Here is a 109,606-nt window from a genome sequence, read left to right as displayed (position 1 = left end):
GCCTCGACGCCGTCGCCCGCCTCGGCCACCACCTCGATGTCGGGCTGGGCGTCGAGGATCATGCTGAACCCGCCGCGCACGAGCTCCTGGTCGTCGGCCACCACTACCCTGATGCTCATCGGCGCACTCCTTGCCTGACGTGGTCCCGATCGGGGGTGAGCGGGAGCCGTACCGAGACCTCGAAGCCCTGACCGCCGGCGCGGGGGCCGGCGCTCACGGTGCCGCCGCAGGCGGCGGCGCGCTCGCGGATGCCGATGAGGCCGTTGCCGCCCGAGGGTAGCGCCAGGCCCGCGCCCGCGCCGTCGTCGGCGACGTCGAGCGTGAGGGCCTCGTCGCTCCAGCGGAGCGTCACCTCGGCGCGGGAGGCGCCGGCGTGCTTGACGACGTTGGTGAGCGACTCCTGCGCGATCCGGTAGACCGCCACCTCGGCGTCGGGCCGCAGCGGGCGCGGCGTGCCGTGCACCTGGAGGGAGACCGGCAGCGGCACCTGCGCGACCAGCGCGGGCAGGTCGGTGATCGTGGGCTGCGGGGCGCGCGGCCCCTCATCCTCCTTGAGCACGCCGAGCATGCGGCGCAGCTGGGCCATCGCGTCGCGGCCCGCGGTGGCGATGGCGTCGAAGGCGGCCTCGGCGCGGGCCGGGTCACTCCTGACCACGACCGGCCCGGCCTCGGCCTGCACGACCATCAGGCTGACCGCGTGCGCGAGGATGTCGTGCATGTCGCGGGCGATCCTGGCGCGCTCGCGTTCGGCCGCGCGTTCGGCCTCCAGCGTCCGCTCCCTTTCCAGCTGTACGGCACGCTCCTCCAGCGCGGCGGCGTAGGCGCGGGAGGTGGCGGTGGCCCTGCCGATCGCGTAGGCGGCGACGGCGCACACGGTGCCGCGCACCGCGGTCTCCGACGAGCCGACCAGCGCGATGCCGCCGACCAGGGTGGAGACCAGCATGGCCACCCTGGGCCAGCGGGAGCTGTAGGCGGCGACGGTGTAGAGGCAGACGAGGGAGGAGTACCAGATCGGCTGGGAGGGGAGCGCGTCGGCCAGGTCGTAGAAGGGGACCGGGCAGATGCTCAGCACCAGCGTGGCGACGGGTGCCCGCCGCCGCCAGACCAGCGGCACCGCGGACGCGACGACGACCACGTAGCCCCACCAGTGCCACGCCCCGCTCGTCCACCGCTCCCCGAAGAACGGTGAGAGCTGGACGGCCAGGACGAACGCGGCCAGCGTGAGGTCGACCTGCAGCGGGGGAAGGGCGCGGAAACGCGCCTTCAGGCGGGCGATTTGCGGCAGATCTGACACGGTGTCCAATCTTCCTCCGTTCCGGGAGTGCTGCAGGCCATGGTCGGCCATGCGAGGGCGCGGGCGGATCGCCGGTGGGAGCGGTCCGCCCTCGCTCTCGAGAGGGATCCGGTACGGCGGCAGCGCTCTCCGCCATCCCGGGGATGGAGTTGACCTCAAGTTTGGTTGAGGTTGCACAGTGATCTCACCGAACACGAGGAGTTGATGACGATGAAGGCAGCGGCATTCGCGACCCCCGGCGGGCCCGAGGTGCTTCAGGTGATGGAGATCGAGACCCCGCAGGCGGGTCCCGGCCAGGTGAGGGTGCGGGTCAAGGCGGCGGGCGTGCAGCCGTACGACGCGGCGGTGCGCGCCGGATGGACCCCGCCCGGTGTGAGCGGCGACCTGCCGCGCGTCCCCGGCAACGAGTTCGCGGGCGTCGTCGACCAGGTGGGCGTGGACGTCACCGGGTTCGCCGAGGGTGACGAGGTGCTCGGCTTCTCCCTGCTGAACAGCTACGCGGAGTACATCGTGGTGGGCGCCGACCAGGTGGCGCACAAGCCCGCGGAGGTGCCGTGGGCCGTGGCGGGCAGCCTGACGGCCGGCGTGCAGACGGCGGAGCTCGCCCTGGACGTCCTCGACCTGCGGGAGGGCAAGACGCTGCTGGTGCACGGGGCGTCGGGCTCGGTCGGGACGGCCGCCGTGCAGATCGCCCGCCGGCGTGGTGTGACGGTGATCGGCACCGGCAGGGAGGAGAACCACGCCTACCTCCGCTCGCTCGGCGCGATCCCCGTCGCCTACGGGGAGGGGCTGGCCGACAGGGTCAGGGCGCTCGGCCAGGTGGACGCGGTGCTCGACGGGGCCGGCGGCCACGCGCTCGAGGTGTCCCTGGAGCTGGTGAAGGACCGCGCCAGGATCGTCACGCTGGTGGAGCACGGGAAGGCGGCCGAGCTCGGGGTGCAGCTGGTGAAGGCGGGCCGGACGGCCGAGCGCCTGGGCAGGTACGCGGAGCTGATCGCGAAGGGCGGCTTCAGTTGGCTGGTACGCCGTACCTTCCCCCTCGGCCGCGCGGCCGACGCCCACCGGGAGATCGAGTCCGGGCACGGCAGGGGGAAGCTGGTCATCGAGATTCCCTGAGATGGCGGAATCTTAGCGGTAGGCGGCTTTCCCGCCACTGTCTCGGGGGCGGTGTCCGCAGCCACCATGGGTGCGTACCAAGCGGTCCGAGAAAGGAACCACCCGATGTCCGTTGTTCCCGCCGTCCCCGCCATCGGCAACGCCGCGGACAACGCCGCGGCCCTCGCCCACTTCGCGGCACGGCTCGCGTTCGAGACCGACGTGTCCGACGTCGCGGCCGACCTCGCGGGCCAGGTCCCCGGCGTCGTGGTCGTCGACTCGCGGAGCGAGGCGAGCTGGGACCAGGGCCACATCGAGGGGGCCGTCCACCTGCCGACCGCCGAGATCGCCGCCAGGGCCGCCGACCTGGTGCCCAGGGACGCCACCGTGGTCACCTACTGCTGGGGCCCCGGCTGCAACGGCGCCACCAGGGCGGCGCTGGAGTTCGCGAAGCTCGGCTACCGGGTGAAGGAGATGATCGGCGGCTTCGAGTACTGGGCCCGCGAGGGCTTCCCCGTGGCGACCGCCGCCGGCGTGACCAGGAACCCCGTCGACCCGCTCACCGCCCCGGTGTCCGGCATCGCCTGCGCCTGCTGACGGCTGGGGACCCGGACCGGTCTGGCGCCCCCGGCTGGAAGAACGGCGGCCGGGGGCGATCATGGTTCTACCCCGTCCGCGGTGCGTCAACCACCGAGATCACCTGTTGCCGGTGTCTCCTTCCCGAACGGCCCCGCGCCGGGCGCGCTTCGCCTGCCGGACCAGCGGCGCCGTCGCGGGTCAGCGGCTCAACAGGGCCGCGACGATCGCGATCTCGTGCTGGTTGACCCGGAGCTCGCCGTCCTCCAGGGACCACAGGCCGTTCTGCAGCAGCCGGCCGAGCGTCCACCCGAGCGCGCGCTCCCGCTCCAGCCCCAGCCGCTCGACCATGAGGTCGAACCGCCTGAGCACCGTGCGCCGCACGTCCGCGGCGGGCCACCGGTTGCGCAGCGCCGGCATCAGCTCGAAGCCGGGGTCACCCACCAGCGGCTTGGGATCGATGGCGAGCCACGGCTCGCGCGCCGCCGCCAGCACGTTCTCGTAGTGCAGGTCCCAGTGGAGCAGCCGGTCGCCAGGCTCCCCGGCCAGCTCGCGCACGGCGGCCGCGCCCCGCTCCAGCCACACCCGGTCGTCCGGGTGGGCCCCGGGCAGCAGGCCGGGCGCGTCCTCCAGCATGCGCGCGGCGATGTCACCGAGGGTGCGGACGCCGTCGGGGCCCTGGTGGGCGACCAGGCGGGCCAGCAGGTCGGCGAGGATGCCCAGCGCCTGCTCGGCGTCGGGCAGGTCGTCGAGCGAGCGGGCGCCGTCGAGGCGTTCGAGCAGGAGGGCGTTGGCCTGGTGCGGCGAGGTCGGTGAGGGGACGGTCGCGTCGTCGAGCAGGTGAACGATCCCGTCGCCGGCCCAGGCGCGCAGGCCGGGGGCCTCGCCGACGTTCTCGCCGGTCGCGGGCTGGAGCTTCAGCGCGGCCGGGGTGCCGTCGGCCTGCCGTACGGGGATGACGAGCGCCACGACACCGTGCATCGGGGCGCCGTCGGGGCGCAGGCCCCAGCGGTCGAGGAAGTGCCCGGCCAGGCCGGGCAGGTCGGCCGTCCACTCGGGCCCCGCGTCGTCGGCGTAGGCGAGGTGGTGGGCGGCGAGCTCGGCCGGGACCTCGATCATCGGAAGCGCCGGGGGGCCGTCAGAAGTGCCAGGGGAACGGTGACCAGTCGGGCTCGCGCTTCTGCAGGAAGGAGTCGCGGCCCTCGGCGGCCTCGTCGGTCATGTACGCGAGGCGGGTGGCCTCTCCCGCGAAGACCTGCTGGCCGACCAGGCCGTCGTCGATGAGGTTGAAGGCGTACTTCAGCATGCGCTGCGCGGTGGGCGACTTGCCGTTGATCTTGCGGGCCCATTCGAGCGCGGTGGACTCCAGCTCGGCGTGCGGCACGACCGCGTTGACCATGCCCATCCGGTGGGCGTCGGCGGCGGAGTAGGTGTCGCCGAGGAAGAAGATCTCGCGGGCGAACTTCTGGCCTACCTGGCGGGCCAGGTAGGCCGAGCCGAAGCCGCCGTCGAAGCTGGCCACGTCGGCGTCGGTCTGCTTGAAGCGCGCGTGCTCGGCGCTGGCGAGCGTGAGGTCGGACACCACGTGGAGGCTGTGGCCGCCGCCGGCCGCCCACCCGGGGACCACGCAGATGACGATCTTCGGCATGAAGCGGATGAGCCGCTGCACCTCGAGGATGTGGAGGCGACCCGTCGAGGGGGTGCCGTCGGCGTACTGGTAGCCGTCCTTGCCCCTGATGCGCTGGTCGCCGCCCGAGCAGAACGCCCAGCCGCCGTCCTTGGGGGAGGGGCCGTTGCCGGTGAGCAGCACGCAGCCGACGTCGGTGGTCTGCCTGGCGTGGTCGAAGGCGCGGTAGAGCTCGTCGACGGTCTGCGGCCGGAACGCGTTGCGCACCTCGGGCCGGTTGAAGGCGATCCGGACGGTGCCCTGGTCGACGGCCCGGTGGTAGGTGATGTCGGTGAAGTCGAAACCCTCGACGACCTGCCAGGCCTTGGGGTCGAACAGCTCGGAGACCATGGCTCAAGAGCCTAACGGATCTGTTGCTCGGCCCACTCGGCCCACTCGCGCTGGGTCTCGGTGAACCGCAGGCCCCACTCCAGCACGATCCTGCCGTAGACCGACAGGTTGTCGTCGCCCGCCTCGACCATCGCCCTGATCTCCTGGAGGGACGCCTGCCGCGCGGCGGCGACGGCGGCCTGCTCCCGGACGAAGGCGCGGGCCTCCTCCGGGGAGAGCTGTCCCAGGAAGAAGACGCGCAGCAGCAGGTCGCTGCGCCCGCCGTGGGTCGGCTGGACCTCCGTCATCCAGTGGCGCAGCTCGGCCGTGCCCTCCTCGGTGATGGCGTACTCCTTGCGCCCGCGCGGTCCTTCGGCGGTGACCGTGATGAGGCCGGTGTCGGCCAGCTTGCCGAGCTCGCCGTACAGCTGGCTCTGCGTGGCGGGCCAGACGTTGGCCAGGGAGATGTCGAACAGCTTCATCAGGTCGTATCCGCTCGCGGGTCCCTCTGCCAGGAGCCCGAGCACCGCGTGTCGCAAACTCATATTCCTATGTTGACATATCGGGAGAGGAAGTTCTAGCTTCGACCTGTCTATATAGGAAGGTCAAAACATGCGTGCCCTGATCGGATTCCTGCCCTGGATCGTCTACGCGGTCATCGCCACCGGCGACCAGTGGCGCTACGGCGCCATCACGGGGCTGGCGATCGCCGTCGTCCTGGTGCTGTGGGACCGGCGCTCGGGACGGGCGTGGGACGAGATCGTGATCGAGACCAGCGCGGCCGTCTTCTTCGCGCTCATCACCGCGATCTCGTTCATCTGGCCGCACACCGAGCTGGTGAAGTACGGCCCGGCCCTGGTCAACGTGTGGCTCGCGGGCACCGCCTGGGGCTCGCTGGCCATCGGCAGGCCGTTCACGCTCGGCATCGCCAAGACGATGGCGCCGCCCGAGGTCCACACGCTGCCGGTCTTCTACCGGGTCAACGCCGTCATCACCGCGGTGTGGGCGGCCTTCTTCACGATCGCGGCCGTGGCGTTGACCGTCGTGCTGGCGCTCGACCCGCACGCCACCGCCCTGGTCATCGCGATCAAGGTGCTGACCTTCGTCCTGCCGACCCTGTTCACCGTCCGCTACCCGAAGATCGTGGAGGCTCGCCACTCATGACCACCTACCTCGAAGGCCACCTCGCTCCCGTTCCCGACGAGATCGACGCCGTGGACCTGCCGGTCACCGGCGTGCTGCCCGAGGAGCTGACCGGCCGCTACTTCCGCAACGGCCCCAACCCGAAGCCGGGCGTCGACCCCGGCAGCTGGTTCACCGGCGACGGCATGATCCACGGGGTACGGCTGCGCGACGGCCGCGCCGAGTGGTACCGCAACCGCTGGGTCCGCACCAGCAGGTTCACGCACGACGCGCCCTACGTCACCGAGCGCGGTCCCGACCGGGCGGCGGTCCAGGCCAACACCCACGTCATCCACCATGCCGGCAAGATCCTCGCGCTGGTCGAGGCGGGCTTCCCGTACGAGATGAGCGGCGAGCTGGACACGGTCGGACCGTGCGACTTCGGCGGACGGCTGACCACCGGCATGACCGCGCACCCCAAGGAACTGGACGGCGAGCTGCACTTCTTCGGCTACGGCGTCGTGCCGCCCTACCTCACCTACCACCGCCTCGACAGCGCGGGCGAGCTGGTGGAGAGCAGGGTCGTCGAGGTGCCGGGCCCGACGATGATGCACGACTTCGCGGTGACCGAGCACTACGTGGTCTGGCTGGACCTACCCGTCGTCTTCGACATGGAACGGCTCGGCAGGGGCATGCCGTTCAGCTGGAGCGACGCCTACGGCGCCCGCCTCGGCGTGATGGACAGGGCGGGCGGCACCCGGTGGTTCGAGGTGGACCCCTGCTACGTCTTCCACGTCGGCAACGCCCGCGAGGACGCCCAGGGCAGGGTCGTCCTCGACGGCGTCCGCTACTCCCGCGAGGGCTTCGCCAAGACGTGGACGATCATCGGCGGCCAGGACGACCCCACGCCGCGGGCCGGCGTCGCGCTCCTGCACCGCTGGACGCTCGACCCGGCCACCGGCGCGGTCAAGGAGGAGCAGCTGGACGACCGCAGCGTGGAGTTCCCCACCTTCAACGAGGACCGGCTCGGCCGCGCCAGCCGCTACCTCTACGCGGTCACCGACGGCGAGCTGGTCAAGTACGACCTCGAGCGCGGCGCCGGCACGGTGACCCCGGTGGGCGGGCACGCCGGCGAGGCGGTCTTCGTGCCGAGGGCGGACGCCCGGGCCGAGGACGACGGCTGGCTGATGTCCATCGTGGACGACAGGCTCCTCGTGCACGAGGCGACCGACCTGCACGAGGTCGCCGCCGTACGGCTGCCGCGTCGTGTCCCCGCCGGCTTCCACGGCAGCTGGATCGCCGACTAGCCCACCGCGCGGCCTTCGCCCTAGCCCACCGCGCGGCCTTCCGCCCTCAGCTCCGCCAGCAGCTCCCCCTGGTCGGCGAGCATGTCGGTGAGGATGCGCCGCGCGTCGATGAGCAGATGGGCCACGTCTGGACTGGACAGTGCGTAGACGACGGTCGCTCCGTCACGGGTGGCGCTCACGATCCCGGCTCTGCGGAGGACTGCCAACTGCTGTGAGAGGCTCGATGCCTCGACTTCGATCTCGGTGAGCAGATCGCGGACCGGTCTGGGACCCTGCCTGAGGAGTTCTAGCACCTGGATGCGCACGGGATGCCCGAGCGTGCGGAAGAAATCTGCCTTGGCCTGGTACAGCGGAACGGGCATGCAACTATCGTAATATAGCGAGTTGCACAATTCTTCAACTTGATAGGATGATGGCGGGCATCGAGGGAGTGGAGCCATGGGGCGAGGCAGAGCCAAGGCGAAGCAGACGAAGGTCGCTCGCGAGCTGAAGTACACCAACCACCACATCGACTACGAGCGCCTGCGCGAAGAGCTCGGCGCCGAGTCGCCACGGGATGACGCGGCGACCGCGGAGCAGTCGCACGACTCCGCGGCTTCCTCCGGCTGAGTCTCGGCTGAGTCTCGGCACGGCAGAACGGGCGGTCGGCAGGGCATCGGCCAGGTGCGACCGCCGCGACGGGCGGATGACGGGCGATCAGGCGTGGTCGCCCGCACACGGGCATCACCACAGGTGGCGAGCGCGCTGACGCTCGCCGTCCTGGTCACGGGGGCCGGTCGCGCTACGCGCGTGTGGCGTGCACCCGGTCCTCGGCCGCGATGCGCTTCGCCGTACGGTCGGCGCTGGCAGTGGCCCACGTGCCCGTCGTGAGGCAGCCGACCAGCAGGACGGCGGCGCCGCAGCCGGCGATGATCCACCAGGCCACGTCGTTGTCGGCCGGTCCCGTCGTGGCGATGACCGACCCGATGACCGCGACACCCAGTGACATGCCGATCTGGCGGCTGGTCGAGGTGATGCCGGCGGCGACGCCCGCCTGCTCGCGCGGCATACCGGACACGGCGGTGTTCGTGATGGGCGCGTTGACCAGGCCGAAGCCGATGCCGAACAGGACGAACGCGGTGAACATCAGCGCGACGCTCTGCGCGGCGCCGAACCCGGCGAACAGCACGCCGCTGCATGCCATGGTCAGGCCCGCCAGCAACGTCGGCAGCCGGGGGCCGCGGGCGGCCACGATCCGACCCGACAGCGGCGCGGACACCAGCGTCATCGACGCCATGGGAACCATGTAGAGACCCGCGTGCAGCGCGTCCAGGCCGCGCACCTCCTGCAGGTACAGCGTGTTGAGGAACAGGAACCCGCCCAGGGCCGCGAACGCGCTGACCGCCAGGACGGTCGCCCCGCTGAACGGCGCGCTGCGGAAGAAACGCAGGTCGATCAGCGGCTCCACCCGGCGCCGCTCGTAGGCCACCAGCCCGGCCAGCGAGAGCGCGGCGAGCGCGAGGCAGCCGAGGATGAGCGGCGAGGTCCAGCCCTCCGCGGGGGCCTCGATGATCCCGAACGTGAGCGAGCCCAGCAGCACGATCACCAGCAGCTGCCCCACCGGGTCGAACCTGCGCGCCCGCGGCGCCTTGGACTCGGCCACGAACAGGGCGGTCAGGATCATCGCCGCGACGCCCAGCGGCAGGTTGAGCCAGAAGATCGAGCGCCAGCCCAGCGTCTCCGTCAACAACCCGCCGGCCAGCGGTCCGGCCGCCATGCTGATGCCCGCCACACCACCCCAGACGCCGATGGCCCTGGCCCGCTCGCGCGGATCGGTGAAGACGTTCGTGATGATCGACATCGCCACCGGGTTCAGCATCGACCCGCCCGTAGCCTGGACCATCCTGAAGACGACCAGCCATCCCATGCCGGGCGCCAGGCTGCACAGCAGCGAGCCGAGCGTGAACAGCAGCAGGCCCGCCTGGAACACCCGGCGCCGGCCCACCCTGTCGGCGGTGGAACCCGACAGCATGAGCAACGAGGCCAGCACCAGGGTGTAGGCGTCGACCGTCCACTGCAGGTCGGAGACCGAGGCGTCGAACTCCTGCCTCATGGACGGCAGCGCCACGTTCAACGCCGTGTTGTCGAGGCTGACGATCAGCAGGCTCATGCAGCAGATCGCCAGCACCAGCATCCGGCGGTGATAGCTCACCTTCGCACAGTAACCGTGTGCGCCAGGATCGCGTCGGCCAGGGTCCCGTGCACCGGCGGGGCGAGCATGTGCCCCATGCCCTCCACCGTCACCAGCTCCGCGCCGGGGATCTCCGCGGCGATGAGCGCGCCGTGGCCCGGCTTGGCCGGCTCGTGGGTGCCCTCGATGACCAGCGTGGGCACCTTCACCGTGTGCAGGACACCCGCCGGTTCGAAGGTCATGTCCGCCGCCGCCGCGAGCCGGTGGTTGGCCAGGGCGGACAGGTCGAGCGCCCGGTCGTGGAGCCGCTCGGCCTGGCGGCGCTCCTCGTCCTCGTCGAAGGGCAGCCCGCCGCCCGACAGGACCCTGGCCTCGGCGATCTGGAAGTCGATCTGCTCGGCCCTGGTCGCGGGCGGCGCGGTGGTGATCATCTTCCGGTAGAACTCGACGAAGGCGGGGGCGGGCGGCGGCAGGCTGCCCTCCGGCTGCTCCTCGCCCATGAGGGCGCGCATGATGGTCATGCCCTCCTGCCGGCCGAGCGGCGAGGAGCCGATCACGGTCAGCGTGGTCACCCGCTCGGGGTGATCGACAGCGATCCACTGGGCGAGCAGGCCGCCCGCCGAGTGCCCGACGATGTGCGCCGACTCGATCCCGTGCGTGTCGAGGACGGCGAGCGCGTCGTCCTTGAGGTCACGCCAGGTGTAGGGGTCGCTCGCGAAGTCGACGGTCCTCGACCGGCCGGTGTCGCGGTGGTCGTAGCGGATCACCCTGCGGCCACCGGCGGCCAGACGGCCGACGAACGCGTCGGGCCAGCTCTGCGGGCCCTGGGACATGGAGCCCGCGATGAGCAGGACGGGCGGGTGGGCGGTGTCGCCGAACTCTTCGGTCCAGATCGTGTTTTGCATGGCTAAAGCTTCTCGTCCGGCGACTCGCCTGCCATCCGTAGGACTACTAGTGCCAGTTCGGTACGTGAGCTGACACCGAGCTTCGGATAGATCTTGTAGAGGTGGTACTCCACGGTGCGCGGGCTGAGGAACAGCTGCGCGGCGACCTCCTTGCTGGAGGCGCCCGCCGCCACCAGCTTGGCGATGCGCAGCTCCTGCGGGGTCAGCGCGGCGAGCGCCGCGGGCTCGGATCTGGCCCGGGTCTCGCCCGCCGCGCGCAGCTCGTCGCCCGCCCTGCGCGTCCACGGGTCGGCTCCGGCCCGCTCGAACGTCTCCATCGCGTAGCGCAGGTGGGCCCGCGCCTCTCCTGGGCGCTGCAGCCTGCGCAGCCGCTCGCCGTACAGCAGGGCGGTCCTGGCCCGCTCGAAGCCCTCGGGGTGCAGGCCCATGGCCTCGTCGAAGGCGGCGTCGTCGCCGAGCAGCGCCCTGCACCTGGCCAGCAGCGCCCTGGCCGAGGGCGTGCGCGCCTCGGCCGCCCAGCGCTCGTAGGCGCTCAAGGCCGCGCGGGCCGCCTCCAGCTCGCCGCAGCCGACCGCGGCCTCGACCCTGTCGGGCGTCGAACGCCACACCGCCGTGGGATGCCCGGTCGCGACCAGCCCGGTGAACCGGTCGTGGGCCGCCGCGTGGCGTCCCAGGCCCAGGTCGAGCAGGCCGAGCGCGTAGCGGGCGATGCTGGCCCGCATGCCCAGGCGATGCGGGATCGCGATCGCCAGCGCCTCGTGGGCCAGGCGGGCGCAGTCGTCCTCCCGCCCCTGGACGGCGGCGACCGCCGCGAGGTTGGCCAGGTGGGCGGCGACCGAGTTGGTGTATCCCGCCTCGCGGGCCAGCTCCAGGCCCTCCTCGGCGATCGCCGCGCTCAGCGCGAACCGGCCCTCGATGCGCTCGGCCGTCGCCACGAACTCCAGCACCACGGGCAGCTGACCCACCATGCCCGACACGCGTGCGGTGCGCCCCGCCCTGGTGGCCAGCTCGGTCGAGACGTCGGCCTCGCCCAGGTAGCTGGCCGCGGCGGCGGCCCACAGCAGCTGGGCGGCCTCGTCGAGCTCATCGCTTCGGCTCAGCGCCCTGCGCAGCATAAGCGTCCCGGCGGCCCGGTCGCCGGCGAGCGTCGCGCCGATCCCGGCCACCGCGTCGCGCACGAAACCCTCGGGGAAGGACTCGGCCCGGCGGCCGAGCGCGACGATCGCCTCGACGTCGCCCACGTAGGAGGCGGCCTCGGAGGCGTCGGCGAGCATCTCCAGGGTCTCGCCGCCGGACAGGATGCGAAGCGCCTCGGCCGCGTTGCCGGAGTTGAGCTCGAACCGGCCTCTGAGCTGGGCGAACTCTGGCCGGTCGGCGAGTGATCGGGCCTCGGCCAGGCAGCTTTCCGCCTGCCCTGGCCGGCCGCCGAGCCAGGCCGAGGTGGCCGCGGCGGCCAGCCGTACCGCGCGCCGCTCTGGATCGGGGGTCAGCTCCGCGGCCCGCACGAGCGTCGTGGCGGCGTCGGCGTAGCCGCCGCGCGCCCTCGCCCGCTCGGCCGCGGCGGCCAGCTCAGCGGCGACCGCCTCGTCCTGGCCGACCGTCGCCGCCGCCCGGTGCCAGGCCCGCCGGTCAGGATCACCCACCTGTACGGCAAGCGCCCGGTGGACCTCGCGCCGGAGCGCGGCATCGGCGTCGGCGTGGACGGCCGACCTGACCAGCGGATGCCTGAACCTGATGGCCGTGTCGACGCTGACGAGCCCCGCGGTCTCGGCGGCCCGCAGCGCCGGCTCCCCGCTGCCCGCGGCCTTCAGCACCACCTGAAGGTCGCCCCTGCCTTCCAGCGCCGCGAACAGGAGCAGCCGCCTGGTGTCCTCGGGCAGCCGCCGCACCTGCTCCCCGAAGATGCCCGCGCCCACCGGCAGCGGCTCGGGCAGCGGGGCGGTGCCGGCCAGCTGCGCGGGCGTCAGCAGCTCGACCGTCTCGCGCAGGGCCAGCGGGTTGCCGCCGGTCAGCTCGACCAGGCGCGCCACCACCTCCCTCGCCGGCCGGGCCCGCGCGGCGAGGAGCGTGCCGGCGCTGTCCTGGTCGAGCCCGCCCAGCGGCAGCTCGGGCACGCCAGGAGTGCGCGTCTCCCCTCGTACGGCCAGCAGCATCGCGATGCGCTCGCTGCCCAGCCGCCTGGCGGCGAACAGCAGCGCGGCCGCCGAGGCCTGGTCGATCCACTGGAAGTCGTCGACCACGACCAGCAGGCCGTCGGGCACCGCCGCCTCGATCAGTAGCGACACGACGCCCGCCGCCACGAGGAACCGGTCGTCGCTGCGGGCGGCGGACAGGCCGAGCGCCCCGGCCACCGCGTCGCGCTGCGGCTCGGGCAGGGCGTCCAGATCGCCCGTGACGGGGTGGAGGAGCTGGTGGAGCGCGGCGAAGGCGAGCCCGCTCTCGCTCTCGGTGCCGGTGGCCTTGAGGACCCTCAGCGGGCCCGCCTGGCGTTCAGCCTGCTCGACGAGGGCCGACTTGCCGATGCCGGCGTCGCCGCGGACGACGAGCGCCTGGCCCTGGCCCTTGCCCGCCGCGTCCAGCAGAGCGGTGATGGCGGCCTGCTCGGCGGCTCTGCCGTACAGGGTGTCCGTCTGGCGGATCCGCTTGTCTGTCTCGCGCACCCGCCCGAGCCTACGAGCAGGCGCGGGGCCGCGTGCCGCGGGGGCGGGTCAGGCACGAGGTTCGAAGGGCGGCGAGGGCCGGGGCGTGGCATCATCCCCCAATGCGTTTCGAGCTGCTGGGACCGGTACGTTGCCTGCGGGGCGAGCAGGAACTCGACCTGGGCTCCCCTCAGCAGCGGCTGACCGTCGCCGCCCTGCTCCTGGCCGAGGGCCGCGTGGTCGGCCAGGACCAGCTGATCGACATCCTGTGGGCCGACGCGCCGCCCAGGACCGCGGCGAACGTCGTGCGGCAGTACCTGTCGCGGCTGCGGGCGGCGGTGGGCGCCGAGGTGATCCAGTCGGTGGCAGGCGGATACAGGTGCGCCGCCGCCACCGACGTGGCGGACTTCCACCGGTTGCTGAGCAAGGCCGCGCAGGCCCCGGCGGACCAGGCGTATACGCTGCTGAACCAGGCGCTGGAGTGCTGGCGGGGCGAGCCGCTGGCCGGGCTGCCCGGCGCCTGGGCGCAGGCGCGGCGCGCCCGGCTGGCCGAGACACGCCTGGTCGCCCTGGAGTCCAGGATCGACGCCGACCTGGCGCTGGGGCGGCACGCCGAGGTGATCGGCGAGCTGACCGCGCTGCACGCCGAGCACCCGACCCGCGAGCGGCTGTCCGGCCAGCTCATGCTGGCCCTCAAACGCGCCGGACGGCAGGCCGAGGCCATCGGCGTCTACACCGACACCCGCCTGCTCCTGGCCGAGGAGTTCGGCGTGGACCCGTCGGCCGAGCTGGCGGCCGTCTACCAGCAGATCATCGCCACCGACCAGCCGGTCGTCGCCGTGAGAGCCGGCGGGGTCCGGCCGGCGCCGGCACAGCTGCCGGCGGGCGTGCACGACTTCACCGGCAGGCGTGACGTCGTGCGGGACCTGGTCGAACGGCTGAAGTCGGCGGGTACGAGCACGATGCCCGTCGTGGGGGTGTCAGGCCCGGGCGGGATCGGGAAGAGCACGCTGGCGCTGCACGTGGCGCATGCCGTACGGGAGAGCTTTCCCGACGGTCAGCTGTACGCCAACCTCCGCAGCGGAAACCAGGCTCCCGAGGACGTACTGGCCGGCTTCCTGAGGGCGCTGGGCTGCGCCGACCGCCGGATTCCGCCCACCCTGCCGGAGCGGGCGGCGCTGTTGCGGTCCACGCTCGCCGGTCGGCGGGTGCTGGTCGTGCTCGACGACGTCGCCGGCTCCGGCCAGGTCGAGCCGCTGCTACCGGGCTCGGCGACCTGCGCCGTGATCGTCACCAGCCGCGTCCGGCAGGTCGGCATTCCCGGCGCCCAGCTGACGGCCCTCGGGCTGCTGTCCGCCGACGAGGGGCTGGAGCTGCTCGGAGGCGTCGCCGGGCAGGCCCGGGTGACGGCCGAGCCGCGGGCCGCCGCCGAGCTGGTCGAGGCGTGCGGGCGGCTGCCGCTGGCGGTGCGGATCGTGGCCTCCAGACTGGCCGCGCGGCCCGGCCTGCGGCTGGAGGCCCTGGCGGTACGGCTGGCCGACGCCCAGCGCCGCATCAACGAGCTCAAGGCCGGGCAGGAGACGGTGGCGTCCTGCTTCGCGCTCGGCTACGAGCAGCTGCCCCCGGAGCAGGCCAGGGCGTTCCGGCTGCTGGCGCTGGCCGAGGGACCGGACCTGCCGGTCGAGGCGGTGGCCGCGATGCTCGGCGTCGGCCCCTTCGAGGCCGACGACCTGTGCGAGGCCCTGGTCGACGCGAGCCTCCTGGAGTCCACCGCCCCGGGCCGCTACCGCTATCACGACCTGCTGCGGCTGTACGGCAGGGGCCTGGTCGGCGACGAGGAGCGTACGGCCGCGACGCGGCGGCTCTTCGAGCATTACCTGTCCGGCATCCGTGGCGTGTGCCGCGTCGCGCTGCCGGGCTTCGTGCACCCGGCCGGGACCGGCCGTCCCGAGCTGAGCTTCTCCGGGGTACCGGCCGCCCGCGCCTGGATGCGGGCCGAGCAGGCCAACGTGGCCGCCACGATCGCGGGCTCCGGCCGCGAAGGTCTCATGCGCGAGGTGCCCCTGCTCGCCCACGTGACCGGGTTCGCCGACGTCGACGACGCCATCTTCCTGCCCTCCGTCATGCTCGCGATGGGCTTGGGCGCGCAGCGCATGGCGGCGACGGACGAGGCGGTCAACCTGCTGTCCGAGGCTCTCGCGCCGGTCGACGCCCACGCCCATCCCAAGCTGAGCGCGATGATCCACGCCATACTCGCCATGGCGCTGGCCGACGACGGCTCGATCCCGGACGCCCGGCGCCACGCCGAGCGGGGTCTGGAGCTCGGCAGGCTGGCGGGCGACCCGCACAGTATCGGGGTCAACCAGATGGCGCAGGGAGTCGTGTGCTTGTGCGCGGGCGAGCTGGACCAGGCCGCCGCGCATCTGCTGGCAAGCGCCGAGACCTACCGCAGGGGCGGCCTGCCGCTGAGAGTCGCCTGGCCCGCCAACCGCCTGATGCTCGTCCACCTGGCCGCCGGACGGCCGCAGGACGCCGTGGCCGTCGGCGAGGAGGCGGTCCCCATGGCCGAGGCGATGCACGACCCCCTGCTGGCCGGGAGGCTCCTGGCAAGGCTGGGCCAGGCATGGGAGGAACTCGGAGACACCCGGCAGGCGCGGCGCTGCCGCACGGAGGCGGCCGCCGTCCTTCTGCCCTACCAGCTCATGGAATGACCTGTTGATAACGTGGCGTTTATCGCCACCCCAGATGATGTGACCTTCCATGACGCGCTGGTGAAGGGAATCACGCAATGCTGGGCCTCGCCGTACCCCAACTCGGTGTCCTCGCCGATCCCCGGCTGTCGATCGAGGTGGCGAAGGCCGCCGAGGAGATGGGCTACGACAGCTTGTGGGTGGGTGACCGGCTGCTGAACCCCACCCGGCCCACGACGCCCTATCCGGGCGGCGACGGCACCATCCCCCCGCAGCACCGCAGGTGCCTCGATCCGCTGACGGTCCTGACCGCCGTGGCCACGGCCACGTCCCGGGTACGGCTGGGCACCAGCACCCTCAACGCCTTCTGGACGCCGCCCGTCGTCCTGGCCAGATCGCTGACCACGATCGGCCTGCTCAGCGAAGGACGGCTGGACGTGGGGCTCGGAATCGGCTGGTCGGCGGACGAGTACGCGGCCACCGGAATCCCCTGGCACGGGCGAGGGGAGCGCCTGGAGGAGACGCTCGACATCCTCGACCTGGTGTGGGGCGAGTCCGACGTCATCCGCCACGAAGGAAGGCTCTGGACCATCCCCGAGTCGGCGATCGGCTCCAAGCCGGTCCAGCGGCCCGCGGTGCTGCTCGGCGGGTTCTCGCCGGCGGCGCTGGAGCGGATCGGGCGAAGGGGGGACGGCTGGCTGGCCGCCGCGCTGCCCCTGCCGATGCTGACACGCGCCTGGCGCGGCATCCAGCGGCACACGGAGTCCATCGGCCGCGACCCGGCGAAGCTGCGGCTGATCGTGCGCGTCAATCCCAGGATCACGCCGGAACCGGTGCCGGACGAGCAGGTCCCAAGTCGCGGCACCCTCGAGCAGATCGCCGGCTACCTCACGGAGGCGGTCACCACCCTGGGCGCCGAACCGCTGATCGACCTGCACTACTCGACCGAGAATCCTGCCGACTACCTCGCCGTGGCCGGCGACTTCCGCAAGCTCATCCACACCTGAGGCCGGGGCGCCCGCGGTCGGGATTCCCCCGGGCGGCCGCCGACATCTTTCGGGCGACGTCCGCGACGACGAGCGCGGTGGCGATGGCGGCGATCCCCTCGCCGCGGCCGGTCAGCGCGGGGTCGCGGGCCCGGAGAGCGGGTCAGGCCCGGCGCCTGCGGGTCCTGCGCGGGTAGGCCTTGGCGGTCTCGGCCAGCCGCGCCGAGTGCTCGGCCTGCTTGCGCCAGTGGCCGTAGGCGTCGCCGCGCTGGGCCAGCCGGTCCAGCTCGCGCATCGTCTCGAGCGGGATGAAGGCGGGCTCGGCGTCGCGCCACGGGGTGCCCGGCAGCGGCATGAACGTGTGGGTGTGGATGCGCGCGCCCAGGGACGCCAGCTCCGCCGCGAGCGTCAGCGAGGCCGCCTGGTCGGTGCCGTCCTCGCCGGGCATGCCGAAGATGAAGTCGACGTTCGGCCGGAAGCCGTGCTCGACGGCGATCCTGACGGCGTCGCGCACCGGGCCGGCGCCGTGGCCGCGCCCGGAGGCGGCCAGGACGCGGTCGGAGCCGGACTGCGCGCCGATGATGATGTTGTCGTTGGCGACGTACCGCTTGAGCAGGCGCATCGCCTCCGGTGTCACGTGCTCGGGGCGCACCTCAGACGGGAAGCTGCCGAAGAACACCCTGCCATGGGGAGGGAGTTCCTCCTTCACCCCGGCCAGCAGCTCCTCCACCGCGTCGAGGTCGGGGTCGGGGCCCGGCGAGCCGTACGACAGGGAGGTGGGGGTGATGAACCGGACGTCGCGCAGGCCGTGGGCGACCATCTCCCTGACGTGGGCGCGCACGCTGCCCACCGACCGGTGGCGGAACTGCCCGCCGAACATGAACGGCGTCTGACAGAACCGGCAGGTGTAGCGGCAGCCCCTGGTGATCTCGATGGGGCCGAACCGGCCGCGCTCGGCGGGGAAGGAGGGGAAGGCGTCGAGGGGCAGCTGGGGCGCGGGCCTGGTGCGCAGCGCGACGCCGTCGTCGTCCTTGAGGGCCAGGCCGGGCACCTGGGTCAGCGGTGTGCCTTCGCGCAGCGCCGTGACGAGGGAGACGATCGTGGACTCGCCCTCGCCGATCGCGGCCAGGTCCCAGCCGGAGTCGAGGACGTGCTGCGGCTCGGCGGTGGCGTGGACCCCGCCGGCGATGTGCAGGGCGTCGCCGCCGCCGGCCGCGCGGACGGCCGCCAGCTCGGCGGCCATCGCCTCGGCGTCAGGGGAGTAGAACGACCACAGCACCAGCACCCGGTCGGCCGCGGAGGCCGAGATCAGCGCGGCTGTCTCCTCCGGCGTGGTGCCGTAGCGCACCTCGCAGTCGACCTGCGCCGCCTGCAGCGCGCCGAGCAGGGCGTGCATGCCGTACGTCACCGCCTTGCGGTAACGGACCACCACGCAGACATCCAGTCCCACGGCGTCACAGTAGCGAATCGGGGCTCGCCATGTATTGGAATGGACTATTCCGTTCTGCTATAGTGGAGACATGATCCTCACCGAGGCGCACGAAGCCCTCCGCACCGTCATCCGTAACGTCCCCGCCGACGGCTGGGAGCTGCCCACCCCCTGCGCCGAGTGGAACGTCACCCAGGTGCTCCAGCACGCCGCCGGCGACCAGCTCGGCTACGCGGCGTTCATCACCGGCGGTCCGCTGCCCGAGGAGAACCCCTTCGCCCCCTCCGGCAGGCTCGCCGGCTCCCCCGAAGAGGTGGCCGAGCAGGCCATGAAGGCCTCGGCCGACGCCTGGGCGACGGTGTCACCCGACGCCCAGGAGGTGCCGGTCCCCGTGCCGCCGAACACCATGACCTACACGCTCGGCATCGGGGCGTGCGCGCTCGACGCCGCCGTGCACGCCTGGGACATCGCGACGGCGACGGGACAGCCCTCGCCGCTCACCCCGGCCATGGCGCGCGAGCTGCTGCCGATCGCCCAGCAGCACGTCGAGCCGCCCAGGCAGTACGGCTTCTACGCCGCCGCCCTCTCGCCCGAGGACGGCGACGACGACGTGGCCGCCCTGCTGCGCTACCTCGGCCGCGACCCGCACTGGTCGGCCTGACCTTCCCCAGGCGCCCCTCGGCACCCCCGGCACGCGCCGGCACGCGCCGGACACCGGTTGGAGCCGGTGCCCGGCGCGGGCGGGTTCAGGACGGCTTGGCCGGAGCCCGGCGCTGGCCGGCTCGGGGCCGCACGCAAGGGCCTGCGGTGGCGAGCTCGGGGCCGCACGCCGTGAGCCTGCGGGGGCGGGCTCGGGGCTGCCCTGAGCCCGGCGGGGCGTCAGGGGTGCCACGGAGTCCGGCGGGGCGGGCTCAGGGTTGCTTGCCGGAGCCTGGCCTGCGCTTGGTCGCGGCCAGTTCCTGCTGGAGCCGGCCGACCTCGGAACGCAACTGCTCCACCTCCCCGGCCTCCGCCGGGGCCTGGGACGCGCCGGCCTGCGGTGGCACCGCGTGGCTGCCCGCCGCCTCGCTCGCGGCACCGGTTTCCGCACCACCGCTCTCCATGGCGCCGGTCTCCGCGCCACCGCTCTTCGCGGCCCGGGTTTCCGCGCCACCGCTCTTCGTGGCGCCGGTCTCCGGGACAGCGGTCTTCGTGGCGCCGGTCTCCGGGGTGACGGGTCCCGCGGGTACCGCATGGGCGGGGTCGGGGCCGTCCGCGCGTGCCGAGCGGGCGGCGGAGTACGGAGAGTACGGCGTGTACGGCGAGTGGCGCGTGGTCGGCCGGTCCTCGGTGAAGGGGCGGGCGTCGGAGGGATCGTCGGAGGCGCGCGAGATGATGACCGCGCCCGTCGGCACCGGTGGTCTCGGGGGCGCGTCCTCGCTGTCGATGCGCTCGTCGCGCGTGGCGGTCCAGCGGGCGAGCAGGCCGTCGGCGCCGAGACGGCCGCCGCCGAAGGCCAGCAGTGCCAGGCAGACGGCCGCCAGTGCCACGACGAGTTCCCAGCCCGGCGTGCTGGTGAAGATGCCGCCGCGCGACTCGACGAAGATCCCGGCTCCGGCCATGTCCACCAGCAGGGTGAACGCCGCGATCCGCACCCCGAACCCGGTGATGAGCATCGCGCCGCCGATGATCTCGGCAGCGGTGGCGAAATAGGCGGCCAGCTGGGGGCTCGGCACGCCGAGGTGGGCGAAGGCGGCCGTGGTGGCGTCCATTCCCGCATGCCACTTCTGCAGGCCGTGAGCGATGAAGATGATGCCGACCATCACACGTGCGGCCAGCAGTGCGATGTCGCTGCCGATTCTCTTGACCATGATGATCCCTCCGCCCTCTTTGTTCCCTCCTGTGTGGTGAAAGTAGTGAATGTCGTAATTTGTGAGGAGAGGTTTGACCGACCAGGAGAGGTGCTGAACGAGGACTGACCGGAAATTCGCCTCACTGGGCGTTGTGTCGGTTTACTCTCCGGGCACATACATCTGGCGTCGCGTTTTCAGGGGGGCACGAGCCAATGGAGCTCTTTCCTGCCATGCCGTACGAGGAGTGGCTCGAAACCAAGGACACCTTCCACAGGTTCGCGCAGATCGTCGGAAAGATACGGCTGGCCGCGAGCCCGCGCCGCAACCACTGGTGGAACGTGCCCTTCCACCTGACCGGACGAGGCCTCACCACCAGGCCGATGGGGCTGCCCGACCCGTTCTCCATCGACTTCGACCTGGTCGGGCACCGCCTGATCGTCGACAAGGCCGACGGGCGCAGCGCCCAGTTCTCGCTGATCGGCCAGTCGGTCGCCGGTTTCTACGCCCGGCTCTTCGAGATCCTCGACGAGTTGGGGATCGACGTGGAGATCCAGGCGGTGCCGTACGACATGGCGGACAGCACCCCCTTCGCCCTGGACACCAGGCACGCCGCCTACGACCCCGCACTCGTCAACCGGTACTGGATCGTCCTGGGCCAGGTCGCGCAGGTGCTGGAGCGCTTCGCCGCCGACTTCTGCGGCAAGACGAGCCCGGTCCACCACTTCTGGCACACCTTCGACATCGCCGTCACACGCTTCACCGGCAGGGCCGTAGGGGCCGCGCCCGAGGCCGACCCCGTCACCAGGGAGGCGTACAGCTGGGAGGTGATCAGCGCGGGCTTCTGGTTCGGCGACGAGGAACGGCCGTGGCCCGCGTTCTACTCCTACACCGCTCCGGAGCCGCAGGGCCTGTCCGAGCAGCCGCTGTGGCCCGACCAGGCGGCGTGGATCCCCTCGAGGGGCAGCCATCTGGCCGTGCTCAAGTACGACGACGCCAGGCGCGGCGACGACCCGGTCGCCACGGTCCTGGGGTTCCTCGGCAGCGCCTACCAGGCGGGCGCCAAGCTGACCGGCTGCGACGCCGCCAGGCTCGCCAGCGTCGAGGGCGTCACCGACCCCTACCTGGAGGCGACGTGACCAGGACGGCCCCGCCTCCCCTCCACCGCCCGCACCGCTGACCCGGCCCGCGCCCTCCGCAACCCGCCCGCCCCGCTCAACGACCCGTCCGGTCAGGTCGATCCGCCCGGTCCGCTTGGCGATGTGGCCGGTCTGCCCGCCGACCCGTCGGGTCCGTCTGACCCGCTCGGCGGCCTCGCTCCGCCCGGTCAGGTCGATCCGCCGGGTCCGCCTGGCCATGCGGCCGGTCCGTCCTGCGGCTTGTCCGGTCTGTCTGATCCGCCTGGTCAGGCGGCCGACCTGCTCGGTGCCTGTCCGATCCGCCCGGTCAGGTCGATCCGTCCGGTCCGCCTGGCCATGTCGCCGGTCCGTCCTGCGGCCTGTCCGGTCAGCTCGATCCGCTTGGCCACGCGGCCGGTTCGCCCGGCGACCCATCCGATCCGTCTATCCGCCCGGCGACCTGGCCGGTCCGACCTGACCTGGCCGGTCTCCTGGCCGGTCTGCCCGAGCTGGCCGGTCCGCTTGGCCCGGTCGATCCGTCCGGCGGGCCGGTTGTGGAATCCCGGCGGGCATGCGACCGGCCCCGCCGTGGGGACGGCGGGGCCAGGGGTGTCGCGAGGCGCAGTGGCCGGGCGGCCCCATCGGGCGCGCAGCGGCCGGGCGGATCCGTGGCCGGATGGCGCCGGCGTCGCGTGGCGTGGAGGCCGCGCCGCTCCGGAGCGCCCCGGGAGCGTCCTGGCGCTTCAGCGGAGCGCCCCCGGAGCGTCCTGCGCTTCAGCGGAGCGCGACGCTGTGCCTCAGAGGAGCGCTCTGCGCCTGAGCGCGGCCAGGCCGCCTGCGACGAGCGCCAGGGTGAGCGCCAGCATCACCGCCACCGGGCCGGGCGTGAACTCCTCGCCGGACAGCACCATCGGCAGGTTGGGGAACGGCACGACGTACTTGGCGATCCAGTAGTCGATCCCCATGATCGGGCCGAGCACCTCGCCGAAGAGGTTGACGAACAGGAAGGTCGCCCAGCTGAAGCCGGCCGCCGCCCTGGGCAGCAGCCCGAAGGCGAGTACGCCCACGCCTGCCGGCACCCACACGGCCGGTACCTGCACCAGCGTGCCGGGCAGGACGCCCAGCGGGTCGCCGGTCGCGAGGCCGATTCCGAGTCCGGCCGCCGTGAGGATCACGACGCTGCCGCCGAGGGCGAAGACCAGGTGGCTGCCCGCCCAGCGGAGCCGCCCGACGGGGGTGGCCAGCAGCAGTTCGGCGCGTCCCGCCGCCTCCTCGCCGCGCAGCCGCAGCAGGGCGAGCAGTGGGTGGAGGGCGGCGACGTAGCCGAGGCTGAGCGCGATCAGCCACAGGTAGGCGTCGGTCATGCTGACCCCGTCACCCGCGGTGTAGCGGGCGAGGAACTCCTGGACGGCGGCGCCCTGACGCGACACCTCGGGGATCGACAGGGCCAGCGCGCCCAGCGCGAGGCCGGCGATCGCGTACCCGACGGTCCATCCGGCCAGCAGGCCCCGCTGCAGCCGCCATGCCAGCGCCAGCGGGCCGCGCAGCGTGGTGGACCCCGCGGGGCCGGGCCGCTCGGGGATGACGCCGTGGCCCACGTCGCGGCGCCCGGCCAGCCGGTAGGCGGCGGCGACGGTCACGGCGGTGAGCGCCAGTCCGGGGAGCAGGGCGGCCCAGTTGTCGTCCCCGTACGGCTTGACCAGGTGACTCCATCCCTGCGGCGAGAGCCATTTGAGCGCCGTCAGGCCGCTGCCGTCGGCGACGAAGCGCAGCAGGTAGCTGACGCCGAGCGCCAAGGCGGCCAGGCCGACGGCGGTGCGGGCGCCGACGGTGAGCTGGGCGGCCAGCGCGCCGACGCCGGTGAAGACCAGGCCCATGGTGGTGATCGCGGCGCCGAAGGCCAGCGATCCGGCGAGGTCGAAGCCCATCGCGGCCATCGAGAGCCCGGCCAGCAGGCCCGCGAGCGCCACGGCGGCGGCGGTGACCGTCAGCGCGGCCGTCAGCGGCGCGAGCCTGCCGACGACTCCGGCGCCCACCAGCTCGGCGCGGCCCGACTCCTCTTCGGCGCGGGTGTGCCTGACCACCATGAGGATCGCGATCAGGGCGATGACGGTGTAGATCGCGTCGGCGTTCTTCCACACCGCCATCCCCGCCACGGTCGGGGAGTAGACCTCGCCGGCGAAGGCGGTCAGCGCCTTGTTGGCCGCCATCTCCCTGGCGAAGTCGCCGATCGAGGGGATGGCCGTGGCGTACCGGTTGGCCTGGCCCGCCGCGAGCACGGCCAGGAGCAGCATCCACACCGGGGCGATCAGCCGCTCGCGGCGCAGGATCAGCCTGATCAGGGTGGTCATCGCGCGCTCCGGTCCGCGTAGTGGCGCATGAACAGGTCCTCCAGGGACGGCGGCGTGCTGACGAGGCTGGTGATCCCGGCCTCGGCCAGGCGGCGCATGACCTTGTCGAGGTCCTGGTCGTCCACCTGGAAGGTGACCTTCCCGTTCTCGACGGCCGTCCCGTGCGCCCACGGCAGGTCGGGCAGCGCGCCCGAGAGCGTGGCGGTGATCTTGGTCATGGTCAGGTGTCGCAGCTCGGGCAGGGTGCCCGACTCGACCGTGCGTCCCGCGCGGATGATGCTCACCCGGTCGCACAGCGCCTCGACCTCGGACAGGATGTGGCTCGACAGCAGCACGGTCCGGCCCCGCCGCTTCTCCTCCAGCACGCACTGCTGGAAGACGGCCTCCATGAGCGGGTCGAGCCCCGAGGTCGGCTCGTCGAGGATGAGCAGGTCGGCGTCCGAGGCGAACGCCGCGACCAGCGCGACCTTCTGCCGGTTGCCCTTGGAGTACGTCTTGGCCTTCTTGCGGGGGTCGAGTTCGAAGCGGTCCATCAGCTCCGCGCGCCGGGCCGGGTCGAGGCCGCCGCGCAGCCTGCCGAGCAGGTCGATCACCTCGCCGCCGGTCAGCGAGGGCCACAGGTTCACGTCGCCGGGCACGTAGGCCAGCCGCCGGTGCAGCTCGGTGGCTTCCTTCCACGGGTCGCCGCCGAGCAGGACGGCGGTGCCGGAGTCGGCCCGCATGAGGCCGAGCAGGATGCGGATCGTGGTGGACTTGCCCGCGCCGTTCGGGCCGAGGAAGCCGTGCACCTCGCCGGTGCGCACCTCGAGGTCGAGCCCGTCGAGCGCGTGGGCCCTGCCGAAGCTCTTGTGGAGCTCACGGATGCTGATGGCGGTGTTCATGGCTCCACAACCTAGAAAGCCGGGCGATCCGGCGGTATCGGGCAGATGCCCAAGGATGCGGACCGGCATATCGGACATGCCGCCCGCTATCTTGCGTGGCATGCTGCATGGCCGTCAGGAAGAGCTGGAACGTCTGCGCGGGCTCGTCGCCGGGGCGCAGGAGGGGCGCAGCGCCGCACTCGTGGTCCGCGCCGAGCCGGGAACGGGCAAGACGGCCCTGCTCGACGCCGCCGCCGTGGACGCCGGGATCCCCGTCCTGCGCGTCGCGGGGGCCGAGACGGAGGCGGAGCTGCCCTACGCCGCGCTCCACCTCATCCTGCGCCCGCTCCTGCGCGGCCTCGACGCGCTCCCGCAGCCGCAGGCCGACGCGCTGCGCGGCGTGCTCGGGCTGGCCGCCACGACCGGCGGACAGGACCGGTTCCTGACCGGGCTGGCCACGCTGACGTTGCTGGCCGACCAGGGGCCGCTGCTGTGCCTGCTGGACGACGCGCACTGGATCGACCACGCTTCGCTGGACGCGCTGCTGTTCGCCGCCAGGCGGTTGGAAGCCGAGGGCGTCGTGCTGGTCTTCGCGACCAGGACCATGGACCGTGACCTGTTCACGACGGCGGGGTTGGCGGAGCTGCGCCTGGCGGGCCTGGACCGGGCCGCCGCCCTGCGCTTGCTGGCCGAGCGCGCTCCCGGGCTGCCGCCCGCCGTACGCGACCGGGTCGTCGCCGAGTCGGGCGGCAACCCGCTCGCGCTCATCGAGCTGCCCGGCATGAACGTCGACTCCCTGGCCGCCGGGCCGCTCCCGCTCCCGTACCGGTTGCAGGAGGCCTACCAGGCGCGGGTGTCGGCCCTGCCGTCCGACACCCGCACCCTGCTGCTCGCGCTGGCCGCCGAGGGCGAACTCGCGGCGGCGCTCCAGGCGACGGGACTCGGCATCGGCGCGCTGGCCCCCGCCGAGCGGGCGGGCCTCGTCGCCGACGCCGCCTTCCGCCATCCGCTCGTGCGCGCCGCCGCCTACCAGAGCGCCTCCTTCGCCGAACGCGTCGCCGTCCACCGCGCGCTGGCCGGCGCCACCACGGGGGAGCGCCGCGCCCGGCATCTGGCCGCCGCGGCCACCGGCCCCGACGAGGAGGCCGCGGCCGCCCTGGAAGCCGCGGCCGGCACCGCCCGCGAGGTCTCCGGGTACGGCGAGGCCGCCACGGCCCTCGAGCGCGCCGCCAGGCTCACCCCCGACACCGCCGAACGGGCCCGCAGGCTCACCGCGGCCGCCGCGCTGGCCGCCGACGCGGGCCAGGGCGAGCGCGCCCGCGCCCTCCTCGACCAGTCGGCTCGCCTCGGCGGGGCCTCACGGGAACTGGTACGGCTGCGCGCGCGCATCGAGTTCGAGCACGGCTCGCCGGAGACCGCGTCGCGGCTGCTCCTCGACGCCGGCCAGGACCTGCTGGTCGAGGCGGCGCGGGTGGCCTGGACGGTCGGCGACGCCGACGGCCTGCGCGCCGTCAGGGACCGCATGGACGACGGCCCCGCGAGCCTGATGACCGGCGCCGTCGAGCTGCTGGCCGGCGACCCTGGAACCGGTCTCGACCTGATCAGGCGGCACCTCGACCAGGCACCCGAGCGCGGGGACGGCCTCCCGCTCACCCCCACCTCCCTGGCCCTGCTGTCGGGCGACTACGCCACCGCCCGCGACCACCTTCAGGCGGTGGCCGCCGACATGCGCTCCCGCGGGGCGATCGGCTGGCTGCCCGGCGTGCTCGCCGTTCTCGCCGAGACCGAGACGCTGCTGGGCCTGGCCAGGACGGCCGAGGCGACCGCGGCCGAGTCGCTGCGCATCGCGGAGGACACCGGTCAGCGGCGGCACGCCGCCGTCGCCCGCGGGCTGCTCGCCCACGCCGCGGCCCTGCGGGGCGAGCAGCCGGACCCCGGGCTGCGCGGGGACTGGGCCGACCGCGCCCGCGCCGTCCTCGACCTGGTCACCGGCAGGTGGGCGGCAGCGCTGGAGCGTCTCGGCCACCTCGCCCACCGGCCGTACGGCGCGTGCTTCGCCGCCGACCAGGTGGAGGCGGCCGTGCGGGCCGGGCGTCCGGCGGCGCGGGAGCTCGCCAGGTTCGAGAGCTGGGCGCTGGCCTCGGGTGTGGCGTGGGCGCTGGCCGTACGGCACCGCTGCCTTGCCCTGCTCGCCGGCGACCCCGAGGAGCAGCACGCGCATTACGAGCAGGCCGTCGCCTGCCCCGACCTGCCGCTGCAGCAGGCCAGGAGCCGGCTGCTCTACGGCGAGTGGCTGCGCAGGTCACGCAGGAAGAGCGAGGCGAGGATCCAGCTCAGGTCCGCCCTGGAGGTCTTCGAGCAGGTGGGGGCGGTGCCGTGGGCCGACCACTGCAGGGCCGAGCTGCGCGCGGCGGGCGAGACGGTCGCCGCGCCCCCGGCGCCTGGCGCGCTCCCCGAGCTCACCCCGCAGGAGCTCCAGATCGTCAGGCTGGCCGCCACCGGCGCGACGAACAAGGAGATCGGCGCCCAGCTGTTCCTCAGCCCCAAGACCGTAGGCCACCACCTGTACCGGGCCTTCCCCAAGCTTGGCGTCTCCAACAGGACCGAACTGGCCAGTTTGCACCTGGTATAGGCCCTTATAGTCGGGCAAATGTCCCCTCCCCCTCCCTCGCGCCTCGGCTGGCTCGACGCCATCAGAGGGCCCGCGGCCCTCGCGGTGGTCCTGCACCACGCGGGCTGGACCTACTTCCCCGGCCTGTGGGCGGAGGTGGACCGCCGGATCGACGTCGGCACCTGGGGCGTCTTCGTCTTCTTCCTGGTCAGCGGCTACATCATCCCCGCCTCTCTGGAACGCCGCGGCGACGTGCGGGCCTTCTGGACCGGCCGGTGCCTGCGGCTGCTGCCACTGCTGCTGGTGGCCGTCGCGCTGGCGTTCACGCTCGCCGCCTTCGGCGCCTACGAGCCGCACCCGGGCCTGGCCACCACGCCCCCGTTCCTGGTCGCGCTGGGGAACCTGTCGATGCTGCAGGAACTGCTCGGCGTGCCGGCCGTCATCGGGGTGATGTGGACGCTGTCGTACGAGATGGCGTTCTACCTGATCACCGTCGCGCTGTTCAGGATCGGCCAGGCCCACCGGTCCGCTCCGGCCGCCGCGGTCCTGGCGCTGCTCGCCGTACCGCTGGGGCTGCTGCTGCCCGGGCCGGTGATCGGCGGGTGGGTCGCGCTGCTCGGGATGCCCGTGCTGGCGGCCGTCGCCGTGACCGTGTGGGGGCGGGGAGCGGCGCGTACGGCGGCGGCCGTGGCGGGTGGCGCGCTCGGGCTGGCGCTGGTGGTGCTCGGCAGCAGGATCGGGGCGTGGCAGGGGCTGGTCATCCTGGCGGTGATGTTCGCGGGCACGGCCGTCCACCGGGCCGAGCACGGGCAGATCCGGCCGCGCACGGCCGCGGCGGCGCTGGCGGTCGTGCCGGCATGCGCGCTCTTCGCCAAGGACGACCCCGGCTGGGCCCCCGCCATCGTGGCGGCGGGGGCGTGCTTCGCGGCGGCGTTCGCGCTGCGGCGGCTGCGGTATCCGCGCCTCCTGACCCATCTCGGCGTGATCAGCTACTCGACGTACCTGCTCCACCCGCTGCTGCTGCGGTTGTTGCCGTCGGCCTGGTCGTACGTCCTCGTGCTGATGCCGCTCGCGTACGCGACGCACCGGCTGGTCGAGTTGCCGGCGCAGCGTCTGGCCAGGCGGCTGGCCGACCGCGTGCCGAGCGGTTGACCGAGTCCGCATAATCAAGGCGTGCGCGGCTTCTCCCGGCGGTCGTTCCTCCATCTGGGCGCCGTCGCGGTCGCGGCCGGGGCGGTGCCGGCGGGCCGGATCGGCGACCCCTTTCCGGCGTCGGCGGCTCGGACCGGCCATTCCTTTCCGGCGACGGCGGGCCGGGCCGGCGATTCCTTGGCGCGGGCGGGCCGGGCCGGCGATCCCTTCCCTGCGCTGCGCCGGCGCTGGCGCGAGGTCACGGCGGAGCCAGGGGGCGCCATCGCGGCGGGGCCGTACCGGAGGAGGGTGGCGGTGCTCGGGGCGACGGCGGCCGGCTACCGGGACACCATGCGCCCGGACGACGGGTCGCTCTGGCCGGGGCTGGCCTTCCCCTCGTTCGACGAGACCCCCGCGCGGCTGCGGGCCATGGCCCGCGCGTACGCCGTGACGGGCACCGGCCTGACCGGCGACCCCACGCTGGCGGCGGCCGTGGCGACCGGCATCGACCACTACCGGCGCCAGGTGTACACCGCAGGCGCCGAGCCCGCGGGCAACTGGTGGAACTGGCAGATCGGCGTCCCCCTGCGGCTCCTCGACGCGGCCGTGCTGATCGGCCCGCACCTGGGCGAGCCGCGGAGCCGGGCGCTGGCCGAGGCCGTGGACCACTTCCTGCCCGCATGCGTGCTCGAGGACTACAGCGGCACCAGCACCGGCGCCAACAGGGTCGACCAGTGCACGGTCATGCTCCTGCGCGCCATGCTCGCCGCCGACGGCGACAGGGCCGCGCAGGCCGTCTCGGCGCTCGCCCCCGTCTTCCCGTACGTGCGGGAGGGCGACGGGATCTACCCCGACGGCTCCTTCATCCAGCACGCCACCATCCCCTACCAGGGCGGGTACGGGCTGGTGCTGCTGTCCGGCCTGGCGACGCTGTTCGCGGTGCTGCGCGGCACGCCGTGGCAGCTCACCGACCAGAACGTCTTCGACGCGGTCGAGCGGTCGTTCGCGCCGTTCGTCCACGACGGGTTCTGCATGGACCTGGTCAGCGGCAGGGGAATCGGCAGGCGGCCCTACGGCGACCACCGGAAAGGACACGAGATCGCCGCCGCGATCCTGCTACTGGGCGAGTCGGCCTCGGCCGCCGAGCGGATCCGCTGGCAGGGCATGGTCAAGGGATGGGTACGGCGGGCCGCGCACCGCCCCGCGCTCGACCCGGCCGCCCACGCCCGCCTGGCGGCACTCATGGCCGACGACACGATCCCCGCGCTCGCCGAACCCGCCGGGCACCGGCTGCTGCCGAAGAGCGCCCGAGCCGTCCACCGCAGGCCCGGCTGGTGCGCGGGGCTCAGCATGGCCTCGGCCAGGATCGGCCACTACGAGCACGGCAACGGCGAGAACCTGCGGGGCTGGCACACCGGCTCCGGCATGCTCTACTGGTGGGCCGACGGCCATGGCGAGCAGTACTCCGACTCCTTCTGGCAGACCGTCGACCCCTACCGCCTGCCCGGCACGACGGTCTCCACCCGGCGGCTGCCCGACGGCGCGGGCGGCGCATGGGGCGACACCTGCCCGCCGGGCCGCTGGGTCGGCGGCGCCACCGACGGCACGTACGCCACGGTCGGCCAGCACCTCAACGGCCTGGACAGCACGATGGAGGCCGTCAAGTCGTGGGTCTTCCTCGACGACGCGGTGGTCTGCATGGGCGCCGGCATCACGAGCGACGACGGCGTCCCTGTCGAGACCGTCGTGGACAACCGCAGGACCGACGCGCCGCTGACCGTCGACCGCGTGGCGGGCTGGGCGCACCTCGAGGGCCACGGCGGCTACGTGCTGCCCTGCGCCCCGCTGCGCACGCTGCGCGAGAGGCGTTCGGGCGGCGCGGCGACGCGCGGCTACGTGACGCTCTGGCTCGACCACGGCGTCGACCCGCGCGCGGCCGGATACCTCTACCTGCTCATGCCGGGAGCGAGCGCGGCCGCGACCCGGGCGCGCGCCGCCGACCTGGGATGGCTGCGCGTGCTGGCCAACACCTCGGCGCAGCAGGGCGTGGCCGTCCCCTCGCTCGGCGTCACCGCCGTCAACTTCTGGACCGAGGGCGGCGCGGGAGCGCTTTCCGCCTCCGCGCCGTGCGCCGTCCTCGTCAGGGAGAGGGACGACGGCACGGCCACGCTGACCGTGGCCGACCCGCGGGAGGCTCTGGACGAGCTCACGGTGACGTGGGAACGGCCGGTGGCCGGGGTGCTCAGCGGGCACCCGCTGCTGTCGGCCGCCACGACGGGCGCGGCGCTGACGCTCGTGTGGGGTCCGCTGGCCGGTGCCGGCGGCGGCTCGGCCACGGTCACCGTACGGCTGGGTTAGGGCCTGTCCCGAACTTTCTACTGCGCCGATTGAGTCTGGACCTTGGCGGAGTCGAACTCGACGTATTCGATGATCGCGCCGCCGGGGTGGCGGATCGTCAGGTTGCGTCCAGTGGGGACTTCGTTCGGGCCGTCAAGGGTGTCGCCTCCCTCGCGCTCAACGATGGCGAAGACATCATCGAGGCTGTCGACGATGACGGTGGCCTGCACGTCGCGGTAGGGCGCCAGCGCCTCTGGGGTGCCTGCGACCAGGAGGTAGTCGCCGATGCTCGCCAGCTCGAGGTTCCCGTAGGGGAAGCGCAGCCCCGGCCGGGCGGCGGTGAGGGCTTCGAAGGTGGGCAGAGCGGTGTCCAGGTCGTCGACATAGATGCGGGCGTAGGTGGTACGGGTGGCCATGCGACACTCCATGATCATTTCCATTTTCTCGAAATATGGAAATGATCCTATGCTGGTCGGATCGGGACATGTCAACTCAGACCGACATCAGGAGAGCGGGATGCGATCGCCGACCGAGCCCAAGACGGCAGACATGGATCTGGTCGCCGTGCTACACGCGCTCGGCGATCCCGTCCGCTTGGGCCTGGTGCGCCTGATGGCCGCAGACGGCGAGGTGCCCTGCAGCCCGCAACACCTGAACGTCCCGCGTTCCACGCTCTCCAATCACTGGCGCATTCTGCGTGAGGCGGGTATCACCTCGACTCGCTCCGAGGGCAAGGCCCGCTACATGACGCTGCGTCGTGACGACCTGGAGGCTCGCTTTCCGGGCGTATTGGAGCCGATTCTCACGGCCGCCGCACCCGAGGCGGCCGTCGGCGCCACGTCAGCCGGTCGACCAGGGCGCGTCCAGTAGCTCACACGACAGGATCCCGAAGCCGGATCCGGATCGATGCGACGGTCAGTACACCTAGTCGTGCGGTCTCTGCTCCCGCTGCCCGACCCGCTCCTTGATCCGCAGGGACATCAGGCTCGCCGCCGTCGCCAGGACGACCAGGTTGAACGTCATCTGGACCAGGAGGAGCCCCCTGCCGAGCTGGCCGGAGGCGTGGATGTCGCCGAAGCCGACGGTGGCGAAAGTGGTCATCGAGAAGTAGAGGGCGTCGGTCTTGGTCGTCAGCCCGACGAACTGCCCGTCCAACCGGGTCGCGACGGTGAAGTCGGCCAGCGCGAACAGCACGAGGCCGCCGAGCGTGAGCAGGATGAGGCCGCTCACCGGAAGGTATGCCCGGTCCGTCGCCGCCTGCCGCCGCGCCGCCAGCACCACACCCCAGACCAGCAGGAGCACGCCGACCACGAACACGCCCAGCCGCGCCCACGCCCCCCAGCCGTACCTGGCCTCCTCCAGCGGCAGCAGGTAGTAGAGCGCCACGATCAGCGCGGCGTTCCACAGGGTCGACCAGAAATAGGGCGGCATCACGTCTGCGGATGCGGGGTGCCCAGGTACGGGAAGTCGGGCAGCAGGTCGGTATGCGGGCCGATCCCGTCGTCCGGGACCCTGCCGTCGGTGACCATCCCGATGCGGACGTCGGTGACGTCGTCGTCGAGGCGGCGGCCGTTGGGGTAGGCGGCGGGCGCGGACCTGTCGAAACGCAGGATGTCCGGCAGGACGGTGGCCAGCCGGTCGCGAGCGGCCTCGGCGGTGTAGCCCCCGGTGTGCTGGAGCGCCGCGGTCCAGGCGTCCAGGTAGGTGGCCACGTCGTCGGCGGGCTCGCCCCGGTTGTAGCCCTCCTTGGCCTCCTCGGCGTTGAAGTAGGCGGTCAGCGACGGGTGCGCGCCGCGGTCCACCGAGACCAGCTCGCCGTCCCGGCGCAGGCAGACCCGTGCCCACACGCCGATGCCCGGCTCGGCGCCCAGGACCCGGTCGGGCACCTCCAGGACGATGCCGACGACGTTCCTGCCCGCCATGGTGTCGGCGCCGGTCCACTGGAAGCCCTTGCCGATGCCCTCCAGGTCGGCGAAGAACGGATCGCTGCGCAGCCCGGCGGAGAACCGGAGCCAGTCCGTCTCCGCGATCTCCGGCTCGGGCCCGAAACTCACCGGGACGTCGGTGAGCACCTGGTCACCCGCCGCCTCCCACGACCTCGCGGCTTCGCCGGTGCCGTGGAAGACGGTGACGGTCTGGCGGCCTTCCCTGGGCGCGGAGAAGACGAAGCTGAAGGCGACGTCCGCGCGGGCGTCGCCGTCGTTGTCGATGTTGAGCCGGTAGACCGCGTCAGGGTGGAGGTGCGGGCCGTGGGTCGGGTCGAACGAGAACGAGTTCACGTCCATGACCAGCACGGTGCTCTCCGGAGCGCGGGGCGACCGGAAGGCGAACACGTCGGTGAGGTCGAGGCGCGCGTCACCGGACGGCGGTCGCAGGTTCGGGCCGCTGAGATGGTGGGACATGACCTGCCTCCGATCACGGTGGTGTGTGCTGCCAGGGCCACCTGACCGGGGGAGACGCCGGATGCCCAGCACGAGGCTAACCCGGCTCGCGGTGAGATCGCAGGTTCGCCGCCTTCGGTGTGTCAGCCTGACGGCCCCGGCCGCCCGCCCGAGGCCATCAGGAGCGTGGTGGTGCCCGCGGCGGGCAGCGTGCCGTACAGCAGGTAGTCGTCATGCCACGAAATTTCGGGACTTGAGGGGTTGGCCTGGCCCGGTTATCCTCCGGCGGCCCCGGTCAGGCCCACGCGGTTCTCGCGGTTTTCCCGCCATCGCCGGGGAACGTTCCGGACGAGGGTTGCCGAGCATGGCGAACGACACACGACCGGGCCGCCGTCAGGAGCGGCTGCGCGTGCGCGGCGTCGCGCTGCCGTCCGAGGAGTGGGCCGAGTTCTGGATCGCGAACGGCAGGCTGACGCGCGAGCCGCTGCCGGACGCGACCACGGTCGTGGACGGCGGCTGGCTGCTGCCGGGGCTCGTGGACGCGCACACGCATCCGGGCGCCCTTCGTCCGGGCGACCCGCTCGACCCGGCGCTGCTCCGCAGGCACGGCCGCGAGCACCTGGCGGCCGGCGTGACGCTCCTGCGCGTGCCCGGCTCGGCCGACCGGCTCCCCGCGTGGTTCGGCGCGGAACCGGACCAGCCGCGCGTCGTCTCGGCCGGTCGCTGGCTGGGCGTGCCAGGCACGTTCCACGACGGATGGGCGCGGCACGTCGGCGAGCCCGAACTGGCGGACGCGGCGGTCGAGGAGGCCCGCGCGTCCGGCGGCTGGTGCAAGGTCTACGCGGACTGGGTGGTCGGCGAGGAGGGCCTCGACGCGCCGCCGCTTCCCGTCGGCGTGCTCACCGAGCTGACCCGGCGGGTGCACGCCATGGGCGGCCGGGTCGCCGTCCACGCGCAGACGGCGGCGGGCGCCGAGGCCGCCGTCGTGGCCGCGGTGGACAGCCTCGAACACGGTCTGGGCCTCGACCCGGCCCTGCTGGACCGGATGGCCCGCCAGGGGACCGCCCTGGTGCCCACGTTCACCGTCTGGGAGACCTTCGAGCAGGTCGCCCGCTCCTCAGGCTCCGAACGGTTCCGCTCGTGGTTCCGGGCGGCCCACGCCCGGCTGGCGCCGCTGGTGTCGGCCGCGCACGAGGCCGGCGTGACGGTGCTGGCCGGGACCGACAGCTACGGGACGCCCGAACTCCCCCACGGGCGGGTGGCCGGCGAGGTGCGCCACCTGGCGGCCGCCCCCATGCCCGCCGCCGCGGCTCTCGGCGCGGCCTCCTGGACGGCGCGCGCCTTCCTCGGCTTTCCCGTGCTCGACCACGACGCCCCCGCCGACCTGGTCGCCTACGACCTGGACCCGCGCGCCGATCTCGCCGTCCTGCGCACACCCGCCCGCGTCATCCACCGCGGCCGCGTCATCCGCTGACCACGGCCACCGGCCGCTCCCTGAAGGCACGCTTCTCCTGGAACTTCGTCACACGGGTCTACCTGTCCCGCCGCGCCCCTCTCGCGGTGAAAGGCGGACTCGGCGCCACGGCGGTCACGGAAGGACGAGCCACTGCCTGCCGTCGATCAGCTCGCGGCCCGCGTCCAGGTGCCCCGCATGGCAGGCGGTCTCGGTGATCACGTGGAGGAGCACGTCACGGTGGGTGCGCGGCCGCCAGTCGCCGAACAGGTCCTGCGGCCACCAGGCGGTCGCGGCGTCCTCGGGAGTGGCGGTGATGACGGCGTCCGCGAGGTCGATCTCCTGGCGGTAGCGGTCGAGCACGTCACGGGCGGGTACGTCAGGCCCGACCTGCCAGGCGTCGGCCGTCCCGGCCAGCTCGTCGATCGCGGCCCGCCGGCCGCCGACCACCGCGCCGAACCAGAACCGTTCGACGTCCAGCGCCAGATGGTTGACCAGCCCCAGGCACGACCAGCCGGACGGCAGCACCGGCCGGCGCAGTTGCTCCTCGGTCAGGCCGTCCACGATGCCGAGCACGTGCCGGCGCTGGCCGTTGAGGGCGGTGAGCAGGTCCATGGACGTTCCCTTCTCGACGACTCTCTACAGTTCGGCGGCGCGGACGAGCAGCCCCCGGCGCTCGGACGCGCTGTGGGTCCGCGCTGCCGCCTGCCGGAACAGGACGGCGGCGCGTTCCCGGTCGCCGGCGCGGGCGGTGAGGTCCGCCTCGGCGGCGATGGCCAGCGGGTAGTCGTCGAGCGCGCCGCCGGCGTGAGCCTGTTCGAGCAGGGCGAGCCCGGCCGAGGGCCCGTACGCGTAGCCGTGCGCCACGGCGCGGTTCAGCTCGATCACCGGACCCGGCTGGAGCCGTACGAGCCGGTCGTAGCAGGAGGCGATCCGGCGCCAGTCGGTGTCGGCCGCGGACGTCGCGGTCGCGTGGCAGGAGGCGATCTCCGCCTGCAGCGCGTAGGGCCCGAGGTGCCGCAGAGCGGCCAGGATGCCCTCGGCCTCGCCGATCGCGGCGTGATCCCAGCGGGACCGGTCCTGCTTGTCGAGGGTGACCAGGTGGCCTTCGGCGTCCCGGCGGGCGTGGCGCCGGGAGTGCTGGAACAGGAAGAGGGCGAGCAGAGCCGCCGCCTCGGGCTGTCCGGGCATGAGCCGCGCCAGCAGCCTGGCCAGCCTGATCGCCTCCTCGGCGAACGCCGGCTCCCCGTCGGCGTTGTAGCCGTGGGTGAACAGCAGGTACAGCACGGCCAGCACGCCCGGGAGCCGCTCGGTCAGGGTCACGCCGGTGGGGACCTGGTACGGGATGCCCGCCTGCGCGATCTTCGTCTTCGCCCGGGTCAGCCGCCGGGTCATCGTGGACTCGGTGACCAGGAACGCCCGCGCGATGTCCGCGGTCGGCACCGCGCAGATCGTGCGCAGCGTCAGCGCCACCCGCGCCTCCGGTCCGAGGGCCGGGTGGCAGCAGGTGAAGATCAGGCGAAGCCGGTCGTCCACGATCTCCTCCGGTGCCGGTTCCTCGGTGGCGGCGGTGAGCGTCGCCACCGCCAGCTCGTGCAGCTTGCGCCGTTCGACGGACGCCCGCCGCAACACGTCCAGGGCCCGGTTGCGGGCGACCGTCATCAGCCAGCCGCCCGGGTTGGCCGGGACGCCGTCCGCGGGCCAGCGCTCCAGCGCCAGGGCCAGGGCCTCCTGCGCGCAGTCCTCGGCCAGGGTCCAGTCGCCCGTGACGCGGATCAGCGCCGCGACGATACGCGGATAGGCGTCGGCGGCCGCGGTCGCGGCCGCCTGGACCGCCGTGGCCCCTTCCGGAGCCGTGGCCCCTTCCGGACCGGTCACTGCTCGAAGTCGGCCAGCGGGCGGATCTCGATGCGTCCGCCACGGGCCATCGGATGGGTGCGGGCGACTTCGATGGCCTCGTCCAGGTTCGCGCACTCGAGCAGGTCGAAGCCCACGATCACCTCCTTGGTCTCGGCGAACGGGCCGTCCGAGACGAGCAGTTCGCCGGTGCGCACGCGCACCGTCGTCGCGGTCGACTTCGGCGCCAGCACCATCCCCTGCAGCCGCCGGCCGGCGGCGTCGTTCTCGGCCACCCACGTGTCGATGTCGGGCGTCGCGGCGGGGTCGGTGTCCGGTTCCGTGTCGGTGCAGACGAACATCACGTACTTCATCGCCAGGGTCTCCTCTCGGTGGTTGCACCCTAGTGACGATCGGCGCGGCCCGATCCGGACAGCCGCGCGGAAACTCGTGCCATCGGATCGCCGGAGGGCGCTGTCGTCCGTCTGGCACCGCCAGTTACTTTCCTTACGAGAACTTTGTCGGATCGGTTACTAGCGCTATCCACAACCAGGGAATGACCACCGCTGAATGGGCTCGGCAGTACCTGCCGGGATCGGTGAGAGGAGCTCGCGATGACAACCGCCTCCACCCCGCACGGCCCCACCTTCCGCCAGCCGATGCAGACCGGATGGTACGGATTCGCCGGGATGCTCGGCGTCATGATGGGCGTGTTCAACGTCATCGAGGGGTTCATCGCCCTGGTCAAGGAGAGCTACTTCCTCGCCCCCGACGGCCGGCTCCTGGTGCTCGACTACAACACGTGGGGCTGGATCTGGCTGGTGATCGGCGCGCTGCAGATCGCCACCGGCGCCGGTCTCCTGATGGGGCAGGGGTGGGCGCGATGGGCCGGCATCTTCATGGCGGCGCTGGCGATGCTCGGGCAGTTCCTGTTCATCGCCGCCTTCCCGATCTGGTCGCTGATCGGGATCGGCGTCTGCATCATGATCATCTACGGCCTCATCGTCACCCCCCAGGACTGACCCCCGGGCTCCGCCCGGCCCGCGGCGCGTGCCGTCGGCGGGATGCGGTACGCCCGTCGCGGGTGATGCTTGTCTGCCACCTGCTGTAGTGGAACGCTTACCGCATGACGATGTTCGCCGGTGGCAAGATCGAGGCGTTCGTCGGGCCGACCGAGCTGGGCGCGGCAGACGACCTCGAGCACGTGATCATCGATTTCATCGACGGCGCCCAGCGGTCCCTCGACATCGCCGTCCAGGAGCTCGACTCCGAGCCCATCGCCCAGGCCGTGCTCGACGCCCGCTTCCGCGGGGTGGACGTCCGCATGGTGCTGGAACAGGACTATCTGGTCTCCGCGAAGCTGCCGAAGATCATCCCGCGGGCGGGGGAGGACGAGGCGGCCGCGCGCCGGCGTGTCCAGTGGGGGGAGGAGACGGGCGCCCGCAGCCTGGAGCCGAACAGGAAGATCCTGGCCGCGTTGCTGCGCTGCGACGTCGACGTGAAGGCCGACTACAACCCGGCGATCTTCCACCAGAAGTTCATCATCCGCGACTACCGCGAGCGGGCCCTGCCCACGTCGGCGATCCTGTCGGGGTCGGCGAACTTCACCGGCACCGACTGCCACCGTAACCTCAACCATGTCGTGATATTTCATGACGCGCGGGTCTGCCTGGCGTACACGACCGAGTTCAACCAGATGCGCGCCGGGCAGTTCGGCCGCGGTGCCCACGGCAAGGTCCCGGCCGCCTACAGCCTCAACGGCATCCCGGTGAAGGTGCTGTTCGCCCCGGACCACGCGCCCGAGCTGGAGATCATGAAGCAGATGCTCAAGGCGACCGACCGGGTCGACTTCGCCATCTTCACCTTCTCCGGCTCCTCCGGCATCGACGACGCGATGATCGCCCTGGCCGCGGCCGGGCGGGCCGTCACCGGAGCGATGGACCCCGGCCAGGGGGCGCAGAAGTGGGCGGCCACCCACGACCTCGACCGCGCCAACATCGAGCTGTACTTCCCCAAGCGCGGCCCCGCCTTCGGCAAGCTCCACCACAAGCTCATGGTCATCGACGACGCCACGGTCATCGCGGGCTCGTTCAACTACACCGAGCCGGCGAACAACTACAACGACGAGAACATCTTCGTCATCGGCAGTCCCTACCCCGACCTGCCCAGACGCGAGGGAGGCCCGGTCGATCCGGCCGCCTGCGCCGAGCTGGCCCGCTTCTTCAGGACGGAGATCCTGCGCATCGAGGCTGCGGGCGAGCGCTTCATCGGGGAGGGCTGAGGCGTTAACCTTCCGCTGGTATGAGCAAGGTCCTGTACGTCATCGTGTGCGCGGCCGTACCGGCAGGAGGCGTCGGGCGGCTGGTCGCCATGGCGCAGGACGCCGGATGGGCCGTCCAGGTCGTCTCCACCCCCTCCGCGCTGGGCTTCATCGACGTCGCCGCGCTGGAGGAGCAGACCGGGCGCCCGGTACGCAGCAGGTACCGCGGGCCCGACGAGCCGAAACCGCCGCGGGCCGACGCGATCGTGGTCGCGCCCGCCACGTTCGACACGGTCAACAAGTTCGCGACGGGCATCACCGACACCTACGCCCTGGGCGTCCTGGCGGAGGCCCCCGGGCTGGGGATCCCGGTGGTCGTGCTGCCGTTCGTCAACAGCGCGCTGGCCTCGCGGGCGCCGTTCGTCAGGAACGTGGCGAGCCTGCGGGCCGAGGGGGTCGCGGTGCTGCTGGGCCCGGGAGAGTTCGAGCCGCCACCGGCCACCGCGGACGCCGACCACGCGGCGGCCTTCCCGTGGGGCCTGGCGCTGGACAGGCTCGCCGACCTGACCGGCTGAGCCTCACCGCAGGCAGGCCTCGAACACCGCGGTCAGGCGGTCGATGTCGTCGGCCGACGGATCCGCCGGGCCGAGCAGCCGCCGTACCGACCCGATGCCCAGGAAGACCGCCGTCGCCAGGCGGGCGCGGGCGTGCGCGTCGTCCCCGCCCAGCCGGGCCGCCAGCGGTTGCACGACCGCGGTCCTGAGCCGTTCGGTCATCAGCGCCTGCACCTCGGGGTCGCCGGCCGATCGCTCCAGCGTGCGCAGGATGGGGCTCTCGGGGTCGGAGTGCATGCGCTGCGCCGCGTACTCGGCCAGCCGCCTGGGCAGCCCTGCCGTGTCGCCGTCCAGCACCCTGGCGACCGACGGCTCGCCCGCCAGCACCTCGCCGAACAGGCCCGCCTTGGAGCCGAAGTAGCGGCCGACCAGCGCGAGGTTGGCGTCGGCCGCGGCGGCGATCATGCGTACGGTGACCTGCTCGTAGCCGTGCTCGGTGAACAGCGCGCGTGCCGCCGTGAGCAGGCGTTCCCTGGTCGCTTCGCGATCCCGTACCCGGACCTCCATGGCTGAAGCCTAATCGCACTTGCCGCGCGGCTAGTAAACAGACGTATACTCGCTGGCATGGCACAAACCAGGCAGTACACCCACAAAGAGATCCTCGAGGTGATGGCGGGGCTGATGCTGGCCATGCTCACCTCGATGATCTCGACCTCGGTCGTGGGTACGGCGCTGCCGACCATCGTGGGCGAGCTCGGCGGGCAGGAGCAGTACTCCTGGGTCGCCTCGGCCACCATGCTCACGATGACCGTGTCGACCCCCCTGTGGGGCAAGCTGTCCGACGTCTACGGCCGCAAGCTGCTCTTCCAGATCGCCCTAGGCCTGTTCGTCGCCGCCTCGCTGGCCGCCGGGCTCTCGCAGGACATGGGCCAGCTCATCGCGGCGCGTGCCGTACAGGGTCTGGGGGTGGGCGGTCTGTCCGCGCTGTCCCAGGTGATCCTCGGCGACATCGTGCCCCCGCGCGAGCGGGGGCGCTACTCCGGCTACATGGGCGCGGTCTTCGGCATCTCCACCGTCGCGGGCCCCCTGCTCGGCGGGTTCATCGTCGACGCCGACTGGCTGGGCTGGCGCTGGTGCTTCTACGTGTGCATCCCGTTCGCCGTGGTGGCGTTCGCGGTGATCCAGAAGGTGCTCAGGCTGCCGGCGACCAACCGGAACACCTCGATCGACATCTGGGGCGCCACGACGATCACCGCCAGCGCGAGCGCGCTGATGCTCTTGCTGACGCTGGGCGGGCACGAGTTCGCCTGGAACTCGTTCTGGACCTACTTCCTCGGCGCCGTCGCGGTCGTCATGCTGCTGCTGTCGGTGTTCGCCGAGCGCACCGCCCGCAACCCGATCCTGCCGCCCCGGCTGTTCCGCAACCGGACGTTCGTGCTCACCAGCCTGGCCTCCCTCTTCGTGGGCATGGCGATGTTCGGCGCGATGATCTACCTGCCGCAGTACCTGCAGATCGTCAAGGGCATGAGCCCGACCGCCTCGGGCCTGATGACGCTGCCGATGGTGTTCTCGCTGTTCCTGTCCGGCGTGATCTCCGGAAAGATCGTCACGAGGACCGGCAGGTGGAAGATCTTCCCGGTCGTCGGCCTGCTGCTGGTCGCCGTCGGACTGTTCCTGCTCTCGCAACTGCACGTCGACTCGACGCAGTGGCTGATCGGCGTGGACGTCGCGGTGCTCGGCATCGGGCTCGGCCTGTCGATGCAGATGCTCATCCTCGCCGCCCAGAACGGCTCCGAACTACGCGACATGGCCGCCACCACCTCGGGCGTGGCGTTCTTCCGCTCGCTGGGCGGGGCGGTCGGCGTCGCCGCGTTCGGGGCGATCCTGTCCAACCGGCTCAAGGACGAGATGGCCGAGCTCATGCGGGCCGCGCACGTCAGGCCGCCCGGCGGCGGCTCGCTCAGCCTCGGCAGCCCCGCCGACATCCAGCAGCTGCCCGAACCCGTCAAGGGCATCGTGCTCGAAGCCTTCACCAGAGGTCTGGAGACCGTCTTCCTGGTCGGCGTGCCCATCGCGGTGCTCGGCTTCTTCGCGGTGCTGTTCCTGAAGGAGCTGCCGCTGCGGGGACACGGCCCCGCCGAGGCGGCGCCGTCCGCATCGCCCGGCAAGGACGACCTGGTCCTAGCGGGCCTGCTGCTCGAACTCATCGCCCAGCGCGTCGAGCATGCGGACGGCAGGCCGTCCGCGCTGGTCAGCGCGGTCGCCCGGATGGCGCCACCCGACGACCGACCCGAAGGCGACCGGGCCAGAGCCGTGGCCGGCGCCGTGCTGCGCCCCACCTCGCGCGCGCTGCTGGCCCGCGCCGTGCCGTCCGTCAACATCGTCCCCGAAGGAGCCGCACGATGATGCGCAGGTTCGTGGGCGCGGTCACGGCCGCCCTGGCGTCGATCGCCGGGCTGTGGCTGATGATCGCACCATTCGCGCTGGGCACCCAGCCCGAGTTCGACGACTGGATCGACGCCACGAACGTGGAGTTCTTCACCGGGCTCGGCGTCACCGTCGCCGGCCTGGTGGGCGTGGTGGCCTTCGCCGCCGCCATCCACGAGGACCTGGTGGCCCGCGGGCTGGTCACCGTACGGCAGCGCGCCCCCGAACCCGAACCAGAACCCGCACCCGAGCCCGCACCCCCCGGCATGTCGTCGGCGGAACTGGCGACCATGCTCGCGCCGCTCGTCGAGGCGTTGCGCGAAGACCTCACCACCACGAACGGACACCGGCGATGAAGACCACACTGGGCCTCGGCGCCCTCGCGCTGCTGTTCGTCGGCGGCCTCTGGCTGGTCGCCGCCCCCTTCGTGACCGGCTACCAGCCGCGCGGCGCCGCCTGGACCGACGCCACCGTGAACGACGTGTGGATCGGCGGCCTGCTGGCCGCGGGCGCCTTCCTCACGCTGGCCGGCTACGCGGCCGCCACGCTGCGCGAGCTCGCCCGTCGCGGCCGGCACGCCGTGGACCCCACCCGTTGAGAGCGGCGCCGTGGAACCGCTGGCCAACCCGCTCCCCGACGGCCGGTTCGAGATAGGCAAGGACGGCGCGGGCCTGCTCGTCGTCGGCTACGACGGCACCGGCCCCAGCCGCAACGCCCTCGCGTACGCCGCGGGGCTCGCCCGCCGCGACGGGGCCGGCCTGCTGGTCGCCTTCGTCGAATCCCTCACCAGCACCACCCTGTGGTTCTGGGTCGGCTCCCCGGTCATCCCCGACCCCGCCGAGGACCTCATCGACGACCTGCGCGAGGAGATGGGCCACCACGGCGTGCCCTGGGGCTTCGTCAGCGTGCGCGGCGAGGCCGCCAGAGAGCTCGAAACGCTCGCCGCCACCCACCGGGCCGACGCCATCGTCGTCGGCCGCTCCCGCTCGCCCTGGCACGCGTCCGTGTCCCGAGGTTTGATACGGCACGCGCGGCGAACGGTACTGGTCGTGCCGTAGAGCGCGCTACTTTGGAAAAGGTGAAACGCGTCATCGCCGCCGTATCGTTGCTGGTCACCGCATGCGGCGCCAACACCGCCCCCGTCGCGTCGGCGAGCCCAGGCGCCACCGGCCCGACGCCCGCGACCGCCCCGTCCACCGATCCCGCGGCCACGTCGACCTCCACCGCCGACCCCGCCGCCTCCACCGCGCCCGCCGTCGACCCGACCCCCGCGCCGTCACCCACCGGCCCGCCCGCCTTCCAGGCGAAGGTGAGCAAACTCGACCCCGACCGGCTCCCCCACTCCTGGCGCCCCGGCTGCCCCGTCCACTACCGGGACCTCCGCCTGATCACCATGACCTACTGGGGCTTCGACGACCAGGCCCACACCGGCGAACTCGTCGTCCGCGAAACCGTCACCGACGACATCGTCACCGTCTTCAAGAAGCTGTACGCCATGCGGTACCCCATCAACCGCATGGAGCCCGTCGACGTCTACAAGGGCAGCGACTACGCCTCGATCGACGCCGACAACACCTCAGCCTTCAACTGCCGCCGCGCCACGGGGTCGAGCAGCTGGTCCAACCACGCCTACGGCCAGGCGGTCGACGTGAACCCGCGCGAGAACCCGTACGTCACGGCGTCCGGCTCCACGGCCCACGACAACGCCCGCGAGTTCACCGAACGCCCGATGAAGGGCAAGGGCGTGATCAACCCCGGCGACCGGGTGGTCCGCACGTTCGCCGCGGTCGGCTGGGAATGGGGCGGCTACTGGTCCGGCACCAAGGACTACCAGCACTTCAGCAAGGGCGGCGGCTGAGCCCCGCGCCGATCCCGCCGGATGGCCGCTGACCTGCGGTTCGGCACCTCGCTGTGTCTCGCCTTGTCTGTCGGTTTCGCGCTCTGATGTGCCCTCGTTGTGCCCTGCGCTCCTGGGGTGTGGACACCCGCTCACCACTCCTCGGACTCGAAAGTTTCCGGATCACGGGTGCTGTTCCAGATCGCTTCCTCCGTCCGGGCGGCTTCTCGCTGACGTTCGCGGTTCTTGAACTCTGGGGTGCCAGGCGTTCGGGCTCTGTCACGTGAGAAGGCAGCCTGCCTGGCCCGGAATTCCTTCTCCTCCGGGGTGACTTTCGATCTTTGCCCGTGCTTCTCGGCGCCGGCCCGCTGTGCGGCGTATTTACTCTGGGCTCGGCGCAGCGCGAGCTCGTCGGCACTCGGCTGGGCGGGGTCAGACTTGGCTTGCTGGCCGCGCTTGTGAGACTTCCCCATGCCGGTCATCGTGAAGGGTGTTCAGGTCGATGGCGAGACGTCGTCAAGCCGCTGTATCACTTGAGCGAGCTGATTCGAGCCCCTCGGTTATTGGTGCTGGAGAAGGATCTCGATCGCCTGGAGCACGCCCGTGACTACGTGATCCGCGGGATGGTCGTGCTCCGGCCATGTGCCCCGATCGATCCAGATGGTACGGAGACCGGCTGACCGTCCTCCGCCGATATCGGCAACGAGGTGGTCACCGACCATCCATCCCCCGTCGGCAAGGGTCGTCCCGCACCTCTTGGCGGCGACCTCGAACAGGCCGACGTCGGGTTTGCGCATCCCTTCGATCCCCGACAGCGCGTAGGCGTCGACAGCCTCAGCCAAGCCGGTCTGCTGGATCTTGCCGAGCTGGTTGTCGGCCATCCCGTTGGTGACGATCGCCACCTTCCATCCCGAGGCGCGGAGCCGGGCCAGCCCGTCGAGCGTCTCAGGCCGGCAGCGGACGAGGTACGGCATGCGCCGGCGATAGCGGCTCCAGAGCTCGTCGACCGGGTTGGAGAGGCTGAAATGCTCGCGGACTATGGAGAAGAAGACTTCACGGTGCGGGTGCCCTGCACGGTCGAGAGCGATCAGCCGATCAACCGCTTCGCCAGTAAGGCTGTGCTGGCTGGCAAACTCGCCGGCCCACAGCCGAAAAGCCTCGTCCAGGTCCACAAGCGTGTTGTCGAGGTCGAACAGAGCAAGCCGTTGAGCCACGGCATGGCACCCTACCTGACCCCCTCAGGTCTCATCGGTTTCCGTCGCTGGACCGGCATCGGCACGGACGCCATGGCGACCGCGCCTCTGATCCGTAGCAAGATCAGGATCGTCCGCGCAGATGCGGCAATCGGACCGCGGGCCAGTCTCGACCAGGGCTGAGCGGTCGCCGCTGGTGCCCATCGTGGGGGTCTGGTGGCCGGCATCGGACGAGCGGAGGAGTGCGCGCCTCTTCCGGATCTTGGTGCAAGGGTGGGACGCTCAGATCAGTGCTTGCCTCTTGGAGGAGCCCATCCTGCCCGCCGTCCCACCCCGGCACCAGTGCCGTGCAGGACCGCATCGCCGGCTACGGGGCCATCCGGGACCGGGCCGCCTGCCCGAAGCCCCGACATCGTTGCCGAGTCCATCCCCGGCTCGACGACCACGAGGTCAACCCCGCTGATATCCCGAGAACGCTGATGTCTCGAGAGCGCCGAAGGGTGAGACGTTGGGATATGTGGAGAAGACGGACTGCCATTCTCCGGACCGGTCCAACCTTCCTAGGTTGATCACAGCGAACCGACCAACCAGGGAGCATCCCATGCGCGCTGTCATCCAGAACTCCTTCGGCGGCCCCGAAGTCCTGCAGGTCGTCGAGGCAGAACGGCCCACGCCGTTGTCCGGCGAGGTCCTGATCAGGGTGCGGGCCAGCGGCCTCAACCCGGTCGACGCCGCCGTGCGGTCCGGCGCTTACCCGCTGCTCGGTGAACCGCCGTTCGGGGTCGGCTGGGACATTTCCGGCGTCGTGGAGGAGGCGGCCCCCGGCGCCAGGTACAAGGTCGGCGACGAGGTGTACGGCATGCCGTTCTTCCCCCGCGCCGCGACCGGCTACGCCGAGTACGTCGCCACGCCGTCCCGTCAGGTGGCGCGCAAGCCCGCCTCCCTCGACCACGTCCATGCGGCGGCTCTGCCGCTGGCCGGGCTCACCGCCTGGCAGGGGCTGGTGGACGCGGCGAAGGTCGGGGCGGGCGACCGGGTGCTGATCCACCGGGCCGCGGGTGGGGTCGGCCACCTGGCCGTGCAGATCGCCAAGGCCCAGGGCGCGTACGTGATCGCCCTCGCCAGTGCGGGCAAGCACGAGTTCGTCCGGTCCCTCGGCGCCGACGAGGTGATCGACTACCAGACCGTCGACTTCACCGAGGCGGTCCGTGATGTGGACATCGTCCTCGACTCCAACTCGCAGGGTGACCGCTCGCTGGCCGTACTCAAGCCCGGCGGGGTGCTTGTCAGCATCATGGAGCACTGGAACGCCGAGCTCGCCGCACGGGTGGAGGCCGCGGGGCGGCGCTTCGCGGGAGTGTCCGTCGAGCCCGACTACGTGGCGCTGGCAGCCATCGCCGAGCTGGTCGACGCCGGTCAGATCCACCCGCATGTCGAGGAGACCTTCCCGCTGGAGAAGGCGGGGAAGGCGCACGAGGTGCTGGAGGCGGGCCAGGTCCAGGGCAAGCTCGTCCTGACGCTATAAAGCAGTACATGGATCTCCTCACCGAGGCGTTGGAGTCGATGCGGACCGGGCATCCCACCTCGATCCGCACCGACGGCCACGCGCCGTGGGGTTTGCAGCTGCCGTCGACCGCGGGCGCCGGCTTCCACGTGGTGCTGTACGGGTCGTGCTGGCTCGTCCCCGTGGACGCCCGGCTGGAGCCGATCCCGCTGAGCACCGGTGATGTGGTGTTCCTCCGCAGCGGCGCCCGCTACATCCTGGCCGACCACCCCGCCACCCTGCCGGAGGTGCCGGGACCGGAGCGTTACACCAAGGCTCCGCCGATCGGCTCGGTCGTGCTGGGCGGCAGCGGTCCGCGCACCACGCTGCTGTGCGGCAACTACCATCTCGACATGGCCCGGCCGCACCCGCTGGTCCGGCAGTTGCCCGAGGTGGTCCACCTGCCCACCCGGCATGGCCGTCATAGCGAGCTGAACGCCGCGGTCCAACTGCTCGGCGCGGAGCTGGACAATCCTCGTGCCGGCTCGGACGGCATCGTGCCCGCGCTGATCGACTCGCTGCTGCTGTACATCCTGCGCGCCTGGCTGGACGAGCAGCCCGCCGCCGCCAAAGGCTGGTCGGCCGCGCTTCGCGACTCCGCGATCGCCCCGGCGCTGGGGGCCATCCACGACGCGCCCTCGGCCCCGTGGACGGTCGAATCGCTGGCCGTACGGTCCGGCCTGTCCCGTGCCGCCTTCGCCAGGAGGTTCGCCGCCCTGGTCGGCGAGCCCCCCATGGCCTACCTGACCCGCTGGCGCATGACGCTGGCCGCCAAGCTCCTGCGTGACTCCGACATGCCGCTGACCACGGTCGCCGCCCAGACGGGCTACAGCACGGAGTTCGCCTTCGCCAAGGCGTTCAAACGCGAGTACGGCATCGCGCCCGGCGGCTACCGCCGCCAGGCCAGGGCCGCCTGACCTGACGATCCGCGTCCCTCGGCGGCCGGCACCGAGCTGCCGTCCGCCTGGGCTCCGCCGACCCCGCGCGACCGGGGCGGGTACGTCTTCGGCGGAGGTCGCCGCTTCGCCGCCGGGTCCCACGAGGCCCGTCCCGCCAGGGGGCCGGGGGAGCGGTGCGGACGGCCGAGCCCGTGCGTGTTCGGCACGGGCTCGGCGTCGTGGTCGTCACCGGACCCACGGCTCACCGGACCCATGGCTCGCCGGGCCCGCGGCTCGCCGGACCCGTGCCTCGCCGGGCCTGCGGCTCATCGGGCCCGTGGCTCGCCGGGCCTGCGGCTCGCCGGACCCGTGGCTCGCCGTCCAGGAGTCGCCGCTCGAGACGCCGGCCGAGACCCGCGCGTCGGCCCGCGCGTCGGCCCGCGCGTCGGCCCGCGCGTCGGCCCGCGCGACGGCCCGCGCGACGGCCCGCGCGTCGGCCCGGCTGAGGTGTCACGGCCGTGTTCCGTGGGGGAGTGTCACTCGCTCACCACCCGGTCGGGATCGTGGTCGTCACCCCCGCCGCCCGCGCCGGGAGCGGTGGAGCCGGGGGTTCCGCCGCCGGGCAGGTCCTTGCTGTAGGCGTAGACGGCCGCGGCGGTGGCGACGGCGCCGGAGTTGATCGCCAGGGCCTCGTCGTTGATGTTGGTGACGGTGTCGCACTCCTGGTGGTAGCACTTGTCGTAGGCCACCCCCGCCTCGCCGCCGAACCTGGTGGCCTCGGCCTCGGTCTTGGCGCCCTCGGCGCCGGTGAACAGGCCACCGGCCGGGATGCCGGCCTCGATGAAGGGGCCGTAGTCGGAGCGGCCGGTGAAGTCGGTGCCGACGAACGGCCTGCCGACGGCCGTGAAGTACTGCTCGAAGAGCTTCTCGATCTCGTCGGAACCGGGCGGGCCAGCCGGGGCGCCGACACCGTCGGAGTTGTCGCCGTCGTAGATGCCGAAGACGTAGTTCGGCGAGGCGATCATGTCGAAGTTCAGGTAGAGCTTGATCTTGGCCTTCTCCTCGGCGGACAGGCCGGCCACGTAGTGCTTCGAGCCGAGCAGTCCGAGCTCCTCGGCGCCCCAGAAGTGGAACCGGAGCCGGTTCCTGGTCGGCAGCGGGGCCAGTCTCAGCGCGGTCTCCAGGACCGCCGCGCTGCCGGAGCCGTTGTCGTTGATGCCGGGACCGGCGACCACGCTGTCGAGGTGCGAGCCGAGGGCGACGACCTGGTCGGGGTCGCCGAAGCGGTTCTCGGCGATGACGTTGCGGGTCTTGCGGTGGGGGTCGCTCTCGGTCGTCGTCTTGACCTGGACGACGGTTCCCGCCGCGGCGAGCTCGTTGCCCGTGGCGAAGGTCGCGCCCACGACCGGGATGGTGGCGGGCACGCCGACGGTGCCGTTCAGCAGGCCCTCGCGGCCGGGCTGGCCCTCGTTGAAGACGATCACCGCGCTGGCGCCGGCGGCCTGCGCGTTCGCCACCTTGGCCTGGAAGGTGCAGGTGCCGCGCTGGAGGAGCGCGATGTTGCCCGGGGTGAACCCGGCGAAGTCGCTCGGCTCGCAGCCGGAGGTGGAGCTCGGCGCGGGGGCCGGCGGGAGGACCAGGTCCACCGCCTGTACGGTGCCCGTGACGTCGCCCGAGCCGGAGTACGTCATGGTCGCGAAGTCCGTCGCCAGGACGTAGGTCTTGGGAGTGGGGGCGGTCCTGGCGAGGGTCGCCTTCTCCAGTTCGCGGAAGAACGGGAACTCGAACTCCTGGAGCGTGACCTGGTAGCCCGCCTTGCGGAGCCTGCCGGCGACGTAGTCCACCGACTGGTCGAAGCCGGGGGTGCCCGAGGCGCGGGTGCCGCCGTTGGCCTCGGCGATCTGCTGCAGTTTCTCCAGGTGCCGCTTCACCCGGGGTGCGGTGATGCTCATGCCGAACGCCGCGGGGTCGGGGTCCGCGCCGGCCGGGGCGGCCGAGACGAGGGGGAATGCCATGGCCGAGACCGCGGTGACGGCGGCCAGCATGCTCCGATACGCGCGTATGCGCATGCGAAACTCCTGTATCACGAGTAGAGCCGGACAATCCCCGTAATCGCGATTAAATGGAACGCCTTGGGGCTAATGCGATCTTGAAAGGTCCGCTTCGAATTCGTTGCCGAGTGGAGTCAATGCAGTCGCCGTGGCACTCGAAGGCGCCCGAGGTCCTGCAGCGGCCGGACAGCCCGCACCGAGGCGCCTGGGCCCGAACCGTGTTCTCTCACGACGTCTGATTACCCCCGCCCAGGTCAGCGGACGGCAGGGCAAGTACCAGCATTTCCGCAAGGACGGCGGTCGGGACCCTGCGGTGACGTCGCCGGATGGCCGCCGACCTGCCCCTCGTCCTGCGGCGTCGTGGCGTCGCGGCCCTCACGGCCTGGGGCGGTCACGTGACCCCCGGAAGCAGGATGGTGAGAGTGCTGATCCACATGAAGATCGTGGAGCCGATGATGAAGAGCACGATGTAGGTCTCGTACCACCGGATGAAGGCGGCCTTGCGCGGCGGCTTGCGAAAGCCCGGGCGGACGAACTCGTCTGCCAGCTCGCACTCCTCCCGGCGGTAGTCGAGCCAGGAGACGACTCCGATGACGATCATCATGACGGTGAACGCGGCGACCACCGTCTCGAGCCACATCAGCGCGACCAGGCCCGATCTGGCGACTGCCGGGTCGATCCGCCAGCCGCGGTGGCCGACGAAGAGCGCGAGGCCGGCGCTGGCTATCGCGACGGCCAGCGTCTGGTAGACGGCCAGGAAGCGGTAGACGTTCTCGTTGATGGTGTGGATCTGCTGGAGGATGTACTTGTAGCGCTCGACGGCGATCTCGGGCGTGTCCGCGGGCAGAGCGGCGGGCACCTCCTTCGGCCGCCTGGCGCTGAGCCTCATACGAGCGTCGTCTCCGCCCGCGGGCGACGGACCCGGAAGGCCGTCACGCGAGCGGGAGAATCGCTCGTGAACGTGGTGAGTTCGAGGCGGTTGTCCCTCTCCCGGTCGATATAGAGCGACTCCATGCCCCTGACCACGTCGTCCACGTCCGCCTTCCACGCCTCGGCGATGGTTCTGACGACCACGCCCGCCGCCCCGTAGTTGCCGTGCTCGCACCACCAGGCGCAGGCGCTCCACTCCTCGCCGTTCTCCGCGGCCTCGGTGAACCGCTCGTCGCGAGGACTGGGCACGATCTCCTCAGGAAAGACCCACATCGGATAGAGCTCGACGATCAGCCCGTGTGCCGGGAGGCGGACCCCGCGGCCGTCATACGTGAAGAAGGAGCGGCGATAGTTCGGCGGATCGAACAGCGTGTCGAACGCCATGAGGTCGCCGTACGAGATCAGCAGCACCTCCGACTTGCCGCTGGCCCACGCGACCAGATCGTCCCTGTCCAGGGCGCCGTCCGCCGAGTGCGCGCACGGCAGGGTCTCGGGTGAAACGCCGAGACCGCCGACGAAATCGGCGATCATCCATTGGTGTCCGGGAGTGGCCCACGGACTCGACCGTGCGACGTCCACCTGCGACCGTGCCCAGTCCTGGAGGTTTTTCGGCCGGCCGAGGGGAAAGGACGTGAGCCGGTCGGCGGTCATGGGGAAGCCCTGGAAAGCTCCCATGGTGTAGAGGAAAGCAGACGACTGCAGGCCGCCGACGTAGACCATGCCTCGATAGTTGCCGTGCCACCAGAGGTCCTGCGTCTCCGACGCTTCCCTCCCGGAAAGCAGCATCGCCCGGCCGATGGTGTTTCCGTCGTCGTCCAAGACGCGGGTCTCGTGGTCGATGAAAAGCTTCTCATGCTGCTCGTAGAGCATGCGCTGCATGTAATCCATGTCGGAGCGCCGGTAGAGACGCTGAAAGAGTTCCGCGGCCGGGATGTCCAACCAGTCGCCGGCCGCGATGACGTGTCTCGGCGCGGGATCGTCCGGGCCCTTCACGGAGACGTCGACCTCGGACAGCGCGCACATCCGGTTGATCAGCTCGTGCAGCAGCTCCGTGTGGCCGACGCGTTTGCTGTTCGTGCGGAAGATTCCCTTGATGTTGCGGGGGTCCTCCCGCAGCCGGGCTCTCACCACGGTGCCCGGTTTCCTGAGGCACTCCTCGAACTCCGCCTCCCGCAACAGCGGACGACCACCCGACAGCCCGCGCCTGAACTCGAGCACGTGGGTCGAGCGCGCGGCCTCTCCCAATGCCAGGCTGCGGACCTGCACCTCGTCGGCGACCATGAAGATCGCGAAGAAGCCGATGCCGAACTTGCCCGTGGGCGTGAAGCCCTTGGCCTGGAGCCCGGGGAACTCCTCGACGGTCGCGGCCGAGCGCCAGTGCGAGTGCCCGAAGTCGGTGAGTGCGGCCACCATGGTCTCGGGACGCATGCCGATCCCCTGGTCGGCCACTTCCAGCCACCAGTCGTCACCGCACTGCTCCAGGGTGATCGTCACAGGCGACATCCGGATCGACCCCTCGAAGGCGGCGCGGGCCTTGACGGCGTCGCCGGCATTCGCGATCAGCTCCCTGAGGGCGATGTCCGGGCGGTTGCCGTACATGTCGCGGCCGCCGATGTTCGAGATCACCTGCACCGTGTCGGTGACGCGAAGACGCGCGTCGAGGGGTCTCCAGCCGTCCGTGGGAATGGACCTGGCCAGCCGCTCGGGGGAGTCGGCGCCCACCACCGACCGGACTCTGAAACGCTGCCTGCCGCTGTCCGCCAGGAGGGCGTCTACGTGCCGGAGCTCGTCGTTGATGAGCTGGATGGTCTCGAAGGCGAGCCACCAGGCCTCGGTCTCGTCCCGGCTGAACGGTGCCGAAGCGGTGTACTCCAGCCGATCGTCCACCACGCGCGGTCGGAACAGGCGCTCCTGGAAGAACCAGTGATTGCGCGAGGTTTCGGACGGCCGTCTGAAGGCGTGCAGGAGCATCGGAGCCCTGCGGTAGTCGATGTGCGCGGCGTCCGCCAGGCGCAGCATGCAGGCCAGCTTCAGCGGATCCACGTCCCACGTCGGCGGGTGCAGCGGGCACGACCCCTGCCGCTGGGCCAGCCGCTGCAGCTCGGACACCCCCCACCAGTGGCTGTGCGCGATCCGGCCGATCTGCGGTCCGAAGAACTGCCGGAGCTCCACGTCCTGCAGAAGGTGGAACGGTTCGCCGGAGGAGGTGTGGAAGACCTGGCCGACCAGCCGCTCCGCCTGCCTGGCGTGGCGCAGGCGGAGCAGCTCGACGACGACCTCCTCGTGCGCCGCCCTGTCGAGGAGCTCACTGCCGGCGGCCGCCTCGGAGTTGCGCAGCCGATTCTTCGCCCCGGCCAGCAGGTCGTCGTATTTGGGATCCGCTTTCAGGTCGATTCCGGCCGCGGAATACGAGGCCAACCCCATTCCGAGGTCGTGCAGCAGGAATGCGCCGCCCAGGACGAACGCTTCGGCCGGGTTGATGGAGATGTCTTCGCCGCAAATGAGGGAGGCCATCTCCCAGAGTGCTTCCGCGTGCGCCATTCCGTGCTCGGTGAACATCGGCAGCGAGTGGGCGATCGACGTGGCCAGCGGTTCGACGGTTTCCCGGAGCTGAAGATAGGCGGCCCGCAGCCGTGCCCGCTCGTCCCCATGCGGATCGTTGTCGCGAGGCGCCAATGACCTTCGCCAAAGAGAGGTCTGCTCAAACGAATGGGGCATGGAGGCTCCACGTCAATTGTTTGACCTGGGCTTGACTATACCCTGCTTGATCCACTTGAACCGATGGAAACGGATATCGGGCAGCACCGTCGCCTCTGCTGCCCGACACCCGTTTTCCCCGCCTTCCACTGGAGCCGACCGCACGTCCGCGTGGCCGGAAGGGTGACCGGAAAGGATGGCCTGAACTGTCAGTGGCCGGGAGCGAACTGGCTCAGGGACACCTCCTGGGCCGCGGCGACCTCCTCCTCCGTCGCCGTGCCCGACTTCTCGACGGCCGTCACCCAGGCGAGCACCGCCTCCTTCGAGAAGGCCAGCGCCTCGGGTGAGTGGGCGGCCGCCACTGGGTCGCCGCCCGCCGTCTGGCCGCTCAGGTAGAGCGAGAGCCCGAGGACGGCGCCGTCCCAGCCGGGGCCGACGTACAGGGCGCCGGCGCCGCTGCCCGCGATCTCGATCGGCACGGTGTGCTCCATTTCCAGGACCGTCGCGCCGGGGCCGTCGGCGGCCAGCCGTACCTCGACCACGCTGGTCTCGCTGCCGAACGTCACCCTGAAGGCGTGCGGCGGCTCGCACGCCAGGATCTCGCCGCCCGCGTTCCCTTCCAGCTGGAAGGTGCCACCCACCCGAAGTTCGCCGCTGATCGGCATGAACCAGCGCTTGATTCGGTCGGGGTCGGTGAGGGCGTCCCAGACGTCCTCGACGGCGGCGTCGTAGGTGCGGCGCAGCCGTACGGTGACGGTCTCGCCGCCGGGGGCGGGCTGCCGGGCGACCTCGCGGCCGATGGCGGTGATCTGCTGGGCGATGTCGATCATGGTGTTTCCTCCTCGTTGGCTTCCTGGTCCTTCTGCCGCCGTTCTCGTGCGCCCCGGGCCAGTTCGGTGGCCAGGGCGTCCAGGTGCTGGTTCCAGAAGCGGCGGAAACGCTCCAGCCACACGTCGACCTCCTGGAGGGGTGCGGCGTTCACCGCGTAGAGCCGCCTGGCGCCGTCGGCGCGGACGCTGGCGAACCCGCTGTCCCTGAGCACGCGCAGGTGCTGGGAGACGGCGGGCTGGGAGATTCCGAACTCCGCCCTGATGGCGGAGGTGACCGCTCCCGACGACTGCTCTCCTTCGGCGAGCAGTTCCAGGATCCGGCGCCGGACGGGGTCGCCGAGTATGTCGAATGCGTGCACGAGCCGACTGTATAAGATCGACCTTATATAAGGCAAGGCTTATATATGCGTGTCGCTTGCTCATCGGCTCGACACCGCCGGGTTACGCTGCCATCGACTTCCGGTCATGAACGCAGGTCATGTTCGAAACCGCAGGCCCCCTCCCCGGCCCCGAGGAGACCCATGTTTCGACGACTCGGCCTCGTCATCGCGACCGTGATCGCCACCCTCCCCGCTCCCGCCGCCGTCGCCGCCCCTGCGGCCGCGGTCGTCAACGTCGCCCACCGCGGCGCCTCCGCGTACGCGCCCGAGAACACCGTCGCGGCCTTCGAACTGGCCGACGACCAGGACGCCGACATGGTCGAGCTCGACGTCCAGGAGACGAAGGACCACGAGCTGGTCCTCATGCACGACACCACCCTGGCCCGCACCACCGACGTCGAGCGGCGCTTCCCGCGCCGCGCCCCCTGGCGGGTCGGTGACTTCACGCTCGCCGAGATCCGCGGGCTCGACGCCGGATCGTGGTTCTCCCCGGACCACCGGGGCGAGGCCGTGCCCACCCTCGGCGAGGCGCTGCGGGCGATCAGCGGGGACGGGCTCGGACTGCTGCTGGAGATCAAGGCCCCGCACCTCTACCCGGGCATCGAGTCGCGCGTGGCCGAGGAGCTGCGCCGGAGCGGATGGTCGAGCGGGCTGGTGGTGCAGTCGTTCGACTGGGGCTCGATGAGCCGGTTCCACCGGGTCATGCCGCAGGTCCCGGTGGGTCTGCTCGGCACGCCGTCGACGGGGGAGCTGGCCGGGCTGGCGAGGTTCGCCACACAGGTCAACCCACCCCACCGCGACCTCACCGCCGACTACGTCAGGCAGGTGCACCGTCACGGCATGGAGATCTTCGCCTGGACGGTCGACGACGCCGACACGATGCGTCGCCTGATCTCCTATGACGTCGACGGCATCATCACCAACCGCCCCGACGTCCTGGACGAGGTCACCGACACGTAGCTGTACTGACCACGGACGTCGGTGACACAGACCCACGGAGGCGTCTACCCGCGCGGCTCGCTGCTGCCCAACGAGGACGGGCTTGCCGAAGAACTCGGCGTCAACCGCGCCACCGTGAACAAGGCCTTGAACATCTTGACGTCTGAGGGCTGCTGCGGGAGCACGTGGGTGTCGGGGACCCGTGTGCACGAGTTGCCGCCGATCCTCCGCGATGCGGCCATACGGCACAGCCGCGCCCACCGTGAACGTGGCGGCGTGCGCGGCTCGCTGGCCAGCGAACTCGACCAGCTCGGCTACACGCTGGACTCCGCCAACATCTTCGCCGTTGGCTTGTACGGGTGGCAGGTTCCCAAGCGGATGGGCTGCTCGCGCTGTTGAACGCTGGCAGCCCGCCGGTACATGCCGGTTCCGATTAGCTCGGCTTCGGGAAGATCGTCACGCTGATGGGCTGGCTGCTGGCGGCAGCCGGGGATCCGGCGGCCTGGATCTTGTTCCACGCCGGGGTCTTGGGCTCTTCGGGAGTGAGACCGTGGCGCAGGGCCTGCTCGTGGGACGGCCTGAAGCATGGCGTCGTGGTCGCGGGGCGTGCCCGTACGCCCGTCAACGTAGTGGTGCAGGGCCGCGATGCCGACTTCCGCAGCGGTGTGCGCGACGAAGTTCGTCACCATCTCCGAGACGATGTCGTCGATCACATGCACGGGGCAGCCCTGCGTGGTGTGCGAGGGCAGGTTCTTCAGTCCTGGCATCGCCACTCCCACACATCCGATCACCCAGGCCGGACCATCCCACTGCGAACGCCGCATCAGATACGCCCAGACGGCGTCCTTCAGCTCGTCATCGGCCGGCGGTGTATCCGACCTGCTGGTAGGCACGTCACCGAGCGAGCCGTCAAAGATCTTGCCAAGTCGTCGAGTCGCCGCGTTGAGCGTGACGGCGGCGGGTGAGAACGGATGCGCCCTCTCGCCAACGTGTGAGTCCTCCTTCAGCGCCAGAATGTTGTCACCAGGCATGGGCATTCCTTCGTTGGCTGACGACACCGTGGGCGGCTACGGCCAAACTCGAAGGGTGGAATCGACTGGCAACCAGTACGCCTTCGTGATCCAGACGAGGGACAAGCCCGACAGAGCCTGGTCATGGGTCATGGATTATAGATCCGCCGACGATGTGGTTATAGGACGTGGAGTGGAGGACGACGCCTCAGGAACCCCACGCAGCTTCGGCCGCGCGACCTTCAACGCCTACCTGGATCGCCTGGTCGCCTCTGCTCCCGAGGCTGTGGATTATTACCTTTTCGATGACGAATACGACATCAAGTGGCGGATCCTGGTATGGGATGTGCCCGCTACCGAATACAGCCAGTACAGCACCGTGCCTCCGGCTGGCGACTGCGGCCGTCGTGGGTACCCGCTCGCCATGGCCGTCGAAGGCATCGAACCCCACTCGGTGAGCACATGGCCTGGCAATGTGGTGCGTAGGCGGCTTCACGATAAGCAGAGGGCCGCGCATGACGATGGGATCGCGTCTGAAGGTGTGCTTTAGGGGCGCGAGCGGTTCCAATCAGCGCTGGCTAGCTGGCGCTCCAATTCACGGGGAACGGGTGACCGTCAACGCCCCCGCGCTGGTCCCGGTACGTCTCGAGCAGCCGCAGCCACACCTCGCTGATGGTGGGGAAGGGCGGTACGGCATGCCAGAGGCGTTCGATGGGGATTTCGCCGGTGATGGCCACGGTGGCGGAGTGGAGGAGCTCGGCGACGCCTGGCCCGGCGAACGTGGCGCCGACGAGGGTGCGGCGATCGGGGTCGATGAGGGCGCGGGCTCTGCCGCGGTAGCCCGGGTGGTGCTGGAGGGCGCCGGCGACGTGGCCGAGGTCGTAGTCGACGACGTCGACGCGGCGGCCGGTGCGCCGGGCTTCGACGGTGGTGAGGCCGACGCCGGCGATCTCGGGGTCGGTGAAGACGACCTGAGGTACGGCCGCGGTGTCGGCGGTGCCGGAGTGAGGGCTCCAGCGTCCGGTGTCGAGCGGGCTGCCGCAGGCTCGGGCGGCGATGACGGCGCCGGCGATGCGGGCCTGGTACTTGCCCTGGTGGGTGAGCAGTGCCCGCCCGTTGACGTCGCCCACGGCGTAGAGCCAGTCGCCGGGGACGGCGGTGACGGTGAGGGTGTCGTCGGTGGTGAGCCAGTCGCCGGGGGTCAGGCCGACGGATTCGAGGCCGATGTCGCCGGTGCGGGGCGCGCGGCCGGTGGCGAAGAGGACCTCGTCCGCGGCGAGCCTGCCGCCGTCGGAAAGGGTGAGGCGGACCTCGCCGCCGGTACGGGCCGCGGCGGCGACGGTCACGCCGAAGCGCAGGTCGGCGCCCGCTTCGCGCAGGCGGTCGGCGACGAGTTCGCCGGCGAAGGGTTCCAGCTGGGGCAGCAGGCGGGTGCCGCGGGCCAGGAGGGTGACCTCGGAGCCGAGGGCCTGCCAGGCGGTGGCCATCTCGGTGGCCACGACGCCCGCGCCGACGATGACGAGACGTCCGGGCGGCTGCGGGGCGCTGGTGGCTTCGCGGCTGGTCCACGGACGCAGGGCGGCGAGCTCGGGCAGGTCGGGAAGGGCGGCGCCGCTGCTGGTGCACACGGCCACGGCCTGCCGGGCCCGCAGGTGGACGGTGCCGCCGTCGGGCGTGGTCACGGCCACGCGCCGTGGCCCGTCGAGGCGGCCGTGGCCGCGTTGGAGGTCGACGCCGGCCGTCTTGAGCCATTCGACCTGGTCGTCATCGTTCCAGTGGGCGGCCATGCGGTCGCGGTGCGCCAGTACGGCGGCGGTCTTCAGCGGCCCGGCGGCGGCCGGGTCCAGGCCGGGTACCCGGCTCGCGTCGGCGCGCAGGAGTGCGGGCCGCAGCAGGGCTTTGCTCGGTTCGCACGCCCAGTATGAGCATTCGCCGCCGACGAGTTCGCCTTCGACGATGACGGTGCTCAGCCCGGCGGCGGTGGCCCGGTCGGCGACGTTCTCGCCGACCGGGCCGGCCCCGATCACGACCACGTCATAGATGCGGGTGTCTTCGGTGGTCACTGGTCCTCCATGGGGTGGCCGTGTCTCGGGGATGCCGTTGGTCAGCGGCCGGGCAGCCGCTGGGTGATCTCTTGCAGGAACCAGCGGTTGCCGTCGGGGTCGGCGAACGAGGCGAAGGAGCCGTAGCTGGCACGCTGCGGGTGCAGGCCCATGACGCGGCCGGTCTCGCCGGCCTGGTGGAAGGCGCCGGTGGCGTCGTTGGAACGGGCTGGTGACGTCGACGCCGCGGCTGGCCAGTTCCTTGAGGGCCTGCTCGATGTCGGACACGATCAGGTGCAGGTCGTCAGGGAGGTCTACGGCAGGCCCGTCTCCTACTCGTACTGGAACGGCTGCTCGACCGGCGGCCGCCAGGGCTACATGGAGGCCCAGCGCCACCCCGGCGACTTCGACGGCATCCTGGCCACCGCCCCGGCGATCAACTGGGACGAGTTCGAGGTCGCGACCCTGTGGCCGCAGGTGGTCATGAACGAGGAGAACACCTTCCCCTCGCCTTGCAAGTTCAACGCCTTCAACGAGGCCGCCGTCGAGGTCTGCGACCCGCTCGACGGCGCTCGCGACGGGGTGGTCGGCGACCCCGCCACGTGCGCCTTCGACCCGCGGCGGCTCATCGGCGAGAGCGTCGAGTGCGACGGCGGGCGGGAGACCATCACCGCGGCCGACGCCGCCGTCGTACGCAAGATCTGGGCCGGCCCCCACACCCCGTCCGGTAAGAAGTTGTGGTCCGGCATCCCGATCGGAGCCGGCTTCGACCTGGCCGGCACCCGCATCGACGCGGACGGTGACCGGGTGGGCGCGCCGTTCCCCGTACCGGCCATCTGGGTCTCGACGTTCCTGAAGCGGCAGCCCTCCTACGACGTCTCGACGATCACCTACGCCGAGTTCGCCAAGCTGTTCGAGCAGTCCCGGGCCGAGTACGACACGATCATCGGCACCGACGACCCGGGCCTGTCGGCGTTCCGCAGGTCCGGTGGCAAGCTCCTCACCTGGCACGGCCTGGCTGACCAGCTGATTCCCGCCGAGGGCACCGTGGACTACCGCCGGCGGGTGGAGCTGGCCATGGGCGGCGCGCGCCAGGTCGACGACTTCTACCGGCTGTTCCTGGCGCCGGGCGTCGCCCACTGCGCCGGCGACACGAGCACCGGTCCGAAGCCCACCGACGCCCATGAAAGCGTCACCCCTGCTGAAGCTGTACCCGGGCCGCGGAGTCCTGGCCGTGGCGTGGGCCGCCGCGTTCGCCCTTGCGCACGACCCCATCGACGCCCTCGCGATCGCCCTGCTGGTCGGCTATCCGCTGATCGACGCGGTGTCGTCGCTGATCGACCTGCGTGCTCCCGGACGGATCGGAGCGCCGCCTGACGCTGTTCAACGGGGTGGTCAGCACGCTGGCCGCCGTCGGCGTCGGCCTGGCGGGGGCGGGTGGGGTGGCGGCGGTGCTGCACGTGTTCGGTGCCTGGGCCGTCGTCTCCGGTGCGGTCGGTCTATGCGACCGGCGGCGGCGTGTTCTTCATCATCCAGGCCGGGCTGCTGGCCTGGCGTTCCCGCTCGCCGCGGATGCGGACCGTCTGACGGAACCAGCGGAAACACACCGACAGCCTGCCGGATCGCATCCGGCAGGCTGTCGGCGTGTTTCGGGTGATGGTCAGAAACGGTCCACGTCGACGACGGCCTGGGCGAAGGCCGTGGGTGCCTCCTGCGGCAGGTTGTGGCCGATGCCCTCCACGGTGCGGTGTTCGTAGGGGCCGGTGAACATGTTCCGGTACGACGAGCCGTCGCCCGGCGGCGCCGTGAAGGGGTCGCGCTCGGCGTCCAGGGTGATGGTCGGCACGTTGATGGCCGGCCGTACGGCGAGCCGCTTCTCCACACCGTCGTAACGGCGCTCCCCGTCGGCCAGGCTCAGCCGCCACCGGTAGTTGTGGATCACGATGGCGGCGTAGTCGGGGTTCTCGAAGGCAGCGGCCGTGCGTTCGAAGGTGGCGTCGTCGAAGTCCCACGTCGGGGAGACGGTGTCCCAGACGAGCCGGGTCAGGTCGTGGCGCTTGGCCGGGTTCTCCATGGCCAGCCGGCCCCGCTCGGTGGCGAAGTAGTACTGGTACCACCAGGCGTACTCGGCCTTCGGCGGCAGCGGTGTGCGGTTGGCCTCGAGGTTCGTGATGAGGTAGCCGCTCACCGACACCAGGGCCTTGCAGCGCCGCGGCAAGCCGCCGGCGGCGCCCCAGCTGACGGCCAAGGGGCGGTGGGCCGAGGCGACCCCCGCGCAGGCGCTGTCCACCGTGGCCCGGCACGCCGTCGAACTGCTCAGCGGGCCGGAGGTGCCGCTGATGAAGGAGTGCGCCAACCCCGAGTGCACCAAGATCTTCATCGATCGGTCGCGCGGCGGACGCAGGGAGTGGTGCGGCATGGAGTCGTGCGGCAACAAGATCAAAGCAGCTGCCTACCGGGCGCGCAAGAAGGACGCCCGGACGGCCGGCACGCGCTGATTCCGGCGGCTGCTATGGTGATAGACGCTTGAGATCAGAAGCTAGGAGACCAGACATGGCAGGTGACGACGACATCTCCGGGTGATACCGGAGGTTGATCGGCCCCGGCAGGCGCACATGATCGCCGCCGGCGTGGCCGCTGGTCGTCGTTCCCCGAATCCCTGTCTCCTTGCCGGGCCACTTCGTCGCGCCCGCGCGTTCTCGTACGAGGTCTCTCGCATGTCCGATGCGTTCATCGTCTGCTCCCACCTGTCCTTCTCCTGGCCTGACGACACGCCCGTCTTCAGCGACCTGTCCTTCACCGTGGGCGGCGGCCGTACCGGCCTCGTCGCCCCGAACGGTGCGGGCAAGAGCACGCTGCTCAAGCTGATCGCCGGTGAACACCTGCCCCGTGGCGGCAGCGTGTCCGTCGACGGCGTGCTCGGCTACCTGCCGCAGAGCCTGCCCCTCACCGGCGACCTGACCGTGGCCGAGGTCCTCGGCATCGCCCCCGTGATCGCCGCGCTGGACGCCATCGAATCGGGCGATGCCGCGGAGGAACACTTCACCACGATCGGCAACGACTGGGACATCGAGGAGCGCACCCGTGCCCAGCTCGACCGGCTCGGGCTCGGCGACCTCGCGTTCGACCGCACGCTGCGCACGCTGAGCGGTGGCCAGGTCGTGTCGCTCGGCCTGGCCGCGCAGCTCCTCAAGCGGCCCGACGTCCTGCTGCTCGACGAGCCGACGAACAACCTCGACCTCGGCGCGCGGCGCAGGCTCCACGACGTGCTCGGTGACTGGAACGGCTGCCTGCTCGTGGTCAGCCACGACCGGGCGCTGCTCGACCGTATGGACCGCATCGCCGAGCTGGACCGGGGCGAGGTCCGCTTCCACGGCGGCAACTTCACGGCCTACGAGGAGGCCGTACGCACCGAGCAGGAGGCCGCCGAGCGCAGCGTGCGCAGCGCCGAGCAGGAGCTCAAGCGCGAGAAGCGGGAGATGCAGCAGGCTCGCGAGCGGGCCGAGCGCCGGGCGAGCAACGCCGCCCGCAACCTCAAGAACGCCGGACTGCCCCGCATCTTCGCCGGGAACATGAAGCGCGGCGCCCAGGAGGCCGCCGGGCGGGCGGGCCAGACGCACGCCGCCCGCGTGAGCGACGCCAAGGCCAGGCTCGACGAGGCAGGGCGTGCCCTGCGCGACGATCAGAAAATCGCGCTGCAACTGCCCGGGACCAACGTCCCCGCAGGCCGCACGGTCTTCCACGGCGAACACCTTCAGGCCCGCGGCCTGTTCGCCGAGCCCGGCATCGACCTGGTGATCCGGGGACCCGAACGCATCGCGCTGACCGGCCCCAACGGCGCGGGCAAGTCCACCCTGCTGCGCCTCATCAACGGCGAGCTGGAGCCGGACGGCGGCACGACCAGGCGAGCCGACGGCCGGGTGGCCTACCTGTCGCAGCGGCTGGACCTGCTCGACGTCGAGCGCACCGTGGTCGAGAACCTGGCCGCGTTCGCGCCCGGCATGCTGGAAGCGGAGCGGATGAACCTGCTGGCCCGCTTCCTGTTCCGGGGCGCCCGAGCCCACCTGCCGGTCGGGGTGCTGTCGGGCGGCGAACGGCTGCGCGCCACCCTCGCGTGCGTGTTGTGCGCCGAGCCGGCGCCCCAGCTGCTGCTGCTCGACGAGCCCACCAACAACCTCGACCTGGTCAGCGTGGGGCAGCTGGAGAGCGCGCTCAGTGCGTACGAGGGGGCGTTCGTGGTGGTCAGCCACGACGAGCGGTTCCTCGCGGAGATCAAGGTGGAGCGCTGGCTGGAGCTGTCCGGAGGGCGGCTGCTGGAGACCGGGGCGCCCGCCGGTGAGTGACGCGCTGCTCGCCCGCGATCTCGTACGGACGCTGGGCGCGCGGCGCGTGCTCGACGGCGTCTCGCTCACCGCCGCACCCGGCCACCGGATCGGGCTGATCGGCGAGAACGGCGCGGGCAAGTCCACCCTGCTGCGCCTGCTGGCCGGAGCGGACGAGCCGGACTCCGGCAGCGTCGTACGGCCCGCGGACCTGGGCTTCCTGCCCCAGGAGGCGCCGTTCGCCGGCGACGCCACGGTCGCCGACGTGCTCGACGACGCCCTGCGAGAGGCCCGTACGGACCTGGCCGAGCTCGACCGGCTCACCCGGGCGCTCACCGAGGCCCCGGACGACGCCGCTCTCCTCGAAGCGTACGGGGCCCGGCTCGACCAGGCGCAACAGCGCGATTCCTGGGACGCCGACCGGCGCGCGGAGGTCATCCTCGACCGGCTCGGCCTGGGTGGCGTGCCGTACGGGCGCGCGCTCGCGTCGATGTCAGGCGGGCAGCGCGGGCGGCTCGCCCTGGCGGCGCTCCTGATCAGGCAGCCCGCCGCGCTGCTGCTGGACGAGCCCACCAACCACCTGGACGATGCCGCCGCGGTGTTCGTGGAGGAGCAGCTGCGCGGCATGACAGGCGCGGTGGTCGTGGCCAGCCACGACCGGGCGTTCCTGGACGCGGTCTGCACCGACCTGGTCGATCTCGACCCGGCGGTGGACGGGCCCGTCCGGTACGGAGGCGGGTACGGCGCGTACCTGGCCGAGAAGCGCGCCGAGCGCGAGCGCTGGGAGCGGCGCCACGCGGAAGAACAGCAGGAACTCGGCGAGCTGCGCCGCGCCGTCGCGGTGACGGCGCGGCAGCCGGCGATGGACGGCTTGCGACGTGACAACGAGAAGATGGGATACGGGCACCGCGCAGGACGCGTGCAGCAGCAGATCTCGCGGCGGGTCCGCAACGCCGCCCGCCGGCTCGCCGAGCTGGAACGCGAGCAGGTCCCCGCCCCGCCACCCCCGCTCCGCTTCCACCCCCGCACCCTGGTCACCGTCGCCGCCGATGCCGCGGAGGCCACCCACGGTGCGGGCGCCGGTGCAGTGGAGGCGGCTCGCGCCGTCGCCGACGGCGCGGGTGCGGGTGCCGGTGTCGCGGGGGCGGCCCACGCCATCGCCGACGGTGCGGGTGTCGGTGCCGAGGAGGGCGCCTGCGATCCCCACGACGAAACCTTGCTGTCGCTGCGGGACGTGCGGGTGCCGGGACGGCTCTCGATCGACCGGCTCGACGTGGCGCCGGGGGAACGGCTGCTGGTCACCGGGCCGAACGGGGCTGGCAAGTCCACGCTCCTGGCGGTGCTGGCCGGACGGCTGGACGCCGAGGGAGAGGTACGGCGACGGCGCGGGCTGACCGTCGGACTGCTGGCCCAGGACACCGTGTTCGAGCGGCCGGACCGCACGGTGCGGGAGACGTACGAGCGGGCGCTCGGTCCGGAGCGCGCCGAGTCCGTACCGCTGCGCTCGCTCGGCCTGATCAGCCCGCGTGACGTGGACCTGCGCGTGGGGGAGCTGTCGGTCGGCCAGCGCCGCCGGCTCGCGCTCGCGCTGCTCGTGGCCGATCCTCCCGTGGTGCTCCTGCTCGACGAGCCCACCAACCACCTCTCACCCCGCCTGTCCGACGAGCTGGAAGAAGCCCTGGGCACCGACGGGTCCGGCGCGATCGTGATCGCCAGCCACGACCGATGGCTGCGCTCCCGCTGGCAGGGCCCCCGCATCCACCTGCCGCCGACACGTACGGGGGCCCTTTACCCGACCATGTGAAAGGGTGGTCGAGTGAGACCCCTGTCGCTCGCCTGGGGGACGAAGTCGGACAACCACTTCATCACCGCAGGACACCGCCTCCCGACCGGCAGGCCGTCCACCCTGCTCACCGACGGCAACGCCCTGGGTGACGTGGCCGGGCACCCGGACGCCGGAAAGATCATCGCAAAGGGCGTCATCAGCGGCGGAACCGACGCCGAGTCGGTCACCGGGCCGCTGCTCGAATGCGCCAACCACTTCACCGACATCAGGATCGCGACCCGCCTGTTCGGCGGCGACATCAAGAAGCGCAAGATCGGCTGACAATGCGGACAAGAGGGCATGTCGCGATCGTTGTGGCCGGCATTCTCTGCGTGGCCGGATGTGCTCGTCAGGCGCGGTGGTACGGCATCGAGTCCGCTGCCGTCGCGCCTGACGGGCGTACGGTCACCGCCACGATCGTCGTGGGCGTGCCCGGCCCTGACGGGAAGTCGTGCCGGGAGGTCACCGACACCGACGTGACGGAGTCGTCTGCGGAGGTGGTGATCGGCGTCGAGGTGCGCAACACCTGCGAACCCGTCTTCCCGTGGGAGAAGGCGCTGATGCAGAAGGGCATGGGGTACCCGTTGAACATCCAGCTCCAGCTGACGAAACCCCTGGGCGGGCGGCGCCTGGTCGATCGTGCGACAGGACGGGAGCTGTCCTGAGGCGGCGCCTTCGATTCCGACCACCTGGGCACCGCGGGCCGAGAGCTCGGCCCGCGGTGGCCTGCCCCACAGCCGACATCCAGGATCCTGGCGCCGTCGATGAGCACGGTGACCCACAGCTCCTCGCACATCTTCCGGTGGTCCGCCTCCGTGCCGATCAACAGCATTCGGCCAGGGGTGAACCAGGCGCCTTAAGCCGGCGGGCCAGCGGGATACGGCTGGCTATCGCGGGAATCATCGGCTCAGCTCCTGCGCGGCCAATCGACAACGAGTCGGATGTAGGTCTTGTCGATGACGAAGCGCGGTTCGGCAGCCGTCAGCCGGTCGCGGGCATCGCCTACGGCCATGCGGAAGCTCGGCTCTGGGGCGTTGTTGCCCCAGCCGCGGTCCCACTCGCCGATCTCGGTGGTGACCTGGTCGGCGAGTTCGGCGGCGCGCGGACCGTGGCCGATGGCGCCGATCTCCCAGAATCTGCCCTTTTCCTCCCGGCCTTCGCGCACGGTCAGGTAGGCCAGGGTGTCGCCGTCGAGCGCCGCCATGGAGCCCCAGCCGAAGTGCGGGGTAAAGCCTGAGCGGGACCCGGGCATGCGGGACAGGCCGTTAGGCAGTACGCACGCCAGGTACAGGTACAGCCACTGCCAGGGGTCCCCCTGACGGAATTTGACGCCGGAGTAGACCTTGACCTGCGGCTGGTCCAGGACGGTGCGGATCGCGTCGCGGTCAACGTCCTGCTCGTTGAAGGTCTCCAGGCGCACGTTCCCCTCACCGGCCATGGGCACGAGGGTGTAGATGTCGTCGCAGACGCCCTTGCGCAGGGGAACGAATGTCGCCATCTCGCACGAGACGGCCTTCCAGGCCTGACCGTCGCGTTCGAAAGCGAAGGATCGCGAGATGCTGCCGCGAATCCGCATCGGGATGACCAGGCGTCCGTCGGGGGCGAGCTGGTCGAGGATCCTCTCAGGGATGTCGCCGGTGCCGACGGTGAACTGAATGCGGTCGAAGGGGGCGTGTTCGAGGAGCCCGGCGGCGCCGTCGCCCAGCACGACGGACACGTTTGAGGCACCGGTCTGCGCAAGATTCTTCTGGGCGCGGTCGACGAGGTCCTGGTCGACATCCATGGTCCACACGTGGCCGCCGGGGGCCACCAGTTCTCCGAGCAGTCGGGCGTTGTAGCCGGTGGCGGCCCCGGCTTCCAGTATCTTGTGGCCGGGCTTGGCGTTCAGCTGCTCCAGCTGGATAGCGACGATGGAGGGCGCTGAGATGCAGGAGATCATCTCGCCCGTCTCGTCGTGCTTGATGGGCACGGCGTCGTCGATGTACGCGGCCTGAGTGTCGACGCCGGGGAGGAACCGGTGGCGTTCAGTGTTCCGGAAAGCGCTGATGGCTTCGGGGGTGCTCAGGTATCCGCTGTCGATGAGGCGGGTCACGAGCGCTTCGCGCAGGCCAGTCGGGTCAGTTGTAGAGGTCCAGGTGGTCTCCATTCGAGTGAGGTTAGAAGCCGCGGAGGTGGACTGGCTGGCAGACACGTCGGCTGCTACCCCGTCGGCGAAGGCGATCTAGCGGCCTAGCCATCCGCTGACGTGGTGTCCACCCGGCTCCGTGACATCCTGTCCGTCCGCTGGGCGCTGCACTGCACCCCTCCGCAAGTCCTCCGACGCCATCCTCGGCCAGGGACGAGCCTCCAGCGGGTGCAACGCCGCCACCCTCGACGTCACCCAACGCGGCACAGGTTTCCTGCTGGCATAAGACTGGAACCCTGCGCAGCCGGAGGTGAGAGTGGTGGTCAAGGACGGTGACGGGTGGATCCTGTGCTCGCAGGGTCACACCCACTGGGGCCGGTACGGCGCGGCGGGCCTGCTCGCCGTCCACTGGGATCAGGACGGCGTGCCGCGCGTGCTGATGCAGGAACGCGCCCCGTGGAGTCACCACGGCGGCACCTGGGGGCTGCCGGGCGGGGCGCGCGACAGTCACGAGGACCCCGTCGAGACCGCGCTGCGCGAGGCCAGGGAGGAGGCGGCGCTGTCGGGGGAGGGGCTGCGGGTGCGCGGCGTCTACCGTGACGACCACGGCGGCTGGCTGTTCGACACCGTGATCGTCGAGGCCGGGACGCTGCTGCCGGCCGTACCGGGGAACGAGGAGAGCGCGCAGCTGTGCTGGCTGACGCCGCCCGAGATCGCCGACCTGAAGCTCCATCCGGGGTTCGCCGTCACATGGCCGCGGATCCAGACCGCCCTGAACCCGGAGCTGGTGGTGCTCGACGTCGCCAACATCGTCGGCGCGCGGGCCGAGCACGGCTGGTGGCGGGACCGCAAGGGCGCGGCGGCCAAGCTGCTGGCGGAGACGGCGAACGCGAGCCTGCGGCACCTGGTGCTCGCCGAGTGGTTCCCCGACGTGGTCGCGGTCGTGGAGGGCGCGGCCCGCGGTCTGCCGCCCGTCGGCGGCATCGAGGTCGTCGACGCCGACGGCAGCGGCGACGACGCGATCGTCGAGATCGTACGGCAGGCGAAGCCCTGGGAAAGGGTGCTCGTCGTCACGGCGGACAGGGGATTGCGCGAGCGGGTTACCGACCTCGGCGCCGGGGTGACCGGCCCGAAGTGGCTTCTTGGCCGGCTCTGACCTGGCACCATGTGCCCATGTCTGTCCCCCGGACACTGGAGATCCCGCCCGACGAATGGGGCCGGCCGCGCACCGGCAGGCAGCTTCCGTGGCTGTTCCTCGGCATCGTCGCCGCCCTGCTGGCGGGCAGGTTCCTGCTCGCACCCCAGCTGACGGATCCAGGGCTGCAGACGTGGGCCACGATCTTCGTGGCGATCTGCGTGCAGGCGCTGCCGTTCCTGGTGTTCGGGGTGGCGCTGTCGGCGGCGATCGCGGCGTTCGTGCCCGAGGGTTTCTGGACCAGGGCGCTGCCGAAACGGCCCGCGGTGGCGGTGCCGGTGGCGGGACTGGCGGGGGCGGTGCTGCCCGGCTGCGAGTGCGCCTCGGTGCCGGTGGCGTCCGGGCTGATCAGGAAGGGTGTCACGCCCGCCGCGGCGCTGGCGTTCCTGCTGTCCTCGCCCGCGATCAACCCGGTGGTGCTGGTCGCCACGGCGGTCGCCTTCCCTGGTGAGCCGCTGATGGTGCTGGCCCGCTTCGCGGCGTCGCTGGTCGCCGCGGTGTGCGTGGGCTGGCTGTGGCTGCGCTTCGGCAGGAGCGAATGGCTGCGCGCCAGGGGCCACCACCACGGCTCGTTCCTGGCGGCCATGCGCCACGACCTGCTGCACGCGGGAGGTTTCCTCATCGTCGGCGGGCTGGCCGCCGCCACGCTCAACGTCGTCGTGCCGCGCGAGTGGCTCACCGCGGTGGCCGGGGTGCCGTGGTTGTCGGTGCTGGTGCTGGCGTCGCTCGCGGTGCTGCTGTCGATCTGCTCGGAGGCCGACGCGTTCGTCGCCGCCTCGCTGTCGGCCTTCTCGCCGACGGCCAGGCTGGTCTTCATGGTGGTCGGTCCGATGGTCGACCTCAAACTGATCGCGCTGCAGGCCGGGACGTTCGGCAGGGCGTTCGCGGCGAGGTTCGTGCCCGTCACGCTGGCCGTCGCGATCACGGCCGGTGTCCTCGTCGGATGGATCCTGCTGTGAGCCGGATGTCGCAGAACCTGGTCCTGATGCTGCTCGGCGGCGCGCTGCTGCGCATCTCGGCGTTCTCCACCACCTACGTCAACTACGTCAAGCCGGGCTTCCGCCCGTTCCTCGTCGCGGCGGGTCTGGTGATCTTCGTGATCGGGCTGCTCGGCCTGGTCCGCAGGGCCGCTCCCGGCGACCACGACGGCGACGGCTACCATCACGGGCCGAGGGTGGCGTGGCTGCTGTGCCTGCCGGTGTTCGCCGTCTTCCTGATCGCGCCGCCTGCTCTCGGCTCGTTCGCCGCGGCCAGGTCGGACGCTCCGCCGCCCCGGCCGCAGGCGCTGGACGCCTACGCGCCGCTGAAGGGCGACGAACCGGCCGAGATGCCGATGAGCGAGTTCATCGGCAGGGTGTTCAGCGACTCCAGCCAGACGTTGAAGGGCAGGACGGTCAGGCTCACCGGCTTCGTCACGCCGTCCAGGAAGAAGGGGCAGTGGTACGTCACGAGGATGCAGCTGGCCTGCTGCGCCGCCGACGCCTACGCGCTGAAGGTGATCGTGCGTGACGCGCCCCCGCCGGAGCCGGACACGTGGGTCGAGGTCACGGGCACGTGGGTGCCGACCGAGGTGGACGAGGACACCACCGGCGTCGTCCACGCCGAGCTGGCCGCCGTCGATGTGAAGCCGGTCGCGGCCCCGTCGGAACCGTACGAGTAGGCCGGCGGGATCAGGGGAAGGCGGCGTTGAGCCCGGTCACCTCGAGCACCCGGCGCAGCACGCCGTGGACTCCCGTGAGACGTAGGCTGCCGCCGCGCTCCCGCACGTGACGCAGATGGTCGATCAGCACCCAGAGCCCGCTGGAGTCGCAGAAGTCCAGCCCCGCGGTGTCGACCACGATCGTGTGGACGCCCTCCTCCAGCAACTGCGACAGGTGGTGGTCGAGCACCGACGCGGTGAGCTTGTCGAGGTCACCCTCCAGCCGCACGACCGCCGCCCCCGTGGAGCGCTCCACCTCGACATTCAGTTCGGCCAACGCGGTTGCCTCCGGTGTAGGAGCCTTCTCCCGACGGTACACCTCTGCCGGAGGCAGCGTTAGCCGCTATGGTGGTGTGCGCACTGGAGGGTTCGCATAGTGGACGAGTGCAGCCGCCTTGAAAGCGGCCAGGTCAGCGATGGCCTCAAGGGTTCGAATCCCTTACCCTCCGCTCACGCTCCCGCGAAGCCGTCTCCGACGGCCGCGGCGAGCTGCAGATAGGCGTCCCGCGTCGGCTCCTGCAGCCGGTCGAGGTCGATCTCGGCGCCCTCTTCCAGATGCGGGTCGTACGGCACGCGGACCACCGTACGGCACCGCGCCGCGAAGTGCGCCTCCAGCTTGGCGATGTCCACCGCGGACTTGGAACGCGGCCGCACGCTGCACAGCACCACCGTCGCGCTCCCGACCAGGTCGCCGTAGTGGTGCGCCTCCAGCCAGTCGAGCGTCGCCGAGGCGGCCCGCGCGCCGTCCACCGACGGCGAGCTGACCAGCACGATCTGGTCGGCCAGGCCCAGCACACCCGACATCGCCGAGTGGAGCAGGCCGGTGCCGCAGTCGGTGATGCAGATGGAGTAGAAGTTCTCCAGCACCTGCGCGACCTGCTGGTAGTCGGCGGCGCTGAAGGCCTCCGACACCGACGGGTCGCGGTCGGAGGCGAGCACCTCGAGGCGTGAGGTGGCCTGCGAGGTGAAGGCCCTGATGTCGACGTACCGCTTGATCTGCGCGCGCTCGTTGAGCAGGTCGCGCACGGTCGCCGAGGTCTCCAGCTCCAGCTTGTCCGACAGCGTGCCGCGGTCGGGGTTGGCGTCGACCGCGATCACCCTGTCGCCGCGGACCTGCGCCAGCGTGGCGCCCAGGCCGACCGTCGTGGTGGTCTTGCCGACGCCGCCCTTCAGGCTGAGCACCGCGACGCGGTGGTGCCCCGCCGAGACAGGGGTGCGCGCCCTGGACACCAGCGCCCTGCGACGGCGGACGTCCGCGGGCTCGCCGGGCTTGATCCACCCTGCCGACGCCTTGTAGACCAGGCGGCGCCAGCCCTTGGCGGGAGCGTTCCGCCTGCCGCGCAGCAGCGAGTCGGGGTCGAGGCTCTCGGCGGTCGGCCGGTCGCCGGCGGGCGGGCGGGGCGGCGCGGCGAACGCCGGAACGGGCGGCTGGGGGCGGCGCCGTACGGGGAAGGGCTCCTCCTGCACGACCACCTCCACCGAGGTCTCGACCGAGGTCTCCAGCGCGGGCGGCTCGATCCACGGCCGGGTCTCGTGGCGATCCTCGTCGTACTCGGCCTGGTGCCGCGTCGGCTCGGGGCGCGCGGGCTCGTGCCAGGCCGGCTCGTGGGGCTCGGTCACGAAGCGCGGGGACGCGGAGTCGGCCTCCCTGGGCAGGCCGAACGAGAAGCCCTCGAAGGCCGGCTTCTCCTGGCGCGGCGGCTGGACGGCCGGTTCGGTGTCGACCACCTCGCCCTCGACCGTCTCCACGTCCGTGATGCCCTCGAAGCTCTCGGCGGGCGGCTGCGGCCACGCCGGACGCGGCCAGGAGGGGTCCGTGCGCTCCTCGGCCGGCAGCGGGTCGAACATGCTGCCCGCGGGCTCGCTCTCGAGCGGCTTGTCGAAGGCCGTCATCCGGTAGGAGTCGGTGTCGTCCGGCCGGGGCAGCGGCTTCAGCGGCGCCATGAAGGCGTCGTCGTCCCGTCCGAAGGCCGGGGGCCGGGGCTCCGCCGGCGCCGTCTCCTCAGAGGCTGCCTCCTCCGGCACTTCCTCCTCCGGAGAGTCCTCGGCCGGGGGCTCCTGCGCCGCCTCGGGGCCGTACACCGAGTCGACCGCGGCGCGGAACAGCGGCGGGGTCGGGGTCTCCTGCTCGGTCGGCACCGACAGCCACGGGTCTTTCGGATACGGTGAAACGACGGTGTCGTCCGCGGCTACGGCGACGGCACCGGTCTTGGCGCTGACCTTGACGGACTCCTCGTCGTTCTCCTTGATGGCGTCGAGCCAGGCGAGCTGTTCCTCGAGAGATTCCTCACGATCGTGCCGGGCCACCGTGTTCCCCCTCGGGACGGGTGTAAAGGGGCAGCAAACACCTTGCAGATTAACGCCCTGTGTTCCGTCGAATGCAGCCAACCCACAAGTTCCGTGCCCGGCTACGGTGGGTCGCATGCGAGCGATTGTCATCACCAAGCCCGGTGGACCTGAGGTTCTGGAGTGGCGGGAGGTGCCGGACCCTCGCCCTGAGCGGGGCGAAGTCGTGATCGATGTCACGGCCTCCGCGGTCAACAGAGCCGATGTGATCCAGCGGCTGGGCTTCTACGACCCGCCGCCCGGCGCCTCGCCCTATCCGGGCCTGGAGTGCTCGGGGGTGATCTCCGAGGCCGGCCCCGACGTCGTCGGGTTCGAGGTCGGCGACCGGGTCTGCGCGCTGCTGGCCGGCGGAGGCTACGCCGAGCGCGTCGCCGTGCCGTGGCAGCAGGTCATGCCCGCGCCCGGCGGGCTGTCGCTGACCGAGGCGGCGGGACTGCCCGAGACGGTCTGCACGGTGTGGTCGAACGTCTTCATGACGGCCAGGCTCCGGCGCGGCGAGACGCTGCTGGTGCACGGCGGCGCGAGCGGCATCGGCACGACCGCGATCCAGCTCGCCAAGGCGTTCGGCGCGCGCGTGGTGGTGACGGTCGGGTCGCCGGAGAAGGCCGAGCGCTGCCGGGAGCTGGGCGCCGACGAGGCGATCGACTACCGCACCGAGGACTTCGCGGAGAAGGTCCAGGCGGACGTGATCCTCGACATCATGGGGGCCAGGTATCTCCCGGGGAACGTCAAGGCGCTCAGGACCGGCGGGCGCCTGGTCGTGATCGGGCTGCAGGGCGGCGCCAGGGGCGAGCTCGACCTTCACGCGCTGACCAGGAAGCGCGCCGCCGTCCACGGCACCACGCTGCGCTCCAGGCCGGTGGACGAGAAGGGCGCGATCGTGCGCGGGGTGGTGTCCGACGTGTGGCCGCTGGTGGCGGCGGGCGCGGTCAGGCCCGTCGTGCACGCGCGGCTGCCGATGGCCGAGGCCGCCCGCGCCCACGAGCTTCTCGACTCCGGGTCGCACGTGGGCAAGATCCTGCTGGAGGCCCGTCCCGAGGAGTAGGAGCTTCGGCTACCACGAGGCACCTGCGCCAGTTGCAGGTAGGTTTGAGGGCATGAACGCTGAGGAGAACACCCCCCACATCGTGGTGGTGGGACCCGAGGGCATCAGCGCCCAGGGCGATAGTGATGCGCACGACGAGCGGTCGATCACCAACCTGGTCGAGCAGCCCGCCAAGGTGATGCGCATCGGCAGCATGATCCGCACCCTGTTGGAAGAGGTCAGGGCGGCGCCTCTCGACGAGGCCAGCCGCAAGCGGTTGAAGGAGATCCACGAGAGCTCCATCAAGGAGCTCGAGGACGGTCTCGCCCCCGAGCTGGTCGAGGAGCTCGAGCGGTTGTCGCTGCCGTTCACCGACGACAACGGCACCCCGCCGAGTGACGCCGAGTTGCGCATCGCCCACGCCCAGCTCGTCGGATGGCTTGAAGGCTTGTTCCACGGGATACAGACCACCCTCTTCGCGCAGCAGATGGCGGCCCGTGCCCAGCTGGAGCAGATGCGCAAGGCGCTGCCCGGCGGGTTGACGCAGCAGGACGCGCAGCGGGCCAGCGGCTCCGGCCCCTACCTGTAGAGCTCTTCCAGCACCGCCGCCACGCCGTCGTCGTCGTTCGCCGCGGTCACGTGGTCGACCGCGGCGAGCACGTCGGGATGGGCGTTGGCCACGGCGTAGGAGGTGCCTGCCCAGGCGAGCATGGGCAGGTCGTTCGGCATGTCGCCGAACGCGATGACCTCGTCGGGCTCGATCCCGTGCGCCGCCGACAGCGTGGCGAGGGCGGAGGCCTTCGTCACGCCCTGAGCGCTCATCTCGACCAGCGCCCTGCCGCTGGAGTGGGTGGCGGTCACCAGGTGGCCGACAAGCTCGTGGACGGCCGCGTGGAGGCTGTCGGGGTCCATTCCGGGATGAAGGGCCAGGAGCTTGGCACAGGGGCGCGAGGTGAGCGTCGAGGTGCCGACTCGCAGCCCCGCCACGGCCTTGCTGTCGATGCCGCTGAGCCGGAAATCCGACTCGTGCGCAAATCCGCCTTCGTACTCGACCGAAAATGTCAGATCGGGGACGTTCGCTCGAAGCTGAGCGACGACCTCTTCGAGGATGTCGGCCTCGATGAGGTGGGACTCCACGATCCGCTCGGTGTGGAGGTCGTAGAGCAGCGCTCCGTTGGCGCAGATGGCCAGTCCGCGGTGCCGTACGGCATTGGCGACCACCTGCATCCACCTGGGCGGACGGCCTGTGACGAAGACCAGCATCGCCCCGGCGCGCTCGACCTCGGCGAAGGCCGCGGCGGTGCGCGAGGACACGGTTCCGTCGGCGCGGAGGGCGGTCCCGTCGAGGTCGGTGGCGACGAGTCGAGGGGCGGGAGAGTGGCTCGGCATAACAGCTTCCAGTTTGCACTGTGCGGCCGCAGTCCAGAAATCTTCCCGGCGCGGGAACACCAACGCGGCGGAATGGTGTTAGATGTGATGGCGTTGTATTAGCTGATCCCGAAGTGAAAACCGGCACGAGATTGTCTGAGCCACCCCGGGTGCTTGCTGTACGACACACCGGGATTCGCGAGGTGCGGGTCCCATAGATTCACATCCTGAGGGAGAGCTTTTATGGCTCAGGGAACCGTCAAGTGGTTCAACGCCGAGAAGGGCTTCGGCTTCATCGCCCCGGACGGCGGTGCGCCGGACGTGTTCGTGCACTTCTCCGAGATCGTCGGCTCCGGCTACCGCAGCCTTGAGGACGGCGCGCGGGTCGAGTTCGAGATCACGCAGGGCCAGAAGGGGCCGCAGGCCTCCCAGGTTCGCGCTGTCTGACCTGATAGCTACGAGTTGAGAGCGGGGACCATCCAGGTCTCCGCTCTTCTCGTGTCCGCCTCCTCGTGGCCGTCCCCGGCGCTCAGCGGTACACCAGCCCCGACAGCCGCCACGCCAGCCTCTTCCTGAAGACCGGGAGCACCGCCAGCACCCTGAGCAGGACGTTCCGCAGCGGGCGCCACCGCCTGCCGACCGTCGCCAGCCCGGTGAGCCGCCCGGCGAACCTCACCACCTGCTCGGCCGCAGGCCGCCGCCGGGCCGCGTAGCCGTCCAGCGGGCCGTCCGAGCCGGTCCGCAGCGCCTCGCCCAGCGCCTCTCCGAGCGCCGCCGCGTCCTGCAGGCCCGCGTTCATCCCCTGCCCGCCCGCCGGGCTGTGCACGTGGGCGGCGTCGCCCGCGAGCACCACGCGCCCGGCACGGTAGCTGTCGGCGACCCTGTGGTGCACCCTGAAGCGCGATCCCCAGACGACCTCCTCGATCACCACCGGCTCCTTCGCGGGGCCGCGCAGGTCGAGCAGGCGCTGCACGAAGGCCACGTCCGGCTTGTCCGGCGCCTGGTCGACCGTCGCCACGATCCTGAACGCGCCTCCCGGCAGGGGCGCGACCACCACCAGGCCCTCGGGGGAGAAGAACAGCTCGACCTCGTCGGCCGGGACGCCGCCGCGCAGCCGTACGTCGGCCAGGGAGAACGACTCCGCGTACGTCCCGCCGGTGAAGCCGATGCCCGCCTGCTCACGCACGGTGCTGTGCATGCCGTCCGCTCCGACGAGGTACCTCGCCCGCACCTGGCTGCCGTCGTCGAAGGCCGCCGTGACGCCCTCGCCGTCCTGCTCCAGCCCCACCAGCCGGTACGGCCTGGCGACGCGCCCGCCGAGCGCCTCCAGCCTGGCCAGCAGGATCCGCTCGGTGTCGGCCTGGGAGATCATCAGCGTGTAGGGGTAGGCGGTCGGCAGCCGCCGGAAGTCGACGGGCACCAGCACCCTGTCCCTGTCCCTGATCGTGAAGCGGGGGGAGTGGATGCCGCGCGCGGTCATGGTCGCGGTGACGCCGAGCGGTTCGAGCACCTCGAGGGTGCGGGCATGGACGACGGCCGCGCGGGAGGTGTTGTCCCCCTCGGCCTGGTCGTCGGCGACGGTGACGTCGAAGCCCTGCTGGGCGAGGGACACGGCGACGGCGAGCCCGGTGGGGCCGGCGCCGATGACGAGGACGTCCGTGCTGGTGTTCATCTCGCACTTCCTTCCGGTCAACGCTTGTTGGCATCACTATGACCCCGCGGCGAGTGGCATGTCAACACTTGTTGGCCTACAGTTGTCGACATGAGGAGAACGTCCGAGGACACCAAGGCGGCGATCCTGGCCGCCGCCAGGGAACGCTTCGCCGCCGACGGCTACGAGAAGGCCACCATCAGGGCCATCGCCGCGGACGTGGGCATCGACCCGGCCATGGTGATGCGCTACTTCGGCGCCAAGGAGAAGCTGTTCGCCGCGGCCGCCCACATCGACCTGCGCTTCCCCGACCTGACCGCGACGGCCCCCGAGGAGGTGGGGGCCGCGATGGTCAGGCACTTCCTGTCGCTGTGGGAGGCCGACGAGGCGCTCCAGGTGCTGCTCCGTACCGGTGTCACCAACGAGGCCGCCGCCGGGCGCATGCGGGAGATCTTCGCCGCCCAGCTCGCGCCCGTGGCCGCCCGCCTGTGCCCCGATCCCGCCTCGGCACCCGTCCGGGCCGGCCTGGCGGCCTCCCAGATCCTCGGCATGGCGTTGGCCCGCTACATCCTGAGGCTGCCGCCGGTGGTCGCCATGACGCACGACGAGATCGTCGCCTGGCTCGGTCCCACCCTCCAGCGCTACCTGACCGCCTGACCGGCCGCCGCGACATGATCACGGTGTCTAGGGTGTCGGGCATGCGAACGATCTGGCGGATCGTCATGGTGTCAGCCGCCCTCGGCGGCATCGCGTGCCTGGTGGCCGTGCTCAGGAACCCTTGGGTGGCCTTCACGGTGCAGAGCAACATCCTGCTGGCCGCCTACTACCTGTGGCGGCTGCTCGGTCGCGAGACGTCGGCCACGGTCAAGGGTGCCGTGACGCTGTACCTGGTGATCACCGGCATGGTGGCGTTCGTCGCCCTGCCGCTGCCCGACCTCGGCGGCGGGCCGCGGCACTGGGGCAACCTCCTGCTGCACGTCGTGACCCCCGTGATGGCGCTGGTCGACTGGACGGCCTTCGACCGGTCGCGCCGTCCGCACCGGGCCGACCCGCTGAGATGGCTGGCCTTCCCGCTGGCGTACGCGGCGCTGGTGCTGGTGGCGGCGCCCGGCCTGCCGCGCCGCATGGCCGGCAGGCACCTGGGTCTGGACACCCTGGCCTGGACCGACTACGCGGTGGCAGCGCTCGCCTTCGTCACGCTGTTCGTGACGGCCGGCTACGGTCTCGTCGCCCTCCACCGTCTGGCCGCGCGCCGGGAGCGGGCCGCCTGACCCGAGAGACGGGCGACCTGCCCCGAAGGTGATCGACCTGCCCCGAGGGTGATCGACCTGCCCGGAGGGGTGACCTGCCCCGAGGGTGATCGACCTGCCCGGAGGGACGGGTGACCTGACCCGAGAGACGGGCGACCTGCCCCGAGGGTGATCGACCTGCCCGGAGGGCCGAGCGACCTGCCCCGAGGGTGATCGACCTGCCCCGAGGAGCGGCCTGAAGGGGTGATTCGCCTGGTCCGAGGGGTGATCCGGCTGGCGCGAAGGTGATCGACGTCGTCTAAGGTGGAGACATGCTCTGACGCCTGCCCGGGCCCCGGGCACCCCCGCGATCTCCTTCGCCCGCCTGTCACATCCGACTCCGGCCCGACGAAGGAGACACCTCACTCATGACCATCGACGTCCCCGACGCGTTCGCCGCGTCCTACGGCGCCAACGGTGCTGAGGCGCGCGCCTGGCTCGCCGTGCTCCCCCGCCTCGGCGGCGACCTGCTGGAGCGCTGGGAGCTGCGCCCCGACGGCCCGGCCGCCCACGGCATGGCCTCGCTCGTCCTGCCCGTGCGCCGGGCCGACGGCACGCCCGCCGTCCTCAAACTGCAGCAGCTGAGGGAGGAGACCGCGGGCGTCGCCACCGGCCTGCGAGCCTGGAACGGCGACGGCATCGTGCGTCTGCTCGACCACGACGAGGAGAGCGGCGCCCAGCTGCTGGAACGCCTGGACGCGGCCAGGACGCTGGCGACGGTGCCCGGCGACCACGCGGTCATGCCGGTCCTCGCCGACCTGATGGCCCGCCTGACCGCGCAACCGGCCCCGGCCGGCCTGCGGCGGCTTGCCGACATCGCCGCCGCCATGCTCGACGAGGTACCGCAGGCCGTCCCGGCCCTGCGTGACCCCGCCGAGCAGCGGCTGCTGCGCACCTGCGCGGCCGCGGTGGCCGAACTGGCCGGTGAAGCCGGCGACCGCCTGCTGCACTGGGACCTGCACGACGGCAACGTCCTGGCAGGGGAGCGGCAGCCCTGGCTGGCCATCGACCCCGAACCGCTGGCCGGCGACCCCGGGTTCGAGCTGCTGCCGGCGCTGGACATCCGATGGGATCAGGTGGCGGCGACCGGCGACGTCGAGCGTACGGTGCTGCGCCGCTTCGACCTGCTGACCGAGGCCCTCGGCCTGGACCGGCAGCGGGCGACCGGCTGGACGCTCGGCCGCGTCCTGCAGAACGCGCTGTGGGACATCGAGGACGGCAGGGGCGCGCTCGAGCCCGCCCAGGTCGCCATCGCCACGGCCCTGCTGGACCGCGCGGCCCCTGCCGTACGGGGATGACGACGTCGGCCCCACGCGACAGGCGCGGGGCCGCTAAACGTGACGGCCCCGCACGCCGGGCACGGGGCCGCTAAAAGTGACGGCCCCGCGCGACAGGCGCAGGGCCGCTAAGGGTGACGGCCCCGCGCGACGGGCACGGGGCCGCTAAACGTGACGGCCCCGCACGCCGGGCGTGCGGGGCCGCGGGCGGGCTACTTGGCCGGCTCCAGGACGTCGAGGCCCACGTAAGGCCGCAGCGCCTTGGGCACCACGACCGAGCCGTCGGCCTGCTGGTGGTTCTCCAGGATGGCGACGATCCACCGGGTGGTGGCGAGCGTGCCGTTGAGGGTGGCCAGGAACTGCGGCTTGCCGTCCTTGTCGCGGAACCTGGCGCCCAGCCTGCGCGCCTGGAACTCGGTGCAGTTGGACGTCGAGGTCAGCTCCCGGTAACGCCCCTGGGTCGGGATCCACGCCTCGCAGTCGAACTTGCGCGCCGCCGACATGCCGAGATCGCCCGCCGCGGTGTCGATGATGCGGTACGGCACCTCGATCTTGGCCAGCATCTCCTTCTCCCACGCGAGCAGCCGCAGGTGCTCGGCCTCGGCCTCCTCCGGCCTGCAGTAGGAGAACATCTCGACCTTGTCGAACTGGTGCACACGGATGATGCCGCGGGTGTCCTTGCCGTAGGAGCCCGCCTCGCGCCGGAAGCACGACGACCAGCCCGCGTAGCGCAGCGGCAGCTGCCCGCCGTCGACGATCTCGTCGCCGTGGTAGCCCGCCATCGACACCTCGGAGGTGCCGACCAGGTAGAGGTCGTCGTCGGGCAGGCGGTAGATCTCCTTGTCGTGGGCGACGTGGAAACCGGTGCCGGCCATGGTCTCGGGCTTGACCAGCACCGGCGTGATCATCGGGATGAAGCCCGACTCGATCGCCTGCTGCATGGCCATGTTGAGCATTCCGAGCTGCAGCCGCGCGCCGACGCCGCGCAGGAAGAAGAAGCGCGAGCCGGACACCTTGGCGCCGCGCTCCATGTCGATGGCGCCGAGCAGCTCGCCGAGCTCCAGGTGGTCGCGCGGCTCGAAGTCGAACTGGCGCGGCTCGCCGACGGTCTCCAGCACGACGTAGTCGTCCTCGCCGCCGTGGGGCGCCTCGGTCGAGACGATGTTGGGGATGGTGCCGAGCAGCTCCTCCAGCTCGGCGGCGAGCTTCTCGGCCTCGGCCTCGGCCGTCTTGACCTGGCCGGCGAGGTCCTTGGCCCGCTGCAGCAGCGCCTGCTTCTCCTCGCCCGAGGCCTTGGAGACCGACTTGCCCATGGACTTCTGCTCGGCGCGCAGAGACTCGAACGAGGTCAGCGCGGCGCGGCGGCGCTCGTCCAGGTCGAGCAGCGTGTCGACGACGGCGTCGTCCTCACCGCGGGCACGCTGCGAAGCCCGTAGCCGGTCGGGGTCCTCACGAAGGGTACGCAGGTCAATCACACCCCAAGGCTACCGACCCGTCACCTCCGCCCGCGCCCGCTTTCCCATCTGGTGCGGCGTCCGGGGCGGACGCGCTGGTGGCGCCGAGGGACGCCGGTCAGACCCGGCCCGACCGGATGCGCGCCAGCCAGTCGCCGGCCTCGGCGAAGTCGGCGTCCGCCGTACCCCTTTTGGCCTGGGGGGCGACCCCGTCGGCCCGCGGGTAGCTGCCGAGGAAGCGCACCTCGCCGCAGACCCGGTGCAGGCCGGACAGCGCCTCGCCGACCCGGGCGTCGGCGACGTGACCCTCGAAGTCGAAGTGGAAGAAGTAGCGCCCGATGCCCTCGCCCGTGGGGCGCGACTCGATGCGGGTCAGGTTGACCCCGCGCACCGAGAACTCGGTCAGCATCTCCAGCAGCGCGCCAGGGTGGTCGTCGGTGAGGAAGACCACGAGCGTGGTGCGGTCGGCGCCGGTCGGCTCGGGCAGCGGCCCCGGGCGGGCGACCCTGACGAAGCGGGTCACCGTGTCGGACCTGTCGCCGATGTCGGCGGCGATCTCGACCAGGCCGTAGTGCTCACCGGCGATGCGCGCCGCGATCGCCGCGTCGTACGGCGAGCCCGGCAGCGAGACCTCCTGGGCCGCGGCGGCCGTGGAGGGGGCGGCGACGACGACCGCGTCGGGCAGCTCCCTGGCGATGAAGCCCCTGCACTGGGTGATCGCGGCCGGGTGGGTGTAGACGCGCTTGATGTGCCTGAGCTCGGTGTCGGGCCTGGCCAGCAGCGAGAACTGCACCGGCAGCAGCAGCTCCGCCGTGATGAGCAGCGGCTCGCCCCAGGCGAACTCGTCGAGCGTCGAGGTGATCGCGCCCTCGAGGGAGTTCTCCAGGGGGACGACCGCCCCGTCGGCCTCGCCGGTGCGGCAGGCGTTGAGCGCCGCGCTGACGGTGGCGCAGGGCAGGCGCTCGGCGTCGGGCGCCATGAGCCGCAGGGCCTCTTCGGTGAAGGTGCCCTCCGGCCCGAGATAGGCGAGACGAGACATGACTACAGGGTAGTCAACGCCTCGCCATCTGTGGTTCGAACTCGGGTCCGAGGCCGAGCCTGGCCGCGCGTACGGCCTCTTCCTCCTCGGGCGACAACGGCTGCGCGCCCTTGCCGCCGACCACCGGACGCACGTAGGTGCGGGTCTCGGAGCGGCCGTTGATGGACGTGAGCACGATGCCGTCGCCCAGGCCGTTGATCATGGCGATCGAGAACGAGAGGCGGCCGGTCATCTCATGGAGCGCGTCGTAGCGGTAGACCGCCACGTCGCGGATCGCCTTGAGGTCACCCCTGCCGGCGGCCTGCCGGGCGAGCATCCGCCGGCAGTCGTCGAGGGCCTCGCGCGCCCGCCTGAGCGCGAGCCAGCCGATGACGGCGCCACTGACCCCGGGGAGGACGCCCACGACGAGCCAGAGAGTAATCAACACATCACCAAGAGTGTCACAAGATCTGGCGCCGTTTGGGCAACCAGACGCCAAGCAGCCAGACGAGCGCGACGGCGCCGAGCCCGAAGGCGTTCTGCACGATCTTCCCGACGACGGGGCTCACGACGGGGATCTCCGCCGCCTTGATCGCCACGCCCCACCACGGGATCGGCAGCACGTAGTAGAGCCACACGCCGACCGCCACGCGCAGCCGTACGACGTCGTGGCCGTTGCCCACCAGCGCGCCGAGGACGACCACCACCCAGGCCAGGTGGTGGATCCACGCCACGGGTGACAGCAGCACGGCCATCAGCCCGACCAGCGCCACCGAGGTCATGAGGTCGCCCCTGTCGAGGGCCTGCCTGGCGAAGCGGAAGCCGTACCAGCCGACGACGGCCACGAGCGCGATCCAGAGGACCGACGTCAGCGTGGGGTCGAGGTAGAGCCGGATGAGCATGCCCCGCATCGACTGGTTGGTGGTGGCGGCGTTGGCGCCGAGGCGCTCGGGGTCGAGCAGCGCCCTGAACCAGAAGTCGACCGCGTCGCGGGGGATGACGGCGAACGGCATGAGCGTGAACAGCGCCGTGCTGAACGTCGCCATCCAGAAGGTCTTCCACTGCCGGGTGACGAGCAGGTAGATCAGGAAGACGCCGGGGGTGAGCTTCACCGCCGTGGCCAGGCCGATCAGGAGGCCGCGCGGCCACCACGGCCGTTTCGCCGCGCAGTCGGCCAGGCACAGCGCCACCAGCAGGATGTCCACCTGCCCGAAGCGGACCTGGTCGCGGATCGGCATCAGGTAGGCGCACGCCACCATCAGGAACGCGAACACCAGCGGGTTCCTGTTGACGACCGGCCGGAAGGCGAAGCCCACGGTCACGGCCAGCGCGGCGTAGATCCCGACCGTCCACACCCACTGCGCGGTCTCCCACGACATCCACGCCAGCGGTACGGCCAGCAGCGCCGCGACCGGCGGGTAGGTGAACGGCAGCAGCTGCGGGGCCGGGGTGAAGAAGTCGTAGACGGGCCGGCCCTCCAGCACCATCTGCCCGCCCGTACGGTAGACGTCGAGGTCGACCAGGCGCTGGTCGCCGGCGTTTGTCAGCCACGTCTCGACCAGCGGCCAGACCGCCAGCGCGACGAGCGCCACGGCCAGCGGCCACAGCCACCATCGTCGCCCGAGCGCGGGCACTGCACCACCTGTCACGATGTGGCACGTTACCGTGGCTGCTACCGATCGAGCGCGCCGACTGCTACGACCACGGGGGTCCCGCCATGCCGCACCGCACCCTGGCACGCCTGTGCCTGGGCCTGCTCGCCGTGCTCGCCACCGTCCTGGTGGCGAGCCCTTCACCGGCGGCCGGGGCGACCGCGCGGGGGCGGGTGGCGCTCATCGGGGTGCCGGGGCTGCAGTGGAGCGACGTGCTGGACGCCAGGCTCACCCCGACGCTGTGGCGGCTGGTCGGCGAGGGCGCGTCCGCGTCGCTGTCGACGCGGGTGGTGCCGCCGCCGAACCGGGGCACCGCGTGCCCGATGGCCGGGTGGCTGACGGTGTCGGCCGGTCAGCGGGCCGGGGCGCCCGGCTGCGAACTGCCCCGTCCTCCCGCCGGCGGGGTCGTCCCTGGCTGGGCCGAGCTGACCGCCTTCCAGGGGACGACCGGCTACGACGCGGTGCCGGGCACGCTCGGCCAGGCCGTCGCCGACGCGGGAGGCAGGGTGGCGGCCGTCGGGCCCGGCGCGGCGCTGGCCGCGGCCGACAGGGCGGGGCGGGTGCCGCACTACGCGGCGACCCCCGAGGAATTGACCGATCCCGCCAACTTCGACCTGCTGGTGATGGAGGCCGGCGCGCTCGCCGACGTCTGGAACACCCAGCCGCGCGACGCCGACGGCGTCCCCGCCGACCTCGACCCGGCGCAACGGCTGACGGCCGCCGCCCAGGCCGACCACCAGATCGGCGCCTTCGTCGACCGGCTGCCGCCCGGCACCACGATCCTCGTCGCCGGGCTGTCCGACACCTCGGGAGCCGCCCAGCTCCACGTCGCCGTCGCCGAGGGCGCGCCGTTCCGCCACGGCCTGCTGACCGCCGCCTCCACCCGCCAGGACGGGCTCGTCACGATCACCGACGTGACCGCGACCGCGCTGCGCCTGCTCGGCATCGAGCGCCCCACCGGCGTGGTCGGCAGGACGTGGGAGAACGACGGCGCCGCGCCGCCCACCGTCGCCGAGACCGCCGCCACGCTCACCGACCAGAACCGGGCCAGCCAGACGCTGCGCGAGGTGAGAGGGCCGTTCTTCGCCGTCTTCGTGGCGGTGCAGGTGCTCTTCTACGCGGTCGCCGCGATCGTCCTGCGCCGCCGCAGGTCGGCCGCCTCCGACGCCGTACCTGACGGGGCCGCCTCCGCCGCCGTGCCCGACGCGGCCGCCTCACGGGTGCTCGTCGCCGTCCAGGTGGTCGCGGTGCTGAGCGGGTCCGTCGCGGTGTCCACCTTCCTGGCCCAGCTCGTGCCGTGGTGGAGCGTGGGCGGGCCGATGCTCGCCGTGATCGTCACCATCGTGGCCATCGCCGGGATCATCACCGGGCTCGCCTTCGCCGGCCCCTGGCGGTCCCACGTGCTCGGGCCGCTCACCGTCGTGGCCGGCATCACCTCGCTGGCGCTGGTCGTCGACGTCATGACCGGGTCCCGGCTGCAGGTCAACGCCGTCACCGGCTACGAGCCCGTCACCGGCGGCCGCTTCTACGGCTTCAGCAACATCGCCTTCGCCGTGTGCGCGACCGGCACGATCCTCGCGCTGGCCGGCGTCGCCTCCTGGCTGCTCGGCCGCCTGTCCAGGCCGCTGGTCGTGCTGCTGTGCGCCGCCTACGGGGGCTTCGCCGTGTTCGCCGACGGCTGGCCCGGCTGGGGCGCCGACTTCGGCGGGGTGCCGGCGTTCGTGATCGGGCTGGCCGTCTTCCTCATCCTGCTGTCGGGCCGCCGGGTGTCGCTGGTCAAGCTGCTGCTGGTGGGGCTGGCCGGCGCCGCCCTCATCGGGGCCATCGCCTTCGCCGACTGGCTGCGGCCCGCCGACCAGCGCACCCACCTCGGCACGTTCGTCCAGCAGATCATCGACGGGCAGGCGCCGGCCGTGGTGTGGCGCAAGTTCAGCTCGATGATCGGCATCACCGTGGGCAACTGGCAGCTGACCCTGCTGTCGCTGGTGGCGCTGGCCTTCCTGTTCTTCGTCCTGGACCGGCCCTCGCGGTGGGGCGCCTCGGCGCTCGGCCGCGCCTACGGCTTCGCGCCCACCCTGCGTGCCGGGCTGTTCGGGGCGCTGACGTGCGCCTTCGTCGGATTCCTTGTCAACGACTCCGGCATCGCGATCCCCGCCATGGCGCTGACGGTCGCGGTGCCGCTCACGCTGGCCGCCTGCGTGCGCGCCCTCCAGCTCGCCACGCCCACCACGCCAGAGCCGCCGTCAGCGCCAGCAGCAGCCACGGCACCACCTGCGCCCTGACGACCGTCGTCAGCCACGCCAGGTCGGCGGGCTGGCCGTCGACCCTGGCGGGCAGGTAGGCCAGCGACAGCAGCGTGAGGTGGGCGACGAGGAAGAGCTCGACCCCGGCCACCGCCCACATGGCCACCAGCGCGAACGCCAGCCCGTCGTACCAGGGCAGGATGTACGGCGTGGCGAACACGTACGCCACGACGAGCACCGCCGCCACCCTGACCGCGTCGGCGGGCGGCCGCTGGAGCCTGAACAGCGCCCACGCCAGCAGCCCCATCACGACGAACGCGCCGACCTGGATCTCGCCCCGGTAGGCGCTGCCCGTGCCGACGACGGCCTGCAGCCAGCCCTGGACGATCCGCCAGTAGGAGGCCAGCGAGATGGCTTTGCCCGCCCTGCTCACCTGGTCGAAGGCGTGGGCGCCGGCCCACAGGTAGCCCGCCGCGGCCACAGCCAGCGCCGTCCCCGCGACCAGGGCCAGGCGCCCGGGACGGCGGCGCAGCTCCCACGCCGGGCCGAGCGCCACGATGCCGGCGTTGAGCTTCACCGCCACGCCGAGCCCGAGCATCGCCCCGGCCGTGGGCGTGCCGTTCAGCATCAGCGCGGCCACCATGAAGGCGATGGCCAGCGTGTCGACGTGCAGCCCGGCGACGAGGTGGTACAGCAGGAGCGGGTTGGCCGTCCACAGCAGCGCCGCCCGTGACCGCAGCACGGGGTCGGCGCGGGTGAAACGGTCGAGGAGCAGCCCGGTGGCGATGAACGCGGCGGCGTTGACGAGCGACAGAACGAAGATCGTCAACCGGACGGAGTCGCCGCCGATCCAGCTCGCCAGCGCCTGGACCGCCGTGGCGACCGGCCCGTAGACGCTGGGCTCCTCGCGCCAGGGTCGCTCCACCGCCGCCGCGACGGGATCGCCGGGCAGGTCGACCGCGCCGTGGGCGTAGGGGTCGAGGCCGAGCGTGACCATGCGCCCGTAGGCGGCGTAGTTCAGGTGGTCGGCCGAGCCGGACGGCGGCAGGAACGCGAGCGCCACGGCGGCGCCGTACCCGGCCATGACCAGGCCGCGCGCGGGCAGCCGGCCGCCGCCGCGCAGGTGCAGCAGCCCGACGGCCAGCCCGAGCCCGCCGGTGACGACGGCCGTCGCGCCGAGCGCGATGACGAGGTGCGGCGCGGGGCCGGCGGCCAGCCAGTACGGCGGCTGCCAGGCGGGACCGGCGAGCCCGGGGACCATCGCCGAGGGGCCGAGCAGCCCGATCGTGACGGTCAGCAGGACCGACACGCCGACGAGCAGGGGAGCGGCGAACGTGGCCAGCCCTGGCCTCGGCTCGGTTCCCGCCTGCGATGTCACCCGGAAATTCCAGCACATCATCGCCGCCCTCGCGCCCGGACCCCACACCGCGCCCCTCCGCGGCGAACCTCGGACCGGGCGGCTCCCCCGGTCCCAGCGCTCCCTCGGCCCCGCTGCCACCGGGTCCGCCTGCCGCGGGCAACCACTGTCTGGACTGAATGTCCAGTCTGGACGTATAGTCCAAACATGGAGATGGTGGCGGATGACGCGGACCCGCGCGTACGGACATGGGCGCCGGTGTGCCAGGCGATAGCCCTGCTGCTGGGCCCCTACGCCGAAGTGGTCCTGCACGACGTGGCACATGACCAGGTGCTGGCCATCTGGAACCCGATGAGCAACCGCACGGCCGGCGACCCCTCCCTGCTGGGCGAGCTGGACGGCCTGGATCCGTCGGCCCACGACGTCTACGGCCCGTACCAGAAGCTGCTCGCCGACGGCCGCCGGCTGTCGTCGGTCAGCGCCGTGCTGCGCGATCCCGACGGGCGGCCGTCGGCCCTCCTGTGCGTCAACCTCGACCGCACCCCCCTGGACCAGGCAGCCGCGCTGCTGGCGGGCTTCGCCGCACCCGTGCGGCCACGTCCCGAGGCGTTGTTCGAACAGGACTGGGTCGAGCGGGTGCACCAGATCATCGGCTCGTTCGTCCGCGACCGCGGCCGCCCGGTCGAACGCCTCGGGCGTGAGGACCGCCTCGCCGTCCTCACCGAGCTCGACGCGGCGGGCGTGTTCGCCGTACGGCGGGCGGCCCCCGTCGTCGCCGGCGCGCTCAAGGTGTCGCGCTCCACCCTCTACGCCCTGCTCGCCGAGCTCAAGGTGCAAAGGAACGACTCGTGACCCGACTGCCAGACTTCCGGCTGGAGACCTACTTCTCGCGCTGGGAGTTCACCGCCCGCCACCATCTGACGGCCTCCGACGCCCAGACGATGACCATGACCGAACTGCTCGCGCTGGCCGACGACCAGGACCGCCACGCCTGGGAGACGCTGTCGCTCGGCTACACCGAGACCTTCGGCGACCCGGCCCTGCGGCAGGCCGTCGCGGACACCTACACCCACGCCGACGCCGACGACGTGATCTGCTTCGCGGGCGCCGAAGAGGCCCTGTACGTGGCCATGCAGGTCCTGCTCGGGCCCGGTGACCACGCGGTCGTCGTCACGCCCAACTACCAGTCCGCCGAGACCGTGCCGCTCTCGCTGTGCGACGTGACCGGCGTCGCCCTGGACCAGGAACGCGACTGGGCGCTGGACCTGGACCAGGTCGTCGCGGCCCTCCGCCCGAACACCCGGGTGGTGTCCGTCAACTTCCCCAACAACCCGACCGGGAAGATCATCGACGCGGAGGACTTCACCCGCCTGGCCCGGCTGTGCGACGAGCGCGGGATCCACCTGTTCAGCGACGAGGTCTACCGCGGGCTCGAACTCGACCCCTCCCGCACCCTGCCGCAGGCGGCCGACCTGTCGGACAGCGCCCTGTCGCTGAACGTCACCTCGAAGTCGCTGGGCATGCCGGGACTGCGGATCGGCTGGATCGTCTGCCGCGACAGGAAGCTGCGCTCGCGGCTCGAACGCGCCAAGCACTACACGACGATCTGCAACTCGGCGCCGAGCGAGGTGCTCGCCCGCATCGCCGTCAAGGCCCGCGAGCGGATCCTGGACCGCAACCGCGGCATCATCGCCGCCAACCTTCCGGTGTTCGACGCGTTCTTCGCCGAGTTCGGCGAGCTGTTCCAGTGGCGGGCGCCCGACGGCGGCTGCGTGGCCTACCCCCGCTACCTGGGTGGCGACGGGGTGGAAGCCTTCTGCACCGACCTGGTCGAACAGGCGGGGGTCCTGCTGCTGCCGGCCGGCGTCTACCGTTCCGAGCTCACCGCGACGCCCACCGACCGGTTCCGCATCGGCGTCGGGCGTCGCGATCCCGAGCCCGCGCTCGACGCCTTCGCGGCATGGCTGCGCGGCCGCCGATGACCGTCACCGTCCTGGGCCTCGAAGCGCTGGAGGCGGCGGCCCGGCCGGCCACCGTCCTCGACACCGTTCGCGCCGCGCTCATCGCCCACGCCGAAGGCCGCACCACCGTACCCGCGCCCCTCCACCTGGACTTCCCCGAGGCGGAAGGCGACTGCCACGTCAAGGCGGGGTGGATCACCGGCGCCGACGACTTCGTCGTCAAGATCATCTCTGGGTTCTACCGGAACCCCGACCGCGGCATTCCGACCAACCACGGGCTGGTCTGCGTCGTCAGCGCGCACACCGGCGAGGTGCGGGCCGTCCTCGACGACAGGGGACGGCTGACCGCCTGGCGTACAGCGGCCGCGGGCGCGCTCGTCACCCACGCGATGTCCAGGGCCGACGCGGACACGGTAGGGGTGTTCGGCACCGGCGAGCAGGCCAGGCTGCAGGTGGAATGGCTGGGCATGCTGCGCCCCCTCACCGGGGTGCTGGTCCACGGCAGGACCCCGCCCAAGGCGGCCGCGCTGTGCGACTGGCTCGGCGAACGCGGGTACCCGGCCAGGCCCGCCTCCGCCGGCGAGGCGGCCGGGGCCGACATCGTCATCACCACGACACCCGCCACCGCGCCGGTGCTGGACGCCGCGGCGGTCAGGCCGGGAGCCCACGTCACCGGCGTCGGCGCGGACATGCCGCACAAGAACGAACTACCGGCCGACCTGTTCCGCCGGGCGGAGACGATCGTGACGGACGACCACGCCCAGTGCCTGCACCACGGGGATTACGGCCACGCGGTGCGAGCGGGGGCGGTGGCCGAACACGCCGACACGGCCGCGGGAGCCGTCCTGGCCGGCCCGGTGCGGCGATCGGCCACGGCCGTCACGGTCGCCGACCTCACCGGCGTCGGCGCCCTCGACGCGGTCCTCGCCTCGGCCCTGATCAACAGCGCCCCCTAGCCACCACTCCTCACCGCCCTGCCCGGAACCCCGTACACGAACAGCCCGGACGACGGACTCGCAGACGGCAGCATGCGAGCGGGGCGGGGTTCCGGAAAGCGCGGCGTGGGCGGGTGGCGCGCGTGCGGGGCGCGTACGTTGCTTGCGGGGCGCGTACGTGTGGATGGCGTGCTTGCGGGGCGCGTGCGTGCGGGTGGCGTGCTTGTGGGTCGGGCGACGGGGTGCTGGGTGGGCGGCGGGGTCTGCGAGCCATACCGGTGGACGGCGGCGGCGCCCCGGCGGCGTGGGGCCGCGGCGCACAGGCAGCCCAGTGCGCGGGCAAGCGGCGGCGGCCGTCTGTGGACCGGCGGCGGTGCGCGAGCGGGTAGTGGCGTATGGGCGGTGCCTGGGCGGCCGGTGGGGCCGGCGGTGGGTGGGCGGCCCAGTGGGCGGGCACATGGCGGCGGCCGTCCGTGGACCGGCGGCGGTGCGCGACCGCACGGTGGCGTACGCGCGGCGGCGCGCGAGTGGGCGGTGGCGTATGGGCGATGGGGGCGGGCGGCAGGGACGCGGAAGGGGCCGGCCGCGGAACGGCTAGCGGGATCTGCGGGGCCGGCGACCTCAGAGGCGGATCTTGGCCAGGTTGTCCCTGATGATCGGCTCCCGGGTGGCGAGCGCGCGCGCCACGTCCCTGAGCTGTCTGGCCCTGTGCAACTGCGCCCGCCAGTCGGTCCCGGTCGCGCGGTGCGCCATGTCCACCTCGACCTCCACCACCCGGAACCCCTTGCGCACCAGGTCGATGGTCAGCGCCGTCTCCACGCCGAACCCGTGCGCCAGGGGGCGGGCCGCCTCGAATGCGTCCCGCGTCAGGCAACGCTGGCCGTTGAGCGGCTGGGCGGCCGAGAACCCTGACGCCCGTTTGATCCCGTCGCGCGCCAGCCGGACCACGATGCCGTGACCGCCCAGCTTGACCCGGGTGGCGAAGACCGCGATGGTCATGTCCGCCTCTCCCGCGCGCACCGGCTCCACCAGTGCGGAGGCGGCGCGCGCGGTGTCGCCGAGGTCGGCGTCCAGGAACAGCAGGTGCCGAGGCGTCGGCCCGTCGAGCAGCCGTACCGCCTCGGCGCCGCTCTCCATGGCCCCGGCCTTGCCGCGGTTGCGGCTGTGCCGTACGACCCTGGCACCCGCCGCGCGCGCCACCCTGCCCGTCTGGTCGGTCGAGCCGTCGTCGACGACCACGACGAGGTCGACGCCCGGCAGCTTCGTGGCCGCGGCCACGGTCGCGCCGATGCGTTCGGCCTCATCCTTGGCCGGGATGACGACCGCTACGCCGGTCACGAGCCCTCGGAGATCAGCAGCTCCTCGGGGACTTCCTCGTGCACGGTGAAGACCGAGTCGAGGCCCGTGACCTGCAGAATCTTCCGTACGGCAGGCCGCGGCGCGGCCACCTCCAGCTGCCCGCCCCGCTCCCGCACCCGCTTGAGCGCCGAGAGCAGCACGTTCATCCCCGTGGAATCGCAGAAATCCACGAGGGACATGTCGATGACCACACGGCTGGGCCCCTCCTGCAGCAGCCGGGTGAACTCCGACTGCAGGCGGGGCGCCGTGTACAGGTCGATTTCACCGGCGATCTCCACAAGGGCGTGGCCGGCATGTGATCGAGTCGAGACCTTGAGCTCCACATGGGCAGGCTAGCGGCGCTGAGGCTCTGGGTCACGTTCTCACGCCGATAGGGGGAGGTCGGGTTTTTGTCCCCCGTTTCGGCCCCATGAAAACGCAGAGTACGCGAAGCTTGACGCTATGAAACAGGGGCGTGGCCAGGCATGTCGAGGGGGAGAACTCGATGACTGATGATCACCTAGAAGACCCGCGCCGCCGGCGACTACGTGAACACCTGGAGGTTTTGCTGATCCGCGCAGAGAAGTCCGCCTCATGGCGGGAGGAGACCAGCCGCCTGCGCGGTCTGGTCAATCTGGATGGGTTCGTCCCCGTCCGTACCCGGCTGGCGTCCGAGGATCTCGACTTCCTCGCCGACGCCCGCGACGATCTGATCACCTTCACGCAGCTCGGGCTGCGCCTGATCGACCTGCACCAGCCGCGCGACGCGGGCGGCATCACCAGTGACGCCGCGCATCCGATCCTGCGGTGCCGCAGCTGCATGTGGCGCTGGCCGTGCCCGACCTTCCGGGCGTTCACCGACTCCTTCGCCGAAACGTGCGGCCTGCCGGAGTCGGCCTGACGGGCCGGCCCCTTTCTCGGGCCCGCGGCTCCTCCTCAGGAGCATGACTCCCAGGATCGCGGCCTCCGCTCAGGACCGCGGCTCCTCCTCGGGAGCACGACTCCCGGGATCGCGGCCTCCGCTCGGTACCGCGGCTCCTCCCCAGGAGCACGGCTCCCCGGGACCGCGGCCTCTCCTCGGGAACGCTGTTCCACTCGGGAACGCTGCTCCACTCGGGAACGCTGCTCCACTCGGGAACGCTGCTCCACTCGGGAACGCTGCTCCACTCGGGAACGCTGCTCCACTCGGGAACGCTGCTCCACCTCAGGAATGCTGCTCCACCTCAGGAACGCGTCCTGTCAGGAACGCGGCTCCTCCTCAGGCAGCACGGCTCGCCGGGACCGGGGCTCCTGCTCGGGAACCCGGCGGATCGAGGACCGCTGGCCGCGACCTGAGCCCTACCGACCGGACATCGGCTGCCCGACTCGTAGGCACCCGCGCTGCTTCTCCCCCCACGGATTTCGCGCCCACGTGGTACCACCTGAAGCGCAGCGCCCCGCCTCCACGTCCACGGCCCGCCGTCACCGCCGGATCCGGTTCCGCGCCTGCTCGCCGGTCGAGGCCGACGATCTTCGCGAGCAGACCTGGCGAACCCCCGTCGGCCCCGGTGCTGCCGGTTGCTCGGTGACGTGGGATGCGAGGCCCGGGGCTGCGGGTCCGGCGGTTGATGCCAGGTGCGGGTCTGGTGGTGGACGGTCACCGGTCGGCGTCGTCGTCGGGTCGGGTGGCGGCTGGTCGGCGGGAGCCGATGGCGGGATGAATCCCACGATGTCGTGCGATCTTCCATCGAACGGTCGCGCTGTCCGAGGTCGGCGCGGTCATGAAGGTGCCGTCGAGCCCTGTGAGGGCGCACGGTACGCGAACGCCACAAAGGACGCGCCCAAGGGGCCGGGCAGGCCGCCTCGTAGCATCCTCGAGGGGCAGAGGCTGGGAGGTCGCGTGAACGTCCGAAGGAAGTCGCCGTCGGCGTTATTCGTGCTGATCTTCGGGCTTTCGGTGCCGTTCTGGGTGGTCGGCGCGCTGGTCGAGAGTCCCGAGGGCATGCCGATGGGCCTGCCCGTGAGCGCGCTCATGTTCGTGGCGCCGCTCGTGGCCGCGGTGATCCTCACGGTGCGGGAGCACGGCCGTGCGGGCGTCGGGGAACTGCTGCGCAGGGCGGTCGACCACCGGAAGATCGAGTCGCGGGCCTGGCTCGCTGTCGCCGTGCTGCTGATGCCCGCGGTGCTGCTCCTGTCGTACGGCGTGCTGTCGCTGCGAGGGGACGTGCTGCCCCCGGCCGCGATCTCGTGGGCGTCGGTGCGGGTGCTGCTTGTGCTGTTCCTGGTGGCCGCCGCGGCCGAGGAACTGGGCTGGATGGGGTACGCCGTCGATCCGCTGCGGGCGCGATGGGGCCCGACGGTCGCCGGTGTCGTCATCGGGGCGGTGTGGGGCCTGTGGCATGTCGTGCCGTGGGCCCAGACGCACGCTCCCGGCTGGGTGGCGGGGCAGTTCCTGATGACCGTCGCGCTCAGGGTGGTCATGGTCCGGGTCTACGTCAACGCCGGCGGGAGCGTCCTGACCAGCATCGTCGTGCACGCCATGACCAACCTCGGCATCGCCCTGTTCCCACGTGACGGCTCGCACTTCGACCCGGTCGTCACCGGAGCGATCGTGACGGCCGTCGCGGTCGCGGTGACACTCGGCGCAGGCATGCGGTGGCGCGGCCGTGAGGCCTCCGCCGGTGGGGCCTCGCGACCGAGGTCCGGCGTCGGCGAGGCCCCTGCCGGTGAGGTCCCGCAGGCGTGACGTCCGGCGTCGGTGCGACCCCCGTCGGTGAGGTCCGGCGACGGTGAGGAAGGTCCCGAGGTCGTGAGGTCCGGCGTCGGTGCGCCCCAGCGACCGAGGTCCGGCGTCGGTGCGACCCCCGTCGGCGAGGCCCCGCGGGCGGGAGGTGTCAGCGCGTCGGCTGCTCGCCGCCGAACGTCATCCGCCTGGCCTGCGCGTAGCGCTCGCGCAGCCCCGGGGTGACGTCGGCCTCGTGGACCTCGGGTGTGCCCACCGACCACGTGGGCGGCTCCGCGCCCCCTGACAGCAGCCATGCCGCCTGCCTCGCGGCCCCGTCGGCGACGTACTCGCCGGGCGGCGGGACGATCACGGGCCGCCCGAACACGGTGGGGGCGATCCGCCTGACCGCCGTCGACCGGGCGCCACCGCCGATGAGCAGGATCCGCTCCGGCGACATGCCGAGCGCGTCGAGGGCGTCGGCGAGGCCGCACAGCATGCCCTCGACCGCCGCCCGCGCCAGGTGGGCCGGTGTCGACGTGGACAGCCGCAGGCCGTGGACGGCGCCCGTCGCCTCGGGCAGGTTGGGGGTGCGTTCGCCCTCCAGGTACGGCACCAGCGTCAGCCCCTCGGCCCCCGGCGGCGCCTCGAGGGCCAGGGAGCCGAGCTCGTCCAGCGAGACGCCGAGCATCGCGGCCGCCGCGTCGAGGACCCTGGCCGCGTTGAGCGTGCACGCCAAGGGCAGGAACCGTCCCGTGGCGTCGGCGAAGCCCGCCACCATCCCGCTGGCGTCGCGGCTGGGTGTGTCGGCGACCGCGAACGCGGTGCCCGACGTGCCGACGGACACGACGACGTCACCGGGCAGGGCGCCGACGCCGAGGGCGGCCGCCATGTTGTCGCCCGTGCCCGCCCCCAGGCGGATCCCCGGTGGGAGGCCGGCGGCGCCGGTGACGCCGGGGGAGTCGTGCGGGCCGAGAACGCGGGGCAGCAGCGGGACCGCGCCGAAGGCGGCCTCGAGCAGGTCGGGGCGGTAGTCGCCGGTGATGGGCGACCAGTAGCCGGTGCCGGAGGCGTCGCCCCTGTCGGTGGCCAGGCCCTCCAGCCCTGCAGCGCCCGCCAGCCGCCAGGTGAGCCAGTCGTGCGGCAGGCACACGGCCGCGGTGCGGGCGGCGTGCTGCGGCTCGTGGGTGGCCAGCCAGCGGAGCTTGGCGATCGTGAACGAGGCCACGGGCACGCTGCCCACCGCCTCGGCCCACGCCTGCGCCCCTGTCGAGGCCACCAGTTCGGCGGCGGAGGTGGCCGAGCGGGTGTCGTTCCACAGCAGCGCGTCGCGCACGACCTGCCCCGACTCGTCGAGGCAGACCATGCCGTGCTGCTGGCCTGCGACGCTGACGGCGGCCACGTCGTCGAGGCCGCCGGCCTGCGCGACGGCCGTCTCGAGCGCGTTCCACCAGCGGGCGGGGTCGACCTCGGTGCCGTCGGGGTGGGCGGCGCGGCCCTGCCGTACGAGACGGCCGGTGTCGGCGTCTCTGACGACGACCTTGCAGCTCTGGGTGGAGGAGTCGATCCCCGCGACGAGAGTCATGTCCGCACGCCCAGCAGGTGTTCGAGCGCGAGCTGGTTGAGGCGGCTGTAGTGGTAGCCGCGCGCGGCGTCGGGCGCCTCCTCGCGCAGGAGGTCGTCGTAGGTCTCGCCGGGCGCGAGGGTGGGGACGGCCAGCTCGGACACCCTGCTGGCGGCCATCGCCTCCCGCACCTCGGGGTCGGCCCTGAACGCCGCGGCCTTCTCCTTGAGGATCAGGTACGTGCGCATGTTGGCCGCCGCGGACACCCACACGTCGGCGGCGTTCTCGGTGCGCGCGGGCTTGTAGTCGAAGTGGCGCGGGCCGTCGTAGCCGCCGTGCTCGAGCAGGTCGACCAGGAAGAAGGCGCTCTTCACGTCGCCGTGGCCGAAGACCAGGTCCTGGTCGTAGCGCGGACCGTGCTGGCCGTTGAGGTCGATGTGGAAGAGCTTGCCGTGCCACAGCGCCTGCGCGATGCCGTGGACGAAGTTGAGCCCGGCCATCTGCTCGTGGCCGACCTCCGGGTTGAGCCCCACCATCTCAGGGTGCTCGAGGGAGTTGATGAACGCCAGTGCGTGGCCGATCGTCGGCAGCAGGATGTCGCCGCGCGGCTCGTTGGGCTTGGGCTCGATCGCGAACCTGATGGAGTAGCCCTTGTCGATCACGTAGGACGCCAGGATGTCCATGGCCTCCTTGTAGCGGGCCAGCGCGGACCTGATGTCCTTGGCCGCGTCGGACTCGGCGCCCTCGCGCCCGCCCCAGCACACGTACGTGGTCGCGCCCAGCTCGGCGGCCAGGTCGAGGTTGCGGATGACCTTGCGGATGGCGTGCCGGCGCACGTCGCGGTCGTTGCTGGTGAAGGCGCCGTCCTTGAACACCGGGTGGGTGAACAGGTTGGTGGTGGCCATCGGCACCTTCAGCCCGGTCTCGCTCAGCGCCTTCCTGAAGGCCGTCACCGCCTTCTCGCGGTCGGGCTCGGTGGCCAGCAGGTCGTCGTCGTGGAAACTGACCCCGTAGGCGCCGAGCTCGGCCAGCCGGTGCACGCTCTCCACCGGGTCGAGCGGCGCCCTGGTGGCGTCGCCGAACGGGTCGCGCGCCTGCCAGCCAACCGTCCAGAGGCCGAAGGTGAACCGGTCCGCGGGGGTGGGCTCGTACATGGCGCCTCCCAATTAGTTTGGACTACCGCCTAATCGTGTGACGGGATGTCCATCGAGGTCAAGACCTCACAGGCCGGAGGGGTCGCGCCCCACGCTGATCTCCTCGGCGATCCTGCGGATCTCGGGCGCGGAGATGCCGGGAGCCTGGGGCAGATGGGTGTTGAGGGCGGCCATCACGACCGGCACCGGCTGCCCCGCGAACCTGGCCGCGATCATGTGGACCGCCTGGAAGAGTTGCTTGTCGTCGTACATGGCTCGCCCTTCTCGTGGATATCCCCGGGGTACGGTACGGCGTGCCGCCGACAGTTTCGCGCTACGACTCCAGCGTTTTCCGCACCGCCGCGGAGATCTCGTCGAGCTGGGCGACCTGCTCGGGGGTGAGCGCGTCGAACAGGCTGCGCCGTACCTCCTCGACGTGTCCGGGGGCGGCGGCGGCCAGGGCCGCGAATCCGTCGTCGGTGAGCTCGGCGATGTTGCCGCGCCGGTCGGCCGCGCACGGGTTGCGCCGCACCCAGCCGCGCTCCTCCAGCCGGGCCACCGCGTGGGACAGGCGGCTCTGGGAGGCCTGCGCCCTGCGGGCCAGCTCGTGCATGCGCATGGAGCGGCCGGGCGACTCGGAGAGCGCCACGAGGATCATGTAATAGGTGTGCGGCATGCCGGCCTCGCGCTGGAGTTGCCGGTCAAGCGCCTCCTGGAGGAGTTGGGTCGCCGCCAGGTAGTTGCGCCAGGTGCGCTGCTCGTCGTCGTCCAGCCATCGGGTCATGCTCTCCACTTTACTTGAACTCTCATCTATATTGGGTGGTATGCCAGTACAACGCCTGAACCATGCGGTTCTTTACGTTCGCGACGTCGAGCGCAGTGTCGCCTTCTACCGCGAAGCCCTCGGCTTCGACGTGGTCATGAGCATGCCCGGGGCCGCCTTCCTCCAGGCCGCCGGCTCCAGCAACGACCACGACCTGGGGCTGTTCCAGATCGGTCCGCAGGCGGGCCCCTCGCCCGCCGGGCGCTCGACCGTCGGTCTCTACCACCTGGCGTGGGAGGTGGACACGCTGGAGGAACTCCAGCGCATCGCGGTCAAGCTGGCCGAGCTCGGCTCGCTCGCGGGCGCGTCCGACCACTCCACGACCAAGGCCCTGTACGCCAAGGATCCCGACGGGCTGGAGTTCGAGGTGTCGTGGCTGCTGCCGGCCGAGCTCGTCACCGAGGAGGTGCTCAAGGGACGCTCCAGCATCAAGCCGCTGGACCTGGCCGCCGAGATCGAGCGTTACGGCGCGCGGACGCGCGGGGGCGTGGGAGTGTCCTTCGCGTAACCTGGTGGTATCCGAACACTCTGTTTGGAGCGCGACCATGCGAAGCGACCCTGATCACGTGCTCGATGCCATCGACGGCGTGGTGGAGGACTGGGAGAGCTTGAGCGCGGACTCCATGCGCTGGGCCCCTCCGGAGGCCAAACCGGACACCACTCCCGAGTTCCTGCGGGAGATGTCGGAGACCTTCGGCCCGCTCGCCACCACGTTCATGCAGGCCCTGCGGCCACTCGGGGAGGCGGTGCTGCGGCCCTTGGCCGACTTCTTCGACAACACCGTCCTCGGCGGCGAGCAGCCCGAAGGCACCTGGGACATCGAGGAGCAGACGAGCACCTGCCAGTGCCTGTGCTTCCGGCATCCCGACCGGCCGGACGTCTGCGCCGGTACGGTCACCTCCGGCCAGGTCATGTGCGGCGCCTGCCGCGACGCGCTCTGACGGAGGAAGGTCGCGGCCCCACCGGACGGGCGAGGGGGCGTTCACGGGACGACGTGACGGCGAGTGACCGGAGTCCCGCTGGAGCACGCGTGATGGACGGGCGGTCACCGGTGACCATGGTGGCCTCGGCCCCGCCTGCCGTACCGGAGGCCGCGGACCGGCGGCCGGTGATCAGGTGCCGGAACCGCAGGCCGGCGGCCGGTGGCTGGAGAGCGGCGACCGCGGGCCCGGCGACCGCGGGCGGGGGAGAGCGGGCCGGGGAGAGCGGGCCGGAGGCCGGAGAGAAGCCGGGGTCGACTCGGGGGCGTCTCAGGGGTGACGCCGGATGGAATGCGGGACGGGCCGGGGCATTCTCGACCCATGGCCCCGCTGAAGAGGGTGTATCCGCTCCTCGCCTGCTCCCTGATCCTGTTCTCGGTCGTCGCGATCGTGGTCGGGCAGTTCGACCCCGACCCGTACCTCGACCCGATGAACGTGACGATCAGCGAGTACGCCGTGGCCGACCGCGGGGGCGTCACGGAGATGGCGATGGCGGCGATGGGCCTGGGGTCGTTCGCGCTGCTGGCCGGCCTGAGGGGGGCGGGGGCGCCGGTCAGTGGCATGCCCGAACGGCTCATGGCGGTGTGGAGCGGGGCTCTGGTCGTGGCGGCGATCATCCCCACCACGCCGATCGGCGCCGACATGACGGTGACCGCGCAGGTCCACCGCTACGTGTCGGTGGCGGCGTTCGTCAGCCTGCCCGCCGCGGCGGCGTTGCTGGTGCCGAGGCTGGCCGCCGCCGACAGGTGGAAGGCGGTGGCCAGGCCGGTGGAGTGGCTGGCGCTGGCGGGCGGTCTGGGGCTGCTGGCCATCACCTACGTGGCGCTGCCGGGTGACCGGGTGATGATCGGCCTGGTCGAGAGGGGTCTGCTGGCGGCCGAGGTCGCGCTGCTGGCGGTGCTGGCGGCGCGGCTGGTCCGTCTGCAGTGGGTCAGGACGCGAGCCGCCTCACTTGCCCCAATTTCCTGACATGTCACAACTTTCTCACGAATGGGAGAAGATTTTCTCCTAAGCTCGGTGCTATTCTCTCCCGCGATCTCTCTACGGGAGCGGGTGTCATGGCATCGAGCAGATCCATACGATTCAAGATCGCTACCCTGCTCGTCGTCCCCCTGGTGTCTCTCATCGCGCTCTGGGGATTCGCGGCCAGCACCACCGCCGGTGAGGCGATGAACCTCCTGAAGGTCGACACCATCTGGAGCGGCGTCATCAACGGCGCCGACGGCATGGTGTACAACCTCCAGCGCGAACGGCTGGCCACCGCGGAGAAGCTGGCGCGCAGCGCGTCCGGCCCCAGCGCGCTGGCCGCCGCACGCACCGAGACCGACAAGGCGCGCAGGGTGCTCGCCGCCGGCGCGAACGCCGACGAGACGCAGGCCGTCCTCTCTCCCGACATGAAGGCCCAGCTCAGAGTGGTCTTCGCGCAGATCGAACGGCTGGAGGAGATCCGCCGGCTGGCCGACGAGGGCCTGCTGGCCCCCTCCCGGCTGGTGACCGACTACGCCGCGATCTCCGACGCGATCTACCGTCTCTATGGCACCTTCGCCCTCAGCACCGACATCACCCTCTACCAGCAGGCCGGCGGCCTGATCGCGGCCGAGCAGGCGCGCGAGCTGCTGCACCGCCAGCACACGCTCGTCGTCGCCTCGCGCGGCGCCATCATGCCCGGCGACCGCGAGCTGCTGGCCAGGCTGGAGGGCGCCCGCGTCCTGCAGTTCGACAAGGCGCGGACCGAACTGGACGGCGAGCTGCGCCGCCCGTTCGACACGCTGGCGGGCTCGCCCCAGTACCTCGTCCTGCAGGGCGCGATCACCTCGATACTGGCGGGCGGCAGGGCCGACGTCGCCGACTGGCGCGGCTCGGCCGACCCCGTGCTGAAGACCTTCCAGCAGGGCACCTGGGACACCGGCTCCCTCCTGCTGAGCAGGATGCAGCCCGCGGGCATGGCCATCCTGGTGCGCGCGGCCGTCGCCGGCGTGCTCGGCCTCATCGCGGTCGGCTTCTCGATCTTCATCTCCATCAGGGTCGGCCGCGTCGTGACCGGCGAGCTGGCCACGCTCCGCCGTACCGCGCTGGAGCTGGCCGAGATCAGGCTGCCGGGCGTGGTCGCGCGGCTGCGCGGCGGCGAGAGCGTGGACGTGGCGGCCGAGGCGCCGCCCATCGTCGTCGCGCCCCGCGCCACCAGCGAGATCAAGGACCTGGCCATGGCGTTCGACAGCGTGCAGAGCACCGCCGTCCACGCCGCGGTCGAGCAGGCCAGGCTGCGGGAGGGCGTCGCGCTGGCGCTGCGAAACCTCGCCCGCCGCAGCCAGGGGCTGCTCCAGCGCCAGCTCAAGCTCCTGGACGGCATGCAGCGCGAAGCCGAGGACCCGGAGGCGCTGGAGAGCCTGTTCAAGCTCGACCACCTCACCACCCGCATGCGCCGCCACGCCGAGGGCCTGGTGCTGCTGTCCGGCGGTACGGCAGGCCGCAAGTGGCGCGGCACCATCCCCGTCGAGGACGTGCTGAACGGCGCCGCCGCCCAGGTCGAGGACTACACCAGGGTCCGCGTCTACCCGATGCCCGAACAGGGCGTCTCCGGCGGCGCGGTGGCCGACCTCATGCACCTGTTCGCCGAGCTCATCGAGAACGCGACCGTCTTCTCCTCTCCGGAGAACGAGGTGTCGATCAGGGGCGAGCTGGTGGCCAAGGGGTACGCGATCGAGATCGAGGACCGCGGGCTCGGCCTGTCCGTCCGGGACCGGCAGGCGATCAACGACCGTCTCGCGGGTCCGCAGGAGTTCGACGCCTCGCAGACCGAGCGGCTCGGCTTCGCCGTCGTCGGCATGCTCGCCGCCCGGCACGGGATCAGCGTGACCCTGAAGCAGTCGCCGTACGGGGGGACGACGGCGGTCGTGCTCGTCCCGAGCGCGCTCATCGAGCCGCTCAAGCCGGTGAACGGCCCCGCGATCCAGGACAGGGTGCGCCCGATCAAGAAGGACGGCGCGGCCGACCTGCCGCGCAGGACGCGGACCTCCCGCAGGGTGGACGTCAGCGTCGAACGGATCGACGTGCCGGCGCCCGAGCCCGCCGTCAGGGGGCCGTTCGAGGACGCCCAGCCCCGGGGGCCCTTCGAGGCCGTCAAGGTGCGGCCGCTGGCCGCTCCGGTGCTCGCCGAACCCGTCGAGGAGGCTCCAGCAGCGCTTCCCGGCCGGACGCGGCAGGCCGGCCTCGATGAGGTTCCCGCGGTGCTTCCCCGCCGGACCAGGCAGGCCAATCTCGACGACGCTCCCGCCGTGCTTCCCGGCCGGACGCGGCAGGCCGGCCTTGACGAGGTTCCCGCGGTGCTTCCCCGCCGGACCAGGCAGGCCAACCTGCCGCCCCGTCTGGCGCAACCCAGCCCCCCGCCCGAAGAGCAGCAGGCCGACGAGCGCTCTCCCGAGGAGACCAGGGCGTTGCTGTCGTCCTTGCAGTCGGGGTGGCAGCGCGGTCGTCAGGACAGCGGACAGGATGGGTCATGACCGAGCCGAGCGAGGCAATCGACGATCACGGCAGGGGGGCCGAGATGGAGTGGGTGGACGAGGACGCGGGGCCCGTCGTCAGGCCCTACGCGATGACCAGGGGGCGCACCAGGCCCTCGTCGTCGTCGCTCGACCTGCTCGCCGTGGTCACCTCGACGGGCAGACCGGTGCCCTCGCAGGCCCATCTGGGCTCGCAGCACCGGCGGCTGCTCGAGTGCGTGGCGCGGAGCCGTACGGGACCGGTGGTCGAGGTCGCGTCCGAGACGGGGCTGCCGGTGGGCGTGGTGCGGGTACTGCTGGGGGACCTGCTCGATCACGGGCTCATTCTGGTGCGGCCGCCGGTGCCGGCGGCCGCCTCTCCCACGGAGAGCCTGCTGCGTGAGGTGATCAACGGGCTCCGGGCGCTGTGAGCGTCTTCAGGGAGTGCTCGACCAGCGAGATCATGACCTCCTTGGCCGAGGCGCGCCTGCGCACGTCGCACAGCAGCACCGGCACGTCGTCGTCCAGGTCCAGCGCGATCCGCACGTCCTCGACGCTGTGGGTGGCCGTGCCGTCGAAGCAGTTGACGGCGACCACGAACGGCGTGCCGCGCTGCTCGAAGTAGTCGATGGAGGGGAAGCAGTCGGTCAGCCGCCGGGTGTCGGCGATCACGACCGCGCCGAGCGCGCCGTAGGACAGCTCGTCCCACATGAACCAGAAGCGCTCCTGCCCGGGGGTGCCGAACAGGTAGACGACCAGGCCCTCGCGGATGGTGATCCGGCCGAAGTCCATGGCGACCGTGGTGGTGGTCTTGCCCTCCACGCCCTCGAGGTCGTCGATGCCGACGCCGACGTCGGACAGTACCTCTTCGGTGCGCAGCGGCTTGATCTCGCTGATGGCGCCGACCAGCGTGGTCTTCCCCACGCCGAATCCGCCGGCGATGAGGATCTTCAGCGCAACGGGGTCCTCAGAGAGCCCGGAGTCCATTGATCACTTCCTTGAGAATGCGCTCACTCGGACGTGGCCCTGCCGAGGCGGCCACCGAGATGAGGCCGTTGTCGCGCAGGTCGCCGAGTAAGACCCGGACGACGCCGACCGGCAGGTCGAGCTCGGCGGCCACGTCGGCCACCGAGATGGGGGTGTGGGCCGCGCGCAGGATCGCCTCCTGTTCGGGCCCGAGCCCCGCGACGGGCCCCTCGCCTGAGGCGGGGTCCGTCGCGGTCACCAGCGTGATCAGGTCGAGGTTAGCGCCTGACGAGCGGGTTCTACCCCGGATCAGAGCATACGGCCGGACGAAGGGTCCGGCCTCCTCGTCCATCCACTGGCTCATGGCACACGGGGATTAGTCGACAGGTGCTGGCCGACCCGCTTGACCAGCATCGCCATCTCGTAGGCGATGTGGCCGACGTCGGCGTCGGCGTTGGCCAGGACGGCGAGACAGGTGCCCTGCCCCGCCGCCGTGACGAACAGGAACGCCGCCTCCATCTCCACGATGGTCTGGCGCACGTCGCCGCCGCCGAAGTGCCGTCCGGCGCCGCGAGCCAGGCTCTGGAACCCGGCCGCGACGGCCGACAGGTGCTCGGCGTCCTCACGGGACAGCCCCTTCGAGTAGCCGACGGCCAGGCCGTCGGTGGACAGGATCACCGCCTGTCTGACGGCGCCCACCCTGGTCGTGAGATCGTCGAGGAGCCAGTTCAGCTCGCCGGTGTTCGCAGTGGGTGTCGTCATAGGTCCCCCTCCTGGGCTTCTACTTCTCGGCCGCGCTCGGTGCCCCGCTGGAAGGCGGAGAACAGGTCGCGTACCTCGTCTGGCGATCTTTCCGGGTGTGGCTCCGGCTCTGGCTCGGGGGCCTTCAGTTGCGGTGCCAGGTTGGCCTGCTTGACCCGCCTCGGCAGACCCTTGTGGGTCGCGGTCGTGCCGCCGACCAGCGCGAGGGGCTTCCTGTCGCGCTTGGGTGGCTCGGCCGGAGGCAGGGCGGACCGCTCCACCAGCAGACCGCGCGGGATCAGCACGATAGCGGTCGTCCCGCCGAACGGCGAGGCCCGGACCAACACGTTCACGCCGTGCCTGGCCGCGAGCCTGGCCACCACGAACAGCCCGAGCCTGTCGCTGTCGGCCAGGTCGAACTCGGGCGGGTTGAGGAGCAGGCCGTTCAGCCGGGCGTACTCCTCGGGAGAGAGCCCGAGCCCCCTGTCCTCGATCTCGATCACGTAACCGTTGCTGACGGAGTCGCCGCGCACCTGCACGGTGGTGTTGGGCGGCGAGTAGATGGTGGCGTTCTCCAGCAGCTCGGCCACCAGGTGGACCATGTCGGCGGCGGCGGCGCCGTCGACCGCGGCCCGCGGCATGTGCTCCACGGCGATCCTGGTGTAGTCCTCGACCTCGGCGACGGCGGCCCTGACCACGTCGAGGGCGGGCACCGGCTCGTGCCACACCCGTCCGGGCGCCGACCCCGACAGGATGATCAGGCCCTCGGCGTGCCGCCGCATGCGGGTGGTCAGGTGGTCGAGGCGGAAGAGGTCCTCCAGCTCGTCGGCGTCGTCCGTACGGCGCTGCATGCCGTCCAGGAGGCCGAGCTGGCGGTGGAGCAGGCCCTGCTTGCGCCGGGCGAGGTTGAGGAAGACCTGGCTGATGCCGTGCCGCAGGTTCGCCTGGCCGACCGCGGCCTCGACGGCGGTGCGCTGCACGGAGGCGAACGCCTTGGCCACGTCGAGGATCTCGGCGGCCCCGCTGACCTTGAACGGCGGCGCCTCCTTCCTGACGTTGACCTCCTCGCCCGCGCGCAGCCGGGCGACCAGGCGCGGCAGCCGTACCTCTGCCAGGTCGAGCGCCGCCGACCTGAGCCCGGCGAGCTCGGAGGACAGGCGGCGGCCGAACCTCACGGAGATGATGATCGAGGCGATGACGGCGAGCAGGCCGACGCCGCCCGCGACGGCGATGCGGACCATGACGGTGGTCGAGACGTCCGCCGACCGCTCGGCCAGGATCCGGGCGGAGGCGGCGCCGAGCTTGTCGAGCTGCTTGGTGACCTCGGCGACCGGTTCCGTCCACTGCTCGGGGTCGGGCGGCGCCGCGCCGGTGATCGCGATCCGCGACTCGGCCCGCGCGAACCTGGAGTAGCCGGGGCCGGAGAAGAAGCGGTCGTAGGGGGCGCGCAGCTCGGTGTCGAGGGTCGCCAGCGCGCGGGTGTGCAGGAACGTGCGGGTGGCGACGTACTCGGTGAAGGCGGCCGCCTCGGCCTCGGCCATCTTGCCGTTGGCCAGGACGGCGCCGACCAGCGCGCTCTCCCTGGCGATGATCTCGCGGGCGTTGCTCATCGCCTGCAGCGCGGCGGCCTGCTGGAAGATCGGCAGGTCGGGGACCGCGGTCAGCTGCTCGTAGAGGCGGAACAGCGTGTCGAGCAGGTGGTTGTAGGCGTTGATGGTGTGGAGGCGGGTCTCCAGCCCGGCGTCGTGCGCGGCGCGGATGGAGTCGAGCCTGGCCAGCTCGCCGGCGGTGTCGCGCAGCGGCTGGCGCAGCTTGTCGTCGTCGGTGGCGGCGACGGCCGTGGTGAAGGCGGCCAGCGCGGTGTCGGTGCGCTCGCGCTGGGCGCTGAGCTCCCGGCCGCGTCTGGCCGGCGCGGTGGCGGAGACGGCCCGTTCGGCCTGAAGCTGGAGCCCGAGCTCGGTGGAGGTGACGCCGATGGTCTCGTAGAGCGTGTTGGCGCGGAGGAGGGCCTGGCCGTCGCTCACGGTCAGGTTGAGGACGAAGCCCCAGAGCGCGCTCAGGGACAGGAGCGGCAGGAGCAGCAACAGAAAGATCTTGAACCGAATCGACCGGTTTCTCGAGCCCATGTCCCAACCTCGGAGTACCGCGGCGATTTCCACGCTTTGTGTAAATATGCCTCGGAAGATCGCACAGGAGACTAGCACCGATTATGGTGGTGGCGCAGTGGAGGAACCTGATGATTAGTGTGATTATCGGGGCCGACGCCGGATTCCGCCGGGCCGGTATCCGTGCCGGCCGTCCCTGACCTGTGCTTTCGCGTCACGCTCCGGATCCGGTCGCTGACAGCTCTTCCCGAAGTCGTCCCGCCGACAAGGGTTCGGTCGCCGGACACCCGGAGTTCGCCGTGGCCTGGCTAGGGTCCGTGGGCTGTGAGCGACAGGGATCCGTACTTCGACAACGCCAAGTACCTGGCCATCGTGCTCGTCGTCTGCGGGCACATGATCGAGGACCTGCGCGACGACCCGATCGCCCACGCGCTGTACTTCTACGTCTACGTCTTCCACATGCCGCTCTTCATCACCCTGAGCGGCTATTTGTCACGAAATTTCACCTTTTCGTCGGGTAAGGCGCGCAAGCTGATCGCCACGCTCGCGGTGCCGTACGTGCTGTTCGAGCTGGCCTACGCGGTGCCCAGGCTGCTGCTGTACGGCAAGCTGGAGCTCAGCCTGCTCGACCCGTACTACCTGACGTGGTTCCTGATGTCGCTCTTCCTCTGGCGGCTGTCCACGCCGGTCTGGCAGCAGCTGCGCCGGCCGCTGGCCGTCGCGCTCGGCCTGTCGCTGCTGTCGGGCACGAGCGCGCTGCCCGACGAGCTGTCGATGAACCGCACCCTGGGCCTGCTGCCGTTCTACGTGCTCGGCCTCATGCTCAGGCCCGAGCACGTCGAGCTGCTGCGCAGGCCGTCCATGAGGATCGTCGGAGCGGTGACGCTCGCGGCCGGGCTGGCGGCCGCGCTGCTCCTGCACGACGTCGTGCCCACCGAGTGGATCAGGTGGCGCCACGCCAACACCGCGATCGGCGTGGACGACGTCACCGGCAGCCTGATCAGGCTCGGGATGCTGGCGGCGGGAGCGGTGCTGGTGGCGGCGTTCATGGCGGTCACCCCCCGGGGCCGGACCTGGTTCTCGGGCCTCGGGGCGGCCACCATGTACGCCTACCTGCTGCACGGGTTCGTGGTGAAGGCGGCCGAACGCCTGGACCTCGGGGTGCCGCTGTCGATCGCGCTCGGCGTGGCCGTGGCGACCGTGCTGTGCACGCCACCGGTCCGCGCGGCCTTCGGCTGGGCGGTCGAACCCCGGATGTCCTGGGCGTTCACGGCCTTGCGGCGGCCCGTGCGGTAGCGCGCAGCCAGAGCGGAGGGGCGACGACGCCGGGCGAACCCGGCGGCGAAGCGCGCAGCCACGTCCTCACACCAGCAGCTCCCCCACGGCGCGGTGCGCGGCGGTGATCGCCGCGTCGGCGTAGGCCGCGGGAACGGAGTCGGAGTTGGCGATGGCGATCCTGCCGAACCGCCTGCGCGCCGTCTCGGCGGGGAAGGGCCCGTCGGGATGGAAGGCGTTCCACGGCCGGCAGTACTCAGGCGCGTAACCGTGGCCCCACCTGTTGACGGTGATCGCCTCGATGTCACGGGCGGGGTCGAAGCCGCCGGAGCCGAGGAGCCGGGCCAGCTGGTCGCGGACGGTGTACTCCAGGTAGCTGAAGGGTGTCTTGAGCAGGGCGTGCCTCCCGGCGACCGCGGCCTGGGCGGGCGCCATGCCGGAGCGTGCCGGGGTGGCGACGAGGTGGACGTTGATCGGCTCGCCGGGATCCCTCGGGCAGGCGTAGCCCGGCGTGCTGACCGGGTGGTCCAGCTCCGAGACGCACCAGTAGGCGCCGGTCCAGCGCGCGTGGTGGACGCCCACGCGCTGCCATGCCGTCCAGTCGCGCAGCTGGACCGTGGCGTACAGCAGCGGCATCTTCACCGCCTCGCGCAGCGCGGCGCGCTGGTCGGCGGGCAGGTCCCTGACGATGTAGGGAATCACCGCGTTCCAGCAGGCCATGATCACCGCGCCGGCGCGGACGGTCCTGACCGCCGTGCCGTCGAAGTAGCCGACCGTCGCGCCGGCGGCGGTGCGGGCGTCGCCGTCGTTGGCGACGGAGACCACGGGGCTGGACAGCCGGAAGCGCACCCGGTTGGCCGCCAGGTCGAGCCTGCCGTAGTCGAAGGTGGCCGTGGTGATCCCGTCCATGTCCGTCGCGGTGGCGAAGCCGGGGATCATCCTGCCGACCATCATCCGCACGAGCGCCTGGTTGCCTTCGGGGAAGTGGTGGACGGCCGGGTCCTCGGCGCCCCACGCCTTGACCACGCTCGGCGAGTTGAACCTGGACGGCTTGCCGCGGTCGAGCCCGAGGCCCTGGAAGCCGGGGTAGTCCCAGCCGTCCGCGCTGCCCCAGGCGTCGATCGCGCCGAAGACGGTGGTGTCGTAGGCCCATTCGTCGCACGACATGGTCCGGCAGAACCGCTCCACGTCCGGATGGACCCTGGCGACCTCGAGGAGGTAGCGGGAGTAGGTGAGGGCGGCCAGGCGCTCCTCCTTCTCCTCCCGCGACAGGCCCGCCAGGTAGTCGGGCGGGTTCGTGTAGAGCCTGACCAGGTCCTTCCTGGCCGGCTCGGCCATCGGCAGCCGGGCGGCCAGCTCCTCGGGCGTGAGCCCCCCGGTGAGCCTGACGAGCCGTTCCGTGGCGAAGCTCTCCCTGTCGCACATGACGCCGCCGGTCATCCCCAGGTCACGGTAGAGCTTGCGGTCGAAGGACGAGGCCAGCGCCCGCAGCTCGACGCCGAGCTGGGCGAGCAGGATCCGGCCCTCGGCCGTCCACGCCGAGGGCGCCTCGATGGACTGCGAGCCGCCGTACCCGATGAGCGATCCGGCGCGCCCGCGCGGGGCGAACTCGTTGCGGCGCGCGTGCCCGCCGATCTCGTCGTGGTTGTCGAGGATCAGGATGCTGGCGTCCGGGTCGTTGTTCAGCCATTCGAAGGCCGCGCTCACGCCGCTGATGCCGCCGCCGACCACCACCAGGTCGTAGCTCTCGCCCGTGGGCCGCGGCGCGCCCGCGTACTGCCAGAACCTGCCGTCGCGCAGCGCGTGCGGGACGCTCATCGCCGCCGGGGTGTCGCCCCGCAGCCCGCTCAGCCCCGGAGGGAACCGCGCCTCCCGCGGGACCTCCAGCCGGTCGGTGCCGATCGCGCCGTGGGTGGCGGCGGCCCCGCAGCCGGCCAGCGATCCCAGCGCGGCCGCTCCGACGGCCATGGCCACGCCGTCGAAGAAGTCGCGGCGCGAGATGGGCCGGCCCATGCCGAGTTCGCGCGCCCTGTGCCGATCGATCTCCATGTCCCGATCATGACGAGGGGCGGGAAATGCCGTGCTATGGCACGCGCATTTCGGCGAACATTTTACGCGTATTCCCCGAACTCCGCGCAGGCCTTTTCCGGTGCCCTAGAAAGGAGGGAGTCAGGGAAATGGAGAAAGCATGGTGAAATCATTTTCCGGGATATGTGCGGCGGTCATGTTGGTCGCCGGCTGCGGAGCCGCCTCGCCCGAGCCTCGCCCGAGTGCCGCGCGGCCCCCGGCGGCCGCCCGCGATCTCGGCGCCGCCCTCCTTCCCGCGCCGCCTGGCATGCGGGTCGCCTACGGTCCCGAGACCGGTCCCTACGGCGCGCTCGGCGCCACCCGGCAGGGAATGGCCGCCGTACGGCGGGGCAGCGCGTGCGCGCCGCGGCTCGACCTGGACCTTCCCGACGTGAGCGCCGCGCCGGCCGCCGTCGTGGCCTACGGTTCCGACGAAGGATCGCTCACCCAGGTGCTGGTCGACCTGCCCTCCGCCTTTCCCGGGGAGCTGCCGGCGGCGTGCGCCTCCTACGCGGCGGTCGTGGAGGGCGCCCGGGTCAGCTACGTCACCAGGAAGCTCGAGCTGCCGCCGCTGGGCGACCAGTCGCGCGCCTATGTGACGGCCGTCACGGGCGGCGGCCAGAGCCTGGAGGTGGGCTCCGTGGTGATCAGGGCGGGCAGGGTGGTGATGAGCCTGCTCGTGGTCGCGCGAAAAGTAAATAATGCCGAGCTGGGTGACCAATGCCGCGAAGCTTACGAAAGGCTGACTCTCGCCATGAATAGCGACGGAACATGACGCGGAGCTGAGCGACCGCTGCCGACGAGGTGCGGCTGGTCGGGCAGAACCTGACGGCGGTCCTGGAGAGCAGAACCTGACGGCGGTCCTGGAGACAGGCGAGACGCGGGCGACCCGCGCACCGGCCGCCGCCGGTCAGGTCACCGCGCGGTGCGCGAGCGGTGCGCGCCCCGTCAGCGGGCCCGGCGAGCCTTGCCCCATGACGAACACCACCAAGCGCGTCCTGATCTCCGGCGCCGGCCTCGCCGGGCCCGCCATGGCCCACTGGCTCCTCCGCGACGGCCACGACGTCACCGTCGTCGAACGCGCCCCGGCCATCCGCGACGGCGGGCAGGCGGTCGACTTCCGGGGCGAGGCGCACATGACCATGCTGGAGCGCATGGGCATCCTCGACGAGGTCCGCCGCCGCAGGACCGAGGGCGGCCCCCTGGTCATCATCGACGCCGAGGGCACCGAACAACTGCGCCTGCCCGCCTCCTTCACCGGCGGCGCCGTCGAGATCGCCCGCGGCGACCTGTCGCACCTGCTGCACGACCTGACCAAGGACCGCGCGGAGTACATGTTCGGCGACTCCGTCGCCGCCATGTCCGAGACCGCCGGCGGCGTCGACGTCGTCTTCGACAGCGGCGCGAGACGCGGCTTCGACCTGGTGATCGGCGCCGACGGGCTGCACTCCAACGTGCGCGGGCTCACCTTCGGCGCCGAATCGCGCTTCCTGAAGCGGTCGGGCTACCACGCCGCCCTCTTCGACGCGCCCAACCACCTCGGGCTCAGCGGCCGGTCGCTCATGTACAGCGAGCCCGGCCGCGGCTGCCTCGTCTACCCCGCCGAGCGGGACCAGGACACCCTGACGGTCATGTGCGTGTTCGCCGCGGACGCCGTCGACTACCACCGTCGCGACGTCGCCGCCCAGAAGCGGCTGCTGGCCGAGGCGTACGCGGGGGCGGGCTGGGAACTGCCCACGCTGCTGTCCCACCTCGACGACACCGGCGCCTTCTACTTCGACGCGATCGGCCAGATCCACATGGACCGCTACACCAGCGGCCGCGTCGCGCTCATCGGCGACGCGGGATACGGCGCCACCATGGGCGGCATGGGCGCGGGCATGTCCCTCATCGCCTCCTACGTGCTCGCCGGCGAGCTGGCCGCCGCGGGCGGCGACCACACGGCCGCCTTCCCCCGCTACGAGGAGCAGATCCGCGGCTACGCCAAGGCCTGCCAGCGGGTCGCC

At 71.8% G+C, this 109,606-nt stretch carries 108 protein-coding genes and 1 tRNA gene (2 of these 109 cut by a window edge); 57 read left to right on the top strand and 52 right to left on the bottom strand.

What is annotated here, in order from left to right; translation table 11 throughout:
* Positions 1–119, bottom strand: partial view of a response regulator transcription factor gene (locus ACWEVS_RS05495; protein WP_354921016.1) — the 5' portion only. Its footprint begins 532 nt before the window's first position; 119 of the gene's 651 nt are visible here — the first part of the coding sequence; the start codon lies at positions 117–119; its stop codon lies beyond the left edge, outside the window.
* Entirely contained in the window at positions 116–1,294 is a 1,179-nt protein-coding gene (locus ACWEVS_RS05490) for a sensor histidine kinase (protein ID WP_452413107.1), read from the bottom strand. Before ACWEVS_RS05490 ends, ACWEVS_RS05495 begins: the two co-directional genes overlap by 4 nt.
* 210 nt (positions 1,295–1,504) lie before the next feature.
* On the opposite strand from ACWEVS_RS05490, the gene ACWEVS_RS05485 reads away from it, so the two are divergent.
* Complete coding sequence (locus tag ACWEVS_RS05485; RefSeq protein WP_452550088.1) at positions 1,505–2,410, top strand: NADP-dependent oxidoreductase; 906 nt, start codon at positions 1,505–1,507, stop codon at positions 2,408–2,410.
* A gap of 105 nt (positions 2,411–2,515) precedes the next feature.
* A complete protein-coding gene (locus tag ACWEVS_RS05480; RefSeq protein WP_354921007.1) occupies positions 2,516–2,986 on the top strand; it encodes a rhodanese-like domain-containing protein in 471 nt (156 codons plus the stop codon).
* Between the two features lie 180 nt (positions 2,987–3,166).
* On the opposite strand, the gene ACWEVS_RS05475 is transcribed toward ACWEVS_RS05480, so the two are convergent.
* From ACWEVS_RS05475 to ACWEVS_RS05465, 3 genes are read right to left on the bottom strand one after another with little or no spacing between them, the layout of a single operon-like run.
* On the bottom strand, positions 3,167–4,084 hold the full coding sequence (locus tag ACWEVS_RS05475; protein ID WP_452550086.1) for an aminoglycoside phosphotransferase family protein: 918 nt from the start codon (positions 4,082–4,084) through the stop codon (positions 3,167–3,169).
* 19 nt (positions 4,085–4,103) lie between these two features.
* Positions 4,104–4,982 carry a 1,4-dihydroxy-2-naphthoyl-CoA synthase gene (locus ACWEVS_RS05470; protein ID WP_354921004.1) on the bottom strand — a complete coding sequence of 293 codons (879 nt, stop codon included), beginning with the start codon at positions 4,980–4,982 and terminating at the stop codon, positions 4,104–4,106.
* Positions 4,983–4,993: 11 nt separating this feature from the next.
* A complete protein-coding gene (locus ACWEVS_RS05465; RefSeq protein ID WP_354921001.1) occupies positions 4,994–5,506 on the bottom strand; it encodes a PadR family transcriptional regulator in 513 nt (170 codons plus the stop codon).
* A 67-nt stretch (positions 5,507–5,573) separates the two neighbouring features.
* On the opposite strand from ACWEVS_RS05465, the gene ACWEVS_RS05460 reads away from it, so the two are divergent.
* Positions 5,574–6,125, top strand: a complete 552-nt coding sequence (locus ACWEVS_RS05460) for a hypothetical protein (protein ID WP_452550085.1) — start codon at positions 5,574–5,576, stop codon at positions 6,123–6,125.
* Entirely contained in the window at positions 6,122–7,390 is a 1,269-nt protein-coding gene (locus ACWEVS_RS05455) for a carotenoid oxygenase family protein (RefSeq protein WP_452550082.1), read from the top strand. Before ACWEVS_RS05460 ends, ACWEVS_RS05455 begins: the two co-directional genes overlap by 4 nt.
* A 20-nt stretch (positions 7,391–7,410) precedes the next feature.
* On the opposite strand, the gene ACWEVS_RS05450 is transcribed toward ACWEVS_RS05455, so the two are convergent.
* The gene (locus tag ACWEVS_RS05450) at positions 7,411–7,752 is read right to left on the bottom strand and encodes an ArsR/SmtB family transcription factor (RefSeq protein WP_354920993.1); all 342 of its coding nucleotides are present in this window, start codon (positions 7,750–7,752) and stop codon (positions 7,411–7,413) included.
* Positions 7,753–7,828: 76 nt separating this feature from the next.
* Here ACWEVS_RS05450 and ACWEVS_RS05445 point away from each other — a divergent pair, with 76 nt between their 5' ends.
* Positions 7,829–7,999, top strand: coding sequence for a DUF3073 domain-containing protein (locus ACWEVS_RS05445; protein WP_452550080.1), 171 nt, complete (start codon positions 7,829–7,831; stop codon positions 7,997–7,999).
* 172 nt (positions 8,000–8,171) lie between these two features.
* On the opposite strand, the gene ACWEVS_RS05440 is transcribed toward ACWEVS_RS05445, so the two are convergent.
* From ACWEVS_RS05440 to ACWEVS_RS05430, 3 genes are read right to left on the bottom strand one after another with little or no spacing between them, the layout of a single operon-like run.
* Complete coding sequence (locus ACWEVS_RS05440) at positions 8,172–9,581, bottom strand: MFS transporter (protein WP_452413101.1); 1,410 nt, start codon at positions 9,579–9,581, stop codon at positions 8,172–8,174.
* Complete coding sequence (locus ACWEVS_RS05435) at positions 9,578–10,465, bottom strand: alpha/beta fold hydrolase (RefSeq protein WP_452550078.1); 888 nt, start codon at positions 10,463–10,465, stop codon at positions 9,578–9,580. The genes ACWEVS_RS05440 and ACWEVS_RS05435 overlap by 4 nt, the downstream gene beginning before the upstream one ends.
* A gap of 2 nt (positions 10,466–10,467) precedes the next feature.
* Positions 10,468–13,125 (bottom strand): AAA family ATPase, encoded by a 2,658-nt coding sequence (locus tag ACWEVS_RS05430; protein WP_452550076.1) that lies wholly within the window; start codon positions 13,123–13,125, stop codon positions 10,468–10,470.
* A 101-nt stretch (positions 13,126–13,226) separates the two neighbouring features.
* Between ACWEVS_RS05430 and ACWEVS_RS05425 the strand changes: the two genes are divergently transcribed.
* Positions 13,227–15,815, top strand: coding sequence for an AfsR/SARP family transcriptional regulator (locus ACWEVS_RS05425; protein ID WP_452550074.1), 2,589 nt, complete (start codon positions 13,227–13,229; stop codon positions 15,813–15,815).
* 77 nt (positions 15,816–15,892) lie between these two features.
* Entirely contained in the window at positions 15,893–16,801 is a 909-nt protein-coding gene (locus tag ACWEVS_RS05420) for a TIGR03619 family F420-dependent LLM class oxidoreductase (RefSeq protein ID WP_452550073.1), read from the top strand.
* Between the two features lie 142 nt (positions 16,802–16,943).
* On the opposite strand, the gene ACWEVS_RS05415 is transcribed toward ACWEVS_RS05420, so the two are convergent.
* Positions 16,944–18,230, bottom strand: coding sequence for a TIGR04013 family B12-binding domain/radical SAM domain-containing protein (locus ACWEVS_RS05415; protein WP_449915784.1), 1,287 nt, complete (start codon positions 18,228–18,230; stop codon positions 16,944–16,946).
* A 70-nt stretch (positions 18,231–18,300) separates the two neighbouring features.
* On the opposite strand from ACWEVS_RS05415, the gene ACWEVS_RS05410 reads away from it, so the two are divergent.
* The gene (locus ACWEVS_RS05410) at positions 18,301–18,870 is read left to right on the top strand and encodes a TIGR03086 family metal-binding protein (protein ID WP_449915783.1); all 570 of its coding nucleotides are present in this window, start codon (positions 18,301–18,303) and stop codon (positions 18,868–18,870) included.
* Positions 18,871–19,120: 250 nt separating this feature from the next.
* Here ACWEVS_RS05410 and ACWEVS_RS05405 read toward each other — a convergent pair whose 3' ends face one another.
* Positions 19,121–20,059: a DoxX family membrane protein gene (locus ACWEVS_RS05405; protein WP_452550072.1), complete on the bottom strand. Its 939-nt coding sequence runs from the start codon at positions 20,057–20,059 to the stop codon at positions 19,121–19,123.
* Between the two features lie 194 nt (positions 20,060–20,253).
* Here ACWEVS_RS05405 and ACWEVS_RS05400 point away from each other — a divergent pair, with 194 nt between their 5' ends.
* Positions 20,254–21,177 carry a DUF5996 family protein gene (locus ACWEVS_RS05400; RefSeq protein ID WP_449915779.1) on the top strand — a complete coding sequence of 308 codons (924 nt, stop codon included), beginning with the start codon at positions 20,254–20,256 and terminating at the stop codon, positions 21,175–21,177.
* A 266-nt stretch (positions 21,178–21,443) separates the two neighbouring features.
* Here ACWEVS_RS05400 and ACWEVS_RS05395 read toward each other — a convergent pair whose 3' ends face one another.
* The 3 genes from ACWEVS_RS05395 to ACWEVS_RS05385 form a co-directional block, all read right to left on the bottom strand.
* Entirely contained in the window at positions 21,444–21,566 is a 123-nt protein-coding gene (locus ACWEVS_RS05395; RefSeq protein ID WP_452550071.1) for a hypothetical protein, read from the bottom strand.
* 387 nt (positions 21,567–21,953) lie between these two features.
* On the bottom strand, positions 21,954–23,507 hold the full coding sequence (locus ACWEVS_RS05390; protein WP_452550070.1) for an ABC transporter permease: 1,554 nt from the start codon (positions 23,505–23,507) through the stop codon (positions 21,954–21,956).
* Positions 23,504–24,388, bottom strand: coding sequence for an ATP-binding cassette domain-containing protein (locus tag ACWEVS_RS05385; protein ID WP_452550069.1), 885 nt, complete (start codon positions 24,386–24,388; stop codon positions 23,504–23,506). Before ACWEVS_RS05385 ends, ACWEVS_RS05390 begins: the two co-directional genes overlap by 4 nt.
* 100 nt (positions 24,389–24,488) lie before the next feature.
* On the opposite strand from ACWEVS_RS05385, the gene ACWEVS_RS05380 reads away from it, so the two are divergent.
* Genes ACWEVS_RS05380 through ACWEVS_RS05370 form a run of 3 tightly spaced genes read left to right on the top strand, consistent with a single transcriptional unit; the run spans position 24,489 to position 30,467 of the window.
* Positions 24,489–26,999, top strand: coding sequence for an AAA family ATPase (locus tag ACWEVS_RS05380; RefSeq protein ID WP_452550067.1), 2,511 nt, complete (start codon positions 24,489–24,491; stop codon positions 26,997–26,999).
* 18 nt (positions 27,000–27,017) lie between these two features.
* Positions 27,018–28,130: an acyltransferase family protein gene (locus tag ACWEVS_RS05375; RefSeq protein ID WP_452550065.1), complete on the top strand. Its 1,113-nt coding sequence runs from the start codon at positions 27,018–27,020 to the stop codon at positions 28,128–28,130.
* 21 nt (positions 28,131–28,151) lie between these two features.
* On the top strand, positions 28,152–30,467 hold the full coding sequence (locus ACWEVS_RS05370) for a polysaccharide lyase 8 family protein (RefSeq protein WP_452550064.1): 2,316 nt from the start codon (positions 28,152–28,154) through the stop codon (positions 30,465–30,467).
* Positions 30,468–30,484: 17 nt separating this feature from the next.
* Here the strand turns inward: ACWEVS_RS05370 and ACWEVS_RS05365 are convergent, their stop codons facing one another.
* Positions 30,485–30,862 carry a VOC family protein gene (locus ACWEVS_RS05365; RefSeq protein WP_452550063.1) on the bottom strand — a complete coding sequence of 126 codons (378 nt, stop codon included), beginning with the start codon at positions 30,860–30,862 and terminating at the stop codon, positions 30,485–30,487.
* Positions 30,863–30,872: 10 nt separating this feature from the next.
* Between ACWEVS_RS05365 and ACWEVS_RS05360 the strand changes: the two genes are divergently transcribed.
* Positions 30,873–31,316, top strand: a complete 444-nt coding sequence (locus ACWEVS_RS05360) for an ArsR/SmtB family transcription factor (protein WP_452550062.1) — start codon at positions 30,873–30,875, stop codon at positions 31,314–31,316.
* A gap of 54 nt (positions 31,317–31,370) precedes the next feature.
* Here ACWEVS_RS05360 and ACWEVS_RS05355 read toward each other — a convergent pair whose 3' ends face one another.
* Positions 31,371–31,877 (bottom strand): potassium channel family protein, encoded by a 507-nt coding sequence (locus tag ACWEVS_RS05355; protein ID WP_452413090.1) that lies wholly within the window; start codon positions 31,875–31,877, stop codon positions 31,371–31,373.
* On the bottom strand, positions 31,877–32,848 hold the full coding sequence (locus ACWEVS_RS05350) for a DUF4331 family protein (RefSeq protein ID WP_452550060.1): 972 nt from the start codon (positions 32,846–32,848) through the stop codon (positions 31,877–31,879). The genes ACWEVS_RS05355 and ACWEVS_RS05350 overlap by 1 nt, the downstream gene beginning before the upstream one ends.
* Before the next feature lie 343 nt (positions 32,849–33,191).
* Between ACWEVS_RS05350 and ACWEVS_RS05345 the strand changes: the two genes are divergently transcribed.
* Positions 33,192–34,301 (top strand): amidohydrolase family protein, encoded by a 1,110-nt coding sequence (locus ACWEVS_RS05345; protein ID WP_452550058.1) that lies wholly within the window; start codon positions 33,192–33,194, stop codon positions 34,299–34,301.
* A 114-nt stretch (positions 34,302–34,415) separates the two neighbouring features.
* On the opposite strand, the gene ACWEVS_RS05340 is transcribed toward ACWEVS_RS05345, so the two are convergent.
* Genes ACWEVS_RS05340 through ACWEVS_RS05330 form a run of 3 tightly spaced genes read right to left on the bottom strand, consistent with a single transcriptional unit; the run spans position 34,416 to position 36,490 of the window.
* Positions 34,416–34,895, bottom strand: a complete 480-nt coding sequence (locus ACWEVS_RS05340; RefSeq protein WP_449915756.1) for a DinB family protein — start codon at positions 34,893–34,895, stop codon at positions 34,416–34,418.
* 24 nt (positions 34,896–34,919) lie between these two features.
* The gene (locus tag ACWEVS_RS05335) at positions 34,920–36,158 is read right to left on the bottom strand and encodes an RNA polymerase sigma factor (protein WP_452550056.1); all 1,239 of its coding nucleotides are present in this window, start codon (positions 36,156–36,158) and stop codon (positions 34,920–34,922) included.
* On the bottom strand, positions 36,155–36,490 hold the full coding sequence (locus ACWEVS_RS05330) for a YciI family protein (RefSeq protein WP_354922842.1): 336 nt from the start codon (positions 36,488–36,490) through the stop codon (positions 36,155–36,157). Before ACWEVS_RS05330 ends, ACWEVS_RS05335 begins: the two co-directional genes overlap by 4 nt.
* Positions 36,491–36,730: 240 nt before the next feature.
* On the opposite strand from ACWEVS_RS05330, the gene ACWEVS_RS05325 reads away from it, so the two are divergent.
* From ACWEVS_RS05325 to ACWEVS_RS05315, 3 genes are all read left to right on the top strand, one after another.
* Positions 36,731–37,138 (top strand): DUF7144 family membrane protein, encoded by a 408-nt coding sequence (locus tag ACWEVS_RS05325; protein WP_354922839.1) that lies wholly within the window; start codon positions 36,731–36,733, stop codon positions 37,136–37,138.
* A gap of 104 nt (positions 37,139–37,242) precedes the next feature.
* On the top strand, positions 37,243–38,397 hold the full coding sequence (locus ACWEVS_RS05320) for a phospholipase D-like domain-containing protein (protein WP_449915751.1): 1,155 nt from the start codon (positions 37,243–37,245) through the stop codon (positions 38,395–38,397).
* 20 nt (positions 38,398–38,417) lie between these two features.
* A complete protein-coding gene (locus ACWEVS_RS05315; protein WP_452550055.1) occupies positions 38,418–38,951 on the top strand; it encodes a flavoprotein in 534 nt (177 codons plus the stop codon).
* Between the two features lie 3 nt (positions 38,952–38,954).
* Here ACWEVS_RS05315 and ACWEVS_RS05310 read toward each other — a convergent pair whose 3' ends face one another.
* Positions 38,955–39,497, bottom strand: a complete 543-nt coding sequence (locus tag ACWEVS_RS05310; protein WP_354922831.1) for a TetR/AcrR family transcriptional regulator — start codon at positions 39,495–39,497, stop codon at positions 38,955–38,957.
* 57 nt (positions 39,498–39,554) lie between these two features.
* Between ACWEVS_RS05310 and ACWEVS_RS05305 the strand changes: the two genes are divergently transcribed.
* From ACWEVS_RS05305 to ACWEVS_RS05285, 5 genes are read left to right on the top strand one after another with little or no spacing between them, the layout of a single operon-like run.
* Positions 39,555–41,336, top strand: a complete 1,782-nt coding sequence (locus tag ACWEVS_RS05305; RefSeq protein WP_452550053.1) for an MDR family MFS transporter — start codon at positions 39,555–39,557, stop codon at positions 41,334–41,336.
* Complete coding sequence (locus ACWEVS_RS05300; protein ID WP_452550051.1) at positions 41,333–41,713, top strand: hypothetical protein; 381 nt, start codon at positions 41,333–41,335, stop codon at positions 41,711–41,713. The genes ACWEVS_RS05305 and ACWEVS_RS05300 overlap by 4 nt, the downstream gene beginning before the upstream one ends.
* Positions 41,710–41,955: a DUF948 domain-containing protein gene (locus tag ACWEVS_RS05295; RefSeq protein ID WP_452550050.1), complete on the top strand. Its 246-nt coding sequence runs from the start codon at positions 41,710–41,712 to the stop codon at positions 41,953–41,955. Before ACWEVS_RS05300 ends, ACWEVS_RS05295 begins: the two co-directional genes overlap by 4 nt.
* Positions 41,956–41,965: 10 nt before the next feature.
* Positions 41,966–42,415 (top strand): universal stress protein, encoded by a 450-nt coding sequence (locus ACWEVS_RS05290; RefSeq protein WP_452550048.1) that lies wholly within the window; start codon positions 41,966–41,968, stop codon positions 42,413–42,415.
* Positions 42,416–42,435: 20 nt separating this feature from the next.
* Positions 42,436–43,215, top strand: a complete 780-nt coding sequence (locus ACWEVS_RS05285) for a M15 family metallopeptidase (protein ID WP_354922818.1) — start codon at positions 42,436–42,438, stop codon at positions 43,213–43,215.
* Positions 43,216–43,346: 131 nt separating this feature from the next.
* Here ACWEVS_RS05285 and ACWEVS_RS05280 read toward each other — a convergent pair whose 3' ends face one another.
* Together ACWEVS_RS05280 and ACWEVS_RS05275 are read right to left on the bottom strand one after the other, a co-directional pair.
* Positions 43,347–43,667 carry a hypothetical protein gene (locus ACWEVS_RS05280; RefSeq protein ID WP_354922815.1) on the bottom strand — a complete coding sequence of 107 codons (321 nt, stop codon included), beginning with the start codon at positions 43,665–43,667 and terminating at the stop codon, positions 43,347–43,349.
* An 87-nt stretch (positions 43,668–43,754) separates the two neighbouring features.
* Positions 43,755–44,408, bottom strand: a complete 654-nt coding sequence (locus ACWEVS_RS05275) for an HAD family hydrolase (protein ID WP_452550046.1) — start codon at positions 44,406–44,408, stop codon at positions 43,755–43,757.
* A gap of 580 nt (positions 44,409–44,988) precedes the next feature.
* Here ACWEVS_RS05275 and ACWEVS_RS05270 point away from each other — a divergent pair.
* Complete coding sequence (locus tag ACWEVS_RS05270) at positions 44,989–45,912, top strand: NADP-dependent oxidoreductase (RefSeq protein WP_354922806.1); 924 nt, start codon at positions 44,989–44,991, stop codon at positions 45,910–45,912.
* A gap of 8 nt (positions 45,913–45,920) precedes the next feature.
* A complete protein-coding gene (locus ACWEVS_RS05265) occupies positions 45,921–46,847 on the top strand; it encodes an AraC family transcriptional regulator (protein WP_452550044.1) in 927 nt (308 codons plus the stop codon).
* Positions 46,848–47,344: 497 nt separating this feature from the next.
* On the opposite strand, the gene ACWEVS_RS05260 is transcribed toward ACWEVS_RS05265, so the two are convergent.
* The 5 genes from ACWEVS_RS05260 to ACWEVS_RS05240 form a co-directional block, all read right to left on the bottom strand.
* Positions 47,345–48,877 (bottom strand): M28 family metallopeptidase, encoded by a 1,533-nt coding sequence (locus ACWEVS_RS05260; protein WP_452550042.1) that lies wholly within the window; start codon positions 48,875–48,877, stop codon positions 47,345–47,347.
* Between the two features lie 373 nt (positions 48,878–49,250).
* Complete coding sequence (locus ACWEVS_RS05255) at positions 49,251–49,748, bottom strand: hypothetical protein (RefSeq protein ID WP_354922798.1); 498 nt, start codon at positions 49,746–49,748, stop codon at positions 49,251–49,253.
* Positions 49,745–52,465, bottom strand: coding sequence for an HD domain-containing protein (locus tag ACWEVS_RS05250; RefSeq protein ID WP_452550041.1), 2,721 nt, complete (start codon positions 52,463–52,465; stop codon positions 49,745–49,747). The genes ACWEVS_RS05255 and ACWEVS_RS05250 overlap by 4 nt, the downstream gene beginning before the upstream one ends.
* Before the next feature lie 230 nt (positions 52,466–52,695).
* Positions 52,696–53,316: an SRPBCC family protein gene (locus ACWEVS_RS05245; RefSeq protein ID WP_452550039.1), complete on the bottom strand. Its 621-nt coding sequence runs from the start codon at positions 53,314–53,316 to the stop codon at positions 52,696–52,698.
* Positions 53,313–53,675 (bottom strand): ArsR/SmtB family transcription factor, encoded by a 363-nt coding sequence (locus tag ACWEVS_RS05240; RefSeq protein ID WP_449915716.1) that lies wholly within the window; start codon positions 53,673–53,675, stop codon positions 53,313–53,315. The genes ACWEVS_RS05245 and ACWEVS_RS05240 overlap by 4 nt, the downstream gene beginning before the upstream one ends.
* A gap of 162 nt (positions 53,676–53,837) precedes the next feature.
* Between ACWEVS_RS05240 and ACWEVS_RS05235 the strand changes: the two genes are divergently transcribed.
* Both ACWEVS_RS05235 and ACWEVS_RS05230 read left to right on the top strand, forming a co-directional pair.
* A complete protein-coding gene (locus ACWEVS_RS05235; RefSeq protein ID WP_452413070.1) occupies positions 53,838–54,656 on the top strand; it encodes a glycerophosphodiester phosphodiesterase in 819 nt (272 codons plus the stop codon).
* 21 nt (positions 54,657–54,677) lie between these two features.
* Positions 54,678–55,034, top strand: a complete 357-nt coding sequence (locus ACWEVS_RS05230) for a GntR family transcriptional regulator (RefSeq protein WP_452550036.1) — start codon at positions 54,678–54,680, stop codon at positions 55,032–55,034.
* Here ACWEVS_RS05230 and ACWEVS_RS05225 read toward each other — a convergent pair.
* Complete coding sequence (locus ACWEVS_RS05225; protein ID WP_452550034.1) at positions 54,950–55,666, bottom strand: hypothetical protein; 717 nt, start codon at positions 55,664–55,666, stop codon at positions 54,950–54,952. The two genes, ACWEVS_RS05230 and ACWEVS_RS05225, sit on opposite strands and share 85 nt — an antisense overlap.
* Here ACWEVS_RS05225 and ACWEVS_RS05220 point away from each other — a divergent pair.
* Complete coding sequence (locus ACWEVS_RS05220; RefSeq protein ID WP_452550033.1) at positions 55,665–56,195, top strand: hypothetical protein; 531 nt, start codon at positions 55,665–55,667, stop codon at positions 56,193–56,195. The genes ACWEVS_RS05225 and ACWEVS_RS05220 overlap by 2 nt on opposite strands.
* 28 nt (positions 56,196–56,223) lie before the next feature.
* Here ACWEVS_RS05220 and ACWEVS_RS05215 read toward each other — a convergent pair whose 3' ends face one another.
* Positions 56,224–57,708, bottom strand: coding sequence for a dihydrolipoyl dehydrogenase family protein (locus ACWEVS_RS05215; RefSeq protein WP_452550032.1), 1,485 nt, complete (start codon positions 57,706–57,708; stop codon positions 56,224–56,226).
* Positions 57,709–57,858: 150 nt separating this feature from the next.
* Here ACWEVS_RS05215 and ACWEVS_RS05210 point away from each other — a divergent pair, with 150 nt between their 5' ends.
* Entirely contained in the window at positions 57,859–59,064 is a 1,206-nt protein-coding gene (locus tag ACWEVS_RS05210; protein ID WP_452550030.1) for a tannase/feruloyl esterase family alpha/beta hydrolase, read from the top strand.
* A gap of 283 nt (positions 59,065–59,347) precedes the next feature.
* On the opposite strand, the gene ACWEVS_RS05205 is transcribed toward ACWEVS_RS05210, so the two are convergent.
* On the bottom strand, positions 59,348–59,875 hold the full coding sequence (locus ACWEVS_RS05205; RefSeq protein WP_452550028.1) for an alpha/beta fold hydrolase: 528 nt from the start codon (positions 59,873–59,875) through the stop codon (positions 59,348–59,350).
* 13 nt (positions 59,876–59,888) lie between these two features.
* Between ACWEVS_RS05205 and ACWEVS_RS05200 the strand changes: the two genes are divergently transcribed.
* The 5 genes from ACWEVS_RS05200 (at position 59,889) to ACWEVS_RS05180 (ending at position 64,499) form a co-directional block, all read left to right on the top strand.
* Complete coding sequence (locus ACWEVS_RS05200; RefSeq protein WP_452550026.1) at positions 59,889–60,185, top strand: CGNR zinc finger domain-containing protein; 297 nt, start codon at positions 59,889–59,891, stop codon at positions 60,183–60,185.
* 219 nt (positions 60,186–60,404) lie between these two features.
* Positions 60,405–62,030, top strand: a complete 1,626-nt coding sequence (locus ACWEVS_RS05195) for an ABC-F family ATP-binding cassette domain-containing protein (protein WP_452550024.1) — start codon at positions 60,405–60,407, stop codon at positions 62,028–62,030.
* Positions 62,023–63,813 (top strand): ABC-F family ATP-binding cassette domain-containing protein, encoded by a 1,791-nt coding sequence (locus ACWEVS_RS05190; RefSeq protein ID WP_452550022.1) that lies wholly within the window; start codon positions 62,023–62,025, stop codon positions 63,811–63,813. Before ACWEVS_RS05195 ends, ACWEVS_RS05190 begins: the two co-directional genes overlap by 8 nt.
* Positions 63,814–63,825: 12 nt before the next feature.
* Positions 63,826–64,116, top strand: a complete 291-nt coding sequence (locus tag ACWEVS_RS05185; RefSeq protein ID WP_452550020.1) for a hypothetical protein — start codon at positions 63,826–63,828, stop codon at positions 64,114–64,116.
* 50 nt (positions 64,117–64,166) lie between these two features.
* Positions 64,167–64,499, top strand: a complete 333-nt coding sequence (locus ACWEVS_RS05180; protein ID WP_452550018.1) for a hypothetical protein — start codon at positions 64,167–64,169, stop codon at positions 64,497–64,499.
* A 242-nt stretch (positions 64,500–64,741) separates the two neighbouring features.
* On the opposite strand, the gene fxlM is transcribed toward ACWEVS_RS05180, so the two are convergent.
* The gene (gene fxlM / locus ACWEVS_RS05175) at positions 64,742–65,980 is read right to left on the bottom strand and encodes a methyltransferase, FxLD system (RefSeq protein WP_452550016.1); all 1,239 of its coding nucleotides are present in this window, start codon (positions 65,978–65,980) and stop codon (positions 64,742–64,744) included.
* A gap of 298 nt (positions 65,981–66,278) precedes the next feature.
* On the opposite strand from fxlM, the gene ACWEVS_RS05170 reads away from it, so the two are divergent.
* Genes ACWEVS_RS05170 through ACWEVS_RS05160 form a run of 3 tightly spaced genes read left to right on the top strand, consistent with a single transcriptional unit; the run spans position 66,279 to position 68,814 of the window.
* Positions 66,279–67,115 carry an NUDIX domain-containing protein gene (locus ACWEVS_RS05170; protein ID WP_452550015.1) on the top strand — a complete coding sequence of 279 codons (837 nt, stop codon included), beginning with the start codon at positions 66,279–66,281 and terminating at the stop codon, positions 67,113–67,115.
* 17 nt (positions 67,116–67,132) lie between these two features.
* Complete coding sequence (locus tag ACWEVS_RS05165) at positions 67,133–68,113, top strand: permease (protein ID WP_449915707.1); 981 nt, start codon at positions 67,133–67,135, stop codon at positions 68,111–68,113.
* Positions 68,114–68,118: 5 nt separating this feature from the next.
* A complete protein-coding gene (locus tag ACWEVS_RS05160) occupies positions 68,119–68,814 on the top strand; it encodes a TIGR03943 family putative permease subunit (protein ID WP_452550215.1) in 696 nt (231 codons plus the stop codon).
* A 10-nt stretch (positions 68,815–68,824) separates the two neighbouring features.
* Here ACWEVS_RS05160 and ACWEVS_RS05155 read toward each other — a convergent pair whose 3' ends face one another.
* Positions 68,825–69,130 (bottom strand): STAS domain-containing protein, encoded by a 306-nt coding sequence (locus ACWEVS_RS05155; protein WP_449915705.1) that lies wholly within the window; start codon positions 69,128–69,130, stop codon positions 68,825–68,827.
* Positions 69,131–69,215: 85 nt separating this feature from the next.
* Between ACWEVS_RS05155 and ACWEVS_RS05150 the strand changes: the two genes are divergently transcribed.
* A tRNA-Ser gene (locus ACWEVS_RS05150) sits at positions 69,216–69,302 on the top strand.
* Between the two features lies 1 nt (position 69,303).
* Here the strand turns inward: ACWEVS_RS05150 and ACWEVS_RS05145 are convergent.
* Positions 69,304–71,160, bottom strand: coding sequence for a nucleotide-binding protein (locus tag ACWEVS_RS05145; RefSeq protein WP_452550012.1), 1,857 nt, complete (start codon positions 71,158–71,160; stop codon positions 69,304–69,306).
* Positions 71,161–71,275: 115 nt separating this feature from the next.
* Between ACWEVS_RS05145 and ACWEVS_RS05140 the strand changes: the two genes are divergently transcribed.
* Positions 71,276–72,244: an NAD(P)H-quinone oxidoreductase gene (locus tag ACWEVS_RS05140; protein ID WP_452550010.1), complete on the top strand. Its 969-nt coding sequence runs from the start codon at positions 71,276–71,278 to the stop codon at positions 72,242–72,244.
* A gap of 52 nt (positions 72,245–72,296) precedes the next feature.
* The gene (locus ACWEVS_RS05135) at positions 72,297–72,812 is read left to right on the top strand and encodes a bacterial proteasome activator family protein (RefSeq protein ID WP_354920519.1); all 516 of its coding nucleotides are present in this window, start codon (positions 72,297–72,299) and stop codon (positions 72,810–72,812) included.
* Here the strand turns inward: ACWEVS_RS05135 and ACWEVS_RS05130 are convergent.
* Positions 72,803–73,612, bottom strand: coding sequence for an HAD family hydrolase (locus ACWEVS_RS05130; protein ID WP_449915699.1), 810 nt, complete (start codon positions 73,610–73,612; stop codon positions 72,803–72,805). The genes ACWEVS_RS05135 and ACWEVS_RS05130 overlap by 10 nt on opposite strands.
* A 222-nt stretch (positions 73,613–73,834) precedes the next feature.
* On the opposite strand from ACWEVS_RS05130, the gene ACWEVS_RS05125 reads away from it, so the two are divergent.
* Positions 73,835–74,038 (top strand): cold-shock protein, encoded by a 204-nt coding sequence (locus tag ACWEVS_RS05125; protein ID WP_354920513.1) that lies wholly within the window; start codon positions 73,835–73,837, stop codon positions 74,036–74,038.
* 82 nt (positions 74,039–74,120) lie between these two features.
* Here the strand turns inward: ACWEVS_RS05125 and ACWEVS_RS05120 are convergent, their stop codons facing one another.
* Positions 74,121–75,263: an FAD-dependent oxidoreductase gene (locus ACWEVS_RS05120; RefSeq protein ID WP_452413063.1), complete on the bottom strand. Its 1,143-nt coding sequence runs from the start codon at positions 75,261–75,263 to the stop codon at positions 74,121–74,123.
* Positions 75,264–75,353: 90 nt separating this feature from the next.
* Between ACWEVS_RS05120 and ACWEVS_RS05115 the strand changes: the two genes are divergently transcribed.
* The 3 genes from ACWEVS_RS05115 (at position 75,354) to ACWEVS_RS05105 (ending at position 77,829) form a co-directional block, all read left to right on the top strand.
* Positions 75,354–75,899 carry a TetR/AcrR family transcriptional regulator gene (locus tag ACWEVS_RS05115; protein ID WP_354920507.1) on the top strand — a complete coding sequence of 182 codons (546 nt, stop codon included), beginning with the start codon at positions 75,354–75,356 and terminating at the stop codon, positions 75,897–75,899.
* Positions 75,900–75,940: 41 nt separating this feature from the next.
* Positions 75,941–76,513 carry a Pr6Pr family membrane protein gene (locus tag ACWEVS_RS05110; RefSeq protein WP_452413061.1) on the top strand — a complete coding sequence of 191 codons (573 nt, stop codon included), beginning with the start codon at positions 75,941–75,943 and terminating at the stop codon, positions 76,511–76,513.
* A 386-nt stretch (positions 76,514–76,899) separates the two neighbouring features.
* Positions 76,900–77,829 (top strand): aminoglycoside phosphotransferase family protein, encoded by a 930-nt coding sequence (locus ACWEVS_RS05105; RefSeq protein WP_452550008.1) that lies wholly within the window; start codon positions 76,900–76,902, stop codon positions 77,827–77,829.
* A gap of 191 nt (positions 77,830–78,020) precedes the next feature.
* On the opposite strand, the gene serS is transcribed toward ACWEVS_RS05105, so the two are convergent.
* The 4 genes from serS to ACWEVS_RS05085 form a co-directional block, all read right to left on the bottom strand.
* Positions 78,021–79,283 (bottom strand): serine--tRNA ligase, encoded by a 1,263-nt coding sequence (gene serS, locus ACWEVS_RS05100; protein WP_354920502.1) that lies wholly within the window; start codon positions 79,281–79,283, stop codon positions 78,021–78,023.
* Between the two features lie 97 nt (positions 79,284–79,380).
* Positions 79,381–80,301, bottom strand: a complete 921-nt coding sequence (gene pheA / locus ACWEVS_RS05095; protein WP_452413059.1) for a prephenate dehydratase — start codon at positions 80,299–80,301, stop codon at positions 79,381–79,383.
* A gap of 13 nt (positions 80,302–80,314) precedes the next feature.
* Complete coding sequence (locus ACWEVS_RS05090; protein ID WP_452550006.1) at positions 80,315–80,728, bottom strand: DUF4446 family protein; 414 nt, start codon at positions 80,726–80,728, stop codon at positions 80,315–80,317.
* Between the two features lie 13 nt (positions 80,729–80,741).
* Complete coding sequence (locus ACWEVS_RS05085; RefSeq protein ID WP_452550004.1) at positions 80,742–81,929, bottom strand: glycosyltransferase 87 family protein; 1,188 nt, start codon at positions 81,927–81,929, stop codon at positions 80,742–80,744.
* 68 nt (positions 81,930–81,997) lie between these two features.
* Between ACWEVS_RS05085 and ACWEVS_RS05080 the strand changes: the two genes are divergently transcribed.
* Positions 81,998–84,214: a hypothetical protein gene (locus ACWEVS_RS05080; RefSeq protein WP_452550002.1), complete on the top strand. Its 2,217-nt coding sequence runs from the start codon at positions 81,998–82,000 to the stop codon at positions 84,212–84,214.
* On the opposite strand, the gene mptB is transcribed toward ACWEVS_RS05080, so the two are convergent.
* Positions 84,114–85,553, bottom strand: coding sequence for a polyprenol phosphomannose-dependent alpha 1,6 mannosyltransferase MptB (gene mptB / locus ACWEVS_RS05075; RefSeq protein ID WP_452413056.1), 1,440 nt, complete (start codon positions 85,551–85,553; stop codon positions 84,114–84,116). The genes ACWEVS_RS05080 and mptB overlap by 101 nt on opposite strands.
* Before the next feature lie 186 nt (positions 85,554–85,739).
* On the opposite strand from mptB, the gene ACWEVS_RS05070 reads away from it, so the two are divergent.
* The 3 genes from ACWEVS_RS05070 to ACWEVS_RS05060 are packed head-to-tail and all read left to right on the top strand — an operon-like array spanning position 85,740 to position 88,449.
* On the top strand, positions 85,740–86,384 hold the full coding sequence (locus tag ACWEVS_RS05070; protein WP_449915679.1) for a helix-turn-helix transcriptional regulator: 645 nt from the start codon (positions 85,740–85,742) through the stop codon (positions 86,382–86,384).
* Entirely contained in the window at positions 86,381–87,514 is a 1,134-nt protein-coding gene (locus ACWEVS_RS05065) for an aminotransferase class I/II-fold pyridoxal phosphate-dependent enzyme (protein ID WP_452550000.1), read from the top strand. The genes ACWEVS_RS05070 and ACWEVS_RS05065 overlap by 4 nt, the downstream gene beginning before the upstream one ends.
* Positions 87,511–88,449 carry an ornithine cyclodeaminase family protein gene (locus ACWEVS_RS05060; protein WP_452549999.1) on the top strand — a complete coding sequence of 313 codons (939 nt, stop codon included), beginning with the start codon at positions 87,511–87,513 and terminating at the stop codon, positions 88,447–88,449. The genes ACWEVS_RS05065 and ACWEVS_RS05060 overlap by 4 nt, the downstream gene beginning before the upstream one ends.
* 600 nt (positions 88,450–89,049) lie before the next feature.
* On the opposite strand, the gene ACWEVS_RS05055 is transcribed toward ACWEVS_RS05060, so the two are convergent.
* Together ACWEVS_RS05055 and ACWEVS_RS05050 are read right to left on the bottom strand one after the other, a co-directional pair.
* Entirely contained in the window at positions 89,050–89,766 is a 717-nt protein-coding gene (locus ACWEVS_RS05055; protein ID WP_354920477.1) for a glycosyltransferase family 2 protein, read from the bottom strand.
* Complete coding sequence (locus ACWEVS_RS05050) at positions 89,763–90,110, bottom strand: STAS domain-containing protein (protein WP_354920474.1); 348 nt, start codon at positions 90,108–90,110, stop codon at positions 89,763–89,765. The genes ACWEVS_RS05055 and ACWEVS_RS05050 overlap by 4 nt, the downstream gene beginning before the upstream one ends.
* 161 nt (positions 90,111–90,271) lie before the next feature.
* Here ACWEVS_RS05050 and ACWEVS_RS05045 point away from each other — a divergent pair, with 161 nt between their 5' ends.
* On the top strand, positions 90,272–90,667 hold the full coding sequence (locus ACWEVS_RS05045) for a hypothetical protein (RefSeq protein ID WP_449915672.1): 396 nt from the start codon (positions 90,272–90,274) through the stop codon (positions 90,665–90,667).
* A gap of 978 nt (positions 90,668–91,645) precedes the next feature.
* Entirely contained in the window at positions 91,646–92,491 is an 846-nt protein-coding gene (locus ACWEVS_RS05040) for a CPBP family intramembrane glutamic endopeptidase (protein WP_452549997.1), read from the top strand.
* A gap of 148 nt (positions 92,492–92,639) precedes the next feature.
* Here ACWEVS_RS05040 and xylB read toward each other — a convergent pair whose 3' ends face one another.
* The 4 genes from xylB to ACWEVS_RS05020 form a co-directional block, all read right to left on the bottom strand.
* On the bottom strand, positions 92,640–94,052 hold the full coding sequence (gene xylB / locus ACWEVS_RS05035; protein WP_452549995.1) for a xylulokinase: 1,413 nt from the start codon (positions 94,050–94,052) through the stop codon (positions 92,640–92,642).
* Positions 94,049–95,185 carry a xylose isomerase gene (gene xylA, locus ACWEVS_RS05030; protein WP_452549993.1) on the bottom strand — a complete coding sequence of 379 codons (1,137 nt, stop codon included), beginning with the start codon at positions 95,183–95,185 and terminating at the stop codon, positions 94,049–94,051. Before xylA ends, xylB begins: the two co-directional genes overlap by 4 nt.
* A gap of 66 nt (positions 95,186–95,251) precedes the next feature.
* Positions 95,252–95,437: a hypothetical protein gene (locus ACWEVS_RS05025; RefSeq protein WP_449915662.1), complete on the bottom strand. Its 186-nt coding sequence runs from the start codon at positions 95,435–95,437 to the stop codon at positions 95,252–95,254.
* A gap of 61 nt (positions 95,438–95,498) precedes the next feature.
* Entirely contained in the window at positions 95,499–95,948 is a 450-nt protein-coding gene (locus tag ACWEVS_RS05020; protein ID WP_452549992.1) for a MarR family winged helix-turn-helix transcriptional regulator, read from the bottom strand.
* 40 nt (positions 95,949–95,988) lie between these two features.
* On the opposite strand from ACWEVS_RS05020, the gene ACWEVS_RS05015 reads away from it, so the two are divergent.
* The 5 genes from ACWEVS_RS05015 (at position 95,989) to ACWEVS_RS04995 (ending at position 100,877) form a co-directional block, all read left to right on the top strand.
* Positions 95,989–96,495, top strand: a complete 507-nt coding sequence (locus ACWEVS_RS05015; protein WP_449915659.1) for a VOC family protein — start codon at positions 95,989–95,991, stop codon at positions 96,493–96,495.
* A gap of 37 nt (positions 96,496–96,532) precedes the next feature.
* Positions 96,533–96,928 carry a hypothetical protein gene (locus tag ACWEVS_RS05010; RefSeq protein ID WP_354920452.1) on the top strand — a complete coding sequence of 132 codons (396 nt, stop codon included), beginning with the start codon at positions 96,533–96,535 and terminating at the stop codon, positions 96,926–96,928.
* 360 nt (positions 96,929–97,288) lie between these two features.
* Entirely contained in the window at positions 97,289–97,936 is a 648-nt protein-coding gene (locus ACWEVS_RS05005) for a DUF998 domain-containing protein (protein WP_452549990.1), read from the top strand.
* Positions 97,937–98,025: 89 nt separating this feature from the next.
* The gene (locus ACWEVS_RS05000) at positions 98,026–100,467 is read left to right on the top strand and encodes a nitrate- and nitrite sensing domain-containing protein (RefSeq protein ID WP_452549988.1); all 2,442 of its coding nucleotides are present in this window, start codon (positions 98,026–98,028) and stop codon (positions 100,465–100,467) included.
* Positions 100,464–100,877 (top strand): DUF742 domain-containing protein, encoded by a 414-nt coding sequence (locus ACWEVS_RS04995; protein WP_449915652.1) that lies wholly within the window; start codon positions 100,464–100,466, stop codon positions 100,875–100,877. Before ACWEVS_RS05000 ends, ACWEVS_RS04995 begins: the two co-directional genes overlap by 4 nt.
* Here the strand turns inward: ACWEVS_RS04995 and ACWEVS_RS04990 are convergent.
* The 4 genes from ACWEVS_RS04990 to ACWEVS_RS04975 are packed head-to-tail and all read right to left on the bottom strand — an operon-like array spanning position 100,855 to position 104,237.
* Entirely contained in the window at positions 100,855–101,433 is a 579-nt protein-coding gene (locus ACWEVS_RS04990) for a GTP-binding protein (RefSeq protein ID WP_354920441.1), read from the bottom strand. The genes ACWEVS_RS04995 and ACWEVS_RS04990 overlap by 23 nt on opposite strands.
* The gene (locus ACWEVS_RS04985) at positions 101,414–101,764 is read right to left on the bottom strand and encodes a DUF742 domain-containing protein (protein ID WP_452413047.1); all 351 of its coding nucleotides are present in this window, start codon (positions 101,762–101,764) and stop codon (positions 101,414–101,416) included. Before ACWEVS_RS04985 ends, ACWEVS_RS04990 begins: the two co-directional genes overlap by 20 nt.
* Positions 101,765–101,772: 8 nt before the next feature.
* The gene (locus tag ACWEVS_RS04980; protein ID WP_354920435.1) at positions 101,773–102,174 is read right to left on the bottom strand and encodes a roadblock/LC7 domain-containing protein; all 402 of its coding nucleotides are present in this window, start codon (positions 102,172–102,174) and stop codon (positions 101,773–101,775) included.
* Positions 102,171–104,237, bottom strand: a complete 2,067-nt coding sequence (locus ACWEVS_RS04975) for a sensor histidine kinase (protein ID WP_452549986.1) — start codon at positions 104,235–104,237, stop codon at positions 102,171–102,173. The genes ACWEVS_RS04980 and ACWEVS_RS04975 overlap by 4 nt, the downstream gene beginning before the upstream one ends.
* 345 nt (positions 104,238–104,582) lie before the next feature.
* On the opposite strand from ACWEVS_RS04975, the gene ACWEVS_RS04970 reads away from it, so the two are divergent.
* Positions 104,583–105,554: an acyltransferase family protein gene (locus ACWEVS_RS04970; protein ID WP_452549984.1), complete on the top strand. Its 972-nt coding sequence runs from the start codon at positions 104,583–104,585 to the stop codon at positions 105,552–105,554.
* A 66-nt stretch (positions 105,555–105,620) separates the two neighbouring features.
* On the opposite strand, the gene ACWEVS_RS04965 is transcribed toward ACWEVS_RS04970, so the two are convergent.
* Positions 105,621–107,582 carry an NAD(P)-binding protein gene (locus ACWEVS_RS04965; RefSeq protein ID WP_452549982.1) on the bottom strand — a complete coding sequence of 654 codons (1,962 nt, stop codon included), beginning with the start codon at positions 107,580–107,582 and terminating at the stop codon, positions 105,621–105,623.
* A 175-nt stretch (positions 107,583–107,757) separates the two neighbouring features.
* Here ACWEVS_RS04965 and ACWEVS_RS04960 point away from each other — a divergent pair, with 175 nt between their 5' ends.
* Both ACWEVS_RS04960 and ACWEVS_RS04955 read left to right on the top strand, forming a co-directional pair.
* On the top strand, positions 107,758–108,375 hold the full coding sequence (locus ACWEVS_RS04960; RefSeq protein WP_452413044.1) for a hypothetical protein: 618 nt from the start codon (positions 107,758–107,760) through the stop codon (positions 108,373–108,375).
* A 199-nt stretch (positions 108,376–108,574) separates the two neighbouring features.
* Positions 108,575–109,606, top strand: partial view of an FAD-dependent monooxygenase gene (locus ACWEVS_RS04955; RefSeq protein ID WP_452549980.1) — the 5' portion only. It continues 150 nt past the right edge of the window; 1,032 of the gene's 1,182 nt are visible here — the first part of the coding sequence; the start codon lies at positions 108,575–108,577; the stop codon falls past the right edge of the window.

The organism is Nonomuraea sp. NPDC003754, from assembly GCF_053605785.1.
This window is presented reverse-complemented; position numbering and strand designations above follow the sequence as displayed.

Excerpts from the sequence above, each read along its gene's own strand:
- ACWEVS_RS05485 (WP_452550088.1), top strand. The coding sequence starts at position 1,505 with ATGAAGGCAGCGGCATTCGCGACCCCCGGCGGGCCCGAGGTGCTTCAG.
- ACWEVS_RS05480 (WP_354921007.1), top strand. The coding sequence starts at position 2,516 with ATGTCCGTTGTTCCCGCCGTCCCCGCCATCGGCAACGCCGCGGACAAC.
- ACWEVS_RS05475 (WP_452550086.1), bottom strand. The coding sequence starts at position 4,084 with ATGATCGAGGTCCCGGCCGAGCTCGCCGCCCACCACCTCGCCTACGCC.
- ACWEVS_RS05470 (WP_354921004.1), bottom strand. The coding sequence starts at position 4,982 with ATGGTCTCCGAGCTGTTCGACCCCAAGGCCTGGCAGGTCGTCGAGGGT.
- ACWEVS_RS05465 (WP_354921001.1), bottom strand. The coding sequence starts at position 5,506 with ATGAGTTTGCGACACGCGGTGCTCGGGCTCCTGGCAGAGGGACCCGCG.
- ACWEVS_RS05460 (WP_452550085.1), top strand. The coding sequence starts at position 5,574 with ATGCGTGCCCTGATCGGATTCCTGCCCTGGATCGTCTACGCGGTCATC.
- ACWEVS_RS05455 (WP_452550082.1), top strand. The coding sequence starts at position 6,122 with ATGACCACCTACCTCGAAGGCCACCTCGCTCCCGTTCCCGACGAGATC.
- ACWEVS_RS05450 (WP_354920993.1), bottom strand. The coding sequence starts at position 7,752 with ATGCCCGTTCCGCTGTACCAGGCCAAGGCAGATTTCTTCCGCACGCTC.
- ACWEVS_RS05445 (WP_452550080.1), top strand. The coding sequence starts at position 7,829 with ATGGGGCGAGGCAGAGCCAAGGCGAAGCAGACGAAGGTCGCTCGCGAG.
- ACWEVS_RS05435 (WP_452550078.1), bottom strand. The coding sequence starts at position 10,465 with ATGCAAAACACGATCTGGACCGAAGAGTTCGGCGACACCGCCCACCCG.
- ACWEVS_RS05425 (WP_452550074.1), top strand. The coding sequence starts at position 13,227 with ATGCGTTTCGAGCTGCTGGGACCGGTACGTTGCCTGCGGGGCGAGCAG.
- ACWEVS_RS05420 (WP_452550073.1), top strand. The coding sequence starts at position 15,893 with ATGCTGGGCCTCGCCGTACCCCAACTCGGTGTCCTCGCCGATCCCCGG.
- ACWEVS_RS05410 (WP_449915783.1), top strand. The coding sequence starts at position 18,301 with ATGATCCTCACCGAGGCGCACGAAGCCCTCCGCACCGTCATCCGTAAC.
- ACWEVS_RS05405 (WP_452550072.1), bottom strand. The coding sequence starts at position 20,059 with ATGGTCAAGAGAATCGGCAGCGACATCGCACTGCTGGCCGCACGTGTG.
- ACWEVS_RS05400 (WP_449915779.1), top strand. The coding sequence starts at position 20,254 with ATGGAGCTCTTTCCTGCCATGCCGTACGAGGAGTGGCTCGAAACCAAG.
- ACWEVS_RS05390 (WP_452550070.1), bottom strand. The coding sequence starts at position 23,507 with ATGACCACCCTGATCAGGCTGATCCTGCGCCGCGAGCGGCTGATCGCC.
- ACWEVS_RS05385 (WP_452550069.1), bottom strand. The coding sequence starts at position 24,388 with ATGAACACCGCCATCAGCATCCGTGAGCTCCACAAGAGCTTCGGCAGG.
- ACWEVS_RS05380 (WP_452550067.1), top strand. The coding sequence starts at position 24,489 with ATGCTGCATGGCCGTCAGGAAGAGCTGGAACGTCTGCGCGGGCTCGTC.
- ACWEVS_RS05375 (WP_452550065.1), top strand. The coding sequence starts at position 27,018 with ATGTCCCCTCCCCCTCCCTCGCGCCTCGGCTGGCTCGACGCCATCAGA.
- ACWEVS_RS05365 (WP_452550063.1), bottom strand. The coding sequence starts at position 30,862 with ATGGCCACCCGTACCACCTACGCCCGCATCTATGTCGACGACCTGGAC.
- ACWEVS_RS05360 (WP_452550062.1), top strand. The coding sequence starts at position 30,873 with ATGATCATTTCCATTTTCTCGAAATATGGAAATGATCCTATGCTGGTC.
- ACWEVS_RS05355 (WP_452413090.1), bottom strand. The coding sequence starts at position 31,877 with ATGCCGCCCTATTTCTGGTCGACCCTGTGGAACGCCGCGCTGATCGTG.
- ACWEVS_RS05350 (WP_452550060.1), bottom strand. The coding sequence starts at position 32,848 with ATGTCCCACCATCTCAGCGGCCCGAACCTGCGACCGCCGTCCGGTGAC.
- ACWEVS_RS05345 (WP_452550058.1), top strand. The coding sequence starts at position 33,192 with ATGGCGAACGACACACGACCGGGCCGCCGTCAGGAGCGGCTGCGCGTG.
- ACWEVS_RS05340 (WP_449915756.1), bottom strand. The coding sequence starts at position 34,895 with ATGGACCTGCTCACCGCCCTCAACGGCCAGCGCCGGCACGTGCTCGGC.
- ACWEVS_RS05330 (WP_354922842.1), bottom strand. The coding sequence starts at position 36,490 with ATGAAGTACGTGATGTTCGTCTGCACCGACACGGAACCGGACACCGAC.
- ACWEVS_RS05325 (WP_354922839.1), top strand. The coding sequence starts at position 36,731 with ATGACAACCGCCTCCACCCCGCACGGCCCCACCTTCCGCCAGCCGATG.
- ACWEVS_RS05320 (WP_449915751.1), top strand. The coding sequence starts at position 37,243 with ATGACGATGTTCGCCGGTGGCAAGATCGAGGCGTTCGTCGGGCCGACC.
- ACWEVS_RS05315 (WP_452550055.1), top strand. The coding sequence starts at position 38,418 with ATGAGCAAGGTCCTGTACGTCATCGTGTGCGCGGCCGTACCGGCAGGA.
- ACWEVS_RS05310 (WP_354922831.1), bottom strand. The coding sequence starts at position 39,497 with ATGGAGGTCCGGGTACGGGATCGCGAAGCGACCAGGGAACGCCTGCTC.
- ACWEVS_RS05305 (WP_452550053.1), top strand. The coding sequence starts at position 39,555 with ATGGCACAAACCAGGCAGTACACCCACAAAGAGATCCTCGAGGTGATG.
- ACWEVS_RS05300 (WP_452550051.1), top strand. The coding sequence starts at position 41,333 with ATGATGCGCAGGTTCGTGGGCGCGGTCACGGCCGCCCTGGCGTCGATC.
- ACWEVS_RS05295 (WP_452550050.1), top strand. The coding sequence starts at position 41,710 with ATGAAGACCACACTGGGCCTCGGCGCCCTCGCGCTGCTGTTCGTCGGC.
- ACWEVS_RS05280 (WP_354922815.1), bottom strand. The coding sequence starts at position 43,667 with ATGGGGAAGTCTCACAAGCGCGGCCAGCAAGCCAAGTCTGACCCCGCC.
- ACWEVS_RS05270 (WP_354922806.1), top strand. The coding sequence starts at position 44,989 with ATGCGCGCTGTCATCCAGAACTCCTTCGGCGGCCCCGAAGTCCTGCAG.
- ACWEVS_RS05265 (WP_452550044.1), top strand. The coding sequence starts at position 45,921 with ATGGATCTCCTCACCGAGGCGTTGGAGTCGATGCGGACCGGGCATCCC.
- ACWEVS_RS05260 (WP_452550042.1), bottom strand. The coding sequence starts at position 48,877 with ATGCGCATACGCGCGTATCGGAGCATGCTGGCCGCCGTCACCGCGGTC.
- ACWEVS_RS05255 (WP_354922798.1), bottom strand. The coding sequence starts at position 49,748 with ATGAGGCTCAGCGCCAGGCGGCCGAAGGAGGTGCCCGCCGCTCTGCCC.
- ACWEVS_RS05245 (WP_452550039.1), bottom strand. The coding sequence starts at position 53,316 with ATGATCGACATCGCCCAGCAGATCACCGCCATCGGCCGCGAGGTCGCC.
- ACWEVS_RS05235 (WP_452413070.1), top strand. The coding sequence starts at position 53,838 with ATGTTTCGACGACTCGGCCTCGTCATCGCGACCGTGATCGCCACCCTC.
- ACWEVS_RS05220 (WP_452550033.1), top strand. The coding sequence starts at position 55,665 with ATGGGCATTCCTTCGTTGGCTGACGACACCGTGGGCGGCTACGGCCAA.
- ACWEVS_RS05225 (WP_452550034.1), bottom strand. The coding sequence starts at position 55,666 with ATGCCTGGTGACAACATTCTGGCGCTGAAGGAGGACTCACACGTTGGC.
- ACWEVS_RS05210 (WP_452550030.1), top strand. The coding sequence starts at position 57,859 with ATGACGCGGCCGGTCTCGCCGGCCTGGTGGAAGGCGCCGGTGGCGTCG.
- ACWEVS_RS05195 (WP_452550024.1), top strand. The coding sequence starts at position 60,405 with ATGTCCGATGCGTTCATCGTCTGCTCCCACCTGTCCTTCTCCTGGCCT.
- fxlM (WP_452550016.1), bottom strand. The coding sequence starts at position 65,980 with ATGGAGACCACCTGGACCTCTACAACTGACCCGACTGGCCTGCGCGAA.
- ACWEVS_RS05165 (WP_449915707.1), top strand. The coding sequence starts at position 67,133 with ATGTCTGTCCCCCGGACACTGGAGATCCCGCCCGACGAATGGGGCCGG.
- ACWEVS_RS05160 (WP_452550215.1), top strand. The coding sequence starts at position 68,119 with ATGTCGCAGAACCTGGTCCTGATGCTGCTCGGCGGCGCGCTGCTGCGC.
- ACWEVS_RS05140 (WP_452550010.1), top strand. The coding sequence starts at position 71,276 with ATGCGAGCGATTGTCATCACCAAGCCCGGTGGACCTGAGGTTCTGGAG.
- ACWEVS_RS05135 (WP_354920519.1), top strand. The coding sequence starts at position 72,297 with ATGAACGCTGAGGAGAACACCCCCCACATCGTGGTGGTGGGACCCGAG.
- ACWEVS_RS05130 (WP_449915699.1), bottom strand. The coding sequence starts at position 73,612 with ATGCCGAGCCACTCTCCCGCCCCTCGACTCGTCGCCACCGACCTCGAC.
- ACWEVS_RS05125 (WP_354920513.1), top strand. The coding sequence starts at position 73,835 with ATGGCTCAGGGAACCGTCAAGTGGTTCAACGCCGAGAAGGGCTTCGGC.
- ACWEVS_RS05120 (WP_452413063.1), bottom strand. The coding sequence starts at position 75,263 with ATGAACACCAGCACGGACGTCCTCGTCATCGGCGCCGGCCCCACCGGG.
- ACWEVS_RS05115 (WP_354920507.1), top strand. The coding sequence starts at position 75,354 with ATGAGGAGAACGTCCGAGGACACCAAGGCGGCGATCCTGGCCGCCGCC.
- ACWEVS_RS05110 (WP_452413061.1), top strand. The coding sequence starts at position 75,941 with ATGCGAACGATCTGGCGGATCGTCATGGTGTCAGCCGCCCTCGGCGGC.
- ACWEVS_RS05105 (WP_452550008.1), top strand. The coding sequence starts at position 76,900 with ATGACCATCGACGTCCCCGACGCGTTCGCCGCGTCCTACGGCGCCAAC.
- pheA (WP_452413059.1), bottom strand. The coding sequence starts at position 80,301 with ATGTCTCGTCTCGCCTATCTCGGGCCGGAGGGCACCTTCACCGAAGAG.
- ACWEVS_RS05080 (WP_452550002.1), top strand. The coding sequence starts at position 81,998 with ATGCCGCACCGCACCCTGGCACGCCTGTGCCTGGGCCTGCTCGCCGTG.
- ACWEVS_RS05070 (WP_449915679.1), top strand. The coding sequence starts at position 85,740 with ATGGAGATGGTGGCGGATGACGCGGACCCGCGCGTACGGACATGGGCG.
- ACWEVS_RS05060 (WP_452549999.1), top strand. The coding sequence starts at position 87,511 with ATGACCGTCACCGTCCTGGGCCTCGAAGCGCTGGAGGCGGCGGCCCGG.
- ACWEVS_RS05045 (WP_449915672.1), top strand. The coding sequence starts at position 90,272 with ATGACTGATGATCACCTAGAAGACCCGCGCCGCCGGCGACTACGTGAA.
- xylB (WP_452549995.1), bottom strand. The coding sequence starts at position 94,052 with ATGACTCTCGTCGCGGGGATCGACTCCTCCACCCAGAGCTGCAAGGTC.
- xylA (WP_452549993.1), bottom strand. The coding sequence starts at position 95,185 with ATGTACGAGCCCACCCCCGCGGACCGGTTCACCTTCGGCCTCTGGACG.
- ACWEVS_RS05025 (WP_449915662.1), bottom strand. The coding sequence starts at position 95,437 with ATGTACGACGACAAGCAACTCTTCCAGGCGGTCCACATGATCGCGGCC.
- ACWEVS_RS05020 (WP_452549992.1), bottom strand. The coding sequence starts at position 95,948 with ATGACCCGATGGCTGGACGACGACGAGCAGCGCACCTGGCGCAACTAC.
- ACWEVS_RS05015 (WP_449915659.1), top strand. The coding sequence starts at position 95,989 with ATGCCAGTACAACGCCTGAACCATGCGGTTCTTTACGTTCGCGACGTC.
- ACWEVS_RS05010 (WP_354920452.1), top strand. The coding sequence starts at position 96,533 with ATGCGAAGCGACCCTGATCACGTGCTCGATGCCATCGACGGCGTGGTG.
- ACWEVS_RS05005 (WP_452549990.1), top strand. The coding sequence starts at position 97,289 with ATGGCCCCGCTGAAGAGGGTGTATCCGCTCCTCGCCTGCTCCCTGATC.
- ACWEVS_RS05000 (WP_452549988.1), top strand. The coding sequence starts at position 98,026 with ATGGCATCGAGCAGATCCATACGATTCAAGATCGCTACCCTGCTCGTC.
- ACWEVS_RS04995 (WP_449915652.1), top strand. The coding sequence starts at position 100,464 with ATGACCGAGCCGAGCGAGGCAATCGACGATCACGGCAGGGGGGCCGAG.
- ACWEVS_RS04990 (WP_354920441.1), bottom strand. The coding sequence starts at position 101,433 with ATGGACTCCGGGCTCTCTGAGGACCCCGTTGCGCTGAAGATCCTCATC.
- ACWEVS_RS04985 (WP_452413047.1), bottom strand. The coding sequence starts at position 101,764 with ATGGACGAGGAGGCCGGACCCTTCGTCCGGCCGTATGCTCTGATCCGG.
- ACWEVS_RS04980 (WP_354920435.1), bottom strand. The coding sequence starts at position 102,174 with ATGACGACACCCACTGCGAACACCGGCGAGCTGAACTGGCTCCTCGAC.
- ACWEVS_RS04965 (WP_452549982.1), bottom strand. The coding sequence starts at position 107,582 with ATGGAGATCGATCGGCACAGGGCGCGCGAACTCGGCATGGGCCGGCCC.
- ACWEVS_RS04960 (WP_452413044.1), top strand. The coding sequence starts at position 107,758 with ATGTTGGTCGCCGGCTGCGGAGCCGCCTCGCCCGAGCCTCGCCCGAGT.